The organism is Fictibacillus sp. EA-CB0309 (assembly GCF_055814265.1).
Window position 1 is genome coordinate 2,198,538 of sequence record NZ_CP169271.1, and the last position, 115,343, is coordinate 2,313,880.

Genomic DNA, 115,343 nt, shown 5'->3' on the forward strand with positions numbered 1-115,343 from the left:
ACATGTAGATGCTCCTCTTCACATGGTACCTGGCGGTGACACAATCGAAACACTGCCAATTGAAAAACTTGTTCGAAAAGCAAAGGTAATCGATCTTACAAGTTCACGCGAGTTCATTTCTGCGGAAGATCTTGCAGGAAAAGATATTCAAAAAGACGATTTTATTCTCTTTAAAACAAAAAATTCTTGGGACACAGAGTTTAACTTTGATTTTATCTACGTAAATAGTGATGCAGCTAAAGTTTTGGCTGAGATCGGTGTTGCTGGTGTCGGGATTGATGCTCTCGGTGTAGAGCGAGCACAAGAGAATCACCCAACACATAAGCAGCTCTTTCAAAACAACGTGATCATTATCGAAGGACTTCAATTAAAAGAAGTACCTGAAGGCGAATACTTAATGGTGGCTGCTCCTCTTAAAATTAGAGGATTGGATGCCTCACCTGCAAGAATCGTCTTAATAGAACAATAAACAACAAAAACAGCGGATTTTCCGCTGTTTTTTATTTAAGCTATTCTAACGCTGGTTTTAACTTTTTGCTCGTTTGAGGATCTTTCTTTTCCTCATCTCCCCCACCTTTTTCTTTTTCAGGTTTAATTGCAAAAAATGCCGCAATCGCACCAACTAAACTAACACCTGCTGAGGTGTAAAAAACGAGCTCATGAGAGGACTTCATTAAAATTGCATAAACAGGCGGACCTAATGCTACACCGACAAATCTCATCGAGCTGTAAATGGATGTAATCGTTCCTCTTGCTTCCTTATCAATTCCTTCTGTAATAAGCGCGTCCAAACTAGGAAGTGCGGCACCAAGACCGATTCCCGCAATAAATAATGCACCTAAAAGAAAATAGACGTTTTCTGTAAAAGTAATTAAAAAGACCGACCCTCCTAACAGAACCATCGATAAGAAAGTACACCACTTCATTATTACCTTATTTTGCTTAATCTTTTTGCCTGCAATATAAGAAGCAATTGACAAAGCGAGTAAAGGTAATGCGATGACTAAGCCTTTCATAACCCCTTTTACACCATATTTTTCTTCTAAGATCGTGGAAAGATAGAACAATATGCCAAACAATACAAACATAATGATGCCGCCGATTAAAAATATAGCGAAAAGCCATCTGCCTTCGTTGTGAAAAATTTTCTTTATGTTTTTGATGTATTCTTTAAATGGCTGCTGTTCTTGTTCTTTTTTAGGTACTTTAACTAAAAACAATACTAAAAGAATAGAAAGAATACAAAATACCGGTATGAGCCAAAAAGGTAAAAACCAGATGATCGTGGCTAAGAACGCACCTAATATCGGACTTAAAACTTTACCGATTGTGTTTGATGTCTCAATCAATCCTAAACCTGAACTTACTTCTTCTTCATCTTTAAACATGTCGCCTACTAGCGGTAAAACAACAGGAGCCGCGCCAGAAGACCCACACCTTGAAGAAAACGGCCAATAAGAATGAACGTAAACGCATGATCGGCTTGCCAGGCAGCCCAACCAGAGATTAATCCACCGATTCCAGCGATGAAAAGGCTAGGAATTATCACTTTCTTTCGACCAAAACGGTCGGATAGATATCCTGCAATCGGAATTAAAAGAATGGCAACGATCGAATAAACCGTAATAATCAACGAAACCTTGAAGGAACTAATATTAAGTTCTTTTCCGATTTCAGGCAATACGGGTATAAGCATAGAATTCCCCAGTGTCATAACAAGGGGAATGGATGCGAGTGCAAGTAAGTCCCACTTTTTCTTTGCTTCCATAATTTCCTCCACAACCGTACTATTACATCATTAGTATTGTAAAAAGTCATGAAACCATACAAGAAAATCCACCCATTGACTGAAGAAAGCAATTAAAGCTACACTTATGGGAACGTACTTTTCGCAATTTTTGCGGAAAATGAAAGGAAGATTTCTTGTGGAACATTTACTAAATGATCAAGCCAAATCAATTCAAATATCAGGAATCCGCAAATTTTTTAATGAAATTGCACAGTTTCCGAATGCCATCTCCCTAACATTAGGCCAGCCAGACTTTCCAACTCCATTGCACGTTAAAGAAGCCGCAATTGCTGCTATACATAACAATCAAACCGTTTATTCTCATAACGCTGGTTATCTTGAACTAAGAGAAGCCGCTTCTGAATTTGTAAAGGAAAAGTATGAACTTACTTATGATCCATTAAGTGAAGTTATTGTTACTGCAGGAGCTAGTGAGGCGATTGATATTACATTGCGCACTATATTAAGTAACAATGATGATGTTTTGCTTCCTGCTCCTGTTTATCCTGGATATGAACCCGTAATCACTTTATGTGGTGCGAACACTATATATATGGATACAACACAGACCGGTTTTAAAGTTACGCCTGAACTGATCGAGAAACATGTAACAGACAAAACAAAAGCCATCATCATACCTTCCCCATCTAATCCAACAGGGGTCGTACTTGAAGATCAAGAATTAATGGAGCTCGCTCAATATTTGAGTAAGAAAGATATCTTTGTACTATCAGATGAGATCTATAGTGAACTTAGGTACAACGGCAATCATCGTTCGATTGCTTCCTTTGAAGGAATGAGGGAAAAAACATTCGTCATAAATGGTCTGTCTAAATCTCATAGCATGACAGGCTGGCGTATCGGACTGTTGTTTGGTCCGCAAAACCTGATGCAGCATGTATTAAAAGTTCATCAATATAATGTCACTTGCGCGTCAACCATCTCTCAGGCAGCTGGTATAGAGGCGTTAACCAAAGGTAAAGATGATGCAGCAGAAATGCGAAAAGCTTATAAAGAACGTCTAGAATACTGCTACAGCCGACTTAATAAGATGGGGATCACTTTTGAAAAACCGAGTGGAGCATTTTATTTATTTGTATCCATAAAAAATACGGCTTAACTTCTTATGAATTTGCATTAAGACTATTACAAAAAGAAGAAGTTGCAGTTGTCCCTGGAGATGCTTTCACTACTCTTGGTGAAGGATATATTCGAATCTCTTACGCTGCCTCAATGGAACAGTTAAAAAAAGGTATGGATGGAATCGAAAACTTTATAAATTCTCTTACTTAAACTGCCCTCAAATTGGGCAGTTTTTTCGAATAAGTTAACATAAAGATATTACGGTTAATTCAAAGTTTCTGTATAAGAACTTGAATTAGAAAAAACTAAAATTAATTTATTCAAAGGATGCGTTTTTGTGAAGTTAAACGGTTTATTAAGCCACTTGCATATTACTGCTACAACTGAGGATGATCCTGTTATCACAGGAATTACTTCTCATTCAAAAAAGTAAAACCTGGTTACTTGTTTTTTGCTATTTCTGGCGTGCAAGCGGACGGCCATCAGTACATACAAGAAGCATTCGAAAATGGTGCAGCAGCCGTTATCGGTGAGTATGATGAGGATATAGGTCCAGGACTTTATTTTTATGCTGAAGATACGAAGCGATTATTGAGTTTGGCCGCTTCTTACTTTTATAATGAACCATATAAAAAACATAAAATGACAGGTATAACTGGTACGAACGGCAAAACCACTACCTCCTTTTTATTGCAGCATATACTTGTTTCCCATGGTATGTCTGCTGCTCTTTTCGGAACCGTATATCACTTTATTAATTCAAATAAAGTGAAGAGTTCACATACTACTCCTGATCCTGTAACGCTGCAGCAGATATTAAGTGAGAGCAATGATGAGGCGGTTGTCATGGAAGTTAGTTCACATGGTCTGGAACAAAAAAGAATTGAAGGTATTACTTATGACCAAGCTATCTTTTTGAACTTAACTCATGACCACCTGGACTATCACGGAACAATGGAATCGTACTATCTCTGTAAAGCTAAATTATTTACCTATTTAAAAAATAAAGGAACAGCTATTATTTGCAGTGAGGGTCATTATGGAAAACGTCTTACTGAAGAACTGAATTCAAAAGAAGATCTTCAAGTTTGGACATACGGGAAGCGGAAAACTGACCATTTCTATATTGAAGATGTAGGGAAAAATTCATTTAATTTGGTACATGAAACACTTCAGGTAACCGTACCTTTACCGTTGCCAGGAGAATATAATGCATTAAATACGACAGCTGCGATTGCCGCAGCATTAGATTATGGTATACCTGTTAAGAACTCTATTGAGTATCTAAAAAGTTTTGAAGGGATTCCTGGACGATTTGAAGAAATCACCCTTCACAATGGGACAGAAGTGATTGTTGATTATGCGCATACCCCTGATGGTGTATCTCAAGTGCTTGAAGCAGCAAGCAAAAAAGCGGGTAATAGACCACTCTTTCACGTTTTTGGATTCAGAGGTAACCGAGATCTGACAAAACGGAGTGAGATGATTAGCATATCATTAGAATATACTACGAAAACCATTTTAACTGTGGACGATTTAAACGGTGTGGATCGAGATCAGCTTGTTCAAGAAACCCAAGATGCTATTCCGAAAGCCTCCCAACTCCCTGACATCATTCCTGATCGAACAGAAGCGATATTCTTTGCTTTAAAAGAAGCTCCTGAGAACTCTGTAGTAATCATTACAGGTAAGGGACCAGAGAAATATAAAGAAACGTATACACATCCGTCTGATTCTGATCTTAAAACTGTGGAACTGTTTCAATCCATGAATAAACCAACATTGATCTAAATAAAAGGCTGTTTTCGTAAACTTTGTTGTTGTTGGAGGTGGTTGATTTCCGTTTCAGGTGCTCGCTTTCCGCGGGGCAGGCGGTGAGCCACATTTGTACGTTTCACTTTTAAGTGTCTCACCTGCCCGCCTGTCCCGCAGGAGTCTCGCACCTTGCACTCCAATCAACTGTCACAGAAGAAAATAAAAATTTTAGAAAAGAGCCAAATAAAAAACAACCAGCACCCTTGAACTGCACCCCAATTGTTAGACACCACTAACAATTGGAGGTGCAGTTTTTTTGACTAAATATTCTTTTGAGGTAAAATTACAGGCTGTCTTTGCTTATCTTGAGGGAAAGGCTTCGTTCCAAGAAATCGCAAATCAGTTCAATATTAATTCCACCCAGTTGAAAAACTGGGTAAACCATTATAAAGAAAGCGGAGAAAAAGGACTCCTATCCACCTATACAAAATATGATATTCAATTTAAAATGGACGTACTCAATTATATGAACGACACTGGAGCGTCCCTTATGCATACGGCAGCTATATTTAAGATTCCTTCTCACCAGACCATCATCTCATGGAAACGGAAGGTGGAGAAGGATGGGCCGGACGCTCTGAAACCAAAGGAAAAGGGGCGTCCGTCTATGAAAAGAAACCGCAGGAACCAAAGAAACCAGCATTACCTGAAGGATCTGAACAGCTATTACAGGCTGAGAATGAGCGTCTTCGTGCGGAGAATGCCTACTTAAAAAAGTTACATGCCTTAATTCAAGAAAGAGAAAAATCACCGAACTGGACAAAGCACAAATAATCCATCAGTTAAGGCATGAGTATAAGGTGAGAGATTTGATTAGAGCAGCTGGGATGCCTCGCAGCACGTATTACTACTGGGTCAAACAAATGGACCGTCCTGATAAATACAAGGAGATCAAAGAGGTCATCGGGGAAATCTACCATGAGCACAAAGGGCGGTACGGGTATCGCCGTATTACCTTAGAGCTTCGCAACAGGGGGATCGGCATTAATCACAAAACAGTCCGCCGTCTCATGGGACAGCTCGGGTTAAAAAGCCTTGTACGGATGAAGAAGTACAAGTCCTACCGCGGGCAGGAAGGTCGAATTACTTCTGATAAAATTAAGCGCGATTTCTTCGCATCCAAGCCCCTTGAGAAATTGGCAACGGATGTGACGGAAATCCACTTGCATGGTGAAAAAAGCTATACATTTCCCCGGTTATTGATTTATACAACGGTGAAATTATTGCCTACAATATGGAACAGCGTCCTGTTTATCATCTGGTTTCAAAAATGCTGGATCAAGTCTTTGAACGCTTGAAAGAAGGAGATTCCCCCATCCTTCATTCTGACCAGGGATGGCATTACCAGATGAAGCAATACCAGCACTCACTGAAAGAGCACGGAATCACCCAAAGCATGTCCCGCAAGGGGAATTGCCTCGATAACGCTGCCATGGAGAGTTTCTTTGCCGTATTGAAATCTGAATTGCTTTATCTATACGAGTTTGATAGCATGGAACATTTTAAGCGTGAACTGGAAGAATACATACAATACTATAACCACAAACGGATTAAGGCCAAATTAAAAGGCATGAGCCCGGTACAATACCGGACGCATGCCTCACAGGCCGCCTAAAATCCTAATGTCTAACTTTTTGGGTTCAGATCACCTCGTTTGAGAGTGCTGGTTGTTTTTTGGATTGATTGAAAGTAGTTGATCTCCGTTTCAGAATGCTCGCTTTCCACGGGATGTGCCTTGAGCCGCCTTAGCGCTTTACACCATTAGGAGTCTCGCCTGATCGCTTTAAAGTTCCTTGTTCCTGCGTCTCAATGTTTATGCTGAAGTAGTGAGCCTCGTCGGATACTTTTTTGACAATTTGATTGGCTTTTCCTTTTAGAAAAGATTATAATTGCTGCAATTGTTTTAAACTATGCTGCATCTGTTGCAATTTTTCTTCCAAATCTCCAGGTTTCTTTAATTCCTCAAAATAAGTAGACAATTGATTGATGATTTGTTGTCTCGCATTCCTTTCTGCGCTTGCCAGGATTGCATCATAGTGCTGAGATAGCTTCTTATTCGCTTCTATCAACCAGTTCTCCACTTCTTTGTCTACTTCAATCACAAGATCATTTTTCAAGTCCATTGAACCGTTCTGCTCAAAGAACTGTTTCGGATTTTTAAAATAAGATAACCATTTTTTTTGCTGTGTTTCATCGTTACTTTGTATGCCTAAAGAAAATGCAGGTGTGCTGTATAAGTTTGTATGATCTGTTTGCTGCAGACTTACTCCCTCGTTTTTAGCTTTTTCAATCATGTGTTCTACTTTCTCTATTAAACCTTTTTGTATCCAATTATCTAACCTTAATGAGCATGCTTTAAATTCTTGATTTAAATCATGAGAAAGCTTGCCGAAAAGCTCATTTATACAATCTAATAGAGCTGCTTTAGAGCTTTGCACAGCAGCAGGATGAATCGTCTCTTTATAAAAGTCATGATAACGAATCAATACTCTTTGTTTAATATAATAAAGAAGTTCCTTTTGCTCTTGGTCAAATTGTTTTCTCGATACAGTGACATGACTTTTTCCATAATCAATAAGCGTACGTTCTCTAATTTGCAACGTTTCTATATATTCGTCTTCTTTTTCCATGCGCAGCTTTGTTTCGTTAATAATATTTTGTATCGTATGGCTGGCATGCGTTATAGACGCCTTTGAACTCTTTATCATGCTGTTCTCGAGATCATTTTCAATATAAGAATATAAACTGGCTGTAAAAGGACCAAAACCACTGTTAGCGCGCTCAGACTGAATTAATTCATTTTTACTCGATACCGGGAACAATCTTGGGTTTCGAATCCCAAAAGTAAGCAGGTTACTTTTGACGTGATTCACTACATCCTTCTTATCACCTTCATTTTCAGCCAGGTCAGAAGCATTAATGGCAAAAAACATCTTATCTGACGTGAAGGTATCTTTGATTCTTCCTAACTGAATTAAGAATTCTCGATCAGCATATGAAAACGCGTGATTAAAGTACGTAAGGTAAATAATGATATCTGCATGCTTCATATACTCAAAAGCTACTTCTGTATGACGGGAATGTATAGAATTTGCTCCAGGTGTGTCGACCAATACTAATCCTTTTTCGGTTAATGGACAGCTATAGTAAACTGTAATTTTTTTAATAAAACAAGCTTTCGTCTCATCTGCTGCATACGTGCTTATGTCAGTAAGATCTGATTGAAGAGACTTCCCTAAATGCACATTCGCCCATCCAAAACCTTCTCTATATGATTGTATTTTTTTATCTCTTGATTCTGTTAAGAACGTTAGATCCTTATATGCTGTTTCTAAAAGAATATTGATTTCTTGAAGAACCTCTTCCTCCGTCTTCATTTTAATTACGATTGAACCATGCTGATTATCTTGATCTGGATATCTGATCTCATTAATTGCAGCAGTTGTCGGATTCGGTGAAGAAGGAAGAATGTTTTCACCAAACAAAGCATTCGCAAATGAAGATTTACCAGCTGAAAACGCGCCAAATAGAACCATCGTAAATGATCGTTTTTCAAATCGGTGTTTAAGTGCTTCCATCTCCTCCGCTAAATGTGAAAGTCCTGACAAAGGCTTTAAAAGCGCTGCTGTCTTTGAAAGCTTCTCTGTTTCCTTTTGAAGGGATACAGTGTGTGAATTTTTACTTGTTTCATTTACAGCGGAACTATGCTCAATTTCGTCATCAACATGTGTTTCTTTATCAAACTTAGTCTTAAACAACTCAATTGAGATAGGCTGATATTCTTGTAGAAACTTCTTTTCAAACTCACTTACAGAATGATGACCTGGCAATTCAGTATATAGTATTTTATTTAAATTCTGTATTCGAATATCCCATGTTTCTGCGGCCACTTTTTCATTCTGAAGATTAACTATTTCTTGCTTTTGTTGATTCAGTTCACTTTGAATGCTTTTTTGCTCTTCATTATTTGAATGCTTCATAGCATCGGAAGCAAATGTTAATAAACTGCTTATTTGCTGGCGTGCCATTTTTTTAATTTCACTTGAAATGCTGTTGCAATAGTTTAACAGCCCTTGTCCTTGCGATGACAACCCTGATTGTACAAATGAATACAACATCTCTTCTTTCAAATTTAACGGCTGCCAGTCTGGCAATTCGGCGCTTATCTCTTTTTGTATGGAGCTCACATAGTTTTGGGCGTGCCAGTTAATATGTGCATCAACCGATTCTTGAAGCTTTTCTTGGAAAGCTTTTACTCTCTCTTTTCGCTCTTGCTCAGTTTTTTGCTTAGAAAAGAATAATCCGACTTTAAAGTCTTTTTTCACTGATTCGATAAACAATCCCGCTTTTTCTCTCGTTTCAAAAGGCATGAGCTGAGCGGAATCTAAAATGTTAACCATATGATTACGGATGGCTTCTTCCTTCTCTTTCACAGACTCCGCTATCTTTAATAACTCTGACTCAAGCTCATCGCTGCTTTGAGTTAAAAAATCTAACTTTTCATTTACCACATCTAATGTAAGCTGATCTTCTTCTGTTCTCTCAATAAAGTCATGTACAAAGTGCTTCAGTTGACTATTAATTTGCTCTAATAGCAAAGCGTCCTTGTTCATCTCTACTTTTTGAATATACGCCATAAGAGCGGTAAGGTCATTGTGTGAAAAAGTTGGCTTCTTTACACTTGTAAAAAAGATGTGTTCTTTTGGAATATCATATGTTTGAAACGTTTTAAACACGTTTTCTTTAAAGTTATGAAAGCTAAGCTCATCTTCTCTATGTTTATCAATCTGATTAACAATAAGCCGAACAGCTTTTCCTCTATGAATCAATGATTGAATAAACTCAATATTCGTTTCAGAAAGGATATGATTATAATCCATTACATAAAAGATTAAATCCGCCAAGTACACCACATTTTCAGTAGCCTTTTTATGAAGAGGATCTGTAGAATCGATACCTGGTGTATCATAATAAGCGATATTTGTTTGATCTGTATGGGATTCATAATATATTTCAATCGCTTCTACAAGCTCTGCGTCTTTACAAAGAGCTTTAATCTCATTTACGTCATAAGGATCATTGAATGTAACTATTTCTTTATTCTTCAAATGAACAACAGCCTTTGGATCTCCCTTTACCATTTTCACGATGTTTGCACTCGTTGGAATCGGAGAGGATGGAAGAATACCTGTTTGAGAAAGGGCGTTAATCAAACTTGATTTTCCCGCAGAAAAATGGCCGCAAAAAGCTATAGCAAACTCTTCCTTTGCTACTTTTAGGAAAAGTTTGCTTAATTGTTCTTCTTCTTTTTGTTGATTCATTTCATGGAACTCTTCATATAAAGAGATCAAACGTTGTTTTTCTGTATATAGCAGTTCTTTTTCAGTTGACTTCATCGTATCCACCTGTCTTCAATACTGTATCACTATCCACTTTACCATATATATGATAGCGATTTCACCATTGTTTATCTTTTTAACACGGAATCCGATTGAGTTATTTTTTTACCTTATCAAAAAAGTAAGCCATAAAAATCTCATCTTCCAATTCTCCATTAATGATAGCTTGATCTTTTTGTCTTCCTTCTATAATAAAACCTGCTTTCTCGTAAACCATTACAGCCTTCTCGTTGCCTGAAAAAACGGTAAGCCAAATTTTATGTAAGTTGTTTTTCTGACCCCAACGGAGTGTGTAGTTTAACAGTTCTTTACCTATTCCAAGACCTTGTGAATCTGGATGTATCCATGTTCTGAATACACCGGTATGTTTTTTCATTTCTAGTTCACCTTTTAGGACTCTCGCAATTCCAACTACTTTTCCTTTGCGTTCAACAGCTGTATACATATTTTCTTTTTGTTTGACCTCGTTAATAAATTCAATTTCTTCAGAAACAGAACGAGGTTGTTCTTTTTGGAGGTATCTTCCAGCTTTAACGATTGCCTCAACATGTGCTGTAATGTCTTTAGCATCTTTTTCTTCAACGGGTCTAAGTATAATGTTTTCACCATTCTTTGCTTTGAACGTAAAGTTGTCCCCATTCTGCATTGTATTATTCCTCCAATATCATGATTTTCTTATTATGTCTTCTTTATGTGTTGTCATTCATTTAGAGAAATAATGGTGATTTAACGTAATGGAAGAATGATTAACCATACCAACACCAAAAGAAAACTGTTTTTGTCTTCGTTTATCTGTCGGTGAACCTGGATTAAAAAGTATCTTATTTTCCTTTACTTCGTGAAAAGGGATATGAGAGTGTCCGAAAATGATTACATCCACATCGTCTTCAACACACGCTCTAAATGCACGCTCAGGTGTGGATTTTCCTTTTCCAAGGTGACCATGGACCATAGCGATTTTTACTTCTTCTATCTTCAAAAGTACTTTTTCAGGAAGGGTGCTGCTCCATGTATCACTATCCACGTTACCCTTTACTCCATAAACAGGTGCAAACGTTTTTAATTCTTCATATACAGATTCTGTCGTCCAGTCTCCTGCATGAAAAATATAATCGACGCCGTTTCTTAGAACTTCTAGGATTGGTTCAGGGATCACTGTTCCCTTTTTCGGCATATGGGTATCAGAGATAATTAGAATCTTTTTCAATGAATTCTTCCTTTCTTAACATCTGTTTTCACAAACTTTGTCGCTCTGGAAGTGGTTGATTTCCGTTCCAGCTGCTCGCTTTCCGCGGGGCAGTAGTCTCCCACCTTCCACTCCATTCAACTGTTCAAAGAAACAATAAAATAGATATAAAAGTGACAATCTTATAGAAAACAGAAAAAAATAAAAAGCAAGGGTGGAATTCCCTTGCTTTTGGTTATACCTATCTGTTTTTAAAATCTTCACGAACACGTTTTTGTGAACGGTATGATTGATCACGGCTGCCGCTGCTGCTGCGGTTTCCGCCATCACGAGAACCACTTCTCTCGCCTTTAGAATATCCAGTACGGCGATTGTCTCTTCCGCCTCCACCCTCTCTTTTAGGGCCTCCAGAAGAGCGTCTGCGATCAGAGAAACGATTATTTGGACGTCTCTTTTTAACTGATAGTGGGGGCTCATCCGTAAGATTGATAGGAGTCGTATCAGGTTCTTTTGTAAGAAGCTTAAGCGCTGCAGCTAAAAGTGTTACTGAATCGTTCTCTTCCAATAACTCAACCGCTGTTTGCTTATAACCGTTAAAGTTATCTTCTTCAACAACTTCCATCAACTTTTCAAGTGTAATCTGCTGTTGTCCTTCCATTGCTTCTGATACAGAAGGAATCGCACGTTTTACCATTTTACGCTTTGTAATTTTCTCAATCGTGTATAAGTGATCGATTTCACGCGGCGTGATAAACGTTAATGCATAACCTGTTTTCCCTGCGCGTCCAGTACGTCCAATACGGTGAACATAGCTTTCTGGATCTTGAGGAATATCGAAGTTATAAACGTGAGATACACCAGAGATGTCAAGACCACGAGCAGCTACGTCTGTTGCAACAAGAACCTCAATCGTGTTGTTTTTAAACGCACGCAAAACCTTATCACGTTTAGCTTGTGGAAGGTCACCGTGGATCCCTTCAGCTGAATATCCACGTTTGCTTAATGCTTCAGATAATTCATCTACACGACGCTTCGTACGTCCGAAAACGATCGCAAGCTCTGGAGAGTGAATATCCATGAAGCGGCATAACGCATCAAACTTTTGACGTTCTTTTACTTCAACATATTCTTGCTCAATGTTCTTAACTGTCATTTCAGACGCTTTTACTTTAATAAGCAATACGTCCTTCATGAATTTTGCAGCCAAGTTTTGAATCTGCTTAGGCATTGTTGCAGAGAAAAGCATCGTGTGACGTTCTGTTGGAACGTTTTCTAAAATCTTTTCGATGTCTTCAACAAATCCCATGTTAAGCATTTCATCAGCTTCATCAAGAACAACGGTATGAACGCTATCCAGTTTTAATGTTTTTCTATTGATATGGTCTTGAACACGTCCAGGTGTACCAACGACGATGTGCGGACCATTTTTTAAGGCTTTAATTTGTCTAACAATTGATTGTCCACCATAAATCGGCAATGTTTTGATTCCTTTAAATTGACCGATTTTATTAAGTTCTTCTGCTACTTGAACAGCTAACTCACGAGTTGGAGCCAAAACGATTCCTTGAACGAATCGTGATCTTGTATCCATTTTTTCGATTAGCGGAATACCAAACGCAGCTGTCTTACCAGTACCCGTTTGCGCCTGACCAATTAAGTCAGTCCCTCCTAAAGCTGTAGGAATGGTATCACGTTGAATCGGTGTTGCTTCCTCAAATCCCATGTTGTTGATGGATTGAAGCAACTCAGGACTAAGTCCTAATTCTTGAAATGTTGTCAATGTTCTATCTCCTTTTCTGTGACGAAAAAGGTTTTACGATAACCTCGTGGACACGGCATTCGATGATTGTAAAAGCTGCCGGCCAATTTGTTTTTTCAAAATACATCATGATTTGCACATAAAATAGCATTTCCTTTTGTTCAATTGACTGGAAATGCTTAGCCATGTGAATATGCGTAAAAATTAAACGTTAAATAGTTACAAGGCTATCCGTAATTCAAACTTGTTCCGTCCATATATATTCCGTTGTTAAACTTATCACGTAACTATAATAAATGCAACTCTTTCCATTGCAAGTGGTATTGAATCTTTCTATAACACATCATTTAAACAAGTGTTATTTAAGCGGAACGGTATTATTTTAACCAATGGTGTTTTAGATGAAACATCTTTTCGAATAATAGGATAGAATAAATTTTCAAATCCATCACACGCTAATGGTATTATCTTTTGTATGAAAGAAGGACCATTATGGATCAAAATTGGGTTTCAGTTATACCGTTTTTAGTTGTAATCCCTATTGCTATCAAAACAAAACAAGTTTTGCCAGGTTTAATAGCGGGTTTATTAACTGGATCTTATCTTCTACATCCAACACTTGTTGGCGGCCTTGAAAAGATGGTTGGTTATTTGGTAAAAGGACTAATAGATCCTAAAAACATAAAAATTTTAGTGTTTTTATATGCGTTTTCAGGTCTTATCTCAATGATAAAACTTTCAGGAGGAATAAAAGGTTTTGTAGAAGAAGCATCCAACAGAATTCAAACAAAAAGAGGTGCATTGTTTTTAACTTATGTTTCAACGATAGGTACATTTGCAGCACCAAGTTTTCGTTTTGTTACGATTGCTCCTATCATGAGAGCGCTATTAAAAAAAGTAAAAATGTCAACGCAAGAGCTTGGTTTCGTTATTGAAACAACAGCCACCCCAATCATTGTTTTAATACCAATCGCCACCGCTTTTGTTGGTTACATGACGTCAATCGTGGACATCTCATTAAAAAATGAAAATATAAAAGCTGATCCCTATTCCCTATTTATACAGAGCATACCGTTTAACTTTTTCTCATTTGTCATGATTCTTGTAGGAATCTACTTAAGTTTTTTTCATCACTCGAAATCGACTGAAGAAAGTGATCCTAAAGATGTAGGTGAAAAAGAAGATGATGATTGGCATAGCTGTGATCCTGCGGTTAACCGTGAGCTCCCTAACAAGCCGTTTAATTTACTCATACCTCTCTTTTTAGTCGTTTCCCTTACTCTTTTTTAACATGGTGGGATGGATATAAGAAAACAAAAGGTGGTTTTTTTGAAGCCTTTATATCTGCTGATGTTATGGATGCGATGTTAATTGCCCTCTTATTTACGACGATCTTCACGTTTCTATTCCTGCGTTTTCAAAAAATGAAAATTGGAGACTTGTTGAACGGATTCATTTTTGGGGGAAATGAACTGATGAGCGTAATCGTGCTTCTTGCGGTTGTTTGGGGCTTATCTTCTGTGACCGAGGAGCTTGGTTTTTCTGCATTTGTTACACGATATGCCGGATGGATCCCAGCTTCAGTCATTGTTCCATTGTTGTTTATATTCGGATGTGCCGTTTCTTATTTTATAGGTTCTGCCTGGGGAACGTGGGGAATTTTAATGCCGCTCGGTGTTTCGATGGCAGGTGTTGCAGATGTATCACTGCCTCTTGTAATCGGTGCTGTTTTTGCTAGTGGTACATTTGGAGCCTTCGCATCACCATTAAGCGATGATACGAATACGATTGCCCGCATTCTAAATCTTTCAGTAATCACTTATGCCAGATATAAATTGAAACCTGCACTTATTGCAGCAGGAATAACCGCAGTGCTTTATGGAGCTACGGTATTCTTCTTTTGAACCTCCAATTTAGGAGGTTCGTTTTTTTCTTCTTCTCTTAGTTTATGTATCACATCTTTATAACGTGCTCTTGCCCATGAATTATAGGAAGGATGAGGAACTCCGTGAATAGTTGTTACATGATCTTTGATTGAGAGCTTGTTCACATATTTTTCAGCAAACCTTCCACACGGTACGATGAGGGTATTATCTTTTATAAGTGAGGAAAGCCTGTTCTCAAAATTTTCTACAAGCAATTTGTCAAAAGCAGCTTTGCTTTCATCTTTAAACAGCTTGGCTGAACTGATTCTAACTGCTTCTGCAATTTGAATTTCTTCCTTATACTTATCAACAAATACTGAATCAGGAAAAGCTGTTTGCTGAAGAGGAAACGGGCAAACATTCACAATACCATAGACAGTTTTCTTTTCATCTAAAATAAATTGTTTTAATAATTTTCCCATTGGAAGTATTTCTTCTTCTGCGAACAGTTCTTTAGCCATGGATCTTCCAGATAGACCTGCAAGGGGGACACCCGCTTTTATCTCTTCTTTATGTGGTGATTCTAATATAAATATCATTTCTGTTTCTTTTGTTGTAATGTCTTGAACACTATATAAGGATTTTGCTTCAGTAAAAAAAGAATGGATTTTCATAACAATGCTCCCCTATTTCATCCAACAGAATGGATTGAATCTTCATTATCTAGTCGATTCTTGCTTTTAGCTCACATTAAAGAGCTTTGACATATTCGTTTTGATTGTGTATTGAACTAGCATATGCCACAATAACATCATTAACTAAAACGCACCACGAGGAGTGAAATACTTTTGAAGATTAATATGAACGAAGATACTGCTACCCATGTAATAAATGACCTGCAAGCTTCTTCGAGTGATTCCATCCGCTTTTTGTGCGTCTTGGAGGCTGCAGTACCGTACAAGACGGCTTTTCATTAGGTATAACAAAAGATACACCTAAACATCCTGCGACGGAACTAACAATTAAGAAACAAATATTTTTTATTGAAGAAGAAGATGAATGGTTTTTTGACGGCAATGATTTAACCGTTTCTGTAAAGAACGGAGAAATTCAATATGACTTTACTAACAATAACAACGACAACTGACACTTATAAAAACTTCTGCAGTTCTTCACTGCGGCCTTCTACTTTCATGATCTCTTTCTGCTTATCCCCTAATAGATCGAAATGGGGGTAAGCATCTCTTTCATGAATCCACTCTTTCTTTAATCCATACTGCTTTCCCCAGCGTACTAATTTTTGAACATCTCTGCACCCTACTTTTGTAACACTTTTCTCATTTGGAAAACGCGGATCGTACCAAAAGTGTGTAAGAAAGGCGATATTCCCTGACTCCACTTCTGCTTTCCACTCTTTTAATTGTGAGCGATTTATCCCAAAAGCCATTAGTCGATCATACTCGCTTTCAAATATGCTTCATGCCATTCTGGAAAGTATTTTTTATTGAAATCGGTCTGAAGTTATCTTTCTTTACACAGACATGTGTTGATTCTCCAATCACACAAAGAACATTATCTTCATTATAAATTTCATAGAGATAGACAACTTTTATACCTGTATACTCTTTAATAGCCGTTTTAATAATAGCTTTTTGTCCATATGTTACCGGCCGTTTATAAGAAGCATGTATATCTGTTACCGGAGATAGAATTCCTTGTGCTTCCATATCCGCATATTTAAATCCCAAATGTTCAATGAGTTTCGTTCTGCCAATCTCAAACCAGACAAGATAGTTGGCATGATAAACAACTCCCATTTGATCGGTTTCGGCATATCTGACATCAACGCTTGTTTCAACAAAATTCATATGTATTCGGTACCCCTTTTTAATCTTTTTCTTACACTTTAGTTGAAAAAACAAAAAAAGACCAGCAAAATGCGAGGCAATGAAGAGTCCTAAATAAAAGGTTTGGTGCGGTGATCTCCGCTCCAGGGTACATGCTTTCCGCGGGGCGGGCGGTAAGCCCCCTGCCGCTACGCGCCTTTAGTGGTCTCACCTGTCCCACTCGTCCCGCAGGAGTCAGTACCCTTCCGCTCCAATCACTACATGTTTGCATTATAAACCCCAAAAAGGGGCCTCGCATGAAAATAACATGCCAAGCCCCTGTTTTTTATGGAATAAAGATAAACCGTTAAAAATTCAATCGGTTTTTCAGTGCACTCACAAAATGCCGGTATTTTTTACTATTGTAGATCATTGCCTTCTCTATAGGCTTTTTCTTCTTGAATTTCATTTTGGAACTGTTCGATGGATTCTTGGCGGTGCTGGTTCTTTTCTTTAATCTGCTCTTTTTGGCTAGCAGTAAGTTCTGTGTTATCCATCGTTTGGTTAGCTTCTGAAATGTTTTGTTCAGTGTTTTGAACCATTTGTTCTAAGCGTTCAACGTTGTTGCTGCGGTCGTCTTTGTTTGGTTTTTGCATGATGAATTCTCCTTTTTCATTGAAGTAATACCATCATAGTTTGTGCAAAAACCGAACATCTTATTCTTAATTTTTCTGAAGTAAGATCGGACTCATGTTCTGAATGCTGGTTTCGCAAAGTTCCGTTAGAAATTTCCAATATTCAACGACACTTTCGTCTTCTGAGTTTTTCATCGTAATCTCTAGCCATGCTAATTCCTCAGCAAGTCTGATCGATGAACCGATCCAATATCTTTTATTCTTAACCGTAATTTGAAAAGGTTCTTCAAATCGAAATGGCAAATAAAACCCTTCCGTATTTGGATGTAGGATAATATGCTGATAAACCGTACCTTTTGTAAGCTTCGCATAAAATAAAAATACACCATCATTTTTTGCCGCAGCTTTTTTTAACTTATCTAAGGTTTCAACATTTCCTAATTCCATGGTGGTAATTTCTTTTTCCCAATTCAACTCTTCACGAAACGGAACAAGGTGTCCTAATCGCTGCATTTCAATCTCTAATTGACGGTATAAATAATCCTGATCATCTTTATTATGTGATACAGGTAATGGTTTGACAGATGCCGTAATCAAACGTACCCTCCTAATTCTTTCACTACATACATTTTTTCGACAAAATTCTTCATATATGGGAGTCAAACGTGAAATTTTGGAGAGGTAATATTTACATACGTTTTTTTATTTTCCTTTTGGTGGAACGTAATCAGCATGATCATGCGACTTATTCGCCATTTTCTTTCCGTTATTCCTGTTGCTCTCACGCGGCTGAGTACCGATATGGTTCGGTACAAAATCTTCTGGAAAGCGTTTTGGATTACTCAAAGGTCTAACCCCTTTCGTCTTCTTTTACTTTTCCATTAATTAAAATCATCTATTCATTTTAGATATAGCAAATATTTTTATGAAATCTGATTATTTTGATTTTCGTTTGGCTATATTGATAATAGTTCAAATGAAGAGGTGTCATGATGAGGAAAAATAGAAAAATGAGCTTTAGAGAGCTCGTGAATGAAAACAAACGACAGCTGCTTAAAGATGAGACGTATATTGAACAGCTTGAAAAGAAGATTGATGAAAGACATACAAAAAACGCATAAAAAACCCTTTGCCGTGGATCTTGGCAAAGGGTTTTTTGTGTTAATTTTGAGTTTGAGAAGAATGAGCCAGTTTGTTGCGAAGTACCATCGGAAGGATACCACCATGTCTGTAGTATTCGATTTCAACTTCACTATCAAAACGAGCGATTACTTCAAATGTTTTCTCAGATCCATCTTCAAATACTGCTGTAACTTGAACAAGATCACGAGGTTTTACATTTTCATCTACTGAAACTGTAAATGATTCTTTACCAGTAAGTCCGAACGTTTCAGCATTCTCTCCTTCTTTGAACTGAAGAGGTAGAACACCCATCAACACAAGGTTGCTGCGGTGGATACGCTCAAAGCTTTCAGCAAGAACGGTTTGAATACCAAGTAGTGTAGTACCTTTTGCAGCCCAGTCACGGGATGATCCCATTCCGTAGTCTTTTCCTGCGATAACCATCAAGCCAGTACCATTCTCTTTGTATTTCATAGCAGCATCATAAATGCTCATTACTTGGTTAGTTGGCCAGTATGTTGTCCAGCCGCCTTCAGTACCAGGAGCAACAGCATTACGGATACGAATGTTTGCAAACGTTCCGCGCATCATTACTTCATGGTTACCACGTCGAGAACCGTAAGAGTTAAAGTCACGAGGCTCAACACCATTTTGAATGAGATATCTGCCAGCTGGTGTATCCTTACCAATTGCTCCTGCTGGAGAAATATGGTCAGTTGTTACAGAATCACCGAACTTAGCGATTAACTTCAGATCTCTAAGAGGTTGAATCTCTTTAAGTTCTGCAGAAAGTTCTTCAAAGAATGGCGGGTTTTGAATGTATGTTGAAGCTGCATCAAAACCATAAAGCTGATCAGCAGAAGTTTTCAGTTCATTCCAGCGTTCGTTCTCATCAAATACACGCTCGTATTCTTTTTTGAACAATTCTGGAGTAACTGCTTTGTTCATCGCTTCATTAATTTCTTCTGTAGTCGGCCAGATGTCTTTAAAGTAAACTTCATTGCCATCTTTATCTGTTCCAAAAGAATCAGATTGGAGGTTAAAGTTAACTGTTCCAGCTAGTGCATAAGCCACTACTAACGGCGGTGAAGCTAAATAGTTTGCTTTTACAAGCGGATGAATACGGCCTTCAAAGTTTCTGTTACCTGAAAGAACAGATGTTACTGTCAGGTCATTTTTAGAGATTGCATTTTCAACTTCAAGAGCGAGTGGCCCTGAGTTACCGATACATGTTGTGCAGCCATAACCTACAAGGTTAAAGCCAAGCTGATCCATGTAACTCATCAAACCTGCTTCTTCTAAATAACGAGTAACTACTTTAGATCCTGGTGCTAAAGATGTTTTCACATATCCAGGAACCTTCAATCCTTTTTCTACGGCTTTCTTAGCAACTAATCCAGCACCAAGCATTACGTAGGGATTGGATGTATTTGTACAACTTGTGATCGCAGCAATTGCTACAGCACCCGTTTTCATTGTAGACGTTTCGTTATTAGGATGCTTAACAACCACTTCCTTGTTGATCTCATCAGCAGTTAAACCAAAACCTGCATTTCCTTGAGGAGCAACAAGCGCTTTGTTAAAGCTGTCTTTCATTTGAGATAAAGGAATCAAATCTTGTGGACGTTTAGGCTCTGACAAGTTTGGCTCAATCTCTGAAAGATTGATCTCAACAACGTCTGTAAATTCTGGGTCTGCATCTCCTGCAGTATAGAACAATCCGTTTTCTTTGCAATATGCTTCTACAAGTTGAATCTGTTCTTCTGTTCTTCCAGTCAGTCTCATGTAATTTAGAGCTTCCTCATCTACTGGGAAGAATCCGCAAGTTGCACCATATTCAGGCGCCATGTTAGATACTGTTGCACGATCTGCAAGAGGCATCTCAGCAAGCCCTGGACCAAAGAATTCAACAAACTTTCCTACTACCTTCTTTTCACGCAATACTTGCGTTACTTTAAGGGCAAGGTCAGTTGCAGTCGTTCCGTTTGGAAGTGTACCTGTAAGCTTCACACCGATAACTTCTGGAACTGGGAAGTAAGAAGGCTGACCTAACATACCAGCTTCTGCTTCAATTCCACCAACACCCCATCCAAGAACACCAAGACCATTGATCATCGTTGTATGGGAATCTGTACCTACTAGTGAATCTGGGAAAGCAACTGTCTCCCCTTCGGATTCGCTTGTAAGAACAACTGGAGCTAAGTACTCCAAGTTAACTTGGTGAACGATACCAGTTGCAGGAGGTACTGCACGATAGTTATCAAACGCAGATTGAGCCCAGCTTAAAAGCTTGTAACGTTCTTCGTTGCGGGCAAATTCAAGATTCATGTTGAAAGCAAGAGAATCTTCTGTTCCTGCTTTATCAACTTGTACAGAGTGGTCAACTACAAGATCAACTGGAATTTCAGGGTTGATCTGAGAAGGGTCTCCACCCATGTCCTTCATCGCTTTACGTAGAGAAGCTAAGTCAACGACCGCTGGAACTCCAGTAAAGTCTTGAAGAATAACACGTGAAGGCTTGAAAGGAACATCGATATCTTTTAGTTCACTTGTTCCCCACTTTGCAAGGTTCTCAACGTGCTCTTTGTTAATCACTTTTCCATCATACTGTCTTAAAACCGATTCCAATAATACTTTTACAGAGTAAGGTAATTTTGATACGTTACCAATTCCCGCTTCTTCTAACGCTCCTAAACGGTAATAGCTATATTCCTTACCGTTAACATCAAAAGTAGAACGGGCATTAAATACATCATTTCTTTTCATGTTCCACTCTCTCCCTTCAGTAACAATCATACACGATTATGAGAAAAATTGTCGAAAAAATGTGTTCAATTTCAGAGTACCGGACACAAAATCTTTTTTCCCTCTATTATCATACGTAAAACCCTTTCATAAGTAAAATAGTTAATCGTTATCAATCGACATAAGTTTTTCTTATCACTTTAAAATCACCTTCCATTTCACATCTGCATATATTGAATTACGTTATATATCTTTTGTTTTCCACTTTAGTAACATGTCTATATAGATCGGAGGGAAACATAATGGATTGGTTAAAAAAATTAGCCGCATTACTCGTTTTAATCGGAGCGTTAAACTGGGGATTCATCGGTCTTTTTGATTTAAACCTTGTTACAGAAGTTTTTGGAAGCGCTACCACGATCACGAAGGTTATTTACAGCCTTGTCGGATTATCCGGTGTATGGTTATTACTTTCTAAATATAAATCATGAACGTAAAGAAGCACTCCTTTTTTGGAGTGCTTCTTCTTTTTAAATTGAGCAAACTAATACCACAACGGAGGTGAAACAATCATGGGAAGAAATAAAGCGAATCACACGCGCCCTGGTATGAATGCTGCTAAAGCACAAGGAAAAGGTGCAGGCTATAATACCGAATTTGGAAATGAAGCGCTAAGCTTACCTAACGAAAAGTTTAGTGAAGCAGAACGCCAAAACAATAAAAAGACGAAAAAGCGCCACTAAGGCTTGGGAAATTGACTTTGTAACTGCTGAAGTTCATTTAAGTAACTCTTTAATTGTGGCTGCTGATGTTCAGATGCCGTTTCAAGAGCATTTTCAATCTGTTGACAAGCCTTTTCGTTCTCAGTCATAAACTCTGAGTAGTATACACCATATTCGTTACTTGAGGAATCAAGTTTTTTTGAGACATCGATCGTATGGTGGTAACCTTGTTCTGCAGCTTGATATGCTTGTTGTTTATCTTTGTTATAGGGCATAATTACCTTCCTTTTTGGGTTGATATATTTAACCTTCCAATTTTAATCATAATTATTCAATAAGGGGGACTTTTTGTGGGCGAGCATAATACGTTTAAAGATATTCGAAAGAATGCTCCTAAAGGAGAAAATCCAGGACAGCCTGCTCCGATGAGCGGATCTAAAAAGGTGAAACAAAGAAATCACACCGGCCAAAACCATGGTGAAGGCCGTTAAAGTAAAAGCTAAGGCTGTTTTCGCAAACTTTGTAGCTGTTGGAAGTGGTTGATTTCCGTTCCAGGTGCTTCGCTTTCCGCGGGGCATTCGCTGAGCCACATTCGTTCGTTTCACTTTTAAGTGTCTCACCTGCCCACCTCAATGAAGTATCCTTGCTCCTGCGTCTAGATGTTAATGCTAACGAAATAATTTTCCTCGTCGCATGCATTGCAAGAAGCTTCTCATGTGGTAGCACGCACCTTCCACTACAACTAACTGTTCAAAGAAGACAAAAAAGCAACAATCCTATAAAAAAAACGAGCCTTTCTTAAAAAAGGGACTGCACAAAATGTGTCAGTCCCCTTTTAATTATTGAATAGATTGAATGGCATGCAGTATTGTTAACGTTTCTTCTTCAGTAACCGTCCTTAAATCAAGAAGCACTTCTTCCTCTTTGATTCGTACAATAATTGGTGTTTGAAAATCACGAAAAGTCTTTACCAAATATTCAGCGCCTTTTGCATGTGTCAGTCCAAGACAATAAGTAGGCAGCTTCACTTCAGGCATCGTACCCCCACCTACTTGAGAATACTCTTCTACCATGTTAACTGAGAGTGACGGATGATTTTCAATCTTGCCCATTAACTCCATCACCTTTTCTTTTATTTCTTCGGATGTTTTCAAAATATCCCTTACTGTGGGTATTGTCATGTGTTCACCGTTTAAGTAGGCATTTAAGGTTTCGTTTAATGCAGCAATCGTAAATTTATCAACTCGTAAAACCCTTGCAAGCTGATGTTTTTTGAGTATATCGATAATTTCTTTTTTACCAGCAATAATTCCGGCTTGCGGTCCGCCTAATAATTTATCCCCACTAAACGAAACCACATCGATGCCTGAACCAATAACAGAGGAAACTAAAGGTTCATCACCAATTCCGTGAGAATGGAATGGGAAAAGAGCACCGCTGCCTAAGTCCTCATAAATGATGAGTTCAGAATTTTTTTGTTTTAACTCCAATAGCTCAATAGAGTGAACTTCTTTTGTAAATCCTATTACTTTAAAATTACTCGTATGCACTTTCATGATCATACCCGTTTGCTCTGATAATGCTCTTTCGTAATCAAAATAATGGGTCTTGTTTGTTGTTCCAACTTCCCGTAAGATTGCACCACTTTCTTCCATTATAGAAGAAACCCGAAATGAGCCCCCAATTTCAACGAGTTCTCCTCTTGAAACGATCACTTCTTTGTTTTTTGCTAGTGCCTTAAGTATAAGATAAACAGCCGCTGCATTGTTATTAACGACCATAGCTGCTTCTGCTCCAGTTACTCGTTTAATTAGATTTTCAGTAAGGTCATGCCGTGATCCGCGTTTTCCTTTTTCAAGGTTGTATTCTAAGTTTGAATACATTTGAGCTGTCTCTGACATACGCTGTACACTTTTATCACTAAGTCTGGAACGCCCCAGATTTGTATGAATAACAATTCCGCTAGCATTAATAATGGATCGAATTTGGTCTGTGGGTTTACTTAAATTTTTCCTAGCCGAATTCTTTATAAGTTCTTGAATATCAGCTTTCAAGTCAATGTCATGTTGTTCAGAAAGAATACTTCTTCGCCATTGTTTGATGGCATCCTGAACAGCACGTGTTATTTCTTTTTCTGGTTTGTCACTCACTTCAAGACTGATATCTTTAACAACTTCATGAACAGCAGGCAGCTGTCTTAACAGATCTGTTTTTGACAAGGTGAAGCTCCTCCTTAAGGCTAAAAGACAATCCCATAAGGAGGATCACTTCGTTTAAGCCTTTAATTTCTCTAACTCTTCAATGATTAAATCATGGTCCGGAAATTCTCCGGTTTCTTTTTTCGAATAAATTTTATTCCCATTTACAGACACCTCAAAAACTCCGCCAGAACTTGGTATCAGTTCAAGAGAAGAGATACGAGTGCGAAAATGGTTAAAAGGTCTTCCGCGAGACTCGCGGCTTTTGGTGCAAAGTTTCACATCATGCAGAATTCAATACTTACCTTCATCATTCATCCTCCTTTTTTAAGACTATTTTAGTATATCCTTAGGCATTTAACAAAAAAATGTTTATACTTAATAATGGAGGTGTTTCGATCAATGACAAATCGAGATAAATTGCGTCTTACCCACCTTTCATCAAAAGGTGGTTGAGGCTGTAAAATCGGTCCAGAAGACCTGGCGCAAGTTTTGCGTCATTTACCAGAACGTGAATATGATCCAAACCTTTTAGTAGGACTAGATACCTCGGATGATGCAGGGGTTTACAAATTAACAGAGGATCTAGCCATGATCCAAACAGTCGATTTCTTCACACCTATCGTAGATGATCCATATATGTTTGGGCAGATTGCAGCTGCTAATTCACTAAGTGACGTATACGCGATGGGAGGAAGACCCACTACCGTTATGAACATTGTTGGTTTCCCGATTAAGACGCTTGGACACGATGTGCTCGCTGAGATTCTTAAAGGTGCGGCTGATAAAGTAAAAGAATCAGGTGCCGTACTTGTAGGCGGCCATTCAATCGATGATTCTGAGCCGAAGTTTGGATTATCGGTAACAGGGCTTGTACACCCATCAAAGGTGTTTAAGAATGTCGGTGCTAAACCGGGTGATGTCCTTGTGTTAACAAAACCAATCGGTGTCGGAATACAAACGACCGCCATTAAAAATGACAGACTTTCTGATGAGCAGGTTGAGCTTGTTAGCGAGACAATGGCTGCATTAAATAAAACAGCTGCAGAATGTTTAGAGGGACTCTCTCCAAATGCGGTTACAGATGTAACAGGATTTGGCCTCCTTGGCCACGCTGCTGAAATGGCTAAAGGAACTGGCGGTATTACCATTACAATTGATTTTGAATCCGTACCACTCCTTCTCGGAACGAATGAACTCGCACAAGCTGGAATTGTACCAGGCGGCTCAAAGGCGAATCATCGTTGGATTCAAGATGATGTAATTTATAGTGGAAATCTTGAAGAATGGCAGCAATTGATTTTGTGTGATGCTGTAACTTCCGGTGGTTTGTTAGTCAGCCTTTCTGAAGTTGAAGCGGCTGAATATGTAAATAGACTTCGGTCTAAAGGAAACAAAGATGCATGCATCGTTGGGCGTGTTTCCGTGTTAACTGAAAAACCAATCGTAGCTAAATAAAAAAACTCCGGAACTTGTCCGGAGTTTTTTATTAGACTATTTTTAAAAGACTTCCTTAATAATTATAAATTTCTGCATACATTTTATCATCGAACTTTTCAGGCATCCCGTCAAAAACAAGCTTTCCATTTTTAAGTGCAATAATTCTTGTTGCAAATTTTTTAGCGAGAATAACGTCATGAACATTAATAATCGAGACTAGGTTCCGCTTAACGTGCGTTTCCTTTAATAGATGAAAGATTCTCTCCGCAGTACCTGGGTCCAGGCTTGCTACAGGTTCATCTCCTAAGAAGACTTTTGGGTTTTGAACAAGTGCTCTGGCAATCGCAACTCTTTGCTTTTGGCCTCCGCTAAGTTTTTCTACCCTTCTTGTTGGTTCAACCGTAAGTTCAACTTGTTGAATTGCCTCCAAAGCATACTGTCTCTCAGTGGAGTTGAATAGACCAATCAGATTTTCGTAAGATTTTTATAACCGAACAAACCCGTTAAAATGTTTTGAACGACACTCATTCTAGGGATTAAGTTAAAATGCTGAAAGATCATTCCTGTTTTGCGGCGTACTTCTAAATTTTCTTTGTTTGTCATCTCTGCTAACGATTTATCTTCCCATTTTATGCTGCCTTTTGAAACCGGTTGAAGACCGTTAATACAGCGGATAAAGGTTGATTTTCCTGCACCGCTTTTTCCTAAAACACAAACGAATTCTCCTCTTTGAAAAGAAACATTCACATCTTGTAATGCAGGTTCAGTTGTACCAGGATATAACACAGTAACATTTTCAAATTCAATCATTATATCACCTAAATAACCTTTTCCCGTATTTTCCCGCCAATATAATCTACCAAGATAACCATAATCATAATAAGCAGAACGTCTACAGACACAAGCTGATACTGAAACGTTTTAAAATGGATAAACAACTGCTGTCCGATTCCGCCGCCACCGATCAGCCCTAAAATAAGCGAAGTTCGAATTGCTACTTCAAAACGATAAAAGAATTGAGAAAGGACATTCGGCCATATTTGAGGCAAAATAGCAAACAAGTTTCCGATCCACCTCTTTGCACCTACTGCTCGCATGGCTTCCATAGGGCCTTTATCAGCCGCTTCAATGAGTTCTGAAATGAGCTTTCCTAATACTCCAATATTATGAAGCACGATAGCGATTACCGCTGGAAAAGGACCAAGACCTAATGTCGTTAAAAGGATTAAACCAAAAACAAATTCCGGAACCGACCTCATAAAGCTCAGAAAAAACCGGGTAACGGCATAAACGATACGATTATTACTCGTATTTCGTGCTGCCAAAAAACTTAATGGAAGTCCAATGATTAAACCAAACAAGCTCCCCAAAAATGCGATTGCGATCGTTAATATACTCTCTTGAAACAAATACGGAAGACTTTCCGTGTTCATCGGAAACCATTTTGAAAGAAAGTCACTCATATTTTGAAAGTCTTTAAACTTTGATAGATCAAACTCTGTTATTCTCATGCTTAATCCAACAACCACAATCAAGCACAATAATACAAAAAATTGGCTCCTCTTAAACCAAACCATTATTCCCCTCTATTCTTTAATCGTACCTTCTTTAATAGCAGCGTTTCGGATACTCTCGTAATCTTTATTATCCGCTTTTGTAAATCCTGTTGCTCCAAACGCATCCAAAATTTCTTTATCTTTTATATCTAAAAAGATATCCTGTAGCTCTTTCATTGTTTCTGAATCTGTCTTTTTCGAAACTGCCCAGGGATACTGAAACAGCTTCTCAGACTTCCAGATTATTTTAAACTGATCACCGTCTATAGAACCTTCTTCAACCAGTTTGTCATAAATTGCGCTATCAATTGCTCCAACGTCTACTTGTTTATTCTGCACGGCAAGTGCAGTAGCATCATGTGAACCTGTAAATCTTACGTTATTAAAATCGTTTTCTGATTCACTCTTATAAACGCCTTCATCTTTTAATTTAATGCTTGGTATTAAAGAACCTGAAGTTGATGATGGATCACCAAAAGCAAACTTAACATTTTTTACATCAGAAATCATATCGTCAATACTTTCATATTTGCTGTCTTTATGTGTGATTAGATAAGAATAATAAAACGGTTCCCCTTTAATCAACTGAGTGACGATCGCTTTTGCACCGCTCTCCTCATGTGCCACAACATATGTAAGTGGACCAAAGTACGCCATATCGATCTTATCGTAGTTCATCGCCTCAACTACACCATTGTAATCTGGATACGATGTAATTTTAACTTCTCTGTCCATTTTTTTACTAAGTAAACTTTGAAGTTTATCAAGTGCACCTTTCATCTCACCTTCCGTTTGAGCCGGGATAACTCCAATCGTAAACACATCATTTTTATTTGCTTCATTATTTTTTGTATCCTCTTTCTTCGTTCCGCATGCTGAAAGGATCAAGATAAGTGCGATGAATAGTAAGCCTAACTTTTTCATTTTATTCTCTCCTTTATTTTTTGTACAAGTTCAAGTATGAAACTACTTCTGTTTCAATAGTGTGGTTCTCATTTATCGTTTGATACCCGTTATCACAAAGATATTCATAAAATTTTTCGTCGGATAACACTTTTTTCAAAGATTGATATAACTCGTCATGATCTTGAAAGAGCATTCCGTTTTCATTATGACGAATGATGCTGCAGTTTCCAGTGTTTATCCGGGCAATTACTGGTTTATGAAGACTCATCGCTTCTAGCAGCGAGGTAGACTGACCTTCCGAGATGGATGTGTTTAAAACAAGATCTGTCCATTCATAAAGTTCATTCATTCGAGATAACTCTATTTCAGGCATATAATGCAGCCACTCATACTTTTTTACAGCTTCTTGTACTTGGGTAAAAACATCATGATCTAAATTTGCCCCTGCAATTAGAAGTGTAATTTCCGGAAAATCTGTCTTTAACTTTAAAATGCTCTCGAGTGCGTATAATACATCTTTTACTGGCCTAAGCCCTGCAGGCAATAATAGTTTTGGTGTTCCGATTGGTAAAGGAAGCGGTTGGTTAATACTTTTATGAAATGGCAAGTAAACACTCTGTGGTATTACATAAACAACATCCTCATTTAAGCCATAGTTATTTACAAGCATCCATTTGGCATCTTGTGTGAAAACTGTAATTGCTTTTGCCTTCTTTAACAGTGGAAGATATCTTTGTTCATCTTCTATCAGAGAATGATTTAAATCGGTACCTCCTGACGTTACGATATAAGGCTTGTCCAATTTCACTTGATATTTCTCAGCCCACTGAACAAATCGAGCGAAATGAAGAATGTGGAAAACATCAGCATTCTCCATTCTCTCTTTTACAAGAGAATCAAAAGACATCTCTTCATATGCAAAAATATTCATCCCAACTTCTCGAGATAATCCATGTTCTATTCGTCTTGCGGTAGTGGCATTGCCTCGATTTTGGTAATAATACGGTGTGAAGAACAGTATGCGCATGACAGAATCTCTCAAGTGTTACACCCATTTCCTTACATTTGAATCTCTTATAGTATAACCATAAGCATCCATGCATTCCAAAATTGGAATTAGAAATTTCCTTGATGTATCAAGAACCGCTTTTGCTTCTTGAACAGTGAAACTCCTATTCGTGTTGCTTCGTAAATGTTCAACTGCTGAGTCAAAAGCATATTTACTCAGTAGTACCTCGTCAAAAATAATCACTGCTCGATTCGTTTTAATTAAATGGTATTTAAAATCGTTATACAGTTCTTCTGGTAGTTGTTGATTTTTGAATAACGATAGAAGATCATCAGGCTCAAGCTTCATTTCCTCTAAACGTTGGAGTACTTGTGCCATTCTCTTTGACCATTTTTGAGGGAAATTTGGCCTGAAATCTGACAAGTGAACAAACTGTTCGGTTAAAGAAATAATGGAACGCTCAATCCATTTCTCAACAAGGCCATTAACCACTTTTGAGTGGAGTTTTCCTTGTAAAAATTGAACAACCTCTGCCTTAGGAATTCCTTGGCGCAAAGGATTTTCTTGATGGAAGTCTTGAAGTCTATTGATTAAGTCAGACTGCATATTCTGAAGAGTGAAGGTCGTAACGTAAAGCCCTTGTATTTGACTTATAGAATTAAGGTCCAAAAGTTGATTTGTTGCTTCATTAAGACTTTGCTCTTCCATTCCTGTAAGTTTCTTTAAATCTATGTCCGTTAACGAGCCTTCTTTTTCCAGTATTTGAATAACTCTCTCTTGAGGAGTCCCTTCATATTTACTTTTTAAAAGTTCAATCGTCTTTGTACCAAATTTATAAACTGAACCGTTCGGGTCGATGACTTCTCCGCCTCCGATCGTTTCCTCTGGTGATGGACGCCTTATGATGTACCTGTCGCCACGTTTCGTTACAATTTCTTGTTCTAATCTAACTTGGCAAAAAATATGATCGGAGTTGTTTTCAAGTTCATTTCGATCAAAAAAGACGAGTTTACCCATAACTTCAGATGTTCCTGTGTAGAACTTAACAGGTGATCGCTGCTTTATTTTTCCGTCCCAGCTCTTACCCGTTGACAGCACAATATCTATCGTATCCGTTGTCGAAAATACATTAGGTGATAATAATACATGCCCTCTCTTCCAATCTGATCTGGATCCACCTGAGAGATTAAGAGCCGCTCGTTGTCCTGCTTTTGCAGATTTCACCTCTTCTTTATGCACTTGAAGTTTTCGTATTTTCACTTTATCATTTCCAGGTTCTATGACTAAATCATCACCCTCCTGTACTTCTCCTTCGTAAACCGTTCCACGGACTACGGTTCCCTGTCCTTTCACAGTAAAAATGTGATCGATAGGCATACGAAACGGTCCGTGTGAAGATTTCATTTGGGCATCTTGCAGAAGTTGCGCAATCTCTATTTTTAGCCCTTCCATTCCATTCAAAGAGATGCTATCTACAAAATGAACTGGAAACGCTTCAAATACAGATGATTTTGTAAGCTCTGCAACATCCTCTTCAACTAGCAGTCTCATCTCTTCGTCAATCAGATCTGACTTCGTTACAACAATAACACCTTTTTCAATACCTAAATAAGAAAGGATTTCAAAATGTTCACGTGTTTGCGGCATAACTCCTTCATCCGCAGCGATTACGAGAAGAACGAGATCGATTCCGGCGACCCCAGCAATCATTTGACGAATAAACTTTTCATGACCTGGGACATCAACGATGGAGGTATGTATTTCATCAGTTAATGGAAAAGGCGCAAAACCTGGCTCAATGGTAATTTTACGTTCTTTTTCTTCTTTGAGCGTATCTGTATCAACCCCACTCAAAGCTTTTGTAAGTGTTGTTTTTCCGTGATCGATATGACCTGCCATACCGATTGTATAATGCTTCACTGTCATAAATTTAACCACCTATATGTACATACTCTTTTACACTCTATGAAATGCACATGTAAAAAACAAGGATAATGCATTTTCACATGTGTTTGTATTGTTTATTAAAGACTTATTAAAATTATTTCCCAACCCCTCATACACGAATGCATATTTATTCACGCGTGTATACCCACAGGTTATCCACAGAACAAGTTATCCACACTTGTCCACAGGTGTAACTGTTATAGTCTTCAAAAACACCTGTTATAGTCGAGGGTCTGTTATAGCAGACAAAAGCGTCTGTATCAGTGTTCCGCCGCCACCGTTCGACAATAATCTCCTCCCCTATCGTATCACTTAAGTCTCAAGTCTTGTCCAATTAGGATGAAATCATGTATAATGCAAGAGCGAGCTAGAGATTTATTTGGGGCCAGATGTGTAGCTGGTGCTTGCCTAGGTCTTCAAAACCTTTTGGGAGGCGCGTGCCGTCTCCGGTGGGTTCGATTCCCACATGGTCCCGCCAAAAAATTTATACATACGAGGTGGACGCATTGTCTGGATGGTTCATCACTTTTATCGTGCTATGGTCCGTTTTCTTATTCACGATGTTTGCAATCGGTGGATATTTTATGTTTCGTAAATTTTTGAAACGTCTTCCGAAAGAAGATGGAAAATCGATCTTAGATTGGCAGGAACATTATATTAATCAAACCATTCATTTATGGAATGAAGATCAAAAGAAGCTATTAAATGAACTTGTTGCTCCGGTACCTGAACTTTTTCGCGATGTGGCAAAAGAAAAGATTGCTGGAAAGATTGGAGAATTAGCATTAAAAGAAAATGCAAGTTCAATGTCCCAGGACTTAATCATACGAGGTTATATTATCGCGACCCCAAAACGGGATCACAAGTGGCTGATTAAGACGTTAAAGAAGAAGAATATTGATATCGAGCCTTATCAATCATTGCTCGCATAAAGAACCCCTGAATCGATGGATTCAGGGGTTTCCTTTTAAAGAGAACTTATAATGCGATTTCGTTTTTCTTTTTCTTGAACAAAAACAGCATAGCTACCCTCCAAGGTAGTATCATACCAAAAGCAACGATAAAGAATAGCGAACTTGTTTCAAAGATGGATATCGTCGAGCCGATATACCACTTCAATGCTAAACGAATGGCAAACAATCCGATAATGATAAAAATAAAAGCTTTTGATCGTACCAAGTATACATGATCACCTTTTATTTCGAATTTGCTTGTCATGATGAGGAAGATTGAAAACATGAGACCGACTAGAAAGGCCTCCCCCGCTTCGACCCATGTGATGTGAAAAGCAGGTATTACGAACTGGAGGAATCCAGTACTCATAGCTAAAGGAGGTATAATGATCCTCTTTTCTGTTACAGGTTCTCTTGTTTCTCTCATACGAAAATTAAAAACAATTACAGCCATAATAATGGCAAAGCAAGTACTCGCAATAAAAAACACGATTAGTTCCCTTCCTCTACTTCTTTCTCAATCTTATCTTCTGCAATAGAGAGGATAATGGTCATCGTAACCCCGATTACTGTCAAATATACACCTAAGTCAAAAAGCATCGCTGTAGCAAGCTCGGTCTTCCCTAATAAAGGGAGTTGAAAATAGCCAAAACTGTGACTTAAAAACGGAACGCCTAAAACAAACGATCCAGCACCGGTGAGTATGGCGATCAATAAGCCGGCTGCTATCATGTACGTAAAATTTATTGGCAATATTCTATGTACAGGTTGTAATCCGTAGGAAACATATAGAAGAAGAAATGCTCCTGCTCCCATCAATCCTCCTATAAAACCTCCACCAGGTGCATTATGGCCTGAAAATAACATGTTTACCGAAAAAGCTAAAATAACAAAAACAATGATATTAGTAGTTGTTTTTAAGATAAGGTCGTTAGAACGTGAATGCATGATGTAAATCCCTTTCATAAGTAATCTTAAAAACCTTTAAATCCACCGAAAACTCGATTGGTTAAAAATGATGTTAGTTGAGTCATCCAGTCAAAGTAAAGTAAGATTCCCATAACTACCATTAGGTACCCCTACCACCATAAACTGACGATTAAATTTTTTGATTGACTTTAGTTTATCCAAAAAGAAGCTTAAAACAAAAAATGGAACAGCAAAGCCTAAAACATAAGCAACCATATAGGTTAATGAAGCTGCTGGATTTGATACTCCAAGTGCAATGACTCCAGCTAGAATCGGCCCCATACACGGTGTCCATCCTGCTGCAAACCCAATTCCAATTAATACAGAACCAGCATAACCTGCAGGTCGCGATTGAAATCTTACTTTTTTATCTTTCATCAAAAATGTTGGAGTTATGAATCCCATTACGACTAATCCAAAAAAGATAATAACAATCGCGCCGATTTGTCTTAACAACGTCTGATATTCTACAAAAAGATCTCCAATAATTGTAGTAGATAATCCAAGGAAAAGAAATATTATCGAAAAACCTATTAAAAAGAATGTCGTATGTAACAGCGCCCTTTTTCTAAGCATCGCGTTTTCTTCTTTTAGTTCCTGTACAGATATACCTGTTATGTAAGATAAAAAAGCAGGATATAACGGTAAGCAGCACGGGGATATAAAGGACAGCAGCCCAGCCCCAAACGCAAGCCAAATATTAAGATCGTTCATTTAGCAGAAGCTCCTTTTTTCAGTTCTCTCTCTATCTTAATGGGAATAGCCAAATTGTTCAAACATAAAGAAAGACAGCTTCATGAAAAGCTGCCTAAATTATCTTATGGTTTTTGTAAGTATTCTTCCAGTGTAATTCCTTGTGCATGAATTTTCTTTGCATGGTCTACACCTACATATCTTAAATGCCATGGTTCATACTGATACCCGGTAATATCTTCTTTTCCTTTTAAGTATCTAATGATAAATCCATATTTATGTGCGTTCTCAGCAAGCCATTTACCTTCTTTTGTAGCTCCGAATGCTTCTACTAGTTCATAGTTCACTTCTGGAGAAGTAACGTCCATGGATAATCCTGTTTGATGCTCGCTTTGTCCTGGCTTCGAGCTTGTTTTATTTGCTACTTCTTCTCCTTTTTGCTCAGCATTATAAGCAAAGATTGACACTTGAGTGTCATAAGAGCGGTAACCAGATTGTGCAAGAAGTTCTAAACCATTTTCTTCAGCTGCCTTAAACAAGACTTCCAGTGAAAGAGCTGCTTCTTTTCTTAATTTCTTTTTAGGAAGGTCTTCTTTAAAGGGGAACGGGACATTAGGTGTGACGAGATCTTTAGGCTCATAATCTTCAGGTAAATTTCTTTCTTTGTTAGCAACAATTAAAAGATCGTCTAGGTTCTGAACAACTGCTTGTCCGTCACCAGAAACTGTTACCGTTTCTTCTAGCCATGGTAGTTCAGCTTGAGGAGATGGTTGTTCTTCATTAGGTTCTGTTTCATTTTCATCCGTTTTTGGATTCGATTGTTCATTTGAAATCTTTTTTTCTTGTTTTTCAGAAGTTTCATCGTTAAATGCAGCATTCCATTGTTTTTCGGCCCAGTCAACGGGCTTACATGCCGATAGGAGTAACATGCTTCCAATTAGCATTGATGGTAATACATAGTTCTTCAAAGTACTCTCATCCTTTTTATTCAGTTTGTATGTGTGTATGCTATCTTATCATAGGATAATTTGCAAATAAGTCAATGACATATGTCATAAGTTCATATATTCGAAAAATTAAAGACAATAAATAGGAAACTTTCTTGCACTCCTACCAATATTTCGATTAAGGCAAAACAAAATCACTCAATAGCGACAATCTTTTAGAAAAGCTGTTTTCGCAAACTCTGTTGCTCTTGAAAGTAGTTGATTTCCGCTCCAGGTTGCTTCGCTTTCCGCGGGGCGTGCGGTGAGCCCCTTGCCGCTTTGCGCCTTTAAGGGTCTCACCTGACCGCTTCAAGTAAGTTCCCTTGCTCCTGCGTCTACAAGTTAATGCTACCGCAGTGATTTTCCTCGTCGCATGCCTTGCGAGGAAGCTTTTCAGGTGGTAGGCACGCACCTTACACTACAATCAACTTGTCAGTGAAGGAATAAACAAATTAATTAGTAGTAACAATCTTTTAGAAAAGAGCTTAGTAAATATACCACCATCACAAAACACAAAAAGGCAGCTCCCTCTAATTAGGAACTGCCTCCATTTTAGCCTACTTCATCCATTGAATCTTTGCCGTGCTGCAGTAAAAACATCTTGTGATACAGTCCACGCTGTCTTAGGAGTTCTTGATGTGTCCCCCGTTCTACGATTTCGCCTTTATGCAGGACTAAAATGAGCTCAGCATCTTGTATCGTAGAAAGTCTGTGAGCGATGGCGATCGTCGTTCTGCCACTTCTCATCTTATGAAGAGCTAACTGAATCTCTTCTTCTGTTTCTGTATCAATATTTGCTGTAGCTTCATCCAAAATTAAGATTTTTGGTGAAAAAGCCATTGTTCTCGCAAAAGAGATCAGCTGTCTTTGTCCGCTAGAGAATGTCGCTCCTCTCTCTCCTAGTTCTGTTTGATAGCCTTCAGGCAATTTTTCGATAAATGTTGATGCTTGAACAAATCGAGATGCAGCCATCACATCTTCATCTGAAATATTTTTATTGTACATTCTTATATTCTGCGTGATATCTCCTACAAACAAAAATGGATCTTGAAGAACGAGACCTACCTTTTCTCTTAATTCCGTATTCTCGTATTGCGCAAGGGTACGTCATCAATAAGAATTTGTCCCTTTTTTACATCATAAAAACGCATAAGCAAATTGATGATTGAACTTTTCCCGCTTCCGGTATGGCCGACTAAAGCGATTGTCTGCCCAGGCAGTGCTGTGAATGAAATATTCTTGAGCACTTCTTGTTCACCATCATAGGAAAAGGTAACATTTCTAAATTCTATTTTTCCGTGTTGTATAACAGGCTCTTGATTGCCTTCTTTAACAGGTGCAAACTCTTTTTCATCCATTATGGTAAATACACGGCCAGCTGATACAATGGCTTGCTGAAAAATTGAGAGACGCATCATCATCATGTTAACGGGTTCAAAAAATCGATCTAAATAATTAATGAAAGCATAGATTACACCAATCTCTACTGCCGAATTGAACGATTTAATACCAAAGAAAGATAAGATCATCAACAGCGCGAGCATATATACGAGATCGACTGCAGGCCGCAATAACAATCCGTTATATTTGATGTTTCGAATCTGGGCGTCATTGTGTTCATTATTAATGGCCGCAAATTCTTTTCTGAGACGTCTCTCTTGGTTAAATACTTGAACGATCGACATGCCCTGAAGCGATTCGTTCAGTTTTGCATTTAACTGACTGAGCTTTTCTCTCATCTCGTAAAACGATTTCGAACTATATTTCCGATACATCCACATAATCGCTACTATGAACGGCAGAATACCTAAGCAAAACAGTGCGAGTTTCACATTTAAGTAAAACATGAATCCGAAAATCCCGAATAAGAAAACGATATTCTGAACGAAAGTGGAAAGCACACTAACATACAAATCCTTAACAGCTTCTGTGTCGTTTGTAATTCTTGAAACCAAACTTCCAACTGGTGTGCGGTCAAAGAACTTTAATCCTAATGAGTGTACCTTTGAGAACACTTGGATCCGTAATGTTTGTATGATGTCTAGTGCTACAGATTGAAATAGGACAAATTGAATATAGTTAACAACCGCTGAGATCAAGATTAATCCGATATAACTCGATGCCAGTATTAGCAATGCTTTTTGTTCATAATTACGAGGCGTTACATAATCGTCGATGAATGTTTTAACTAAGATTGGTCCGGTTAGTTCAGCAGCTGTTGCAATCAATAATAAGAAGAAGGCTATTGCTAACCGCTTTTTATGCGGCCTTGTGTACGACATCAGTCTCTTGAACACCGTCCATTGTTTCATCTGCTGTAATTCATCTTGAGGGGGCTCTAATTCTGGTGCACTCATTTAATCACACCTCCTTCTGAAATCAACGTTTCTAAAGCTTGCCTTTCATAAGTTTCTTTGTACCATCCTTCTTCATTAACTAAGCTGTGATGAGTTCCTCTTTGGCTGATCGTGCCATTTTCCAAAACAATGATTAAATCACAATGAGCGATTGAAGAAAGGCGATGTGCCGTAATGATGGTAGTCTGATTTTGACGTTTCGCTTTTAAATGCTGAAGGATGGACTCTTCGGTTTTGGCATCAACCGCAGATAGTGAATCATCTAGAATTAATATTTCAGGATTTTTAATTAAAGCCCTCGCTATTGAAATCCTTTGTTTCTGGCCACCTGACAATGTCACTCCCCTCTCACCTACTAACGTTTCATAGCCATATTTAAATTGAGAGATATCTTTGTGGATAGAAGCGAGTTCTGCAGCTTCTTTAATTTCGGAAAAAGGTGAGTCAATTTTTGCAAATGCTATATTTTCAGCAATGGTAGCCGAAAATAAAAAGTGATCTTGAGGAACATAACCTATCGCTTCTCTTAATGCATGTAATTTGTAATCACTAATGTCATGGTCATCAATTAAAATATCACCTGGATTCAAGTTATATTCACGCAACAACAATTTACAAAGGCTAGTTTTTCCACTTCCTGTCTTTCCAACTATCCCAAGTGTTTGCCCTCGTTTCAACATGAAAGTGATATCCTTTAAAACAGGTGAACTTTCAACGTAAGAGAACTGTTTTAACTGATAAGAGATGTCACCATGCGGACTGGATTTTATTGATCCTGAGTCCTCGATCTCTTCTTTTACAGCAAGCAATGATTCAACTCGGTCATATGAAGCTCTTCCTCGTTCAACAATATTAAACAACCATCCAAACGCAAGCATCGGCCAAATTAATAACCCGAGATAACTCGTGAATGAAACGAGCTCTCCGATTGTTAGTTCATTTCGAGTGACAAGAATTGAGCCATAGCTTACAGCTAAGAAGAATGAGAAACCGATAATAAGTGATATCGTTGGATCAAATAACGAATCGATGCGTGCAACCGCCATATTTTTCTTAACTGCATCATTTGAAAGATCTTCAAAACTATTAATATCATCCTTTTCCTGGCCAAATGCTTTGATTACCCTTGTCCCTGAAATACTCTCTTGCACTTTATCATTTAAGGTAGAAAAAGCTTCTTGTGCACTATGGAACCTTTTATGAAGCATCGTTCCGTATTTGTTTGTTGCCCACGCCATAATCGGTAAAGGCAACAGACTTACAAGTGTAAGTTTCCAGCTGATTGTTGTAGCCATAGCAATTAACGTAAATCCACCCATCATAAGGAATCGACTAATGTTAATACACCATCCCCAGCTGTTTGCTGAATCGCTTGAAGGTCATTTGTAGAATGAGCCATTAAATCCCCCACACGCCGTTTATGATAAAAAGCTTGGGATTTCTTTGTAAAATGCTCATATAATCGATTTCTTAGAGCATCGCAAGTTTTACTGCTGCACCAAAGATTAATATTCTCCATATGTAGCGAAGGACATAGATTCCGATTGCGATACCAATGAGAAGAGCACCATATTTCCATAATAGCTCTTCCGTTATCGTCCCTCTCTCAATATGATCGACAATGAGTCCAACAACTTTCGGAGGTACTAGTAAACCTAATGAAACGAAGGCAAGCATAATGATACCGCCTAAATAACGCCACTTCTCCTGTTTGAAATACCACATTAACTGCAGAAAAACTTTCAACACCCGTTCCCCCTTGTACGCAAATCAAAAACAAGTATAGTTTACCAATATATGAAAATTCCGAAAAGGAAAAAGTTTTCACAAAAAAAGACCCTTTCAATGGGCCTTCTTTATACGATTAGCGGTTTTATTTGTTCTTTTACTTTTGTATAGATATCTTCAAACGAATCTCCATATATCTTTACACATTGACTCTCATACTTTTGTTCTGCGAATCCGTATTTAGGATCGTAGTAGTTTTCTAACAATAATGAAACCACTTTTTCATAATTTTGATTTTGAAGACTATGTTGTAAATCCTCCATAACAGGTAATGGTATTCTTTTGGATAGTTTATTTACTGCCTCAACAATCTCATCTTTATGCAGTAGGGGTTTGTACACATTACAAATATAATGAACTCTTAAGTGAAACGGAATCTCAACATGAATCCGTGTACCACTGTATTTTCCTTCTAGAAGAAAATCCGGAACAACCACTCTTCCTATTCTTTTACTTTCTGATTCGATGATAAGAGATCGTGATCTTTCTAGTTCTTTGAGGCGTTCAAAAAGACTTGATTCAAATTTTTTCTGTGAAGAAGGCTGTTCTCCGATTCTTCCAAAGATTGATCCTTTATGCCCCGCCATTTCTTCTAGGTTAATGACGGGGTATCCCTCACTTTGCAATCGTTCTAAAATTTTCGTTTTCATCGTGCCAGTAAAGCCTTCAATGACGATTATCTTTCTTTGAGTGCTTATAAACCTTTCAAAAAAGCTTCGATCTGCTTTCTATACGAACGAATTCCACCGTCAAGCTGCAAACATGGAAGTCCAATCATGTTCATCGTTTGAGCGATGCTTTTAGAGCGCAAACCTCCTCTTGCACAATAGATAACCACTTTTTTATCTGGATTTTTCTTCTTTTCTGTTTTTATCTTTTGAAAAAGAGCCGGCAGCTTAGGACCAACAACTTCAAGCCCCCGCTCTATCGCGTCCTCTTTACTCTCTTGCTTATATATCGTTCCGATTTCTGCTCTTTCTTCATTTGTGAATATACTAAGGTTCATTGCGCCCGGAAGATGATATTCTTCAAATTCTTTAGGTGACCTTACATCAAAAAGCAAAAATTTATTAAAATCTAATTCATCTATGGAAATCGTCTCTAACTTGTTCACGACCATCATCCTTTAGTTGATGCAATAACTAGCTATAGTAGAACGAAAACAAGCACCCGATTCTTTATCAGGGTGCTTGTACAACACTTACTTCATTTGCTTGTTCATAGCCTGCATCATTTGGTTAATTTTCTTTTGAGAAGGCTTTTGACCCATCTGCATCATCATCACACGCAACATATTTTCATTAATCGGTGGATTTTTTTGTAAATAACTCATCATATACTTGCGGGCAATAAAAAATCCGATCGCAACACCTGCAATCAGTGAAAGTGCACACACAAGGATTATCATACCAGTACCCATTGTTAAAACTTCCTCCTTCATGTTGTCTAGAACTAGTTTACTACAAGTTTACCATCACATACAAGATTTGAAAGTGATTTAAGTGGCATATACCATATTCAATTTAAACGGAGAGAGCCATCCGTATTTTCTTTCACCATAATCCATAGCTAAAAAATAGGATTCGTAATGACGCAAAGCTTCAAAAATAACGGTTTCCGCTTCAAAGTTGCCTATGCTGTATAGGTGTATGTATTGATCAGTCAGTTCCAGCCGTACAGTACTATCTTTGCATGACAAAGAGTAGGTTTCTCCTTCTAATCTCCAATCGTGCGTACCGCTTAAGGTTTTCCAAAAGTGTTCCTCTAATTGAGACACTGATAATAATGAAGTAATATAACTGATCTGTTTTTGTAAAATCGTTTTATAGATCCCTGTTGAACGCTGTTCTTCAAAGAATAATTGAAACATTTTATTTTCTTTACCATAGTAGGAATGAGCAACTTCTTTTGTTATTAAATAAATATAAAACTCCCTCATGAATAAGCTCCTTTCCGACTGCTTTCTAGAAAGTATATACAAAAGCTAAGAAAAAGCTTGTCTAAAAAGGAGAGTGAAAAGCAACTATTTTTGTCGAAACAGAAAGAAAAGAAGATTTTCATAATGAAAACCTCCTTTTCAGAACAAGTAATTATTGATTTAACATGTCTTTAACGCGTTTTACAACATTTTCAGGAGTAAAACCGAATTCTTTCTGAATCACTTCTCCAGGAGCAGATGCACCGAACGTGTCGATTGTTAATGTATCACCATCAAGACCAACATACTTGTGCCAGCCTAATGAAGCCCCCATTTCAATCGCTAATCGCTTCGTAACATGCTTTGGAAGAACAGATTCTTTATACTGACTATCCTGCTCGTCGAAACTTTCCCATGAAGGCATAGAAACGACAGAAGCTGAAATTCCTTCTTTTTTCAGAAGTTCTTGTGCTGCAACTGCAATGCTCACTTCTGATCCTGCAGAAAGTAAGAGTACATCAGCTTCTGTTTCTGCTGGTGAAACAACATATGCGCCTCGCCTAACTCCTTCATAAGCCTTTTCTTTCGTATTAGCTAAAATCGGAAGATCATGACGGCTAAGCACTAGAGCTGTAGGCTTGTCCTTGCTTTCTAATGCTACTTTCCAAGCTGCATTTGACTCATATCCATCGGCCGGACGGATTAAGTTAAGGTTAGGCATAGCTCTAAGTGATGCAAGCTGTTCAACTGGTTCATGTGTAGGACCATCCTCACCAACCATTACGCTGTCGTGTGTTAAAACGTAAGTAACCGGAAGTCCCATAAGCGCAGATAAACGAATAGCTGGTCTTACATAATCAGAGAACACGAAGAATGTGCCACCGAATACATTCAAACCACCATGAAGTGCCATACCGTTTAGTGCTGCTCCCATTGCAAATTCGCGAACACCGAACCAAATGTTACGTCCGCTATAGTCATTGCGGCTGAAATTCGCTTCTCCTTCAATTAACGTTTTATTGGAGCCAGCTAAGTCAGCAGATCCACCGAATAATGATGGCACGCTTTTAGCTAGAGCATTAATCGCTTTACCTGAAGATGAACGAGTTGCGATCGCTTTATCGAACTCAGGAAGATCTTTATCCCAGTTTTCCGGCAAGTTCCCTTTGATCGCCTCTTGAAGCTCTTGTGCTAATTCAGGATATGCTTCTGCATATGCTTTGAATTGCTTGTTCCATTCTTCTTCTTTTGTTTGTCCTTCACTTTTTAACTGCTCAAAGTGAGATTTAACTTCTTCAGGAACGTGGAAATCTTGTTCGAACGTCCACTTGTAAGCTTCTTTTGTTAATAAAATCTCGTCTTTGCCAAGTGGTGCACCGTGAGAAGCTGACTTACCTGACTTATTTGGTGAACCATGACCGATAATGGTTTTAACTTCAATCAATGTTGGTTTGTTTAATTCTTCACGAGCTTCTGCTAACGCTTTTTCAATCTCTTCTAAATTTGTTCCATCTTCCACATAAAGTACTTGCCATCCATATGCTTCAAATCTTTGTTTTACACTTTCAGAGAATGAATGATGAAGATCGCCATCTAACGAAATATCGTTTGAATCGTAAAGAACGATCATTCTACCTAATGCAAGATGACCCGCTAAAGAAGCAGCTTCAGCAGAAACACCTTCCATTAAATCTCCGTCACCACAAATTGAATACGTAAAGTGGTCGATTACTTCATGTCCATCACGGTTATATTTTGCAGCTAAGTGACGCTCAGCCATAGCCATACCAACAGCCATTGCAATCCCTTGACCAAGAGGTCCTGTAGTCGCTTCAACTCCAACAGTGTGGCCGAATTCCGGATGCCCTGGAGTCTTGCTTCCCCATTGTCTAAAATTCTTAAGGTCATCAATTGTTAAGCCATAACCACTTAAATGCAGAAGGCTGTACAAAAGCATAGACCCGTGTCCTGCAGATAAAACAAAACGGTCACGGTTGAACCATTCAGGATTTGCTGGATTGTGGTTCATGAACTTCGTCCAAAGGCTATATGCCATCGGAGCAGCACCCATAGGCATACCAGGATGGCCTGAATTCGCCTTTTCAATGCTATCAATAGAAAGCGTTCTTATCGTATTAATTGCTAATTCATCAAGATTACGTGACAAAAAAATCATCCCTTCATATGTACTAAACAGTTTTGACTTTCATAATAAACGTTCAAGTCCATTTAGACAAGATAAACACTTTATGAGCTATTGTTATTTTACCATTCCCTTGTGAAAACATACAAAAACCGCCTGATACTTTCCAACATTTTCGTTGTTGTAGTACAGACGGTTTTACGTTTATGCGATTCCTGGAATATGACAAGAAAAATAATCAGTTTGCTCATCATAATCAAGTTTCATATTTTCAACAAACCATTTTTCTTCAGATCGTACAAAAAAACGAAGACCATCAACTTCTTGGATGTAATCGTTTTCTTCAGGAACTGCAGGTGTCACACCAAGTGAAAAACCTCCTGAGTCTCCACTTCCTGCATATTTAACGAAGAGTCTTAAACCCTCCTTTGCCTCTAGTTGAATATCCTTATACAGATTAGCTGCTGCACTTGTAATTGAAAAAGTCAAAATATTCTCCCCTTTCAAAGTTGTTATATAACAGTATATACTAATATGTATAGATTGCAACAGAAAAAATGCCTATTTACAGTTATGTAAATAGGCATCCTATATTATTGTTTAAGGTTCTTTTTATTATCTTTACTTCTTTTTAATTTTTCTGGTGTTACATCATCACCGTTAGGATCTACAAATGTCATACCATGCAGATCTTGAACAAAAGACTTACGGAAGACTTGTAAATACTCTTCTCTTAGCTTTTTTGTTCTGCTTTTTCTGCTGATGTTAGTTCCGTTTGTTTTGACTTTCTAGACAAATCATTTATTCTTTGCATTTTATCTTTTGATAACATGATGAAAAACTCCTTTTACAACATTCTTCATTCTATCCTACAGTAGTATGAAAGGAATTTCTAGTTATCTGTATTTTCCATGTGCTCTTTGTATCTCCTATGTACAGTAGCTTTTGATACATTAAACCCTAATCCTTTAAGCGTTAAAGCTATGTCATGAAATGTCAGCTTCATGTTCTTTAAGCGAACAATTTCTGAAATTGGCACTTCTTTTTTGTCTCGTCCTCCATTTGTGTTATTACTTAAGTTTCTCTGCGGTTTATATCCGTCTTTAACCGCTTTTCTCATGCCCCGTTTTATTTTCATGTTGTGGAGCTTACGCTGGTATTCTTCGACAGTAGATACGATCTCCAAGACCATTTCATCTGCCTCAGTCAAATTGTATTCTCCGTTATTAGAGAGTGTATATACTTTTATGTTGTATTTCAATAATTGATGCAAAATAGCCATCTTTGCCTTTCCTCTCCCAAGACGAGTATCATCTTGAATGAGAAGATAGTTAAATTCACCGTCTCTTGCCAAATCAAGAACATTTAATAATTCTTCACGATCAAGTGAATATCCGCTTGCCTTTTCACTAAAACATTCTATTACATCAAAACCAAATTGTTTCGCTAACTTTTTCAATTCAGCTTCTTGTCTCTCAATTGATGTAACTTGTTCTTCTTTTTCAGTACTTACTCTGCAGTATATAATAGCTTTCATTTGTTCAAAACCCGCTTTGTTTATTTATTTACCGGTATGATTACTCTCTGCCCTGGAAAAACAGCTGACGCATTTACGCTGTTCTTCTTTTCAACCCATTTTATAAATTCCCAGTTGGAATAATGATGTTTTGCGTTATATTCTTCAGAAAGACTCCATAGTGAATCTCCTTCTTGTATGGTTACCTCTATATATTGCGCTTCTTGTGATGCAAGATTTGATAACGTAAAAAATATACCACCTAACAACCCTAAAAATACAATAACATGCATTGTCCCTTGTTTCATTGTGATATCCCCTTTCAACAAACGTTTGTTCGCATCTTATGTTATTATCATAACTGGAACGTTTGTTCGGTGTCAACTATTTTTTCGAACTTATGTTTGTATATGCGTTTTAGCCATGCTATACTTTTTATAGATAAAAAATTCGGTGAGGTGCTTAAAAATGACTAAGTTATCCAGACGACAATTGGATATCCTGGCTTTCATAAAAGAGGAAGTTTCACAAAAAGGATATCCCCTTCTGTTCGAGAAATTGGGGAAGCAGTAGGTCTTGCTTCAAGCTCTACAGTGCACGGACATTTAGCTAGACTTGAAAAAAAGGGCTCATTCGCAGAGACCCAACTAAGCCTAGAGCGATCGAAGTATTAGGATTAGAAGACAATATCCCATCCGTTCGTTCCGTCTCTATCCCTGTAATCGGTAAAGTAACAGCGGGGCTTCCAATAAGTGCGATTGAAAACGTAGAAGAATATTTCCCATTACCTGAACATGTTGTAGGTGATGAGAACGTATTTATGCTTTCTGTAGTCGGAGATAGTATGATTGAAGCAGGTATTTTCAATAAAGACTTAGTTGTTGTTAAACAACAGCCTACCGCTAACAATGGAGATATCATCGTAGCTATGACCGATGAAGATGAAGCGACGGTAAAACGTTTCTTTAAAGAAAAGAATCACATTCGCCTACAGCCTGAAAATTCATCGATGGAACCAATTATTCTACAAAGCTGTACGATACTTGGTAAAGTAATTGGAGTATATAGAAGTATTCACTAATTCAAAAAATACGTAAAAGAGAAGCAGCATGTTAAGCTGCTTCTCTTTTTCATGTTATTATAACCGTTAGGCGCTCTCACCCCTCGCCCTCTATATGCATAAGGTGTACGGATATCCATACAGGAGGAATGAATCATGTACTATAATCCTTATGAACAATCTAGAAACCAAAATGGTAACACTCAATATATGACGTTGGTAGATCCGTTCGTAGTGAATCGTCTGCGATCGGTAGTAGGTAAAGACCTAGTCGTAGAAACAACAAAAGATACGATTAGAGGTGTACTTGTCGAAGTACAACCCGATCACATTGCATTAAGTGCTGGTAACGACTCCACTTTTTTTGTTCGTATTCAACAAATCGTATCTATAATGCCTGTTTGATTGAATCTTTCATATTTATGTATAAACAATAAACCCCTGACAACAAATGTCAGGGGTTACTTCATTTTAATACATGCTCATATATTGTTCGCGTTCCCAAGGGTGAACTTGTGTACGGAACATATCCCACTCGATCTCTTTAGCTTCGATGAAGTGCTCGGTAGCATGCGCTCCAAGAGCTTTTGTAAGAACTTCATTTTTCGCGAATAGGGTTAGAGCTTCTTTAAGTGTTGCAGGAAGATCTTGGATGCCTTCTGCTTCACGCTCTTCTTTATCCATTACATAGATGTTTCTGTCGATCGGCTTTGGTGCATTCAGCTTGTTCTTGATTCCGTCAAGACCAGCTGCTAGAAGTACTGCCATAGCAAGGTACGGGTTAGCTGTTGGGTCAACACTTCTTACCTCGATACGTGTACTGATTCCGCGAGAAGCCGGGATACGAATAAGCGGGCTTCTGTTTTGCATGGACCAAGCAACATAACAAGGTGCTTCGTAACCTGGAACGAGACGCTTATAAGAGTTTACAGTCGGGTTTGTGATCGCTGTAAAGTCTTGAGCGTGCTTTAAAATACCTGCTAAGAAATGCATTGCTGTTTCACTTAAACCAGTTTCTGATTTCTCATCATAGAAAACGTTTTCTCCATCTTTGAATAGAGACATGTTCGCGTGCATTCCAGATCCATTCACACCAAACAGTGGTTTAGCCATGAATGTAGCGTGAAGGCCATGTTTGCGCGCAATTGTTTTTACTGCAAGCTTGAACGTTTGAATGTTATCACATGTGCTTACCGCATCAGCATATTTAAAGTCGATCTCGTGCTGACCAGGTGCTACCTCATGGTGAGAAGCTTCAATTTCAAAGCCCATGTCTTCTAGTTCTAATACGATATCTCTACGGCAGTTTTCACCAAGGTCTGTAGGAGCTAGGTCAAAGTATCCGCCTTTATCATTTAATTCAAGTGTAGGTTCACCTTTTTCATCATTTTTGAACAAGAAGAATTCTGGCTCAGGTCCAATGTTGAAGTCTGAGAACCCTAGATCTTCCATCTCTTTTAATACTCGCTTTAGAATACCACGCGGGTCACCATCGAATGGATTTCCATCGGGCATAAAGATATCACAGATTAAACGTGCAACTTTGCCTTTTTCAGAAGTCCAAGGGAAGATCATGAATGTATCTAAATCAGGGTATAAATTCATATCCGATTCTTCAATTCTTACGAAACCTTCAATAGAGGATCCGTCGAACATCATCTTATTATCTAAAGCTTTTTCAAGCTGACCAATTGGAATTTCAACATTCTTGATAACACCCAGTAAATCAGTAAACTGCAAACGGATAAATCTTACATTTTCTTCTTTTACCATTCTTAAAATATCTTCTTTAGTATACTTAGACAAATCTTTCTCCTCCTTTGAATATAAAACGCCTATTATGGCGATTGTTCAATCATTAAGTATTATTAGAACTTATCAATGAAAAAACCTGGAAAGTTCTCCTTGAATTAAAGATGTCTTTCCGTGCCGCCCAGCATGAATCAATTCCCTTTTAGCCTGCGATGAAGCGCAGATTCGGAAATTTGTTGAACACCTTGTACATTTGGCTGGTTTTTGATAAATTCTGCTGCCTGTTCATTGAGCTCAAACACCCTTTTGATTCCAGCTAAGTTAACACCTTGTTCAAGAAGTGCTTTGATCTCAAGAAGTTTATCAACATCGTTAAAAGAGAATAAACGACGGTTCCCTTCAGTTCGTGCAGGATGAATTAAATCATTTTCTTCATAATAACGAATTTGTCTTGCGGATAATTCAGTCAGCTGCATCACTATACTGATTGGGAACAAAGGTAAGTTCCGGCGATTCATATCGTTCATATTGCCTACCTCCTTTCAACTTCTTTTATATCTTATGTCACAAAAGCTCACATGTCAATCCTAATGTTAGAAAAAATGACATCAAACAAAAAAGGCTCTATGGCCTTTTTTAGAATGCTTATTTTTGAATTAAACCATGTGTTAATAATTCATCAATTGCACTTATTACTGCAATCTTTACATGTTCGTACGTTAATCCGCCTTGCACGAATGCAATATATGGCGGACGTATCGGACCATCGGCAGTCAATTCGATACTTGCTCCTTGAATAAATGTTCCTGCTGCCATAATTACGTCATCTTCATAGCCAGGCATATAATCCGGATATGGAACAGCATACGAATTGATTGGAGAAGCTTTTTGAATGACCTGACAAAATTTGATCATCCGCTCTTTGTCCTCGAAGATTACCGACTGTATGAGATCGGTTCTTTTTGCGTCCCATGAAGGGCGTGTTTTCATACCTAGTTCTTCTAAGAATGCTGCCGTAAATACAGCTCCTTTTAAGGCTTGAGCCGTAACGTGCGGAGCTAAAAAGAACCCTTGATACATCTCTTGAAGGCTGTAAAGAGACGCCCCTGCTTCTCTTCCTATTCCTGGGGAAGTTAAACGGTAAGAAATTTTATTGATCAGATTTTCTTTTCCAGCGATGTAGCCTCCAGTCTTTGCTAGACCACCTCCTGGATTCTTAATCAATGAACCTGCGATAATATCTGCTCCCGCTTCAATAGGCTCTCTTTGTTCAACAAATTCCCCATAACAATTGTCCACAAAAACAATTACATCTTTTTTGATTTCTTTTACGAAGGCTATCATCTCTTCGATTTCGTCAACGGTAAAAGAAGGACGATCAGCGTACCCTTTTGATCTTTGAATTCCGATCACTTTTGTTTTTTCAGAAATGGCTTTTTGTACATTATTAAAATCAATATTTCCCTCAGATGTTAAATCTACATGCTGATAAGAAATATCATAATCTTTTAAAGAACCTTCACCAGTACCTCTGATACCAACAATTTCTTCGAGGGTGTCATATGGTTTTCCAGTGATATATAGCAATTCATCACCAGGACGAAGCATACCAAACAAAGATAATGTGATAGCGTGAGTGCCTGAAATAATTTGAGGTCTTACGATGGCCGCTTCTGCTTTGAAAACATCTGCATAAACCTTTTCAAGCGTGTCACGCCCATTGTCATCATAACCATAGCCTGTAGAAGGATGAAAATGATGGTCGCCAACTTGATTGTTTTGAAACGCTTTTAAAACCTTAAGTTGATTAAACTCACTCATTTCATCAATTGAGGCATGTACGTTTTTAATTCGTTCCGTAACCTTGCGTGTTGTTTGTTCTAGAATCTTTTCATTTTGAAACTGCGAATACATGTTATTCTCCTTTGTTGCTGATGGATGGAATGGAAGAAGTGGATAACGCGTATCCCTTACATTCATAAACCAGTTCTTCCTTATTAAATTCTTGCTGCAAAAGAATCGTTTCTCCACGCAGTTGTGAAAGAAGCTTACCTTCATGTGCAGGTACTTTGATTTGATAAAAAGTCATCTGCTTTGTTACTTCTTTTTCAATGGTATCTTTTAATAACGAGATGTCTTCACCAGATAAAGCTGATATGGAGATCGAAGGATTTTCAGGTAAAAAGTCATCTGCAAACTGATCTTTCTTATTATAGACCGTTAACATGGGTATATGGCTTGCATTTAGGTCACTTAAAATTCGTTTAACCGTTTTCTCATGTTGTGCTCGATCCTCACTTGATCCATCAATCACATGAATGAGAAGATTAGCTTCAGCCGCCTCTTCAAGTGTTGATCTGAAAGCTGCAATTAGTGAAGTTGGCAAGTCTTGGATAAAACCTACTGTATCGGTAAGAAGCATCTGGAACCCACTTTTGAGTTTAACTTTTCTTGTTAAAGGATCCAGAGTGGCAAATAACTGATCTTCTTCATAACTATCTGCCTCCGTTAATTTATTGAATATCGTTGACTTCCCAGCATTTGTGTAGCCAACCAGAGCTGCTTGGAAAGCCCCTTGATGTTTGCGGCGCTCACGATACCTCTCTCTATGGCTTACGACTGAATTAATTTGCTGTTTAAGTTCATGAATACGAAAACGAATGTGTCTTCTGTCTTTTTCGAGTTTCGTCTCACCAGGACCTCTTGTTCCGATACCGCCCCCTAATCTAGAAAGGCTTGCCCCTATTCCTGAGAGTCTCGGCAGCAAATATTCGAGTTGTGCAAGTTCAACTTGAAGTTTACCTTCACGTGTTTTCGCACGCTGTGCAAAGATATCCAGAATCAGCTGTGTGCGATCAATTACTCTTGCGTTGAAATGCTGTGATAGATTTCGTACTTGTGAAGGTGATAGTTCACTGTTGAAAATGATGATGTCAGCTTCCAATTCTTCTTCAAGCGTGATGATTTCTTCTACTTTACCTTTACCAATAAAGGTGGCTGAGTCGTATCTATCTCTTTTTCTGCGTAATAACAGCACAGACTGTTCCTTGAGCTGTTTTTGTTAGTGATTTTAATTCTTCCATTGAATAAAAAAACGCTCGTCGTTCTGCCGTGGAAGCTGACAGCCGACGAGAATCGCTTTTTCCTGAACTGAATCTTTGTTTTTGTTCAAATTCGCGATCCCTGCTTTCCATAGTCTCCTATCATCATATCAAATCGAATCCCGTTCTTCTAGCACCAGGTCGTCACTTTGTATCGTCATCAATGTTTTTCTGTCTTGACTCGTTTCGTTTAGAAGACGTACCGATTGTCTTCTAACTGCTTTTTCAATCATGTTACGAATGTATCTTCCATTAGAGAAAGAACCAGGGTTCGAACTCTTTACTCTTTCAATATGAGCTTTTAATTTCCATTCACAATCTCTTGTTAGAACGTATTCTCTTTCGGTTATCATCCTTTTCGCAATCTCCATCAATTCTTCAACGGAATAATCAGGAAAAGAAATCATGATTGGGAATCTTGATGGCAACCCAGGATTAAGTTTTAAAAAACGTTCCATCTCTTTTGGATATCCTGCGAGGATAAGTATAAAATCATGCTGCTGATCTTCCATGGCTTTCACTAGTGTATCGATGGCTTCTTTTCCAAAATCTTTTTCCCCGCCCCGTCCTAAGGAATACGCTTCATCAATAAACAGAATTCCCCGCTTGCTTTTTTAACAACTCTCTTGTTTTTTGAGCAGTATGCCCAATATATTCACCTACAAGATCCGCTCTTTCCGCCTCGATCAGATGCCCTTTTGAGAGTACTTTCATCTCATGAAAAAGGGTACCCAGCTTTCTAGCTACGGTTGTCTTTCCTGTCCCAGGATTCCCTTTAAACAACATATGAAGAGCTTGCTTTTCAGCCTTCATTCCCAATTCTTGACGGCATTTATTAATATGAAGCCATGCATAGATTTCTTTTACGTGATATTTTAAGTCTTCCATTCCAACTAAACGATTTAAGTCTTTTTCCATTCGGAGTAGCGGATGATGCTGCTCCAATGCCTTTTCTTTTCCGGCTAGGGTTGCTCCATCGTCAATCTTAGTTTTATCGTTTCCTTGGTTTAAGACAATGTTAATCTGCCTTTGCTTTTTTATCGCAATAGGTTCATTCAAGCGGTACCACCTCACTTTGCCAGTCGAATCATTATACGCAGCAACATAATTTTCCGTGACAAATGCCTATACTCTTTCTTAATCCACTGTTATCAATTTATGTTGAACTCTTAAGATCTACTACAAAGACAAGCTTTGTTTTTCATATGAATAATTATTCGATAATTGAAAGCGTTTTCTATTTTCAGACGAATAAAAATACTCAAGTATGCAAGATTTCCGTGTTATGTTAAATAATGTGAAATAAGTTTACTTACGAATGGAAGAAAAATCATGCAAATTAAACTTCAAAAAATCATCTTGATCCTCATCGGATTATTTTTAACAGCTATCGGCATAAAACTTTTAACGCTTCACGCTTTAACGTTTGGCGGGACAGCTGGAATCGCAACTCTAGGCTCCTTTATGACGAGCTGGTCATGGGGCATCTTGTTCTTAATCGTAAATCTGCCCTTTTTTATCTTATCCATAAAAAAACTAGGATGGACTTTCTCTTTATCGACTTTTCTATGCATCTTATTGATCTCGGCGATTTCAGATATGATGGATTATTTAACTCTTCCTCTCATCTCTCCAATCGCTGCATCTGTCATTGCGGGTACGTTAATTGGTATAGGCGTAAGTTTCGTGTTGAATTCTGGGGCTTCCCTAGGCGGAATTCACATATTGGCTCTCTACTTGGAGCAAAAATCAGACATAAACCGCGGCGTTTCGTTATTTGTGACTGATTTTATAATTGTATCTTCTGCGGTTGTTATGTTTGGATTCAAAAACGCACTTATATCAATTATCGCAATTACCATTGCATCGTTTTTAACGGGGAAATTAAGAGTTGCAGCCAAACCTTCAGCTACGGTCTATCATACTACTGATACTGAGCCTGTTCAAAACAGCTAAAAGCATTTTCCATATAGGAAAATGCTTTTTATTTACATAAAATTTATTATGTTAACCTTATGTCTACCATTGTCACTTCCTGCGCTTCCTTAGGAAATAACCTCCCTACTACTCGTACAAATCATCACGATGTTGATTCATATCTTCATGCATATCTTGCCTTTGAGTTGATTGGGAATGCCCTTTCACCGGCTGAATTTTCCCGATTAAAATACCCATTTCGTTGTAAACACCGCTTTTTGAGTCATGTTTACTCTGAGATGCAATCTTCCCTATTCTTTTTATTTCTTCAATCTTTTCAGGATCAGTCGTGATTGCAGCATTTCTTCCATGTGCATTGCCTTTTAGTACTTTATAAACTTCTTTTCGCAAAGAATCGTTTTCTTCACCCGGCTGAACCGGTACTGATGGAACTATTCCCACTAAAGTGTAAATACCACTCACAATTACGTACGCTTTATCGACCCCATTTACTTTTTCGGCAAGTTGAACTAAATCTTTTGATTGATGAACTTCATCAGACTTTTCGACAACAAGCGGTGAATCAATCTGAGTATTCGGTCTGCGTTCTGAAGTATCATATTTAACCTGCTTCGTATCGAGTGTCTCATCACCCGAACCCGTTTTACCTGAACAAGCACTTAATGTGAAAATAGCACATATTAGCAGCGATCCTACTTTTCGCATATTCATCACCCTTTTTTTACATAGTTTTCATAGGACTTGTTTGAAATATGCAAAAAAATAAGCCTTTGCTATAATGGGAAAAAGAGGTTATAGGAGGCAATTATGGAAGAATATCCACACTTACCCGAATATGCCGATTCATTTATTGCCCATTTACAGCGTAAAGGGAGAAAAAATAGTACGATCAAACGTTATTATTATGATCTTCGTGATTTTTTTGCTTGGGTGCGCGTATTGAAAAAAGCAGATGACTTAAACGTAATCCAACAGTTAGATGCTTCCATTTTAGATGAGTATTTTTTATTTCTAACTGAACAAAGGGAGTATAGAACTGCTACAAGTAAAAGAGTGTTTACCGTAATAAAAAGTCTCTTTCACTTTCTGCATGGAAACAGTTTTATTACATACAACCCTTTTGTTGAACTCGAACAAAAACTTAAAGAAGATACTCATTTTACGGAAGAGGATTTTATTTCAGAGGAAGAATTTCAAGCCCTCTTTCATACGCTGTCATCGTATGAAGGGTTAACTGAAAACCAACAAAAATTTAGACACCTGCTGATTAAAAGGAATAAGGCAATTGTATCGCTTCTATATCATTACGGCTTAACATTGCAAGAAATAACGAACATTGAAATGAAACACTTACATTTTACGCAGCATGAATTAACTGTGGTAAATAAAAATGAAACACGTTTGATTCCTCTTGATGATGAGACACAACGATTAATTTACGATTACAAAGAAGATATTCCTGAAGCTATTAGACCGAGGAACTATTCTTCTGACCGATTCTTTATAGCATTTGATTATCAAAGAGGAACTTTCCGATTTGATTATGGAAATTATGAACCAAAACCGCTTACGGCTATTGCCATTCAAAAAATGCTAAGGCAAGAAATTCAGCGGTCGGGTTTAAGAAAAGGAATTAGTTCTCAGCATCTTAGGAGGACGTCTATTTTAAATCTTCTAAAGGAAGGAAAAACTGAGGAAGAAGTACAGTTGTGGTTTGGATTAAAATCGCATCTTACATTATATAGATATGAGGTATTCTTAGAACAGTCGTTAAAAGTTTGAGGAAAATAAAAACTCCCTAACAACCTTTAACCAAGGCAGGTAGGGAGTATTTTTTATTCATTCGTATTTGCAGAAGATAAATCGACATTTCGGTGTGGGGTGAACGTTGAAATGGCATGCTTGTAAATGAGGTGCTGCTTACCATCTGCCTCCAGTACAACCGTAAAGTTGTCAAACCCCTTCACTAAACCTTTAAGCTGAAAACCATTCAGCAAATATACGGTCACATAAATGTTTTCGCGACGTAACTGGTTTAAGTAATGATCCTGTAAATTGATTGATTGCTTCATGTGAACAGATCCTCCTCTTTGGGCATTACCCTTATACATTCTCGGAAATTTCTAATTTCCCTTCAACAAAGTGACGAATTTCTATAAATTTTTTATGAAAAGAAGCTTCATCCATTGAAAACCATTCTACATCCATCTGGTTACGGAACCATGTGAATTGTCTTTTAGCATATCGTCTTGAATCACGTTTTAATACTGTAATCGCTTCTTCTAACGTACTTTCGCCTAAAAGATAAGGAAAGAATTCTTTGTATCCTATCGCTTTTGCTGCAAGACTGTTAGTGATATCCTGTCTTAACAGCATTTTAGCTTCTTCGATCACACCTTGCTGGACCATTAGATCGACTCGTTCGTTTATCCGTTTATATAACCGTTCACGATCCATCGTTAAACCTACTAATGCCAATTGATAGAGAGATTCATCGTCTTGCTTTCTGTTTCCCTGTTGTAGCGAAGGCACATTTCCTGTTTCGTAGTAAATTTCAAGCGCTCTGATTACACGCTGTACATTATTTGGGTGAATTTCTTTTGCTCGCTCGGGATCAACTTTCATTAATTCAGCATGCAGCACATCTGCCCCTTCAACATCTGCTTTTTTTGAAGCTGATCTCTAACCTTACTATTTCAGGGTGCTTCAGAAAATTCATAATGATGAGTAATTGCACGCACATATAACCCTGTTCCACCTACGATGATCGGAATCTTACCCCTATTGTTAATTTCTGAGATTCGTTCCCTCGCTAACTGTTGAAACTCAGCTACTGAAAAGGGTTCTGAAGGATCTTTTATATCGATTAGATAATGAGGGATTCCCTCTTTTTCTTCCTCTGTTATCTTAGCAGTTCCAATATCGAGCCCTTTATAGATCTGCATGGAATCTCCGCTAATAATTTCACCGTTTATCGCTTTTGCCAGTTCAATACTTGTTTTCGTTTTTCCAACAGCGGTTGGCCCTACAATCACTACTAATTTTTCTTTCATGATAGACTCCTACATGACTCGCTTAAACATTTTTTCGAGTTCATACGTTGATAAGTGAATGGTAATCGGTCTTCCATGCGGACATGTAAATGGATCTTCTGATGCTCTTAGTGACTCTAATAATGCAAAGATTTCATCATTTCTTAAATGATGGTTAGCTTTGATCGATCCTTTACAAGACATCATGATAGCCGCTTCTTCTCTAAGTTTTTCAATGTCAATTTTTCTGTGATCGAGCACCTGTTGGATAATATCCATCATGATTTCCTTTTCATAACTCTTTGGAAACCATTGTGGATGCTCTCTAACGATAAATGTATTTTGGCCAAACGATTCTAGAAACAGACCCACTTCACTTAAGAGTTGGATGTGATTTTCTAGAAAGGCTGCCTCACTCGCTGTAAATTCAAAGGTATAAGGAACCGTTAAAAGCTGGACTTCTCGATCCACTTGTCCGACTTTTTTCTAAAATACTCGTACTTTATCCGTTCTTGTGCTGCATGCTGATCGATCATATAAAGCCCATTTTCATTTTGAGCTAGAATATATGTTCCATGCATCTGGCCGATCGGATACATGACCGGTATTTTTTCTTGCGTTTCCTCTAATTTCGAAAGATTTTGAACCTGATTCAAGTCTGGCTCATTAGCTGTGATTGGCCCTTCCTCATTTTCATCAAAAGGTTTCGCCACTTCTTTTATTTGAGTATTAACCGGATCTGGTTTACTCATAAGAGCAGTATTGGAGCTTCGCGAGGGTATTAAGTCAGGGAAAGGATCTGTTGTTATTTCTTCTTTTTTCGTTTGATAATCAAAGGAAAAAGAAGATTGCTCATCACTATCTTTTGACTTTTGTTCCTTCTTCTTATACTGAACATCTGGAATAAGCTGCTGATTTCTTATTACTTTTCTTAGCTCGTTTTCTACTAATTGAACGAGTTCTGTTTCCTTGCTTAATCTCGCTTCGTGTTTAGATGGATGTACGTTCACGTCTATGATGGTCGGATCCATTTTAACGGCCAGGATGCTTATTGGAAAACGTCCGATCGGCAAGAACGTGTGATAGGCGTTTTGTATAGCTTTAGAGATTGCATAATTTTTAATGTACCTTCCGTTCATAAAAGAGACATGTATTGCCGTGAAGCCCGGTTCATCTCCGGTTTCGCAATATATCCAGACACTTCATAATCCAGTGAAGAAAATGAAACAGGAATCATATTTTTTGCTGTTTGGATGCCATAAACAGAAGAAATGATCTGCAGAAGATTACCATTACCTGATGTATGCAGAAGCTCTTTTCCATTGTGCTTTAACCGAAAAGAAACGTTAGGATTTGCTAATGCAAGTCTGTTTACAAGATCACTGATCGTGCCCAATTCGGTCTGTATCGTTTTAACATGCTTTAAACGAGCTGGTGTGTTATAAAACAAATTTCGAACTGTGAGATCTGTGCCTTTTCTGCTATTTGTCTGCTGCTGATTCATAATCTTGCCGTTCTCAATGAACAGATAGGCACCAGGCCCATCCCCTGTAGAAGATTTAAGTTCCACTTGAGCGACTGACGAGATACTTGGCAATGCTTCTCCTCGAAAACCCATCGTCTTGATCTGAATTAAGTCTTGCTCACTTTTAATCTTGCTTGTTGCATGGCGATTAAAAGCAAGCACACAGTCATCCGGCTCGATACCGTCCCCGTTATCTAGAACACGGATCAGTGACAGACCGCCCTCTTCTACTTCGATCTCGATTCTTGTTGCATTCGCATCAATCGAATTTTCAACAAGTTCTTTTACAACTGAGGCAGGGCGTTCAACGACTTCACCAGCAGCGATTTTATTTGATAAATGTTCATCTAGCTGTACGATTTTGCCCATAATATAGCGCCTCCTTTTATTTCACTTTTTTCTGCAGTTTATATAAAGCATTCATCGCATCAAGCGGTGTCATCTCTAATACATTTAAACTCTTTATTTCTTTAATAATGTCGAGTTCTTTTGGATCTCTTTTTTAACATTCTCGCTTTTGTCTGTAAAAAGACTCAGCTGACTTTCTTCTATCTGTTCCTCTTTTGTAGCAGATACCTCTTGAATAGGCAGCGCTTCTCTTTTTCATGATTCTCATACGTTTGTAAAATGGTCTTTGCTCTTGAAATGACCTCTGTTGGAAGTTCAGCTAACTCTGCCACTTGAATACCAAAGCTTTTATCGGCTTGTCCATCGATTACTTTATGCAAAAATACAAGACTTCCATTTTCCTCTACTGCACTTACAAATACGTTCTTAAGAGTTGGTAATGATTGTTCTAATACAGTAAGCTCATGATAGTGAGTAGAAAACAGTGTCTTTGCTGATATCTTTTCGTGTATGAATTCAATAATAGATTGCGCTAAAGCCATACCATCATACGTAGATGTTCCACGCCCGATTTCATCTAAAAGAATTAAACTATTTTCCGTTGCACTCGTAAGAGCAAAGTTCGTTTCGAGCATCTCGACCATGAACGTACTTTGTCCACCTACTAAATCATCAGCAGCTCCGATTCGCGTAAAGATCTGATCGAACATAGGCAACTCTGCACTCTCAGCCGGAACAAAGCAGCCGATCTGCATCATAACAGACGTTAAGGCAAGCTGACGCATATACGTACTTTTACCAGCCATGTTTGGTCCAGTGATCAGGAGCATACTTCGTTCGTGATTTAAATAAATGTCATTCGGAACATACTCCTGGGCGTCCATGACTTTTTCAACAACAGGATGTCTTCCACCGATAATATTTACTTTTCCATCCTCAGAAACAGTTGGTCTTACGTATCGGTATTGTTCACTTATCGCTGCAAAAGACTGAATAACATCCAGTTCTGAAATGGCTGCAGCGAGTTCTTGAAGACCAGGAATATATTGTTTCACGTGATCTCTCACTTCTAAAAAGAGTGTATATTCAAGTCCTGAAATCTTCTCTTCGGCTTCTAAAATAATTCGCTCTTTCTCTTTAAGTTCCGGGTAACGTAGCGCTCAGCATTTGCTAGTGTTTGTTTTCGCTCATAGCGCTCTGGTACTTGCGATAAGTTAGATTTTGTTACCTCGATATAATAGCCGAAAATTTTATTGAAACCGATTTTTAACGACTTAATGCCAGAAGCTGCCTTCTCTTGCTGCTCAAGTGAAGCGATCCATGCTTTACCGTTGCTGCTCGCGTCTTTATATTCATCAAGCTTTTCATTATAACCTGACTTGATTAGACCGCCCTCTTTAATGTTAATAGGTGCTTCATCGTGAATGGCAGAGTCTAAAAAGTCCGCAAGTGTCTTATGATCATTCATCTTCGCATGCAGCTCAGCAGCATAAGCTCCTTGAATGCCGCTAATCTTTTCTTTTAAAACAGGGACACTTAAAAGTGAGCGTTTTAATTGAACTAAATCTCTTGGACTAGCGTTTCCGTACGAAATCTTTGCAGTCAGACGCTCCATATCATAAACAGACTTTAATTGCTCTTTTATATCTTCTCGCACAAAAAAATCACTGATTAAGTTCTCGACGAGTTGAAGACGTTTTTCAATCGTCTCTTTCACAAACAGTGGTTCTTCTACCCACTGTTTTAACTTCCTCGCACCCATCGCAGTCATCGTAGCATCTAAAAGCCAAAGCAATGACCCTTTTTTCCTTTAGCTCGGATTGATTCGGTTAGTTCTAAATTGCGTTTCGAGAACGCATCTAGCTTCATTCTTCTATCGTTCTGATGAAATTCAACCTGCTTAATATGCTGGAATGAACGTTTTTGTGTATGAGTTAGATAACAAAACAATCTGCCTGCAGCACGTATTAATGCTGGATGCGTAATGGTGTTGACAAGATGACTGAACTGATTTTCAAGTTTATTATCTTCTTGAATGGAAATCGATGCTTGTCCAGCTTGTGTTACGGTGCTCGTCCAAGCATCGGATAACTCTTTGTTTCCTACTATTTCTTTTACTCCATGACTTAACAGTAATTGAATAAAAGAAAGGTCATTTCCGGAATATGTATAGCCTTTCAACTCACCGGTAGACAAGTCACATAGGATATAAGCATAAGTTTCTTTCTCTTTTTCGATCGATACAAGATAGTTATTTTCTCTGTCTTGTAACAAATGATCATCAATAACTGTTCCTGGTGTAATGATCTGAATTACTTCACGCTTTACAACCCCGACGGACTGTTTCGGGTCTTCCACTTGTTCGCAGATTGCTACTTTGTGTCCGTTCTCAACGAGTGTTTTTATATAACCAGCAGAAGAATGATAAGGCACTCCACACATTGGAATTCGGTCCTTAGAACCCCCATCTCTGCTTGTGAGTGTAATTTCAAGTATCTGTGCCGCTTTAACTGCATCATCAAAAAACATTTCATAAAAATCGCCTAGACGAAAAAATAAAAAGGCATCCTGGTGAGCTGCCTTAATTGATAAATATTGTTGAATCATTGGAGTATGTTGTGCCATAATTTCACCTTTTTCATAACATTTCAATGTCGCTATTATATCATAATTTACACGTACTATCGTTTTCTCTGCATGAAAAAAACGGGAAGCTTTCTCCCCGCTCATTATTCTTCCAGGTCACCGATTAAGAAGTTAGGATCAAGATCTTCAAAATTTTCATCTTCTACATCATATTCCCAATCCCTCTTATGATCATCATCAAATCCATCTGGGTTCACATACACACATACTTTTGTTTCACCAATAACCTCACATACAAACTCTCTTTCTACTTGAACGATGACTTTATTGCCGTTAGGTGAAATCGTTGCTTCGAGTGTATTTGGTTCTTGAAGAGCACGGCAGGATACTTCATATTGATTCCCAAGTGCGTTTTTATCTCTCACACTAAGATCTACTTTGTCTACAAAGTGAATGGTTTCTGTTACAACTTCGGTACGAGTGTTATCGTTGTAAGAATACCAGACATTGATATCATAGCTTCCTTCTACGTCCACTGCTTCACCATTTCGCTTAGGTTTATAAGCATGATTAATAATCCAGCACCTAAAATGCTGCTCGGCCGATGGCTCGGTGCAATTGTATGTGTGGCCTGAGAAAATTTTCTGCCTTTCCCGCAAACCGCTTTCGTGATGATCTCTCTGTAAGTCAGCTCTTGTTCAACGCGTCTTGACATACATGAATCCCTCCTCTACCAATCTCCATACATTGTATGCTGGGCGAATGCCTATTGTGCTTGAATGATGTAAAATCACAATTACTGTAAGTATATGGGCGCTTGTTGTCCAATGTTCTAAAAATATTATTTATGTACGGTACGTGAAATTTTTTTGTGATCTTGGTTGCTTTTGTGTGTATTTGATCTCCGCTTCAGGATGCTGCCTTTTCGCGGGGCATCGATTTTCGACAGCGACAAAGGTATATAGATCGTGAAATTTGTCGAGGATTGCAGACTCGTGGATAAATTGCAAAAATTTTTGGATTGATAGCTAAATCTCGTGGATAAACAGTCAATATTTTTGGATTGCGTGCCTAAACTTCTGGATTGCCGGAGCTTAATACCACTACCGGTATATGTAAGACCAGTTTCGTTACCCAATACTGCATCTATTTTGACATTAAAAGACTTAAAAACACCTTCAACCAAAGATCAAGTTGCTTTTTGAACTAAATTTTCATCAAAAGCTGTATTCGAAAACTATGTTGCTCTTGAAAGTGGCTAATCCGCTCCAGGCTCGTTTTCCGCAGGGGTTATGCGTCTTATGTGTCTCACCTGACTACTCGTCACGCATCTTAAAACAACTGGCAATGAAAAAAATGGACAAGTGGGTTTTAGTTTTATTTACAAAGAAGTATATAAAAATAAGAAAACACGATGCCTAGGATAGACACCGTGTTTAAATAAGATCTAGAACTATTTAGTGACAGCCGCAGCCGCCAGGTGAACAGCCTTCTTGTGAACCAGTTGTACCTTTTAAAAGGTCGCCTCCAGTAGATTCAATGATTTCATCCGTCACTTTGTTAGAGATTGTATGAGATACCATCTGCAAAATGTCATTTACATCGCTTTGAGACTGTTTAAACTCTTGAACAACTGGGATACTGTCCAGTTCTGCCATGAGTGCATCGATCTTTTCCTCTACTTCTCTTGAAGCTTCATGCTTTTGATAATGTTGAAGATTTACAGCTTGTTTTTGAAGATTCTTGATTTGGCCCATCAGTCTTGCTACGTTTGCGTTCGTGTTAATCTGTGCTTCTGCTTTTTTGAAAAATTCTACTTCATCAGTAGTTGCGATCATTTTAGCTAGTTCTTTCGCTTTTCCTAAAATATCTTCCTTTGTATATGTGCTCATTAGCTTACCACCTCTGATTTTTCTTCTACCCATTCTCCGCCAAGGTTCCACGTTTTAGCATCGGTAATTCGAACTTTAACGATTTCACCAATCAAGTGCTTAGGAGCTTTAAAGTTTACTACTTTGTTGGAACCTGTGTGACCTGTGAGTACATCAGGATTTTTTTGCTTTCTCCCTCAACTAACACTTCAACCACTTTACCAACATAAGCTTTATTCTTTTCTAAAGAAATATCGTTTAGAATCGCGTTCAATCGCTGAAGGCGCTCTCGTTTAACTTCCATCGGTACATTGTCATGCATTTTTGCTGCTGGAGTACCTTCACGCGGTGAATAGATGAACGTATAAGCAGCATCATATTGTACCTCTTTTACAAGAGTTAAGGTCTCTTCAAATTGCTCATCTGTTTCATTCGGAAAACCAACGATAATATCGGTTGTTAGAGCAACATTCGGCATAGCAGCTTTAATCTTATTTACAAGCTCTAGGTAGTGTTCACGTGTGTATTTACGTGCCATTAATTTCAATACATCACTGTTTCCATGTTGTACAGGTAAATGAACATGGTCAACGATATTTCCGCCTTTAGCAAGAACTTCAATCAGTCTGTCATCAAAATCACGAGGATGACTTGTTGTAAAGCGAAGTCTTGGAATGTCGATCTTGCGGATTTCATCCATCAGGTCACCAAGTCCATAGTCAAGATCCTCAAAATCCTTACCGTATGCGTTAACATTTTGCCCTAACAGCGTTACTTCTTTATATCCTTCTCTAGCCAGCTGTCTTACTTCTTCAATGATATCTTGAGGATGGCGGCTTCGTTCTTTTCCTCTTGTATATGGAACAATACAATACGTACAGAACTTATCGCAGCCATACATGATATTTACCCAGCCCTTAACGTTACCCTTACGCTTTCTTGGAAGATTCTCAACGATATCCCCTTCTTTTGACCAAACCTCAACTACCATTTCTTTTGAGAATAATGCGTTCTCAATAATCTGAGGCAGACGATGAATGTTGTGCGTACCAAAGATCATATCTACTTGAGGATAAGTTGATAAAATTCGATTCACTACCGATTCTTCTTGCGACATACATCCGCATACACCTAAAAGAAGATTCGGGTTATTCGCTTTCGTATGTTTTAGATGTCCAAGTTCACCAAACACTTTATTTTCAGCATTTTCACGGATTGCACATGTGTTAAGAAGGATAATATCCGCTTCTTCTGTAGAATGTGTAGTCTCATATCCCATTTCATTTAAGATACCAGCCATAACTTCTGTATCATGTTCGTTCATCTGACATCCATACGTACGAATGTAAAACTTTTTTCCAACGCCAATATCTTTCAAGTTTTCCGGAATGGAAAAATCCTTTAGTATTTGAATCTGCTCTTTACCACGCTTTTTTGCGTCTTTTAAAGAAGGTGGAGCATAAGTGGTTTGAAAGTATTGTGAGTAGTCTCTTTTTTTATCATTCGTTGTTTCTTTAAGATTGTCTTTCGTAGTATCCAAGACACCTTCACTCCTTATTGCCTCTACTGCTTAATAATCCGTCCCATTATTTGAATCTAGTGAATCATCTAACTGTAACATTATATCAAATATTGGATTATAGTAAAACGCGAAATCTTATTAGTTTACATAATGTTATTACGGTAAAATTGATTAACTAGGGCTTCTTCGAGAATGGCAGGCACGAACTTTGCCTCCAATTAACTTATCATAGTAGTATATATTGCTCTTGAATGTGGTTGATTTCCGTTCCAGGCGCTCACTTTCAGCAGGGGCAGGCGGTGAGCCACATTTGTACGTTCCACTTTTAAGTGTCTCACCTGCCCGTTTCAAAGTTCCTTGCTCCTGCGTCTACATGTTCACGCTACCGTAGTAAGCTTCCTCGTCGCATGCCTTGCGAGAAGCTTTTCAAGTAGCAGGTGTGCTCCTGCGTCTACAGGTTAATGCTAACGCTGTTAGCTTCCTCGTCGCATGCCTTGCGAGAAGCTTTTCAAGTAGCAGGCGTGCTCCTGCGTCTACAGGTTAATGCTAACGCTGTTAGCTTCCTCGTCGCATGCCTTGCGAGAAGTTTTTCAAGTAGCAGGCGTGCTCCTGCGTCTACAGGTTAATGCTAACGCTGTTAGCTTCCTCGTCGCATGCCTTGCGAGAAGTTTCTCAGGTGGTAGGCACGCACCTTCCATTCAATCAACTTGTCACAGAAGAAAATGAAACAAAATCCTCAATAGCAGTAGTCTTTTTGATAAGAGTCTGTAGAAAAAAATTTAGTAATTTCCTCGTTCGCACATGTACTGTCTACTCATAAAAAAGTTGACTTAAAAGCATCTCAAGCTTTCAAGTCAACTTTTTTGTTATTTTTATATGATTCCCAGTTCTTTTCCTGCTTTTTCAAATGCATCTAGTGCTGTTTGAAGCTCTTCTTTCGTGTGCTGAGCCGTTACGATCGTACGGACACGTGCTTTTCCTTTTGCTACAGTTGGGAAAGCGATCCCTTGAGCGAAGACGCCGTATTTTAACAATGTATCTGAAAGTTTGTGAGCTAAAGCATCATCACCAACAAGGACTGGTGTAATTGGTGTTTCACTTACTCCTGTATTAAACCCTAGTTCTTTCAATCCAGCTTTAAAAAACTTTGTGTTCTCCCACAATCTTTCCATATGCTCCGGCTCTTCTTCTAATACATCGATTGCTGCTGAACTTGCCGCAATAACTGCAGGCGGATGTGATGTACTAAATAAGAACGGACGGCCTTTATGGATAAGATAGTCTCGTAAGGTTTGTGTACTCGCAATATAACCGCCAAGAACACCAATCGCCTTACTTAATGTTCCTACTTGGATGTGAACTCGACCGTTCAAGTTAAAATGGTCGATCGTACCGCGGCCGTTCGTACCTAAAACACCACTTGCATGCGCATCATCTACCATAACAAGGGCATCGTACTTTTCTGCAAGCTCCACGATACCTGGAAGCGGCGCAATATTGCCGTCCATTGAAAAAACACCATCTGTAACTACGATTCTTTTTCTATATTCTTGTGTTTCTTTTAAAGCTGCTTCTAGATCTTCAAGATCCACGTGCTTGTAAATTCTACGCTTTGCTTTTGTTAAACGAATACCATCAATAATAGAAGCATGGTTTAACTCATCAGAAATTACAACGTCTTGATCTGTTAGAATCGCAGAAAGAATTCCTTGATTCGTAGAAAAGCCTGATTGGAATACAAGACATGCTTCAGTGTGCTTAAATTCAGCAAGCTTTTTTCGAATTCTTCATGCATTGATAGCGTTCCAGCGATTGTACGAACGGAACCTGTTCCAACACCGAACTTCTCAACCGCTTCTAGAGCTGCTTCTTTCATTTTTGGATGACTCGTAAGTCCTAAGTAGTTGTTAGAAGAAAGCTGAATCACTTCTTTGCCGTTGATAACAACTTTTGATCCTTGCTCTGATTCTAGTGGTACAAGCTTTCTAAACGTACCTTCTTCTTTCATGTGGTCCAATTCTTCTTGTAAATATTCAAAACCTTTCATATCGTTTCAAGCTCCTTTCGATTTTAAGGAATAAGAACTACTTTTCCGCAATTCCCTTTTATCATTAAATCAAAGCCTTCTTCAAACTGTTCGAGTGGAAGAGTATGTGTAATAATCGTTTCAGGATGCATGCTGCCTGACTGTAAAAGTCCTGAAACTTGCTGCCATGTTTCATACATCTTTCTTCCTGTAATTCCTTGTACTGTAACTCCTTTAAAAACAACATCGTTTGTTAAATCGATCTCAACAGGTTTTACTGGCAGACTTAAAATAGAAACCCGGCCGCCGTTCGTGATCATTTTAAATCCTTGATCGATCGCTACAGGATGACCGCTCATCTCGCACACAACATCCACACCATTTCCATCTGTCAGGTCCATTACCTTTTCAACAGGGTCTTGGGTTTTAGGATTGATTACTTCTGTCGCTCCAACTTTTTTGCAAGATCTAAACGATATTCATTCAAATCAATCGCGACCACTTGGCTTGCTCCTGCAGCTTTGGCTACATTTACCGCCATTACACCAATCGGTCCGCAACCGATGACTGCAACTGTCTTACCAGCAACATCACCGGCTAATACAGTATGAACAGCATTTCCCATTGGCTCTTGTATCGAACCATGTTCGAAAGGCATCTTAGAATCATTTCTCCAGATGTTTTCTGCTGGCATCGCAACATACTCGGCAAAACAGCCATGAGTATCTACACCGATAATCTTGGTGTTTTTACAAATATGAAACTGCCCTTTTAAGCATTGTGGACAAGAATGACAAACAATATGTGTTTCAGCTGAAACATGATCTCCAACAGAAACATTTGTTACAGCATCCCCGATTTTCTCAACAACTCCTGAAAACTCATGACCAAATACATATGGAGGCTTAACACGGCTTTGTGACCACTCATCCCATGTATAAATATGGACATCAGTCCCGCAGATTGAAGTTGCTTTTACTTTGATTAAAACTTCATTCTCGTTAATCTCAGGAATATCTACTGTTTCCAATTTAGCTCCGTAACCCGCATGATGCTTAACAATTGCTTTCATTTTACCTTGCACAGAAAACACTCCTCACTAAACACTAAATATCATATCCACAATTATTGTACATGGATTAAATAGTGAGGTAAAGGGCACTGTCCGCATCACACGGACATTCGCAGATACGGAAAAAAATTGAGAGATTTTTTTAAAAAAAATAAAAACTCTTCTCCTAAAATCAGGAGAAGAGTTTCAAATTACATAAATTCTGCCATCAATTGATTGAACTTTTCTTCCGGCAGTTTTAAATCAGCTTTTGCTAGTGCATCCTTGCTGTATCCGTGAGCGAGATCTTGATAAGAAGGTTTCACCTTGTCTTGATAGATGATTCCTTTAACAAGACCTTTGTTCTCCATAAGTGTCTGCATCGCCATCATTCGGTTAGAAGAATCATAACCTTCAATGGTGCTTAAAGATACTAGATGCTCTTTAAACCAGTCGTATGTGTTCACTTTGTTGTATGTAACACATGGTGAGAATACGTTGATTAACGAGAAGCCTTTATGATTAATTCCAGCTTCAATAATTGATGTTAATTCTTTAAGGTCAGTTGAAAAACTTTGAGCCACAAAAGTAGCTCCGGCCGTTAACGCAAGTTCCATAACGCCGATTGCTGACTCAACTGAGCCTTCTGGTGTACTCTTCGTTTTGAAACCAACATCAGAACGAGGAGAGGTTTGTCCTTTTGTTAAACCATAAATCTGATTGTCCATAACGATGTACGTAATATCAATATTTCTTCTGATCGCATGCACGGTATGACCCATACCAATCGCAAAACCATCTCCGTCTCCACCTGAAGCAATAACAGTCAGGTCACGGTTAGCCATCTTAACACCTTGTGCAATTGGAAGTGAACGGCCATGAATGCCATGGAATCCGTAAGATTTAATATAACCGGAGATACGTCCCGAACACCCAATTCCTGACACTACAGCAAGATCATCTGGTTCTAAACCTACATTGGCAGCTGCTCTTTGAATGGCAGCTTGTACGGAAAAATCACCACAACCTGGGCACCAGTTCGGTTTGATGCTGTTACGAAAATCTTTAAATGTAGCCATATTAAACCAGCTCCTTGCATTTCATGACAACTTCTGATGGTAAGAAAGGATTCCCATCATATTTTAATAAATTTTTAATCTTTTCATGCTGCCCAACATTCATTTTAAGAATATTTGCAAGCTGACCTGTTGCGTTATTCTCAACTACGATCACGTTCTTTACACGATCGATCATTGATTTCATTTCATCAGCAGGGAACGGATGGATCAACCGAATATGTGCATGATTGACTTTTAGTCCTTCTGCCTCTAAACGTGGAATCGCTTCTTCAATAACCCCTCTTGTTGAGTTGAATCCGACTAATAGAATGTCAGCTTCTTCATGTGGAGCTTGTTTAACAACAGGAACGTTGAAGCGCAAACTTTGAAGCTTGCGAAGACGTTTATCCATCTGTTTTTGACGGTTTGCTGCTACTTCAGAAGGCTTACCAGTCTCATCATGCTCAACACCCGTTACATGGTGGATACCATTTTTCATACCTGGGATGACACGCGGAGAAATTCCGTCTTCTGTCACTTCATAGCGCTTGAAATAGCCATCTTTATCTTCTGAATCAGGAATTTCTTGATTAAGATCTAGCTTTCCGCGACGAATTTCCACACGGCTGTAGTCAAGGGGTTCTACCGATTGTTTACCAAGTGAAAGTTGAAGATCTGTAAGTAAAATAACAGGAATCTGGTATTCTTCCGCAATATTTAATGCTTCAACAGCATCGTAGAATGCTTCTTCAACCGTACTTGGAGCCATAACCACTTTTGGAATCTCACCATGAGTACCATAGATCATCGCCATCAAGTCAGATTGCTCTTGTTTAGTAGGAAGGCCGGTTGACGGTCCGCCACGCTGTGTGTCTACGACAACTAAAGGAACTTCTGTCATTCCAGAGAGTCCTAATGCTTCCATCATTAATGATAGACCAGGACCTGCTGATGATGTAATCGTACGAACACCTGCATAGTTTGCTCCGATCGCCATCGTACAAGCAGCAATCTCATCTTCTGTTTGAATAACCGTTCCACCAAATTCAGGCAGTTTTTTAATCAAATATTCCATGATCTCAGACGCTGGCGTTATCGGGTACGCTGACATAAAGCGCACACCGCCTGCAACGAAACCTAGAGCGATCGCATCGTTGCCGATCATGAACATTCTCTTTTTGCCATCTGCTTTATTTAATTGGAAACCATCAATCTGGCCGCCAGATAATTCGTTAAAATGATCCGCGCCTTTTTGAATAGCTTCCATATTCTTTTCTACTACCTTTGCACCTTTTCGTGAGAAGATCTCTTCTACTACTTCAAGGTAGCTTTCAACAGGCAACCCTAATACAGCACTTGTTGCGCCAATTGCCACCATGTTTTTCATAAGAGATGTTCCAAGTTCACTCGCGATTTCTGTAAATGGAACCGCATACAATCTTACATTAAGGTCCTCTGGCACAGTAGGATTAAATTTAGAATCTCCAATCACTACTCCTCCGTCACGAAGTTCATGAACATTCACATCAATTGTCTCTTGATCGAATGCTATTAAAATATCAAGATCATCAGAAATCGAACGGGTTTCACTCGTGCTTACACGAATTTTATTGTTGGTGTGACCGCCTTTAATTCTGGAAGAAAAGTGTCGATAGCTATACAGGTAATAGCCTAGGCGGTTAAGTGCCATCGCGAAAATTTCACCTGTACTATCAATTCCTTCACCTTGCTGTCCGCCAACTTTCCAAGAAAGTTGATCAATCATGTACTCCACCCTTTCAGTAACCCAAACGTTAAATTTTTAAATCAATAACTTGATTTAGTATGGTTTCATGCTGTTGTTTTTACGTGTTTACACGTTTAAATTAATTATGTACTAAACGTCTACAATTCTAGACTTAACTTCATAAAAATGCAAGTATTCGACTAGTATAATTCAAACTATTGAAAAAGAAGGTAAAAATTGAAAACACGCTTAAACAACATGAAACTACCTTATAAATTCGAGTAAAGTTGTCAGATTTCCTTCTATTATCTCACCTTGTATATTGAATTCTCATATAAACTAAAAACCTGTTTACTTATCTAGATAAGTAAACAGGTTTCATCTTGTTATCGCGGTTCAACTATCAATTTAATGGCCGTTCTTTCTTCCCCATCAATTAAGATATCTGTAAATGCTGGTATACAAATGAGGTCGACTCCGCTCGGTGCTACAAAACCTCGTGCGATAGCTACTGCTTTAACAGCTTGATTTAATGCACCTGCTCCGATTGCTTGATTTCAGCGCCTCCACGTTCCCGGAGAACACCAGCGAGTGCACCAGCTACAGAGTTGGGGTTGGATTTTGCTGAAACTTTTAATATTTCCATTGTTTTGAACCTCCTTCAGGATAGATACCTGTTCTACTATATTCATTGATTAAGGCTTGTATTCCTGCCGAAACAAATTTCCGTGCGGACTCTCTATCTCTCTATTTGTTTAAAGCAGCGCCCTATGAATAAACCCCGGTATACTTGTACCCTTAACAAACGACATTCAAACCATATTGTGGTTATTTCGGCAAAAAACAGTGACTTATCAGAGACTATCAAAATTTATCGGTAAAAATACGTTTTACCGGCATTTGGCTAAAATCTTATAATCGTTAAAAACTTCTTCGCTTATAAGCGACCATAATAAAAAGCGGTGGGAGACCCCACCGCTTTATCTGTTTATTTCGCGTATTCAACTGCTCTCGTTTCACGAATAACCGTAACTTTGATGTGTCCTGGATAATCCAATTCACTTTCAATCTTTTTCGTGATATCACGAGCAAGTCTGTATGATGCTACATCGTCAATCATGTCGGGTTTAACCATGATACGAATTTCGCGTCCTGCTTGAATGGCAAATGATTTTTCAACACCATCAAATGATTCTGAAATCTCTTCTAACTTTTCAAGTCTGCGAATATACGTTTCTAAAGTTTCTCGACGTGCTCCTGGTCTAGCGGCAGATAAAGCATCTGCTGCTGCAACAAGGGTTGCAATGATTGAAGTTGCTTCAGTGTCCCCGTGATGAGACGCTATACTGTTGATGACTACTGGATGTTCCTTGTACTTTGTAGCAAGTTCAACACCAATGTCAACGTGACTGCCTTCTACTTCATGGTCAATCGCTTTACCGATATCATGAAGCAAACCAGCTCGTCTTGCAAGATGAACGTCTTCTCCTACTTCTGCTGCCATTAATCCAGCTAAGTAGGCTACCTCTGTTGAGTGTTTCAATACGTTTTGACCGTAGCTTGTACGATACTTTAGACGTCCAAGAATCTTAATTAAATCTGGGTGAAGTCCGTGAACACCTACTTCAAAAGTAGTTTGTTCTCCAACTTCGCGGATGTACTCATCCACTTCTCTGCGTGATTTTTCAACCATCTCTTCAATTCGTGCAGGGTGAATTCTTCCATCCTGTACAAGCTTGTCCAATGCCATTCGCGCAATTTCACGGCGGATTGGATCGAAACCGGACAGAATTACGGCTTCCGGAGTATCATCAATAATCAAATCGATTCCAGTTAACGTTTCTAACGTCCTAATGTTTCGTCCTTCACGTCCAATAATTCTTCCCTTCATTTCATCGTTAGGAAGGTTTACTACAGAAACTGTAGTTTCTGCTACGTGATCGGCTGCGCAGCGTTGGATAGCTAGTGAAAGAATTTCTTTTGCTTTCTTGTCCGCTTCTTCTTTAGCGCGGTTCTCCATTTCTTTTACCATCATCGCCAACTCATGTGTCATCTCGTTCTCAGTTTCAGTCATGATAATTTGGCGGGCTTCATCCCTGGTAATACTGGAAATGCGCTCAAGCTCTCGCTGTTGTTCCTTCAGCAATTCCTCCACTTTGCTTTCAATCTCTTCAATTTGTCGCTGTTTTTTGGTGAGAGACTCCTCACGTCGTTCTAAAGATTCCTCTTTTTTGTCAAGAGTTTCACTTTTTCTGTCTAGGATCTCTTCTTTTTGAACCAATCGATGTTCTTGTTTTTGAAGCTCGTTTCGACGTTCGCGAATTTCGCGTTCAGCTTCGGTACGTAGCTTATGGATTTCATCTTTTGCTTCTAACAGCGCTTCTTTCTTGCTAGCGTCAGCATCGCGCTTTGCATCTTCAACAATTTGCGCAGCTGCTCGCTCTGCGCTTGAAATCTTCGCTTCAGCAATTGATTTCCTAACAAGATATCCGACAATAGCACCGACACCTAGTGAGACAAGCAAACTGGAGATGAATACTGCTAAACTTGGCATATTCCCACCTCCTCTTGCTTTCTGCTTTTCATACTGCATTTCTTGGCGTCAATCGTCTTACATGTGCTGTGCACCATTCATGTCGTACAAATTCTATACATATCTTTTAATTTCATAAGAAATCAAAATATATCTCCATTTTATAGGTGTGCCCAATGCTTGTCAAGAGAGTCAATCTTCTATAATAATAGGTTGACTTAAAAATAGCAAGGAGCATATTTTGCCTGTCATATTCGCTATTTTGGGAAGCTGTTTTCTTATTACTTGCTGCTTTTGAAAGTAGTTGATTACCGTTCCAGGTGCTTCGCTTTCCCACCTTCCACTCCATTCAACTGTCACATAAGAAAATATAAAGAGCTTAAAAAGAAACAAGAAAAGACTCATTAGAATAGAAAAAGACCGGTCGCATTTGACCAGTCTTCACTATTACTATTCTGATAGCTCAAACTCTTCTTCTAATGAAGGAGCTTCTGCTTCAACCGTCGCTTTACCTTCTAACTGATAATAGTTTCGAATCTCAGCAACAATCGCGGATGCAATCTCAGGGTTTTCTTTTAAGAATTGCTTAGAGTTCTCACGTCCTTGACCTAGACGTTCGCCTTCATAAGAATACCAAGCGCCGCTCTTTTGAACGATGTCGATATCTGAACCGATATCAAGAATCTCACCTTGGTACGAGATTCCTTCTCCATACATAATATCAACCTCAGCCGTTCTAAACGGAGGAGCAACTTTGTTTTTTACAACTTTAATCTTTGTTTTATTACCCACAACATCTTGACCTTGTTTCAGCTGTTCAGCACGGCGCACTTCTAAACGTACTGAGGAGTAGAATTTAAGTGCTCTTCCCCAGGAGTTGTTTCAGGGTTCCCGAACATTACGCCAACTTTTTCACGAATTTGGTTGATAAATACCGCGATCGTTTTGGACTTATTAATTGCACCAGAAAGTTTACGCAATGCTTGAGACATCAATCGAGCTTGAAGACCAACGTGAGAGTCTCCCATTTCTCCTTCGATCTCCGCTTTAGGAACAAGTGCTGCAACTGAGTCGATGATTAAAATGTCTACTGCGCCACTTCTTACAAGAGCTTCGGCAATTTCTAATGCTTGTTCTCCTGTATCAGGCTGAGACAATAATAGCTCATCAATATTTACACCTAGCTTTTGTGCATATTCAGGATCAAGCGCATGCTCAGCATCAATAAACGCAGCTTGTCCGCCGTTTCTCTGTACTTCTGCAATCGCATGAAGTGCTACTGTTGTTTTACCTGAAGATTCAGGTCCGTATACTTCGATAATTCTTCCGCGCGGATATCCGCCAATACCAAGTGCGATATCTAAGGCAATGGAGCCGCTGGAAACCGTTGAGATTCGCTGTTCAGTCTGTTCACCCAACTTCATAATGGAACCTTTACCGAACTGCTTTTCAATTTGGCGTAAAGCCATATCTAGAGCTGCTTTTCTATCGCTCATTCAATTCACTCCTCTAATTCATTTTACATGTATTTTTATTTCATTAATTCTGTTCTTTGCTACTTCTCTATCATATCTCTTTTTATTCAATTTGCCAATCATTTTACGAACATTTATTCGATTTTTTTATTGACCTTCTTTGATCAATCGATTTAAATAGCGGAATCCATGCTTAACCGCTCTTTCTCGGATTCCTTTTCTGGATCCTGCAAGCTTTAATGAATACGAATGCGTTTGATCTTTATGCGATATCGCGACAAACACTGTACCCGCCGGCTTATCTTCTTGCGCTTCTGGACCAGCGACACCAGTAAAACTGATACCAAAATCAGCACTTGTTTGTTTTCTGATTTCATCTGCCATCCATTCTGCACATTCTTTGCTAACAACACCATGATTTTCGATTAGTGCGTCTGGTACTTTAAGTATCGATTGCTTTAATGCTGTTGCATAAACAACGACTCCTCCGCGATAGACGGAAGACGCACCAGGAAAATCGGTGATGATCTTACTGAAGATTCCACCTGTCAAACTTTCTGCAGAAGCGACCGTTAAATGATGACTTTGAAGGAGGTTGAACGTTTGATTCTCTAAAGTTTCTTCATCATAGCCATAAAAATACAAACCTGTACGTGTTAGAATTTCTTGTTCTTTTAGATCTAGAAGTTTTTTTGCTTCAGATTCATCAGAATGCGAAGCCGTTAGACGAATAGTCACTTCATGCTCAGATGCTAAAGGCGCGATCGTCGGATTACTCTGTTTCTCAATCAAGTCTTGCAGCTTTGTTTCTAAAACAGATTCACCAATCCCGAAAAACCTTAAGACACGAGAATGTAATTTAGTCTTAACATCCATCTTAGAATGAAGATAAGGTATAACATAGTTGGTAAACATCGGTTTCATTTCACTCGGCGGACCAGGCAAAAGAATACACGTAACGTCTTCGTGTGTAAATGCCATACCTGGTGCCATCCCGTTGTCATTTGGAAGGACAGTAGCATCTTTAATGATTAACGCTTGCTTTTTATTGTTCGGCGTCATCTCCCTGTTGGTTTGCACAAAATAGTTGGTTATGTAAGTTAATGAGACCTCATCATGAACCAATTCTTTTGAAAAACATTCGCAATCGTTTCTTTTGTTAGATCATCTTTCGTAGGGCCGAGTCCACCGGTAAATATGAGCAGATTAGAACGGGATTTTGCTGTTTGAGTTACGGAAGTGAGGCGTTTCTGATTGTCCCCCGCCACCGTATGGTAAAAAACGTTCACACCAATATCAGCAAGTCCTTTGGAAATAAATTGAGCATTCGTATTTACGATCTGTCCTAATAAAAGTTCACTTCCAACTGCAATAATTTCTGCGTTCATCTCATACACTCTCCCTGATTGTAATCTGTAATTTCATGTGTTCCAAACAACAATATCTTTAAAAAAGCAGTATTTTGTTCAACTTATTAAACTTTTCATCAATACCGAATAAAAAAACAGGAGTATTTTGACTCCTGTTTTTTGTCATTACTTAGATTTTAATAAAATATGTTTGCTGTTCACGAAATACTCCCAGCCAGAGTAGAGAGTAATCAAAGTTGCTGCCCATAAGCTGATTGTTGCAAACGGCAATCCGATCCATGCAAACGGTAAATTATGAAGCAACAGAGCGGATATCGCAATAATTTGTATCCACATCTTCAATTTACCCATCTGACCTGCTGCAATTACCTCGCCCTCTGCAGAGGCGACAGCACGTATTCCTGTTACGGCGAATTCACGGCTGAGGATTACGATAACCATCCATGCAGGAGCAAACCCTAGTTCAACTAAACCAATTAGAGCAGCAGACACAAGAAGTTTATCTGCAAGAGGATCTAAAAATTTCCCTAAATTCGTTACTAAGTTGTATTTACGTGCATAGTAACCATCAACCCAGTCTGTACTAGATGCAAATATAAAGATCAGAGCAGCTACAAAATGAGTGACAGGCATTTTTTCTCCTGCTAACTCCCATGTACCCCAATCAAATCCGCCTAAAAGCACGATCATAAAAAGCGGGATTAAAAAAATTCTAGAAATAGTAATCTTATTTGGTAAATTCACTGCAATTCCTCCAAAATACGGTCAAAATCAATATGTGCAAGCTTACTGAACCTTTTTAATCACAATCTTTTGATGTACAAGGTCAGAAGGCGGTACAGGATAAGTGAAAGCTTCTCCATTTATCTTAATCGATGTGACATGAGATGCGCCAATATTTAGTGTTGCCTCATTAGCTGCCGATAGATCAAATGTTTCAGTCTGGCCTTTTTTCAGCTGATTATTGAAGTAGCTTTTTTCGTTTCATCTTGTATACCAACATAACTTGGACCTGTTGCAGCTAATTCAACGACTAATTGATCAGTACCACTTAATTCATAAGTTGTTACTTTACCGCTAGTTTCTAGTTTCGTTAACGTTTGTTTTTTAGGTTCTTCTTTTGGAGCAGGTTCTTCTTTTTCTTCATTTTTGATATCTTCTTTTTTCGGTTCTTCTTTTTTCTTAGGTTTGTCATCATCTTCATCTACTAAAACACCTGGAGCTTCATTACCGCTCTTAGCCTGATCATTCCCATCAGGGAGAAGAAACTTCCATACAATAAATAAGACAAACACGATTAATACACCTGCGAGAAGAATCGGGATAAGCCTCTTCAATAAAGAATGATCCTCTGCGATTCCCCCTCCAGCTCGATCTCTTTTTGAACGTGGTTCAAATTCCGTCGCTGGCTCTTTTGCGGATTTTGGTATCTCATGAGAGTATTCATCAAAAATCGTCTCGTAATGCAGTCCTACAGCTTCACAATAGTTTTTGATAAAGGCTCTTGCATAAAATGCCCCTGGAAGCACCTCATATTTCCCTTCTTCAATCGCTACTAAATATCGTTTTTGTATTTTAGTCGCTGTTTGAAGTTCTTCAAGGGACATTCCTTTTTCTTCACGTTTTTCTTTTAATAACTTACCGAGTTCTGTCAACCTTCCCACCCACTTACGTCATTCTAAATTTCCAAATCCTGTTTGATCTTGTTTCAGAGCTTCATATGTAATTTCTTCATCACGATGACTTTTCAGCTCGATGATATAGTCAAAATCATCAAGTGTATATTCCGTTTGCTGAACAAAAAGATCAGGATGCTCCACAACTTTCGCTGCAGGAAGTCTCATGATCTCTCGTATGAGCTGCCAATGCTTATCGTTCATGTTACGTGCTGAAACTGCACCATCAATAATAAAAACATGATCAGAGTCGTATTCGTCGTCTGCGAGCATACTTCTAACGGTTTGGCGCAATAAAGTTGACGAAATAAAGACCCATCTTTTATTGGCACATACACTCGATGCAACGATACTTTCTGTCTTTCCTACACGAGGCATGCCTCTTACGCCGATTAATTTATGTCCTTCAACTTTATATAATTCAGCTAAAAAGTCAACCAATATACCAAGCTCATCTCGAATAAAGCGAAACGTTTTTTGTCATCTGCATCGCGTTCGATATACCTGCCATGTCTAACTGCAAGCCTGTCACGAAGCTTCGGTTTGCGGAACTTGGTTACCGTAATGTTATCCATTGAATCTAATATCGATTTCAGTCGGTTAATCTTTTCTTCGTTATCGATGATCAGAAGCATTCCACGGCGCTCGTTATCCACACCATTAATCGTGATGATGTTTATTCCAAGCATACCCAATAAGGATGATATATCCCCAAGGAGACCCGGCCGGTTTTTATGTATCTCATACTCTAAATACCATTCTTGCTCTCCCATAATTCATCTCCTTATTCCTTCAAAATGAAACAAAATTCTACATTTATTCTTGTAACTAATAATAAATGATTTCAATTTATTATGAAAGCAAAATAAAAGGATGTTAAGAAAAATCTTAACATCCTTCACCATTAGCGGCTTCCGTCGTTTTGAACTAACTTAACCATCATGTTAGCAATGGCGTGTCTTTCGTTTTCATCGGCCACTTTCCAAAGATCGGCAAGAACTTTTTCTTCTTCATTTTTTGGTTCAACGTGGTTCGCTAAGTATCCACCGATTTCAGTTGCTAAGTTTGAGATCGTATCGTGGTTCATACCTTCGTGTTCCGCGTGGTTTAAACGTTCTGCCAAGAAATCTTTCCATTGACCAAAGTTGTCTAATACAGACATGTTGTCTCCTCCTTCAAGGTTGATACAGCATTAATATCTCTTAGTTTTAACCTTTTTATACATGCTTTTTTACGTATACCATGATCCATTTATCGATAGGATGTGACCAGATATGTAATCAGCTTTTTTGCTTACTAAAAACTCAACCGCGTGTGCAACTTCATCAGGCTCACCAAAGCGTCCTGCAGGTATATCTTCTGCAAGTTCACGTTTTTCTTCTTCTGAAAATTGATTCAGCATCGGAGTTGAAATGACTCCAGGTGAAACGCAATTCACTTGAATCTGACTAGGTGCTACTTCTTTAGAAAGTGCTTTTACAAACGCGTTTAGTCCACCCTTAGCAGCAGAATAGACTGTCTCACAACTAGCACCCACTTCACCCCAAACTGATGAGATCATGATGATCTTACCTGCTTTTTTTGGATCATTGAAGGAATTAGCGCTTTAGATAGTGATATCGCACTTAACAGATGGAGCTGCATCGTTTCAGCAATGGACCGTTCGGTAAAGTCAGTAAGCAGTCCATAATGTGAAGCACCACAGTTATAGACGAATACATCAATAGGGTCTTGAATTTGATTCAATAAGAATTGTGCGCCTTCTGGCTGTGACAAATCCGCAGAGACAATAGAAGCATGAATATTGTATTCGTTCATTAACTCATTCTTCAATTTTATGGCAGCTGGTTCATTTGAATGATAGTGTAAAAATAAATGATATCCTTGAGAGGCTAGCATTTGGCTGATTTTATTTCCAATAGCCCCAGTAGCTCCTGTAACAAGTGCATTTTTCAACGAAGATCCCTCATTGCTCTAAAAAACATCCTAAACAGCAGGATGTTTTTTAAAATTATTATGACTTCTTTTTTTGTACTTGGCAAACCGTTAACGCTTCTTTTTTAAAATGATTCTGAAGGACTTCTTCTACATCACTTACTTTTAACGATTCAAATACAGGTATCACATCAAATAAATCCATTTCATTAAAAGCGTAGCGAGTGAATTGATTTGCAATAAATTCAGGAGAGTTTAACGACCTTAAAAAGGCATCGATCTTCTTTTACGCGCACGCTCAAAAGAATCTTCTGCTACTGGCTGTTGCTTAAATGACTCTACCATGCCAGAAATCCTTTGAACGAATTCATCTGGAGACTGTGTATCTCCACCAAGCATACTGAAACCAAATCCGTTTTCTTCTGTGTAATCAAAAGAGAAAGTCTGATCGATCAACCCTTCCTCATACAAGGTTTCATAATTTGGTGAACTTTTTCCAAACATCATCTCTAGAAGAAGGTTTACACAGAGTTCATGACGCATGAGTTCTTTGCCTTTTCTGTTCGGTGATGCTTCCTTATAACCCATATAGCACTTTGGTGTTTGCACAGTCATCTCGATTACTTTTTCTCTTTGGCAACCGTTGCAGGTTCTTCGTCAAAGAATCTCTCAATAGGGGCTTTTTCTTTAAACGTTTTTTGTGATTGGTTGTTCTTTACAAAGTTTAGAATTTCTTCAGCGTTAACAGGTCCTACAATAAATAAAATCATGTTGCTTGGATGATAGAAAGTCTCATAGCATTCATAAAGATCATCCTTCGTAATCTTAGCGATTGATTTTTCAGTGCCTGCAATATCAATCTTAACAGGATGATGATGATACATGTTTTCGATCAGACCAAAATAAACACGCCAGTCAGGATTATCGTCATACATTCTGATTTCTTGACCGATGATCCCCTTTTCTTTCAACGGTTTTCTCTGTAAAATAAGGTTCTTGAACAAAATCGATCAACGTTGTTAAGTTCTTCTTTACGTCACCTGTAGTTGAAAAGAGGTAAGCTGTTCTGTTAAAGGTCGTAAAAGCATTTGCAGATGCGCCTTGCTTACTGAAGTCTTGAAATACATCTCCATGTTCTTTTCAAAAAGCTTGTGCTCAAGAAAATGGGCAATGCCATCTGGTACTTTTACGTCTTCATTCTTACCAAGCGGCTTAAAGTGATTATCTACCGATCCATAATGTGTAGTAAAGGTAGCATACGTTTTATTGAACCCTTTCTTTTCTAAAACATATACCTTTAATCCATTCTGAAGTTCTTCAAAATGAAGGGTTTCGTCTAACTGATCAAACGTTTTCATTCCCATTTGTGCTTGCTCCTTTCAAAAGAAAATGGTATCAAGTTTCACTTTTTCGGCTACTTTCACAACATCCTCTTTTGTTACACCTTTAATTCCTTCCATCCAATCTTCAATTGATCGATTCGTCCCTGCTACAACATTGTGGTACAGTACTTCAGACAAACCAATCGGGTGATCGATGGTTTCTAATACCTGATTGTTGATCATTGCTTTCGTTTGATCGAATTCAGCATCAGTTATGTTACCGTTCTTAATCTCTTCATGCTGTTCTTTAATGATCTTAACAGCCTTCTCATAGTTACCCGTTTCAATTCCGCTCATAACGAATACAGCCCCTTTATGGCTTTCAAACCGGGAAGCTGCATAGTACGCTTGAGACTTTCTTTTTCACGTACGTTCATAAATAGCTTGGAGTGTGAAAATCCTCCGAAAATCCCGTTAAACACTTGAAGAGCAAAATAGTCCGGATCACCATAAGTGGTATACGTACGGTAACCCATATGAAGTTTGCCTTGCTGCACATCTTGTTCTTCAAAGATTTCCTTTATATCAGAAATTCTTTTTTCGTCTTTTGATGCAGAAGTTTGCTCTCCTTTTTCATTCCGGTCTTTAGAAAAGCGGAAGTGCTTTTTCACTTTTTCCAGCATTTCATCTGTTGAAATGTCGCCTATAACATAAAGATCTACTTTATCGTTTTGTACAACTTCTGATAATAATCAAACAAATCTTTTGGTGTAATATCATCTACTTCATTCTCATTACCGTAAACATTTAAACGATAAGGTTCAGATTCATACATCTCTTCTAAAAAGACGTTTATTGGCATATCGCATCTTGTCATCATAGATCGATTCGATTTGCTGTTTAAGGCTTCGTTTTTCTTTCTTTACAATACCTTCTTTAAAAACCCCATTCTCTACTGCCGGAGCTAATAATACTTGTGACAATAAATGAAAAGCTTTATCTAAAACGGGTTCAGAATTAGATAAAAATTTCTCGTTGGCAACTTCCATTCGAATGCTGATTACTTGATTTTCACCTTTTTTCGACAGATCCGCATTAAGGGTAGCTCCATAAAGGTCGTCGAGAGCACTCCTAAGCTCTTTTGAAGATGGAAAATCTTTCGTACCGCTCTGCAATACATAAGCCAACAATGCCCTCTTTGTTACGTTCTTCTCATTGATGGCTTCTTTAATTTGAAGAATAAACGAAGTCGTCTTATACTTTTTTGTTTCAATCGTATGTACAGTCATACCATGAAGGTCTGTTTTTTTATGGTTAACTATTCCCATTGAATAAGTACCCCTTTCATTATAGCCTATATCCTAGTTTACCCATTTTCGATACGTGGCATGACATTCCTTCTTGTAAAAGAAAAAAAGTCCGCCTATCGGCGAACTTTTTTATTTATCTTTTCCTTTTTCGTAAGGAGTTCCAAGTGCTTTCGGAGCGTCAGCACGTCCAACAAGTCCAGCCAAAGCTAATATCGTAAGAACGTATGGCGCGATAAGCAAGAATACTTTCGGAATGTCTTGCAGACCTGGAATCTGTGCTCTAGAGATACTGATCGCTTGAGCGAGTCCGAAAAATAAAGCAGCGCCTAAAGCACCAAGCGGATGCCATTTACCAAAGATCATTGCTGCAAGAGCCATAAAACCTTGACCAGTGATCGTAGAGTGCGTGAAGTTACCTGAAATAGAAGCCACATAAACCGCTCCACCGAGTCCAGCAAGAGCTCCACTTAATAAAACCCCAACATAACGCATCTTTTTAACGTTGATTCCCATCGTATCTGCAGCCATCAGGTGTTCTCCTACAGAACGAAGACGAAGACCAAATGGTGTTTTGTAAAGAACATACCAAACGATTAAGGCTACAAATACTGCTAGATAAGAAGTCAGATAAGCATTTGAGAAGAACAGTTTTCCGATTACCGGAATATCCGACAAAAATGGAATATCACTTTTTGAGATACGTTCTGAAATAACAGGTGTTTGTCCTGCATTGAAGATCTTTTTCGTTAAAAAGATCGCTAGACCTGCAGCCAAAAAGTTAATCGCTACACCACTAACAACTTGGTCTGCTTTTAACGAGATACTTGCAACGGCGTGAATAGATGCAAATAATGCTCCCACAATCATAGCAACAACGAAACTAACCCATGGTGCTGCACCATTTAATCCAAACTGTTCTCCGTAATAGATCGTTACGGCTCCCGTAAAAGCACCAAAAAGCATAAGACCTTCTAGTCCGATATTTACAACTCCTGAACGTTCACTAAAAACGCCACCTAGAGCTGTAAAGATTAAAGGAGCAGCTGACACGATAGCAGCAGGTATGATTAGTGCTAGAATATCCATAAAACTCATCAGATCTTACCTCCTTTGTTCACACGGTTCATCAACCAATGAACAAGATAGCTGCACGCAACAAAGAAGATGATTAAAGCGATAACAATTCCCACAAGTTCAGTAGGAACCCCTGCCATAGCTTGCATATTCAGTGCACCAATCTTTAATCCGCCGAACAGTGCAGCACCTAAAATAACACCGATCGCACTGTTAGCACCAAGTAGAGCTACGGCAATCCCATCAAATCCTACTCCAGTAAATCCAGCATTGATCGTCATATATTGGTACGTACCGAGGCCTTCCATACTTCCTGCAATCCCTGCAAATGCTCCTGAGATCGCCATGGAAAGGACGATATTTTTTGAAACATTGATTCCAGCGTACTTTGATGCATGCTGGTTGAACCCTACAGCACGAAGCTCATAACCTAATGTTGTTCTCCATAATAAGAACCACATGATAACTGCTGCAACGATTGCTACGATAATTCCAAAGTGAAGTGTAGAATTATCAGTTAGCTCCTGCAAAAACGGTGACGCTAAAGAAGCAGATTCTTTTACATTCTCCGTACGCTCACCTGGAGCAAGCATAAAATTACGAATAATTTCATTCGTGCTATAAAGTGCGATATAGTTCATCATAATTGTTGTAATAACTTCATGAACTTTAAAACGTGCTTTTAAGATACCAGGAACAGATCCCCATAATGCACCAGCTACACCTGCTGCTAAAACAGCTAGTGGGATGTGAATGATTGCAGGTGCATCAACAAATACCCCTACATATACTGCTGCCAGCCAACCAACTAAAAGCTGACCTTCAACACCAATATTGAACAATCCTGTACGAAAGGCAAACGCTACAGCTAATCCAGATAGAATCAGAGGTGACATCTGTCTGATCGTTTCACCCATATAGTAGGAACCGCCAAAAATTCCTTCAAATAGAGCCGCATATGCTTCAATCGGTGGATATCCGCTGATCAGCATGATGATGCCACCGATAAGAAGTCCTAAAAATACAGAGATAAGAGGCACAAGAAACTTCATTTTGTTTGTATTATTCTGCATGAACGGCACCTCTCTTTCCTCCAGCCATCAATAGACCCAGTTCTTGTTCTGTTGTTTCTTTCGGGTTTACAATCGCAACGATCTTTCCTTCATACATAACAGCGATTCGGTCACTCACGTTGATAATTTCATCCAACTCGAATGAAACGAGGAGTACTGCTTTCCCATTATCTCTTTGTTCAATCAGTTTTGAATGGATAAACTCAATCGCTCCAACATCAAGACCACGTGTCGGCTGTGCTGCGATCAAAAAGTCCGATCCCGATCGACTTCTCTAGCGATGATCGCTTTTTGCTGATTACCACCAGATAGTGCACGTGCTGGCGTATATGCATCAGGTGTACGAACATCGTATTCTTCGATCAACTTTTTAGCTTTATCAAAGATCGGCTTAAAGTTCAATATGCCAGATTTAGAATATGGCTTTTGATAATAGGTTTGAAGAACCATGTTCTCTCCTACTGAAAAGTCCAATACAAGTCCATGTTTGTGTCTATCTTGCGGTATATGACTCAAACCGTTCTCTGTTACACTTCTAGGAGACTTATTCGTAATCTCTTTATCACGCAGATGTATCGATCCTTCGTGTACTTTATGAAGACCCGTTATCGCCTCTAATAGTTCAGATTGACCGTTTCCGTCAACTCCTGCGATTCCAACGATCTCACCTGCATGTACAGTCAGGTTTAATCCGTTTACAGCTGGTACTTTTCTGCTGTCATGAACCACAAGATCTTTGATCGTCAGTACTGCTTCTTTTGGTACGGCATCTATTTTCTCAACTTTAAAGTTTACCTCTCGACCAACCATCATCGCTGCCAAAGAATCCGGGTTAGAGTCGCTAACGTTTACCGTCCCTATGCCTCTTCCTCGTCTGATAACCGTACAGCGGTCACAAACTTCCATAATTTCTTTCAATTTATGGGTGATAAGAATTATAGATTTACCTTCGCTAACCAGCTTTTTCATAATTTGAATGAGCTCTACAATCTCTTGAGGCGTCAACACGGCTGTTGGCTCATCAAAAATAAGAATGTCCGCACCTCTATAAAGCGTTTTCAAAATTTCAACACGCTGCTGCATACCAACCGAGATATCTTCAATCTTCGCAAAAGGATCTACACGGAGTCCGTATTGATCAGAAAGTGCCTTCACTTCTTTAGCAGCAGTCTGTAGATCAACTTTTCCACCTTTTGTAGGTTCTTTTCCGAGAATGATATTTTCAGTAACAGTAAATTTATCAACGAGCATAAAGTGCTGATGAACCATCCCAATACCAAGCGAGTTGGCAATATTCGGATCATTGTTCACCACTTTATTTCCTTTTACATAGATCTCGCCTTGTTCTGGCTCGTATAGACCGAACAAAACGTTCATCAACGTTGACTTTCCTGCACCGTTCTCCCTAGAAGGGCATGAATTTCACCCTTTTTTACTTGAAGGGTAATGTCATCGTTCGCTACGATTCCGGGAAATTCTTTACGAATATTACGCATATCAATTACATATTCCATTCTTTACTCTCCCCTTATGTACATAAGGAAGGACTTGGCTTCTGCCAAGTCCTGGCCTAATATTAAGCTAGCTTCATAGAATTACTTTAAGTTCTTTTTGAACTCTTCGAACTCAGCGTCTGTTTTAGGAACTTTTACTTCTCCATCGATGATTTTCTTTTTGAAATCTTCTACTGATTTAAGAGCATCTTCCTCAACGTTATCTTGAGTTGGAGCGATACCTACTCCGTCTTCTTTAAGACCGAATTCTACGATCTTTCCGCCTGGGAACTTCCCATTCATCGCTTGCTCAGAAACTTCATAAACAGCTTGGTCAACACGTTTAACCATTGAAGTCAGTGTTACATCCTCAGGCATACCTTCTTCATGCTGATCACGGTCAACACCGATTACCCAAACATCTTCACCGTTTTTCTTACGGTTTTTCGCTTCAGTGAACACACCCATACCTGTTCCGCCTGCTGCGTGATAGATGATGTCAGCGCCTTGCTGATAGAACGTGTTAGCAATTTGCTGACCTTTTTCAGCTTTGTTGAAGTCTTCTGCATATTGAACAAGTACTTCAGCATCAGGGTTAGCTGTTAACACCCCTGCTTTAAATCCGTTTTCGAACTTCTTGATCAGTTCACTGTTAACACCGCCAACGAAACCTACTTTGTTCGTTTTTGATTGCATACCAGCTACTAGACCTACTAAGAATGAACCTTCATGCTCAGAGAACGTAATGTTTGCTACGTTGTCACCTTTTACAACCATATCAACGATTGCAAGTTTTGCATCAGGCTGTTGTTTTGCTACAGTTTCAACATCAGTTCCATCAAGAAACCGATTCCAAATACTACATCGTATTTTTGACGAATCAGTGAGTTAAGGTTGGGCTTGTAATCACTTTGAGCAGTTGATTGCAAGTATTTGAAACCTTTGTTCTCTTCTAAACTATTATCTTTACCAAACTTCGTTAAACCTTCCCAAGCTGACTGGTTGAAAGACTTATCGTCTACACCGCCAGTATCTGTTACCATCGCTACTTTAAAGTCTTTTTTGTCTCCTCCGCCAGAAGATTTCCCTTCATCAGAAGATCCGCATCCGGCAAGAATCGTACCGGCAGTTAACATTGCAGTTACCATCAATCCTAATTTCTTTTTCAAGTCATTTTCCCCCTGTAAATGTTTTCATTTTAATGACTAAAACCAATGCTGCAAAAAGTACCGATCACCCCCTAAAAAAGACTTTAATTATAAGCGCTTTCTTAAAACAGAGAATAAAAACTTATCAGATCTAAAGTAGTTGCAAGAATAGAGAACTGGTTCATCAAACTGATCATAGTGCATTTGTCTTAAGATTAATAATGGGACTTGTGCATCACTTTCGAGAATTTCTGAGATGCGGTCATGATAACCAATTGGTTCTATGTTTGTTACCGCATACATAACGCGTCTGCCCGTTTCCTTTTCTAACATTTCTAAAAAGGATTCATAATCATGCAAACCTTTTGCGGGAAACAGATGTGCTGGCATATGATCTTTACAGAATACAACAGGTTCTCCATCAGCTGTACGAACACGTTCCATCATCATCAGACCATCTGGCAAAGAATCATTAAACTTACTTAGTAGTTCATCTGTTACATCCGTCATTTGTGAGGATAGGAAAATTGTACCTGCTTTCTTTCCGCCTCTTTCTATCATATCGGTAACGCTGTATAATTCTTCAATCCCAGATGAGAACAAAGCACGCGTTCTGACGAATGTACCGACTCCGTGTTTTCGAATGAGTACGTTTTCATCTTCCAAAATACGAAGCGCCTCACGCAATGTAGCCCTTGAGATACCAAGCTGTTTGGATAGTTCAAACTCGGAAGGAGTTTTCTCCTTCTTTATAAATACCTTCTTCAATATCTTTTTTTAACTTTTCAATCACTTTTATATATAACAAGCGATGGTCAGCTTTTATGGACATTACATAAACCACCTTAACTAGTTGTTCGACGTATGACAAATTATTAGTAGAATCGACATTACTATACCATTTTTAGTTCTATAAATAAATACTAATTTTACAAATTTTTAATAGGTATTCTTTGGATTTAACATTATTAGAAAAATATGACATAAACATAGGAAAACGAGCCCCGTAGAGCCCGTTTTCCTATGAACTGGATGCTTCTTTTTCGTCCGGCATCGCTGATATCAACACTTCTCGAGGTTTCGATCCTTCATATGGACCGACGATTCCTTTTGATTCCATCGTATCGATCAGCCTTGCTGCCCTTGAATATCCGATTCGGAATCTTCTTTGCAGCATAGAGACCGAAGCAGTTTGCATATCAACGACGAGTCGAACCGCATCTCCAAATAAATCATCTTCTGATTCCATTACAGCCGGTTCAGCTTCCTCAGTTGGAATCATCTCCGTCTGATATTGAGCTCTTTTGCTGAGTAACACAATGTTCAACAATTGCTTCTACTTCCTCATCTGAGAGGAAAGCCCCTGTACACGAACGGGTTTTGAAGCTCCTGATGGGAAGAACAGCATATCCCCTCTGCCTAAGAGCTTCTCTGCACCACCCATATCGAGGATTGTCCTAGAATCTGTTTGTGAAGAAACACTAAACGCGATTCTTGATGGGATGTTTGCTTTAATGACACCTGTAATAACATCTACAGATGGCCGCTGAGTGGCTATAATCAAATGAATACCTGCTGCACGGGCCATCTGGGCTAAGCGCGTAATCGCATCTTCAACATCCCCTGAAGCAACCATCATAAGATCAGCAAGCTCATCAACGATTACAACAATATAAGGTAAAAATGGCTGTTTGGCATCACCTTTAGCGTTTTGCTTACGAATGGATTCATTATACCCTTCTATGTTTCGCGTTCCACTATGTGAAAACAGTTCATATCTGCGTTCCATTTCTGATACCACTCTTTTTAATGCTTGAGCTGCCTTTTTCGGCTCTGTTACAACTGGTGCTAAAAGATGTGGTATACCGTTATACATATTTAACTCTACCATCTTAGGATCAATCATCATCATTTTTACTTCATGCGGTTTTGCTCTCATCAGAATACTTGTGATGATTCCGTTAACACACACACTCTTCCCGCTACCGGTAGCTCCAGCTACAAGCAGATGGGGCATTCTGGACAAATCTGCAATAATCGGTTCACCCGAAATATCTCTTCCAAGGCCGATAGCAAGCGGTGACTGCTGACCTGTAAATTGAGGAGCTTCCAGTACTTCTCTAAGGGTTACCATAGATATTTCCTGATTTGGAACCTCTATACCTACCGCTGATTTTCCTGGGATCGGCGCTTCGATTCGAATATCCTTTGCTGCTAACGCTAATGCAAGATCATCTGATAAATTCACAATCTTACTTACTTTTACACCAACATCCGGATACACTTCGTACTTTGTAACAGCAGGTCCTAAGTGTACTTTAAGAACCTTTGCTTTTACACCGAAGCTCTCAAACGTTTTTTCGAGCTTCTTCGCGTTGCTCTTGCTCGCAGCATATTGCTTGTCTTTATGCTGGCCGCTGTTTTGAGGAGTTCTTAAATGTTTCATCGTAGGAAGCTGGTAGTGTTCGTTCTGAATGACTTCATCTCCAAAATTAGCAGGTAGTGGTGATGGAACTGGTTCATCATGCGTTTGATTCTTGTTTTCCGTACTTTTCGTTTCTTCTGAATCACCGTACACTTGAGGAGCAAATTTTAACTGAACACCGCTTTCTGTCTGATGAACTCTTTTTGTAAAGTCTTCGATGACAGGATCTTCTGAGATAATGATCTCTTCTGTTTCATCTTCATCGTCTAGAGTAGGTGGTTTGAGTGTTTTCTTTTCTTTTGCTTTTTTCGTACGTTCTTCAGCCAAAGATTGTTTCTTTTCTTGGACGAATTCTTTTAATTTTGCAGATGATGAACTTGTGAAATCTACAAGTTTCTGCAGCAAAACAGAAAGAGATTTTCCTGAGATTAGTAAAAGACTGCCGATAATCAGAAAAAGATAACGAGCTTTGTTCCTCCCGCTCCAAATAAAAAGTAAAAAAGAGCAAATCCTATAGCTCCAGCTAAACCACCACCAAGATCATTCGTAGACGTTTCACCTTGAAGCTGCAGCCAATACAAATCCCACGTGTTGCGAATAACGGATGCATCTTTCCAATCTCCGCCGTTAGTCAAATGTTCAAATAAAGTCAGATGGCTGAGCACTAAGAATGAAAAAACAAGATGTAAGCACCTGCTAGTTTTTTTGAGACCAATACCGGCCAGCTTCTTTTCCAAATTAAATAAAAGGATAATAAAATACAGGCTAACAATAAAATACCATACCATTCTCCACTAAAAAACGCAGTAAATGGACGAATGCCATTCCGACATTGCCCATTTTAGCTAGTCCGAGCGAAGCGAGTGCTAATATAGTAAGACCTGCAATTTCAAATGTCAGCTGCTCTTTCCATCTGCCCTTATTCTTTGCTTTCTTTTTTGTTTTTTGCCATGTAATCACCTCACAAGCATGCAATATTCTGTCTGTATGTATGTAGAAAATGGAAAGAAAAGCAGCCCTGCAAAAAGAAGGCTGCTTTAAAATAGTATAGCATATTTCTAAGGTGACTTTTAAAAGTTTCGCAGCACCATTCCAGGTTGACATTCTTCTAATAAAAAATGAGAAGGATCTGTGCTCATGATTTGAACGATCTTTGTTTCATCCCCATTGCGTTCTACAAGTACAGGTACATTATTATAAAGTATAACATTCTGCGCGGTTTGTTCGTTTCCTTCTTCCGGAAACATCAATTCATAAGGCTGCATCGTATACCAGATCATTGTTTTAACCCATTGTTCTCATTATTATCTTGTTTATGCTGATCAATCAGTTCGTTAAGCTTCTTTAACGCTTGCCCTACTCCGCCCACCTCATTGATGAGTCCATCGTTAACCGCATCTGTCCCTATAACATTCGTACCAATATCTCTTGTCAGATTACCTTTAGAAAACATCAGTTCTTTGAAACGCTCTTCTGTGATCTTTGAATGACTTGTAACAAATGAAATAACACGATCTTGCATCTTGTCTAAGTATTCAAATGTTTGCGGGACTCCGATTACAAGACCGGTTAAACGCACTGGATGAATCGTCATCGTTGCAGTTGGAGCTATAAATGAATAATCTGCGCTAACAGCAATTGGAACTCCAATTGAATGCCCACCGCCAAGTACTAGCGATACACTTGGTTTTGATAACGATGCAATCATTTCTGAAATTGCGAGCCCTGCTTCTACATCCCCTCCGACTGTATTCAATATCACAAGAAGTCCTTCGATCTTATGATTCTGTTCAATCGCTACTAATTGTGGAATTAAATGTTCATACTTAGTCGCTTTGTTGTTAGGCGGCAGCTGCATATGCCCTTCTATTTGACCTACAATTGTTAAACAATGAATGCTGGACCCTTCCATCGTTGGTACATTCGTTTGCCCTAACGATTGTATTTTCTGTAAAAGTCCTGAGCTATTCTCATCTTTCTTAGGCGGTACATCTGTTTGCGGTGTTTCTGTTTCTGGTGTCTGATCCATAAAATTCATACCCCTTCTAAGTTAGGTTCTTCTTAGTATGGGCGTTATTTCCATTCATATGAGAAGAAAATAAAAAAACCCGCTGAATCAGCGGGTTAAATTTCCATTATGATCGGCATGATCATCGGTCTTCTTTTCGTTTTTTCAAACAAGTACTGACTTAGCGTATCTCTAACGTTTGATTTTAAACTAGACCATTCTTTCATGTTTTCGTTCATGCATTTCTCAAGAACATCTCGAACTTTTGTATTCGCTTCTTGCAGAAGTGCTTCACTTTCCCTGACATAGACGAAACCTCTTGAGATAATTTCTGGTCCAGATATCAGCTGGTGCGAATCTTTGCTGATCGTTACAACGACTACTAAAATTCCATCTTGTGATAACAGCTTTCTATCACGAAGAACGATGTTGCCGATGTCGCTTACACCAAGTCCGTCTACTAACACATTACCGGACGGAACTTTCCCAGTTTTTTGAGCTTGTCCGTTCGCAAATTCAACAACTTCACCTTTATCAACAATAAAAATGTTGTCTTTTTCAACCCCAACTTCAATCGCTAATTTTTGATGAGCTTTTTGCATTTTATATTCACCATGAACTGGCATAAAATATTTAGGTCTCATCATGCTAAGCATAAACTTAAGCTCTTCGGCACTACCGTGACCTGAAACGTGTACTTTTTTCTGTCCAAAGATAACATCTGCACCTGTTCTCATCAGCTTGTCTACCATTTTAGCTACTGAAGTCTCATTGCCAGGTATCGGGGTAGCGGCAATAACGACAGTATCAGAAGGTCGAAGTGCGATCTGTTTATGTGATTTTTGTGCCATTCTAGATAACGCAGCCATCGATTCACCTTGACTGCCAGTTGTAAGAATGACAACTTTTTCATCGCTGTAATCGTTTGCTTGGTCGATCGTAACAAGCAGATCTTTTCAAACGTCAGGTATCCTAGTTGTGAAGCAATGTCAACAACCTTTACCATACTTCTTCCGTTTACAGCTACTTTTCTGTTTGTCTTTGCAGCAGCGTTCATGACTTGCTGTACACGATGTACGTTGGAAGCGAACGAAGCGATAATGATACGGCCTTTAGCGGCTTGAAAAACATCTAAAATCTCTTGTCCTACTTGCGCCTCTGGTCCTGTAGAACCTGGACGCTCAGCATTCGTGCTGTCTGAAAGCAAGCAGAGTACACCTTCTTCTGCCAGCGCTGAAATTTTTCCGAATTCTGTATGCTGTCCATCAATTGGCGTATGGTCAATCTTGAAATCGCCAGTATTTGCAATTATTCCCTGTGACGTGTGAATTGCAATACCTACTGCATCTGGAATACTATGATTTACGTGGAAGAAACTCACCTTCGCACTATTGAATGAAAGCTTCTGGTTTGTTTCAATCATATTTAATTCTGTTGAACGTAATAGTCCTGCTTCTTTTAATTTTGCTTCAACTAACCCTAATGTTAAACGCGTTCCATAAACAGGTACCGGAACTTGTCTCAATACGTAAGGAAGTCCTCCAATATGGTCTTCATGGGCATGAGTTAAAAGATTCCTGTTACGCGCTCCAGGTTTTCCTTCAGGTAGGTCACATCTGGTATGACGATATCAATTCCCAGCATTTCCTCCTGTGGAAACATTAGACCTGAGTCCATAACAAAAATTTCCTCACCCGTGTCCACTACATACATGTTTTTGCCGATCTCACCTACTCCGCCCAGGGCAAAAACTTTAATTTTATCTCTATTTTGTTTTGACAATGTGTATATTCCTCCTATGTTGTATGTAAAAAATATTAACCCGATCACGTCACTTAAAATCATTATACCGTATCAGAGGAATACAAAACAAGACTGAGGAAAGGACAAATAAAAATAAAGGGTTTATTACCAATCTTTGCTGCTCTTGTAAGTGGTTGATTTCTGCTTTATGTAGTTCGAATTACACAAGATGAGCGGTGAGGGTATAGGACCCGTCGATAATTGTCGAGTTTTAGCAACTCACCGATATATTGGCAAAACTCGCCGGATTATACCCAAAACTCGCGGGAATAAGTTTGAAATTTCTAGTATTATACCAAAACTTTCAGGAATTATCGGTAGTGATACCCCACCTAGTATAGAATAAGATCGTTTTGAGAACCTAATTTGCAGCTATTTTTGTTCTGTTTAATCAAAATTAAACAGAATTTATTAAGAAATAGTGTAGCAAATTGTGTTTTTTTAGTTTTGGGAGCGAAACAACAGCTTCATGCACGAAATGAAATGCTTTTGGAGGGTAAACCACCGTATTAAAAAATAGGCAATATAAAAAAAGCAAACCGGAACACCGGTCTGCTCGTTCATAGGCTGTTTAATCGTAAGGAAAGTGCTTCTCTTTCAGATTGATTTAAAGGAAGTAACGGAAGTCTTACCCCGCCAACATCAAGACCTTTTAATTGTAATGCAGTCTTTACTGGCGCAGGACTTGGCGCTTTAAACAGCTCGTGCATAACAGGTAGAAGTTTTCTGTGAAGTCTTGCAGCTTCTTTGTTTTCGCCGTTCTGAAATGCTTGAATCATCGCTTGCATCTCATTGCCGATCACATGTGAAGCCACAGATACAATCCCTGCACTTCCTATTGATAGCGATGGAAGGGTTAATCCATCATCACCGCTGTATAACAAAAAGTCATCAGAAGTTCTTTCAATAATCTCACTCATCGTATCTAGGTTACCGCCTGCATCTTTTAAAGCAACAATGTTCGGTACTTCAGCTAAACGAAGTACTGTGTCTACAGAAAAAGATACAACAGATCTTCCTGGAATGTTATATGCCATGATCGGAAGGCTAACCGCATCTGCAATTGCTTTATAATGCGCAACGATTCCTTCCTGACTTGGTTTATTGTAATACGGTGCAACGATCATGATTGCATCTACACCAATTTCTTCAGCTTTCTTTGAAAGATCGATTGATGCTCTCGTATTGTTGCTTCCTGTTCCTGCAATAACTGGAACTCTGCCATCTACTACTTTTACAACGTGCTTAAAAAGTGCAATCTTTTCTTCTGTTGTTAAAGTAGGTGACTCACCAGTGGTTCCAGCAACTACTAAGCTGTCAGTTCCATTGTTAAGCAGATGGTTAACAAGCTTTGTCGTCCGTCCAAAATCGATGTTGCCTTTGCTGTCAAAAGGCGTAACCATCGCAGTACTAATACTTCCAAAATTCATTTCGTTCACTCCTCAATACTCATTAAACTGCTGCTGAACAATTTCTTGTAAATTTGCTGATATTCCTTCTTCATTTAATCGGAATGTAGAATGAAGGGCATTTACCGATTCAATTAGATCTTCTTTTTTAACCAGTACCCAAATCGTTGTATGAGAGTCGGCCGATTGTAAGATCTGAATGTTTCTGCTTGATAGAGATTCTACGATCGCAGCTGTTACACCTGGCGTTCCTGCTATTCCTGCCCCTACAGCAGATACTTTGGCACAATCTCGATTTACTTCTGGTTCATAACCCAGCTCTTTTAATTTCGCAAGAGCACTATTCGTTTTATCTTCCATGATTGTGTATACGACACCTTTTGGACTGATGTTGATAAAATCGACAGAAATCTGTTCTTGGGCCATTGCTTTAAATACTTTCGTATGCAGATCATATTGTCCATCGTTGGCATATACTTTAATTTGAGTAATATTGGACACATGTGCGATACCCGTGATGATAGATTCCTGCACGTCTTTTCCAGCAGGTCCTTTCATTGCTGAGGTAACGAGCGTTCCTGGAAGATCTGAGTAAGTAGAACGAATTCTTAACGGGATTTTCGCCTGCATCGCGATCTCTACCGCACGCGGATGGATCACTTTAGCGCCTTGATAAGCCATGTTGCATATTTCAGCATATGTTACGACCGAAAGCGGCCTTGCATCTTTAACAAGCCTAGGGTCAGCTGTCATTACACCCTCTACATCGGTAAAAATATCGATAAACTCTGCTTCTAATGCAGCACCTAATGCTGAGGCACTTGTGTCGCTTCCGCCTCTTCCAAGTGTTGCGATGTCTCCTGACTTAGACTGTCCTTGAAATCCTGCAACAACCACAACTTGATTGTTTTGGAGTTCAGACTTAATCCGGTCCACTTTCATATCTATAATTCTAGCGTTAGAAAAGTCATCATTTGTTCTGAATCCGGCTTGAGGACCCGTCAAGGCAGCAGCAGATAATCCTGAAGCATTTAACAGTCCTGAAAAGACAACAGAAGAGATAATTTCTCCACAAGATAAAAGAAGATCTTGTTCCCGATTTGATATTTTGTTTTTATCACCTATTAGGCTTAATAAAGTGTCTGTCGCATACGGATCGCCAAAGCGCCCCATCGCTGAAACAACACAAACTACTTTATATCCTTCATCAACGGCTTTTCTTATATGACGAACTGCTTCAATCCGGCCAGTATCATCTTTTAAAGAAGTTCCCCCAAATTTTTGAACGATAATCTTCATGAATGCACCTTCTTTATAAAATTAGAGCAGATTTAATTTGATCAAGCTTTCAGCAATTTGTACTGAGTTATAAGCAGCGCCTTTTAATAAGTTATCTGACACAACCCACATGTGATAGGCGTTGTCACGGTCTAAATCTTTGCGGATTCTTCCTACGAATACATCGGGCAGTCCAGCTGCTAAAGCAGGCATTGGGTAAATCTGCTCTTCAGGTTGATCTTGCAGTGTAACACCCGGTGCTGTTTGTAGTAAATCTCTAATCTCTTGTACAGAAGGATTGCCACTCTCAAACTCTGCATATAAAGATTCAGAGTGTCCTGTTTCTACTGGCAATCTTACGCAAGTTGCAGCAATCTCGAGATTTTCTAAGTGCATGATTTTCTTTGTTTCATTCATCATCTTTAATTCTTCAAATGTATAGCCGTTATCTTCAAACTTATCAATTTGAGGTACTAGCGTTAAACGCGATCTGATAATGTTTTTTATCAGATGCACAAGGCATAATTGATGCTTCAAACGGCTCATCGTTCAGAATCGCTCTGGATTGTTCTTTTAATTCTTCAACCGCTTTTGCACCAGCTCCTGAAACAGCTTGATACGTAGAAACGATAACCTTTTTAAGTCCATACTTTTCGTGAAGAGGCTGCAGAGCTACAACCATCTGAATTGTCGAACAGTTAGGGTTTGCAATGATACCGTTATGTTTTAATAAATCTTGCTCGTTTACTTCTGGGACAACTAGGGGTACATTCGGATCCATTCTGAATGCACTCGTGTTATCTACAACGATTGCACCTCTTTTGACTGCTTCATGTGCAAGGGCTTTTGAAACAGAACCGCCTGCAGAAAATAAAGCAAGGTCTACACCTTCAAATGCTTCTGGTGTTGCTTCTTGAATGGTATGAGACTCTCCATTAAATGTGATGACCTGTCCTGCTGATCTTTTACTAGCAAGAAGAGATAGCTTCTTGATCGGAAAATTCTTTTCACTTAACGTACTTAACATTTGCTGGCCTACTGCACCAGTCGCTCCTACTACAGCTACATGAAATGATTTTTGGCTCATACTTTATTAACTCCTTTATTGTTTAAGGTAAGCAAGTTACAACAGAAGGAGAAACTCAAGAATCGGTTTCTCCTAGTTAATCCATATAATTTATCATATTTTATCATAAACTTTGGGGTTATGAACGGATTTTCTTCTGTTGTTTCAATCTGCCACCCTAAGTACCGGCTGGAGCTGCTTACCTTGGAGCGCATATTCGATCGTTTCAATCAGCGTATCCATATGAGCCACTAAGGAGTTTTGTTTTTTTACTGGATCATCTTGACTGAATGGAATAAAGTAAATATTTTTTGTCGCCATCAAACGCATAATATTCACACCGTTCAATCCTAAACCGTCATTCGTGGATATACCAAGCACCACTGGTTTTTGATTTCGCAATGTTGCTTTTGCACCCATCAATACGGGGGAATCAGTCATTGCATTTGCAAACTTGCTTATAGAATTACCTGTAAGTGGCGCAATCACCATACAATCAAGAGGTGTTTTCGGTCCGAATGGTTCTGCTTTTACAATCGAATCAACAGGTTCGTTGCCTGTGATCTGTTTTATTTTTTCCACCCATTCTCCTTCTGTTCCAAAACGTGTAGTCGTATGCTGAACCGTATGGGTGAAGAACGGAGAAACGTTAGCACCTAGATCTACTAATTTTTGTATCTGTGGAAAAACAGCATCATACGTACAATGGGAGCCTGTTAGACCAAAACCGATATGCTTCCCTTTAAAATCCATGATAACTACCCCTTCCGCTTATAAAATTCATTGATTAACAGCTGCGAAAGTACATTGGCAACGATTTTCCCCGCTGTTTTAGGAGCAACAATTCCTGGCAACCCTGGGGCAAGCAAAGCTTTGATCCCGCGTTTTTCTGCATACCTGAAATCGGTTCCCCCAGGTTTAGATGCTAAATCAACAATCAGTGTATGTGATGGAAGCTTCGAAATCACATCCGCATTGACGATTTGTGTTGGTATGGTATTAATGCAAACGTCCGTCTCATAAACTTCATTCTTCAAGTTATCTAGATGAAACGGAATCATTCCCATTTCTGAAATTCTAGCCATATGTTCTGACTTTCTAGCTCCTACTTTTACCCGTGCTCCTAACGCTTGGAAGGTGCGTGCCACACTCATTCCTACACGTCCGAAACCTAAAACAACTGTATTGGATTGATGAATGGTAATATCGGTGTGCTGGATAACCATCATGATCGTTCCTTCAACTGTAGGAATACTGTTATAGATCGCAACATCATCTCTCTCAAATAACTTTGTGAGCTTTCTATTGCTATTTTTCGTAATGCCGTCCAAATACGGGTTGCTGATTCCAGAAAACACGTGGCAATGACTTTTTGTCTTTTTCAAATGATTCTCCGTTAAGACCATTTTACGATTAGAGAATATGGTATCAATCTCCCCTTGCAACCCGGTTCCACTTACAGGCAAAATGATGCTATCTAACTTTGAAAAATCAACTTCGTCTATATCCATTTTTGATGCTCCGGTAAATCCATGATCGAGTTGATCATAGCCAATAAGTGTAAGTATTGCATCTAGCTCTGTTAATTTACGAATAACTTCTAGCTGTCTCGCATCGCCACCAAAAACAGCGATATGCAAATCCGTTAACATTCTGTCTCCCCTTTCTCCGTTGTTCCTATATTGCAGGGATTGCTATCCACGTTCATCATAATATGAATACCCCGCCTATCTGGTTACACAAGATACGCTTTTCACAACGGTAAAACTTATATTCAAGTAGAAATAAAATGCTATTTACACGAACAATAGGTTTCAATCAACACCATTATATTCATGAGCATCTCCTATGTTTGGGGCAATGAGAAAACATTGAGCCCATTTTTTAAAAGGCTGTCTTTCTTATCATTGTTGTTTTTAAAATCTATCCTGGAGAGCAATAAAATTCATTTTACAATGTTTTAAAAGGGCTATTTTCTAAAAGATTGTTGCTTTCAAACCTCATTTCTTTATGACAGTTGATTGGAGTGGAAGGTGGGAGACTCTCGTCTAGAACAGGCGGGCAGTTCGAAAAGTGGAAGTGGCTCGTTCAGCCCCGACAAGCAAAAGGTGAATGGGCTAGAAAGGCGTACTTTGCCTTTTGGACCATTTAGCTTTTGACCTCGAGGGGCTAGCCACTGCTACTAGACAGGTGAGACACTTAAAAGTGAAACGCTACAAATGTGGCTCCCGCCTGCCCCGCGGAAAGCGAGCACCTGGTACGGAAATCAACGACTTACAAAAAGAAAACAAAAAAACCCGGCAATATCCCGGGTTTTCACATTTATCGTTATTTTATTGAAGTCCTTTTGGGAGTTCTCCTTGAGGACTTACTAATGAAGCAGAACATCCTTCACTGAAAATGGATTCAACTAAAGAGTTTACGTCTTCTTTTGAAACATTATCAATCGATTCCACCATATCATCTAACGTACGGTGGTAACCTAAAATCAGCTCATGTTTTCCATTTCGGCTCATTCTGCTGTTCGTGCTCTCCAGACTCAGCATTAAGTTTCCTTTAATCTGCTCTTTAGAGTTTTTCAATTCTTTATCGGTGATGCCATTCTCTTTTAAGTCCTCTACAATATTTAAGACCGTATTATATAATTCATCTAATTGATGTGGTGCTGTTCCACCATAGATAGTGAAGATCCCATTATCCTGAAACGCTGAATGATAAGAGAATACAGAATAAGCTAAGCCTCTTTGCTCCCTTACTTCTTGAAAAAGTCGGCTAGACATACTGGAACCAAATACGTTATTGAGAATTATCAAACTGTAGTTGCGTTTGTCTTTAAGTGAAAGTCCAGGAAATCCGAGACATAAGTGAGCTTGTTCGGTTTCTTTTTTACGTGCAAGCTTCTCTGGATGAAATACAGGAGCATGTATTTCAGGCTTTACGATGTTACTTGTTTTATAATTTCCGAACCATTTTTCAGCTTGTTGTATGAATGATTCGTCAATATTTCCAGCTACTGAAATGACTACTTCTTCTGGAACGTAATGACTATCCATATAATCACGTAAAGTGTTACCCGTAAACGTGTTCAGCGTCTCTTCTGTTCCTAAGATCGGATATCCAAGTTCATGGTTTTGAAAACTCGCTCGACTAAGCATGTCATGAACAATATCATCTGGAGTATCTTCATACATCTTGATTTCTTCTAATACGACATTCTTTTCCTTTAAAAGCTCGCCTTCGTCAAAGGTAGAGTTAAAAAACATATCTGCTAATACTTCCAGTGCGTATGGAGCATGTGTATCTAAAACTTTTGCGTAATAACACGTATATTCTTTCGAAGTAAAAGCATTTACTTGGCCGCCGATGCTATCAAATGATTCGGCGATCTCTCTAGCCGTTCTCGTTTTTGTCCCTTTAAAGAACATATGCTCCAGAAAGTGAGAGATTCCGTTGTTTTTTGTATTCTCAAACCTAGAGCCCGTACCGATCCATACTCCGATCGCTACAGATCTAACAGTTGGAATATTCTCCAAAACGACACGAACGCCGTTTGAACACGTATGTCTTTTAATCAAACTTGTTTCCCCTAGCTGTCAGTTGTTCCACAATAATCATAGGAACAATATACCATTATCACAACTCCTGCACAACTTTACTTGATGGTTTTTGGCAGCAGCCTTTTTTCATCCATCAAATCAGAAACTGTTCCGATGCTATATCCTTTTTCTTTTATTCCTTTGATTAGTTTCTCTAACCCAGTTGAGGATGATTCAGTTGGATGCATAAGAATCATTGCACCAGGGTGTACTTTGCCGAGTACTCGTTTAACCATTTCATCAGGGTCCGGATTGCGCCAATCGACAGTATCAACCGACCATAGTATTGTCTTCATTTCAAGGTCTGATGCAATCTGAACGACATCGTTTCGATAGCTTCCACTTGGAGGTGCAAACCATTTAGGAGACTGATCCAATGTTGCGTGTATTACTTCATTCGTTTGTTTTAATTCTTCTGTAATGCGTGAATTTGTCATCTTTTTTAAATCAGGATGAGAATATGCATGATTGCCGATTTCATGCTTTTCTTCCGCTATCATTTTTGCGAGTGATGGATTTTTCTTCACCCAAGATCCATCGAGAAAAAACGTTGATTTAATATTATTCTTCTTCATCGTTTGCAGCATACCAGGAAGATATTCATTTCCCCATGCTACATTTACTAAAAGCGTGACCATTGGTTTTTCCGGATTGCCCCTATAAATCGGAGATGCGGGCAGATTATCCAGGTGAATGGTCGGCTCTATCTGTTTTACAACTAGCTTACTACCATCAAATTTATTTTCTTTCTTCATCGCTTTAAACGATGCTTCCATGTCAACAACAAGTCCATTATAACCGGGAGTGGCTTTCCAGACAGGATCGATCTCAGCATTTTTTGGAGGACTGTTTAATTCTTTCGCTTTATCTTTGATCTGTTGATAGATTGAATTAGATTCCATTTGAGACACAGCTGTACTTTGGGCTTTAATACTTTCAATATAGGTGCTCGTAAACGGATTATGCACCGAAAATGCAGTGGCAGTAAGGATTAAAACAACAATGGACCAGTGAAGAATAGTATTTTTCACATAACTCCCTCCCTGTATCAAGGTATGTCCCTTTTGGACAGGTTAGAACGATTTAAACAAACGAATGAAATGATATAAAACACACTGAAGTCCGAGCTACAGGTTGAGGTTGTTCGAGTAAGCGGTTGGTTTCACGGTACTTATTCTTACACTTTTGCATAGAAGTAGCTTTTTCACCGAAAGCTACCTATTTTCACCGATGGATGTAACATTTCCGCCCATAGACTGCATATTTACATCGATCTGATGAATTTTTACAGATAGAGATAATCTGGAGAATACAAGGCTTTTATCTTAAAGTTTGTTGCTTTAAGTTTTTTTCTTTCTCTTCATTGACAAGTTGATTGAAGTGTAAGGTGCGAGACTCCTGCGGGACAGGCGGGCAGGTGAGACACTTAAGAGTGAAACGTACGAATGTGGCTCACCGCCTGCCCCGCGGAAAGGAGCACCTGGAACGGAAATCAACCACTTCCAAGAGCAACAAAGCTTGCCAAAAACAAAAAAGACTGACCCAAAGTGTCACGTGTAGTGTGCGCTTTGGGTCAGTCTCTATATCTTACATAAATTAAACGTTCTGCTGCTGCTCGTTTTTCGCTTTTTCTTCTTTTAGTACAACTTTGCGGGATAAGTTAACACGGCCTTGATTATCGATCTCCATAACTTTGACAAGAATTTCGTCACCAAGCTTTAGGATATCTTCAACTTTACCTACACGTTCTTCAGCAAGTTCAGAAATATGAACTAATCCGTCTTTTCCGCTAAAGAGTTCTACGAAAGCACCGAACTTTTCAATTCGTTTAACTTTACCCATGTAGTACTCTCCAACTTGAACTTCACGAACAATATCTTCAATGATTTTCTTCGCTTTTTTGTTCATAGACTCGTCAGTTGAAGCGATGAAGACTGTACCATCTTGCTCGATATCAATCTTAACGCCAGTTTCCTCAATGATCTTATTAATGATTTTCCCGCTTGGCCCGATCACATCACGGATCTTGTCAGGGTTGATCTTCATTGTTAAGATCTTAGGTGCATATTGAGAAAGTTGTGTACGAGATTCTGAAAGTGTTGCAAGCATAGACTTCAGGATGATCATACGCCCTTCTTTTGCTTGTGTTAAAGCTTCTTGAAGGATTTCACGGTTAATACCTGAAATTTTAATGTCCATTTGAAGAGCAGTGATACCGTTCGGTGTACCTGCAACTTTAAAGTCCATATCTCCAAGATGATCTTCCATACCTTGAATATCAGTTAACACGGTTACGTCTTCACCGTCAGAGATCAGACCCATAGCGATACCAGCAACTGGTGCTTTAATCGGTACACCAGCATCCATCAATGCAAGGGTACTTGCACAAATACTTGCTTGTGAAGTAGAACCGTTGGATTCAAGAACTTCAGAAACTAGACGAATTGTGTATGGGAACTCTTCTTCATTTGGAATCACTTGTTCTAACGCACGTTCACCTAAAGCACCATGACCGATTTCACGTCTTCCTGGTCCGCGCATAAATCCTGTTTCACCTACGCTGAATGGTGGGAAGTTGTATTGGTGCATAAAGCGTTTAGACTCTTCTACACCAAGACCATCAAGAACTTGAACATCACCAAGTGCTCCCAATGTACAAATGCTTAGCGCTTGAGTTTGTCCACGAGTAAATAGACCAGAACCATGTGTTCTTGCTAAAATGCCTACTTTTGAAGAAAGTTTACGAATTTCATCTGTTTTTCTTCCGTCAGGACGCACTTTTTCTTTTAAAATTAAGCGTCTAACTTCTTCCTTGATGAGTTTATGTAAAACTTCTTTCGCTTCGTTTGCTTTTTCTTCATCTTCTTCGTATCGAGTTGCTACGTTTGCACTTACCGCATCAAGAGCTTCTTGACGTGCGTGCTTTTCAACGACTTTAACTGCTTCTTTTACATCGTTACCGACAAATTCACGAACTTCTTGTTCAACATCTTTATCAAGTTCATGAAGAACAACTTCCATCTTTTCTTTGCCGATTTCAGCAACGATCTCTTCTTGGAATGCGATTAATTTCTTAATCTCTTCATGTCCAAACATGATCGCTTCAAGCATCACTTCTTCAGAAACTTCTTCAGCGCCTGCTTCAACCATGTTGATCGCGTGCTTTGTTCCTGCTACTACTAATTGAATATCACTTTTTTCATTTTGTTCAACGGTTGGATTGATTACAAATTCGCCTTCAATTCGGCCAACTGTAACTCCGGCGATCGGGCCTTCAAATGGAATATCCGAAATAGATAAAGAAAGAGAAGATCCAATCATTGCAGCCATTTCAGAAGAACAGTTTTGATCAACGCTCATTACAGTGCTGACAACTTGTACTTCGTTTCGGAAACCATCAGCAAATAAAGGACGAATCGGACGGTCGATCAAACGGCTTGCTAAGACCGCTTTTTCACTTGGACGTCCTTCACGTTTAATAAATCCGCCGGGGATTTTACCTACTGCATATAAACGTTCTTCGTAGTTTACAGTCAGTGGAAAGAAACTTAAATTTTTTGGTTGCTTTGAAGCAACAGCTGTAGAAAGCACTGCTGTATCACCATATCTGACCATTACAGCACCATTTGCTTGTTTTGCTAATTCTCCAATTTCGAACGTAAGCGTTCTTCCCGCCCAGTCCATGGTAAAAGTTCGTTTTTGTTGATCCATTTTACTTGGTACTCCTCTCAACACTTAGAAAAATCCTATCATATTATGGTTCTATTATATCCTAACGTAGTCCTTCCTAAAAAGAAAAACTCGAAAGAATTTACTCATACATACCAAGAATAACACGTTTACTGCTTTTAATGGATGAATGCTTGCAATAAAAAAGCGGGAATATATCCCGCTTTGCTGGATTAGCGACGTAATCCAAGTCTTCCGATCAATTCGCGGTAACGCGTGATGTCCTTGTTACGTAGGTACGTTAACAAGTTACGACGCTTACCAACCATTTTCAATAGACCACGACGTGAGTGGTGATCTTTCTTGTGTGTACGCAAGTGATCATTCAACTCATTGATTTGTTCAGTAAGGATAGCGATTTGAACCTCTGGAGATCCAGTGTCCGTATCATGTACCTTATACTCGCTGATTAGTTCGTTTTTACGCTCTTGAGTAATAGCCATCCTTTTCACCTCCTTAATATTAGAAACACCAATTACCGAGCAAACGTCGGTGACTCGATTTGCCAAGCAACGGTTATGTGTACACTAAAATGTACAAGTATTATCATAGACTTTTTACGAAACAAATGCAAGTTTTTTAATGCAGAGATTGTATGATTTCGTATGTTCTGTTTTTATCTGCATGTAACTGAGCAATCAGTTCGTCGATCCCATTAAATTTCTTCTCGTCTCGAATTCTCTTCAACCAAGTTACACTGATGCTTTTACCGTAGATTTCTTTGTTAAAGTCAAAAACATGTACTTCAAGAGACGGCTTTTTTGATCATCTTTAAAGGTTGGTTTATACCCTACGTTCGCCATCGCAAAATATTTCTCATCATCGATGGAAACTTCTACAGCATACACACCTACTTTTGGCAGTGAGTATTCTTCTGTATCCAGATTGGCTGTAGGAAATCCAATCGTACGACCCCGTTTATCACCGTGAATAACAGTTCCGTTGAGCTTATATCTGCGTCCGAGGTAAGGGATGAGTTCCTCAACTAGTCCTTCTTTTAAAAAGTGGCGAATCAGTGTAGAACTGATTTTTTGACCATCTTTTTCTATCTTTTCAATAACAGTTTGACCAAACTGGCCGTTTGATTCTTTCACTAACGTTTCTACGTTGCCTTTTCCATACTTTCCATATGAAAAATCAAAACCAGTTACAACATGCTGAACATTTAAACCAACAATATATTGTTCTACAAAGTCCTTTGTATCAAGAGCGGCAAAAACGTGATCGAATTTCACAAGATAAAAACGTTCAACTCCCATATTTTCTAATACTTTTTCTTTTCTTCTAAAGGAGTAATATACGTCCAATTAAGACCCGCTTTGCCTAAGACTACTGAAGGATGCGGATGGAAGCTCATGACGGCTGGAACAGCTCCGTTTTTGTGTGCCAGTTCCACAGCAGTGCGGATAACACGCTGATGTCCAACATGTATTCCGTCAAAATAACCTAAGGCTAGAATGGTTGGGGGCAGGTTATCTTGTTGAAAATGATGCGGATGACTTATAACAATCGTTTCCAAAAACTCACCTACTAACTTCTTTCGTTAATCAATGGCTAACACTTTAACCGGTTTAATTAAACCTGGTTTTGAAGGATGAAATTCATAAATGGCTAGACATTTTCCTTCTTCATTATAAACACCAAACGGACTTTGTTCCAACTCTTTTGGTGCTTCGAGTACAGAACCATTTTTAATTTTTAAAAATAGTTCGTCTCCTACAGTCCATTTTGGAAAATGAGAGATCCCTTTTTCTAATGGGAACAAATAGTCTTCTAAAGGTTTTTCTCCGCTTTCAAGCTGTTCAAACGTTACACAATCATCCATTGAAAAAGGTCCTGAAGCTGTTCTTACGAGAGATGACATATGTGCTGGATATCCTAGCCTCTCACCAATCTCTACAGAAAGGGTTCTGACATAAGTACCTTTAGAACATCTAACTCGGAAAGAAAATACAGGATTCTCTTTACTTATCGTTTCGTCTTCGTTTAAAAGTTCCAGTTCATATATGGTCACATTACGCTTTGGTCGTTCAACGGTAATCCCTTGTCTTGCGTATTCGTATAGTTTTTTGCCATTTACTTTTACAGCTGAATACATCGGTGGCGTTTGCTCTATTTCTCCTGTCAGTGACTTTAAAATGTCTTTAACCGCAGCAACTGAAATGTCTGCCTCCACTGGCTTTTCTGCCACTTTTTCACCGTGAGCATCTTCTGTTTCAGTAGAAAAGCCTAAGCTGACTTCACCGATATATTCCTTGCCATAGTCAGACATGTACTCAGCGATCTTTGTTGCTCTTCCGATACAAATAGGCAAAACACCTGTAACTTCAGGATCTAACGTACCTGTGTGACCTACTTTTTTAGTTGAAAATATTCTACGGATCTTAGCCACACAATCATGAGAAGTCATTCCGGCAGGTTTTTTTAATGCTAATATTCCTTGTCTTGCAGTCATATACAGCTTCTCCTTCAATCACTTTATCTCGTTTCAAGAAAAAATGGATAGACAATTATGTTAATTGCCTATCCATTTACTATTATGGTTTCGGATAATCTTCATTCTCTTCGCTGTCTTCGTCTTCTCGTTTAATATCAGACAAAAGACTTTCGATCTTGCTTCCATAATTTAAGGATTCATCAAATTTAAAAAAGATGTCCGGTGTTTTTCGCATGCGAATACGTTTTCCGATTTCAGTACGAATAAAACCTGTTGCTTTCGCAAGGCTTCTTAGTGTTTGTTCCTTTTGGTCGGAATCACCAAACACAGAGACATATACTGTAGCCTGCTGTAAATCACCTGTTACATCAACCGCCGTAACGGTCACAAAACCTACGCGGGGGTCTTTGATTTTTCGGCCTATAATGTCACTAAGCTCTTTTTTCATCTGTTCCCCAATACGATTGGAACGGATTGTGCCCATTTTTACTACACCCCGTTTCTTGCCACTTGCCTTATAGCCACTCAATGTTAGAATCAGTAACTTCCAATTCAGCAATAGATGTAATAATCGCAAGTGCTCTTTGCAATTCTTTTTCTGCTATTATTTTGTCCGAAGAAACGGTAACCATACTTATCTCTGCGCGCTGCCACAAATCTTGAAAATCCGTTTCAGAAACAGCTACATTTAAGCGTTGACGAACCCTGTTTACCGCTTTTTGGACAACTGAACGCTTATCTTTTAACGACTGTGCTTCATATATGAAAAACTCAACCGTTAATAAGCCGATCATTTTACTTTTATTTCTTCCATAATATAAGCCTCAATAATATCGCCTTCTTTAATATCATTGAACTTTTCTAACGTAATACCACATTCATATCCAGCTGAAACTTCTTTAGCATCATCTTTAAAACGTTTAAGCGCGTCGATCTTACCTTCGTAAGATACCACTCCATCACGAATCAAGCGAACTGTTGAGTCTCTTGTAATCTTACCTTCAGTAACATAACATCCAGCGATCGTACCCACTTTAGATACTTTAAATGTTGTACGAACTTCTACCTGACCGATTACTTTCTCTTCGAATTCAGGATCAAGCATTCCTTTCATCGCTGACTCGATTTCTTCGATCACGTTATAGATAATACGGTGCAGACGAACATCAACTTTTTCAGCATCCGCAGTGCGCTTCGCACCAGTATCAGGACGAACGTTAAAACCAATTACGATAGCATTTGAAGCGGATGCAAGCATGATGTCATACTCATTGATCGCCCCAACACCAGAGTGGATAATCTTAACTTTTACGCCTTCAACATCAATCTTTTGAAGAGATCCTGCAAGTGCCTCAACAGAACCTTGTACGTCACCTTTGATGATCACATTGATTTCTTTAATGTCGCCTTCTTTAATTTGGTTAAAGAGGTCATCAAGATTCAGTTTCGAAGATTCTTTACGTTGAGCATCTTGTTGCTTTTTAAAGCGTGATTCACCAACTTGACGAGCTTTTTCTCATCAGCAAATACCATGAACTGGTCTCCAGCTTGTGGAACATCGTTTAATCCTGTAATTTCAACAGGGGTAGATGGTCCTACAGTCTTAACACGGCGTCCAAGATCGTTCACCATCGCACGTACACGTCCATAAGTGTGTCCGACTACGATTGGGTCACCTACGTTTAATGTACCAGACTGAACAAGAAGTGTTGCTACAGATCCACGGCCTTTATCTAGCTGTGCTTCGATAACAGTTCCTGCTGCAGTACGGTTAGGATTTGCTTTTAATTCTTCAACTTCTGAAACAAGGTTGATCATCTCAAGCAAATCATCGATTCCGTCACCTTTAATCGCAGAAACGTTTACAAAAATTGTATCTCCGCCCCAAGCTTCAGAAACAAGTCCGTGTTCAGTAAGCTCCTGCATTACACGATCAGGGTTAGCTGCTTCTTTATCCATTTTGTTAACAGCTACAATGATTGGAACTTCAGCAGCTTTAGCATGGTTGATCGCTTCGACTGTCTGTGGCATTACACCATCATCTGCAGCTACAACAAGGATCGTAATATCCGTAACTTGAGCACCACGTGCACGCATTGTTGTAAACGCAGCATGTCCAGGAGTATCTAGGAACGTAATTTGTTTTCCGTTATTTGTAATTTGATAAGCACCGATATGCTGAGTGATTCCACCTGCTTCACCAGCCGTTACCTTCGTGTTGCGGATCGCATCAAGAAGTGTTGTTTTACCATGGTCAACGTGTCCCATGATCGTTACAACTGGAGGACGAACTTGAAGATCTTTTTCATCATCAACTACTTCATAGTTCTCAAATTCTGTTTCATCAACGATGATTTCTTCTTCTACCTCAACATCATAATCTGCGGCAATCAGTTCAATCGCTTCTTTATCAAGCTCTTGGTTGATTGTCGCCATGATGCCAAAACCCATTAATTTCTTAATGATCTCAGAAGTATCTTTGTTTAATTTTTTTGCAAGCTCACCTACTTGAAGTGAATCTGTAAAAGTAATCTTGCTTGGCGTTTCAAGAACCTTTTTCTGTGGAGCTTGTTGCTGGTGGTTCCCTCCGCCTCTATTTTGTTTGTTTCTGTTGTTGTTATTTTTGTTGTTGTTTCTGTTGTTGTTATTTTGATTTCTGTTGTTATTGTTGTTGTTATTTCTGTTTTGATTGTTATTGCTCTTGTTTTGGCCGTTTTGGCCGCCTTGGCCTTGATTGTTTGTATTAGTGGACTTTGGTCCTTTAGATTGTGATGAGTTATTGTTCTCTTTTTTTATTTTCATATTACTCTCTTTTTGAACTTCCTTTTTATTAGATTTGGTGTCATTACCAGAGTTGCTATTTTTCATATCTGTTTTAGGGAGTTGATTTTGATTTGTTGATTTTGTTTGATCTTTGTTTGCTTTAGGACGATATGCTTCGTCCAGTTTCTTAAGAGCTGCTTGATCAATCATTGACATATGATTTGCTACGTGGACATCCATCGTTTTCAGCTTTTCAATAATGTCTTTACTTTGAACATTTTTCTGTTTCGCATATTCGTATACGCGGATTTTACTCATATGTTCACCCCCGAGTTAGTGATCAAGAAGTTCCTTTAAACGCTTAGAAAATCCTTGATCATTTACAGCAACTACAACTCGTTGCTCTTTACCAATGGCCTTGCCCAAAATATTGCGATCTTCAATCCATACAAGATCAACTTTATAGAAGAGGCACTTATCAGTAACTTTTTTCTTTGTATTTTCAGAAGCATCTTTAGACAGCAAAACAATTTTAGCGTTTTGCTTTTGTATGCTTTTAACAACTAGTTCTTCACCGGATATGACTTTACCGGCTCGAACTGCTATTCCAAGAAAGTTTTCCCAAGGAGTTGGTTTCAAGATGTATGACTTCCTTTTTCAAGCTGTTCATATAAGTCAGCTGGTATCTTCGTTTTCAAATGCGACTCAAGAACCTTTTTCTTTTTTGCTTGTTCGATGCAAGCGGGTTCATGACAAAGGTAGGCTCCTCTTCCGGATTTTTCCCTGTCGTATCAACAGAGACTTCACCTTCAGGCGAGCGGACAATACGTGTTAATTCTTTTTAGCCTTCATTTCTTGACAGGCTACGCATTTTCTCATAGGAATCTTGCGTGTTTTCATTGTCTCCACCTCGTCTTCTCTTACTCTTCATCCTCATCAGTATCGTCGAAGAAATCATTTCGAGCGTTTGCAGGATCATAAACACCTGATTCTACTGCTTCTGTCTCGCTTTTAATATCAATCTTCCAACCTGTTAACTTGGCAGCGAGTCGAGCATTCTGGCCTCTTTTACCAATCGCTAGTGAAAGTTGATAATCTGGCACGATTACAGTTGTCATTTTTTCTTCTTCATTCACTTGAACTTCAAGTACTTTTGCAGGACTTAGTGAATTAGCCACATATACGACAGGATCTTCACTCCAGCGAACGATATCGATCTTTTCGCCGTTCAATTCATTTACGATCGTTTGGACACGTGCACCTTTTTGCCCTACACAAGAACCTACTGGATCCACTTCAGGATCAGCAGCATGTACAGCAATCTTGGAACGGTCTCCCGCTTCACGTGCAATCGATTTAATTTCAACAGTACCATCATAAATTTCAGGTACTTCAAGTTCGAACAAACGTTTTAATAAACCAGGGTGAGTTCTTGAAACCAAAATTTGAGGACCTTTAGTAGTCTTTTCAACTTTTGTAATATACACCTTGATGCGGTCATTCGTAGTATGTGATTCACCAGGCATCTGTTCTGCAGCTGGCAATAATGCTTCTACTCTGCCTAGGCTTACATACATATAGCGGTGGTCTTGTCTTTGAACGATTCCTGTAATAATGTCTTCTTCGCGGTCAATAAATTCTGAGAAGATAATTCCGCGTTCTGCTTCACGCACACGCTGTGTAACAACTTGTTTAGCTGTTTGCGCTGCGATACGGCCGAAGTCTTTTGGTGTAACTTCTTCTTCTACTATATCGTCAAGTTCATACCCAGGGTTAATTGCTTGTGCTTCAGCGACTGAGATTTCTTGACGATCGTCCTCAACCTCTTCAACCACATTTTTTCTAGAAAATACACGGATACTTCCTGTGTCTCTGTTAAAATCAACACGAACATTTTGCGCTTGATGAAAATTACGCTTATAAGCAGAAATAAGGGCTGCTTCAATCGCTTCAATAATAACTTCTTTACTTATCCCTTTTTCTTTTTCTAACAATGTAAGTGCATCCAAAAGCTCGGTACTCATTTTTCTTCTCCCTCTTCATTAAAAAACAACCGCAAGACGGGCGTTTGCCACTTTTGTATACGGCAACTCTACCTTTTTCACTTGCGTTTTTACTCTGATCTCCATGAACAGCGTTTCACCGTCAAAGTCTTTTAAAAGTCCTTCATATACTTTTTCACCATTAATAGGCTCATAAAGTTTAATGTTTACATTTTTGCCGATAGCATTTTTAACATCTTCAGGTTTCTTTAACGGTCTCTCAACACCTGGAGAAGATACTTCTAAAAAGTAGGGCTGTTCGATCGGATCAAGTTCATCTAATTTTTCACTCAACTGTTCACTGACAGTTCCGCATTCTTCAATATCAACTCCACTCGTGGAATCAATATAAACACGGAGAAACCAGTTTTTACCCTCTTTAACAAATTCAACGTCAACAAGTTCAAGTCCTAGTTTTTCAACGATTGGGGTTACAAGCTCTGATGTGAGCTCTGTAATCTTCTGACTCATTGCTGCCCTCCTTCTAACTGAATGACCTTAAAACGTAACGAAAGAGTGGGGAGCCCCACTCTTTCGCCGACAGTTATTCATTCAACAGTATTTCCAAAAATACTATACCATAACCAGTAAAATACTGCAACTTTCTGAAGGCTCTAAAAGCCCGTGTTAGAACAGTGAAAGCTGGTTTGCATCAGGCATTCCTTCTAGACAACCTTGGTCATCTAAATACTCAATAATGGTCTTGGATAGTTTAGCACGCTGCTGAAGATCTTCTTTTGAAAGAAATTCTCCTTGCTCTCTTGCTTTCACAATGTTAAGAGCTGCATTCGTCCCAAGACCCGCTATCGAATTAAAAGGCGGGATGAGCGTATCGCCCTCAACTAAAAAGTCTGTGGCGCTTGAACGGTACAAGTCAATCTTTTGGAACGAAAGTCCTCTTTCACACATTTCTAACGCAAGCTCAAGCACCGTTTGAAGATTCTTCTCTTTAGTAGAAGCATCAAGGCCTTTAGCCGAGATCTCCTCAATCTTCGTACGCAGTGCCTTTGATCCTCGAATCATGGATTCCACATCAAAATCATCAGCTCTTACCGTAAAGTAAGCTGCATAGAACCAGATTGGATAATGAACTTTAAAATAGGCAATACGTACGGCCATTAAAACGTAAGCTGCCGCATGGGCTTTAGGGAACATGTATTTAATCTTCAAACATGATCCAATATACCAGTCAGGCACATCATTTTGCTTCATCTCATCGATCCACTCATCAGGAAGACCTTTACCTTTACGTACACTTTCCATGATTTTAAAAGCAAGTGAAGGATCAAGACCTTTATAGATGAGATAGACCATAATATCGTCACGGCACCCGATAACATCTTTTAGTACACACGTTCCGTTTGCGATCAGTTCGTTTGCGTTGTTCAGCCAAACGTCTGTACCGTGTGATAATCCTGAAATCTGAACAAGTTCAGAAAATGTGCTTGGCTTCGTTTCTTCTAGCATCTGTCTTACAAACTTTGTTCCAAACTCTGGTATACCAAGCGTACCTGTCTTACACATGATCTGTTCATCAGTAACACCTAACACTTCTGGTCCCGAAAAGATTTTCATAACTTCAGGGTCAGAAGCAGGAATCGTCTTTGGATCGATTCCGCTTAAATCTTGGAGCATACGGATAACTGTAGGATCATCGTGACCTAATATATCAAGTTTTAACAGGTTATCGTGAATAGAGTGGAAATCAAAGTGAGTCGTTTTCCACTCTGATGAACTATCATCAGCTGGGAACTGAACAGGACAAAAATCATAGATATCCATATAATCAGGAACTACAATAATTCCACCTGGATGCTGTCCTGTGGTTCTTTTCACCCCTGTACAACCTGAAACGAGACGGTCTACTTCTGCAGATCGAATCGTTAAATTATGGTCACCCGCGTATCCTTTTACATAACCATAAGCGGTTTTTTCAGCTACGGTACCGATCGTACCCGCACGATACACATACTCTTCACCAAACAGTTCTTTCGTGTAGTTATGTGCTCTTGGCTGATATTCTCCAGAGAAGTTCAAGTCAATATCAGGAACTTTGTCTCCTTTAAATCCTAAGAACGTTTCAAACGGAATATCCTGTCCATCTTTTATATATAAGACATTACATTCAGGACACTCTTTATCAGGTAGATCATAGCCAGATCCAACGGAACCATCGTTAAAGAAATGTGATTCTTTACAGTTCGGGCAAACATAATGCGGAGGCAGCGGATTTACTTCTGTAATCTCAGTCATAGTCGCAACAAATGACGAACCTACTGATCCACGTGACCCTACTAAATATCCATCGATCAACGATTTCTTAACGAGTTTATGTGAAATCAAATATATAACTGCAAACCCGTGTCCAATAATACTCTTTAATTCTTTTTCCAGTCTCTTCTCAACAAGTTCAGGAAGATTTTCACCATAGATGCTTCTTGCCCTGTTGTAACTCATTGATCGAACTTCATCATCCGCACCTTCGATCTTCGGTGTATAAAGGTCGTCAGGTATCGGCTTAATCTCTTCAATACTATCCGCAATATGTCTTGTGTTTTCACAAACTACTTTTTCAGCTGTTTCTTCACCTAAGAACGAGAACAAATCTAACATCTCATCCGTTGTTCGAAAATGAACTTCAGGGAGCGTTTGTCTGTTCAGCGGATTTGCACCGCCTTGTGAAGAAATTAAAATCTTTCTGTAGATCGCATCTTCAGGATTTAAATAATGTACGTTTCCTGTTGCTACAACTGGTTTGTTTAATTTCTCGCCTAACTGAACGATGTTTGAAAGAATCTCTCTTAAATTCATCTCATCAGCAACAAGTTCTCTTTCAATTAGGTGATAATAGTTGCTTGGCGGCTGAATCTCTAGATAATCATAAAACTCCGCAATCTTTTCTACTTCTTCAATGGGCTTTTGCATCATGCCTTCAAATACTTCACCTTTGTCACATGCAGATCCTACTAAAATTCCGTCACGCAATTTACTGAGTCGTGAACGTGGAATACGCGGTGTTCTATAAAAATAAGAAAGATGTGATTCAGAAACGAGTTTGTATAGATTCTTCAATCCTTCTTGGGTTGCAGCCAGCAACGTACAGTGAAACGGTCTTGAACGCTGGAATCCCCCTTGACCCATGTTATCGTTCAGACGATCATGATAGAAAATTTCTTTTTCAAACGTCTCTTTTAACAGCTTCCATAAAAGGTACCCTGTTGCTTCTGCATCATAGATTGCACGGTGATGCTGTGTAAGTTCAATGTCAAACCTTTTACAAAGTGTATTCAGTCTATGATTCTTTAACTGTGGAAGCAAAAATCTCGCAAGTTCCAGTGTATCGATAACGGGATTCTTCGCTTCACCTAAGCCTATCTTTCGTAAGCCCTCGTTTAAGAATCCCATGTCAAAGCTTGCGTTATGCGCAACCAAAATATCATCGCCCATAAATTCATGGAAATCTCGAAGGACTTCTTCAATTTCAGGCGCATTCTCAACCATATCATCTGTTATGCCTGTTAAATTTATCGTCGTATCTGATAAAGATTCATGCGGATTAGCAAACCTCTCGAAACGGTCAATGATTTCTCCGCCTCTAATCTTTACCGCAGCTAGTTCAATAATTTTATTATAAACCGCTGATAATCCGGTCGTTTCAACGTCAAATACAATGTACGTTTCTTCTGATAGTTTTCTAGGTGCTTCATTGTACGCGATCGGAACACCATCGTCTACCAGGTTTGCTTCAAGTCCATAAAGAATCTTAATACCGTTTTTCTTGCCTGCACTATATGCTTCAGGAAAAGATTGCACACCAGCATGATCAGTAATCGCAACAGCTGGGTGCCCCCACTTTTTAGCTTGTCCCACAAGTGAAGAAACGGAAGATACTGCGTCCATCTGACTCATCGGTGTATGAAGATGAAGTTCAACACGCTTATTATCATCATCAGCTAAATCTTTTCTGAACTCAGGCTTGATTTCATTTATATCGTTTGCAATCATAACAAGGTCTCTGACAAAGGTATCGTTTTGAATACCGCCGCGGACCTTTAGCCACATGCCTTTTTGAATACCTTGCAAAATAGGGATATCTTCTTTATCCCGTGAAAATATCTTAACTAAAAGAGAATCCGTATAATCCGTAACCTTAAATGTTAGCAATGTACGACCGCTTCTAAGCTCTCTTGTCTCAGCATGAAAAACGTAACCTTGTATCGTAATACGTCTTTCTTCATCTTGAATGGTTTGGATCGGCACTGGTTCGTCCTTGATCGAGTAACCAATCATAATATCTGTTCTTGCAGCAGGGCCGTCCGCTTTATTCGCTGACTTTTCTTTTTCAATGAGAGCTTCCATCACTTTATTCTGATCTTCTTGCTTTCGCTGTTCTAAAAACTTCTGAAAATCTTCCTCAGAATGTTTAATTTCTGTTTTTACCATTACTGAATGAAAACCAAACTGGCTGTACATCTCTTTAATAACTGGAGAAAGTTTTCTCTGCACTAAAGCTTCTTCCGCATCGTTTCGGACCGTTAGACATAAAAAGTTTCCGTCTGCTACCGGATCTTGAGTTGAGAGCATACTGGATAGACTTGGTCCTGTAGTCTCCACGAGCTTATCTTTACATAAAGGCCAATAGCCAAGAAGCTCTTCTGACTGAAAACTCTCCTTCGTTTGGAGTGAAAAAGTCACTTTTGCAATATGTTGAAATGTTTGATGAAGACTAGAACTAAACCACGCATAACCTTCTGCTGTAAGCGGACGATTGATCCCGATGGAAAAATGCCAGCTTCGATTCGTTTTATCTATTGTAAGTTTTTCGATTGTCCCTTCCGAAAAACCGGTTTTCATCTCTTCAGGAATTCCTAGTTGTTCTAAAAGAAGCGACAGCCTTTCTTGTCTGATCTGCTGATCATTTCCGCTCATAAGAACCTCCTTTTAAAGGGGTTTTTAAAATTTACCGAACGTACAATTTCATACGTTTACACCTTTTTATTATACTATACGAAATATTTATATGGACGCGCTTTTGATTATATTAACTTAAAGTGCAAAGGGAAAGGTACCTCTTATACGAGAGGTACCTCCTCTTTAATTATTTTCATTTTTTGGTGGTAACTTCAAAAAGTTTTACTTTAACTGCTTCATTGCAAGTTGATTGGAGTGTAAGGATCGAGACTCCTGGGGGATTAGTGTGACAGTCCGAAATGCGGTATCGGCTCCATCACAGACCATTTAACATTTGACCTCGAGGGGCTAGCCGTTGCAGCTAGACCGGTGAGACACCAACGTGCAAGGCACGAGGTCGCTCACCGCACCCCCCCGGAAAGCGAGTATCCTGAAACGGAAATCAACCACTCACAAGAACTACAAAGATTTACAAAAGCAGCCTTTAATTTTTAAGTTTATCCCACTCTTGTTTAATAAAACTGCTAAGTTCTGAAACAGGTACTT

Annotated in this window: 79 protein-coding genes, 1 tRNA gene and 36 pseudogenes (2 of these 116 cut by a window edge); 19 read left to right on the forward strand and 97 right to left on the reverse strand. The window is 38.8% G+C overall.

Translation table 11 applies throughout. The features are described from left to right. Positions 1-469: the 3' portion of a cyclase family protein gene (locus ACEWFH_RS12230; protein WP_473724268.1), read on the forward strand. Its footprint begins 143 nt before the window's first position; only the last 469 of its 612 coding nucleotides appear in the window; the start codon falls outside the window, past its left edge; the stop codon is at positions 467-469. A 40-nt stretch (positions 470-509) separates the two neighbouring features. Here ACEWFH_RS12230 and ACEWFH_RS12235 read toward each other — a convergent pair. Further along, a pseudogene (locus tag ACEWFH_RS12235) lies at positions 510-1,768 on the reverse strand (MFS transporter). Positions 1,769-1,925: 157 nt separating this feature from the next. Between ACEWFH_RS12235 and ACEWFH_RS12240 the strand changes: the two are divergent. After that, a pseudogene (locus tag ACEWFH_RS12240) lies at positions 1,926-3,082 on the forward strand (aminotransferase A). Positions 3,083-3,316: 234 nt separating this feature from the next. Beyond that, positions 3,317-4,663 carry a UDP-N-acetylmuramoyl-L-alanyl-D-glutamate--2,6-diaminopimelate ligase gene (locus ACEWFH_RS12245; RefSeq protein WP_473724269.1) on the forward strand — a complete coding sequence of 449 codons (1,347 nt, stop codon included), beginning with the start codon at positions 3,317-3,319 and terminating at the stop codon, positions 4,661-4,663. On the opposite strand, the gene ACEWFH_RS12250 is transcribed toward ACEWFH_RS12245, so the two are convergent. After that, positions 4,660-4,815: a hypothetical protein gene (locus tag ACEWFH_RS12250; RefSeq protein ID WP_473724270.1), complete on the reverse strand. Its 156-nt coding sequence runs from the start codon at positions 4,813-4,815 to the stop codon at positions 4,660-4,662. The genes ACEWFH_RS12245 and ACEWFH_RS12250 overlap by 4 nt on opposite strands. 128 nt (positions 4,816-4,943) lie before the next feature. Here ACEWFH_RS12250 and ACEWFH_RS12255 point away from each other — a divergent pair. Then, positions 4,944-6,302 (forward strand): annotated as a pseudogene (locus ACEWFH_RS12255) (IS3 family transposase). Positions 6,303-6,570: 268 nt separating this feature from the next. Here the strand turns inward: ACEWFH_RS12255 and ACEWFH_RS12260 are convergent. From ACEWFH_RS12260 to cshA, 4 genes are all read right to left on the reverse strand, one after another. Further along, on the reverse strand, positions 6,571-10,083 hold the full coding sequence (locus ACEWFH_RS12260; RefSeq protein WP_473724271.1) for a dynamin family protein: 3,513 nt from the start codon (positions 10,081-10,083) through the stop codon (positions 6,571-6,573). Between the two features lie 100 nt (positions 10,084-10,183). Further along, complete coding sequence (locus ACEWFH_RS12265; RefSeq protein WP_473724272.1) at positions 10,184-10,732, reverse strand: GNAT family N-acetyltransferase; 549 nt, start codon at positions 10,730-10,732, stop codon at positions 10,184-10,186. 57 nt (positions 10,733-10,789) lie between these two features. Further along, complete coding sequence (locus ACEWFH_RS12270) at positions 10,790-11,293, reverse strand: metallophosphoesterase family protein (RefSeq protein WP_473724273.1); 504 nt, start codon at positions 11,291-11,293, stop codon at positions 10,790-10,792. A 220-nt stretch (positions 11,294-11,513) separates the two neighbouring features. Then, the gene (cshA, locus tag ACEWFH_RS12275) at positions 11,514-13,052 is read right to left on the reverse strand and encodes a degradosome RNA helicase CshA (protein ID WP_473724274.1); all 1,539 of its coding nucleotides are present in this window, start codon (positions 13,050-13,052) and stop codon (positions 11,514-11,516) included. A gap of 471 nt (positions 13,053-13,523) precedes the next feature. Here cshA and ACEWFH_RS12280 point away from each other — a divergent pair. After that, a pseudogene (locus ACEWFH_RS12280) lies at positions 13,524-14,935 on the forward strand (Na+/H+ antiporter NhaC family protein). Here the strand turns inward: ACEWFH_RS12280 and ACEWFH_RS12285 are convergent. Further along, positions 14,908-15,570: a hypothetical protein gene (locus tag ACEWFH_RS12285; RefSeq protein ID WP_473724275.1), complete on the reverse strand. Its 663-nt coding sequence runs from the start codon at positions 15,568-15,570 to the stop codon at positions 14,908-14,910. The pseudogene ACEWFH_RS12280 and the gene ACEWFH_RS12285 overlap by 28 nt on opposite strands. A gap of 257 nt (positions 15,571-15,827) precedes the next feature. Here ACEWFH_RS12285 and ACEWFH_RS12290 point away from each other — a divergent pair, with 257 nt between their 5' ends. After that, positions 15,828-16,043, forward strand: a complete 216-nt coding sequence (locus ACEWFH_RS12290; RefSeq protein ID WP_473724276.1) for a HesB/YadR/YfhF family protein — start codon at positions 15,828-15,830, stop codon at positions 16,041-16,043. A gap of 3 nt (positions 16,044-16,046) precedes the next feature. On the opposite strand, the gene ACEWFH_RS12295 is transcribed toward ACEWFH_RS12290, so the two are convergent. The 5 genes and pseudogenes from ACEWFH_RS12295 to ACEWFH_RS12315 all read right to left on the reverse strand — a co-directional run bounded on the left by ACEWFH_RS12295 (position 16,047) and on the right by ACEWFH_RS12315 (position 18,203). Then, the gene (locus ACEWFH_RS12295) at positions 16,047-16,343 is read right to left on the reverse strand and encodes a hypothetical protein (RefSeq protein WP_473724277.1); all 297 of its coding nucleotides are present in this window, start codon (positions 16,341-16,343) and stop codon (positions 16,047-16,049) included. Then, positions 16,343-16,764 (reverse strand): annotated as a pseudogene (locus ACEWFH_RS12300) (acyl-CoA thioesterase). The gene ACEWFH_RS12295 and the pseudogene ACEWFH_RS12300 overlap by 1 nt, the downstream one beginning before the upstream one ends. A gap of 377 nt (positions 16,765-17,141) precedes the next feature. Beyond that, on the reverse strand, positions 17,142-17,378 hold the full coding sequence (tlp, locus tag ACEWFH_RS12305; RefSeq protein ID WP_289495570.1) for a small acid-soluble spore protein Tlp: 237 nt from the start codon (positions 17,376-17,378) through the stop codon (positions 17,142-17,144). A gap of 66 nt (positions 17,379-17,444) precedes the next feature. Next, complete coding sequence (locus ACEWFH_RS12310) at positions 17,445-17,954, reverse strand: hypothetical protein (RefSeq protein WP_473724278.1); 510 nt, start codon at positions 17,952-17,954, stop codon at positions 17,445-17,447. A 105-nt stretch (positions 17,955-18,059) separates the two neighbouring features. Then, positions 18,060-18,203, reverse strand: coding sequence for an acid-soluble spore protein N (locus ACEWFH_RS12315; RefSeq protein ID WP_473724279.1), 144 nt, complete (start codon positions 18,201-18,203; stop codon positions 18,060-18,062). 143 nt (positions 18,204-18,346) lie between these two features. Between ACEWFH_RS12315 and ACEWFH_RS12320 the strand changes: the two genes are divergently transcribed. Then, positions 18,347-18,478 carry an FbpB family small basic protein gene (locus ACEWFH_RS12320; RefSeq protein WP_473724280.1) on the forward strand — a complete coding sequence of 44 codons (132 nt, stop codon included), beginning with the start codon at positions 18,347-18,349 and terminating at the stop codon, positions 18,476-18,478. Between the two features lie 40 nt (positions 18,479-18,518). On the opposite strand, the gene acnA is transcribed toward ACEWFH_RS12320, so the two are convergent. Next, a complete protein-coding gene (gene acnA, locus ACEWFH_RS12325) occupies positions 18,519-21,245 on the reverse strand; it encodes an aconitate hydratase AcnA (protein WP_473724281.1) in 2,727 nt (908 codons plus the stop codon). A gap of 281 nt (positions 21,246-21,526) precedes the next feature. On the opposite strand from acnA, the gene ACEWFH_RS12330 reads away from it, so the two are divergent. Both ACEWFH_RS12330 and sspO read left to right on the forward strand, forming a co-directional pair. After that, entirely contained in the window at positions 21,527-21,715 is a 189-nt protein-coding gene (locus ACEWFH_RS12330; RefSeq protein WP_473724282.1) for a DUF378 domain-containing protein, read from the forward strand. Between the two features lie 81 nt (positions 21,716-21,796). Continuing rightward, entirely contained in the window at positions 21,797-21,967 is a 171-nt protein-coding gene (sspO, locus tag ACEWFH_RS12335) for a small acid-soluble spore protein O (RefSeq protein WP_473724283.1), read from the forward strand. On the opposite strand, the gene ACEWFH_RS12340 is transcribed toward sspO, so the two are convergent. Further along, positions 21,964-22,221, reverse strand: a complete 258-nt coding sequence (locus ACEWFH_RS12340) for a hypothetical protein (protein ID WP_473724284.1) — start codon at positions 22,219-22,221, stop codon at positions 21,964-21,966. The genes sspO and ACEWFH_RS12340 overlap by 4 nt on opposite strands. 75 nt (positions 22,222-22,296) lie before the next feature. Here ACEWFH_RS12340 and ACEWFH_RS12345 point away from each other — a divergent pair, with 75 nt between their 5' ends. Next, entirely contained in the window at positions 22,297-22,437 is a 141-nt protein-coding gene (locus tag ACEWFH_RS12345; protein WP_289495575.1) for a small acid-soluble spore protein P, read from the forward strand. Positions 22,438-22,785: 348 nt separating this feature from the next. On the opposite strand, the gene selA is transcribed toward ACEWFH_RS12345, so the two are convergent. Both selA and ACEWFH_RS12355 read right to left on the reverse strand, forming a co-directional pair. Beyond that, positions 22,786-24,165, reverse strand: a complete 1,380-nt coding sequence (selA, locus tag ACEWFH_RS12350; RefSeq protein WP_473724285.1) for an L-seryl-tRNA(Sec) selenium transferase — start codon at positions 24,163-24,165, stop codon at positions 22,786-22,788. A 54-nt stretch (positions 24,166-24,219) separates the two neighbouring features. After that, on the reverse strand, positions 24,220-24,426 hold the full coding sequence (locus ACEWFH_RS12355; protein WP_473724286.1) for an Rdx family protein: 207 nt from the start codon (positions 24,424-24,426) through the stop codon (positions 24,220-24,222). A 120-nt stretch (positions 24,427-24,546) separates the two neighbouring features. Between ACEWFH_RS12355 and selD the strand changes: the two genes are divergently transcribed. Then, positions 24,547-25,602 (forward strand): selenide, water dikinase SelD, encoded by a 1,056-nt coding sequence (selD, locus tag ACEWFH_RS12360; RefSeq protein WP_473724287.1) that lies wholly within the window; start codon positions 24,547-24,549, stop codon positions 25,600-25,602. Between the two features lie 55 nt (positions 25,603-25,657). On the opposite strand, the gene ACEWFH_RS12365 is transcribed toward selD, so the two are convergent. Genes ACEWFH_RS12365 through selB form a run of 6 tightly spaced genes read right to left on the reverse strand, consistent with a single transcriptional unit; the run spans position 25,658 to position 30,981 of the window. Beyond that, a complete protein-coding gene (locus ACEWFH_RS12365; RefSeq protein ID WP_473724288.1) occupies positions 25,658-26,014 on the reverse strand; it encodes an ATP-binding cassette domain-containing protein in 357 nt (118 codons plus the stop codon). Between the two features lie 35 nt (positions 26,015-26,049). Further along, complete coding sequence (locus ACEWFH_RS12370) at positions 26,050-26,394, reverse strand: ATP-binding cassette domain-containing protein (protein ID WP_473724289.1); 345 nt, start codon at positions 26,392-26,394, stop codon at positions 26,050-26,052. 8 nt (positions 26,395-26,402) lie between these two features. Then, a complete protein-coding gene (gene phnE, locus ACEWFH_RS12375) occupies positions 26,403-27,161 on the reverse strand; it encodes a phosphonate ABC transporter, permease protein PhnE (protein WP_473724290.1) in 759 nt (252 codons plus the stop codon). A gap of 9 nt (positions 27,162-27,170) precedes the next feature. Further along, positions 27,171-28,064 carry a phosphate/phosphite/phosphonate ABC transporter substrate-binding protein gene (gene phnD, locus ACEWFH_RS12380; protein ID WP_473724291.1) on the reverse strand — a complete coding sequence of 298 codons (894 nt, stop codon included), beginning with the start codon at positions 28,062-28,064 and terminating at the stop codon, positions 27,171-27,173. Positions 28,065-28,077: 13 nt separating this feature from the next. Beyond that, positions 28,078-29,073 carry a glycosyltransferase gene (locus ACEWFH_RS12385; RefSeq protein ID WP_473724292.1) on the reverse strand — a complete coding sequence of 332 codons (996 nt, stop codon included), beginning with the start codon at positions 29,071-29,073 and terminating at the stop codon, positions 28,078-28,080. An 18-nt stretch (positions 29,074-29,091) separates the two neighbouring features. Continuing rightward, positions 29,092-30,981 (reverse strand): selenocysteine-specific translation elongation factor, encoded by a 1,890-nt coding sequence (gene selB / locus ACEWFH_RS12390; RefSeq protein ID WP_473724293.1) that lies wholly within the window; start codon positions 30,979-30,981, stop codon positions 29,092-29,094. Positions 30,982-31,383: 402 nt separating this feature from the next. Here selB and ACEWFH_RS12395 point away from each other — a divergent pair. Together ACEWFH_RS12395 and ACEWFH_RS12400 are read left to right on the forward strand one after the other, a co-directional pair. Next, positions 31,384-31,480, forward strand: a tRNA-Sec gene (locus ACEWFH_RS12395). 28 nt (positions 31,481-31,508) lie between these two features. Next, positions 31,509-31,934, forward strand: coding sequence for a DUF2621 domain-containing protein (locus tag ACEWFH_RS12400; RefSeq protein WP_473724294.1), 426 nt, complete (start codon positions 31,509-31,511; stop codon positions 31,932-31,934). Between the two features lie 46 nt (positions 31,935-31,980). Here ACEWFH_RS12400 and ACEWFH_RS12405 read toward each other — a convergent pair whose 3' ends face one another. The 15 genes and pseudogenes from ACEWFH_RS12405 to yneA all read right to left on the reverse strand — a co-directional run bounded on the left by ACEWFH_RS12405 (position 31,981) and on the right by yneA (position 44,633). Further along, positions 31,981-32,445, reverse strand: a complete 465-nt coding sequence (locus tag ACEWFH_RS12405; RefSeq protein WP_473724295.1) for a CcdC family protein — start codon at positions 32,443-32,445, stop codon at positions 31,981-31,983. 2 nt (positions 32,446-32,447) lie between these two features. Continuing rightward, positions 32,448-32,906: a Na(+)/H(+) antiporter subunit B gene (locus ACEWFH_RS12410; RefSeq protein WP_473727293.1), complete on the reverse strand. Its 459-nt coding sequence runs from the start codon at positions 32,904-32,906 to the stop codon at positions 32,448-32,450. 23 nt (positions 32,907-32,929) lie between these two features. Then, positions 32,930-33,638, reverse strand: a pseudogene (locus ACEWFH_RS12415) (cytochrome c biogenesis CcdA family protein). A gap of 104 nt (positions 33,639-33,742) precedes the next feature. After that, the gene (locus ACEWFH_RS12420; protein WP_473724296.1) at positions 33,743-34,585 is read right to left on the reverse strand and encodes a M15 family metallopeptidase; all 843 of its coding nucleotides are present in this window, start codon (positions 34,583-34,585) and stop codon (positions 33,743-33,745) included. Between the two features lie 570 nt (positions 34,586-35,155). Next, positions 35,156-36,960: pseudogene (locus ACEWFH_RS12425) on the reverse strand (ABC transporter ATP-binding protein). Next, a pseudogene (locus ACEWFH_RS12430) lies at positions 36,957-38,706 on the reverse strand (ABC transporter transmembrane domain-containing protein). The pseudogenes ACEWFH_RS12425 and ACEWFH_RS12430 overlap by 4 nt, the downstream one beginning before the upstream one ends. A 110-nt stretch (positions 38,707-38,816) precedes the next feature. Then, entirely contained in the window at positions 38,817-39,446 is a 630-nt protein-coding gene (locus ACEWFH_RS12435; RefSeq protein WP_473727294.1) for a tRNA 2-selenouridine(34) synthase MnmH, read from the reverse strand. Beyond that, positions 39,443-39,862 (reverse strand): rhodanese-like domain-containing protein, encoded by a 420-nt coding sequence (locus tag ACEWFH_RS12440; RefSeq protein ID WP_473724297.1) that lies wholly within the window; start codon positions 39,860-39,862, stop codon positions 39,443-39,445. The genes ACEWFH_RS12435 and ACEWFH_RS12440 overlap by 4 nt, the downstream gene beginning before the upstream one ends. A gap of 87 nt (positions 39,863-39,949) precedes the next feature. Beyond that, positions 39,950-40,168: a YneF family protein gene (locus tag ACEWFH_RS12445; protein ID WP_066241071.1), complete on the reverse strand. Its 219-nt coding sequence runs from the start codon at positions 40,166-40,168 to the stop codon at positions 39,950-39,952. Between the two features lie 78 nt (positions 40,169-40,246). After that, positions 40,247-40,687, reverse strand: coding sequence for a sporulation inhibitor of replication protein SirA (gene sirA / locus ACEWFH_RS12450; protein ID WP_473724298.1), 441 nt, complete (start codon positions 40,685-40,687; stop codon positions 40,247-40,249). A 151-nt stretch (positions 40,688-40,838) separates the two neighbouring features. Then, complete coding sequence (gene tkt / locus ACEWFH_RS12455; protein WP_473724299.1) at positions 40,839-42,842, reverse strand: transketolase; 2,004 nt, start codon at positions 42,840-42,842, stop codon at positions 40,839-40,841. A 171-nt stretch (positions 42,843-43,013) separates the two neighbouring features. Continuing rightward, a complete protein-coding gene (locus tag ACEWFH_RS12460; RefSeq protein ID WP_473724300.1) occupies positions 43,014-43,298 on the reverse strand; it encodes a HesB/YadR/YfhF family protein in 285 nt (94 codons plus the stop codon). A gap of 104 nt (positions 43,299-43,402) precedes the next feature. After that, positions 43,403-43,641, reverse strand: a pseudogene (locus ACEWFH_RS12465) (DUF896 domain-containing protein). A 60-nt stretch (positions 43,642-43,701) separates the two neighbouring features. Beyond that, complete coding sequence (locus ACEWFH_RS12470; RefSeq protein WP_473724301.1) at positions 43,702-44,346, reverse strand: YneB family resolvase-like protein; 645 nt, start codon at positions 44,344-44,346, stop codon at positions 43,702-43,704. A 20-nt stretch (positions 44,347-44,366) separates the two neighbouring features. After that, complete coding sequence (yneA, locus tag ACEWFH_RS12475; RefSeq protein WP_473724302.1) at positions 44,367-44,633, reverse strand: cell division suppressor protein YneA; 267 nt, start codon at positions 44,631-44,633, stop codon at positions 44,367-44,369. Positions 44,634-44,793: 160 nt separating this feature from the next. On the opposite strand from yneA, the pseudogene lexA reads away from it, so the two are divergent. Both lexA and ACEWFH_RS12485 read left to right on the forward strand, forming a co-directional pair. Continuing rightward, positions 44,794-45,406: pseudogene (gene lexA, locus ACEWFH_RS12480) on the forward strand (transcriptional repressor LexA). A 135-nt stretch (positions 45,407-45,541) separates the two neighbouring features. Next, positions 45,542-45,790, forward strand: coding sequence for a DUF2642 domain-containing protein (locus ACEWFH_RS12485; protein ID WP_473724303.1), 249 nt, complete (start codon positions 45,542-45,544; stop codon positions 45,788-45,790). A 66-nt stretch (positions 45,791-45,856) separates the two neighbouring features. Here ACEWFH_RS12485 and glnA read toward each other — a convergent pair whose 3' ends face one another. The 5 genes and pseudogenes from glnA to spoVK form a co-directional block, all read right to left on the reverse strand. Beyond that, positions 45,857-47,191, reverse strand: a complete 1,335-nt coding sequence (glnA, locus tag ACEWFH_RS12490; protein ID WP_473724304.1) for a type I glutamate--ammonia ligase — start codon at positions 47,189-47,191, stop codon at positions 45,857-45,859. 247 nt (positions 47,192-47,438) lie between these two features. Further along, positions 47,439-47,664: pseudogene (locus ACEWFH_RS12495) on the reverse strand (MerR family transcriptional regulator); the annotation flags it as partial. A 118-nt stretch (positions 47,665-47,782) separates the two neighbouring features. Next, positions 47,783-49,051 carry a methionine gamma-lyase family protein gene (locus tag ACEWFH_RS12500; RefSeq protein WP_473727295.1) on the reverse strand — a complete coding sequence of 423 codons (1,269 nt, stop codon included), beginning with the start codon at positions 49,049-49,051 and terminating at the stop codon, positions 47,783-47,785. Between the two features lies 1 nt (position 49,052). Beyond that, positions 49,053-50,174, reverse strand: coding sequence for a GTPase HflX (gene hflX, locus ACEWFH_RS12505; protein ID WP_473724305.1), 1,122 nt, complete (start codon positions 50,172-50,174; stop codon positions 49,053-49,055). 174 nt (positions 50,175-50,348) lie between these two features. After that, positions 50,349-51,297 (reverse strand): annotated as a pseudogene (spoVK, locus tag ACEWFH_RS12510) (stage V sporulation protein K). Positions 51,298-51,570: 273 nt separating this feature from the next. On the opposite strand from spoVK, the gene ACEWFH_RS12515 reads away from it, so the two are divergent. Further along, the gene (locus ACEWFH_RS12515) at positions 51,571-52,194 is read left to right on the forward strand and encodes a YitT family protein (protein ID WP_473724306.1); all 624 of its coding nucleotides are present in this window, start codon (positions 51,571-51,573) and stop codon (positions 52,192-52,194) included. Between the two features lie 108 nt (positions 52,195-52,302). Here the strand turns inward: ACEWFH_RS12515 and ACEWFH_RS12520 are convergent, their stop codons facing one another. Further along, positions 52,303-52,881, reverse strand: coding sequence for a YhcN/YlaJ family sporulation lipoprotein (locus tag ACEWFH_RS12520; RefSeq protein ID WP_473724307.1), 579 nt, complete (start codon positions 52,879-52,881; stop codon positions 52,303-52,305). A 102-nt stretch (positions 52,882-52,983) separates the two neighbouring features. Here ACEWFH_RS12520 and ACEWFH_RS12525 point away from each other — a divergent pair, with 102 nt between their 5' ends. Beyond that, the gene (locus tag ACEWFH_RS12525; RefSeq protein WP_473724308.1) at positions 52,984-53,958 is read left to right on the forward strand and encodes a tyrosine-type recombinase/integrase; all 975 of its coding nucleotides are present in this window, start codon (positions 52,984-52,986) and stop codon (positions 53,956-53,958) included. A 53-nt stretch (positions 53,959-54,011) separates the two neighbouring features. Here the strand turns inward: ACEWFH_RS12525 and hfq are convergent, their stop codons facing one another. The 39 genes and pseudogenes from hfq to dpaA all read right to left on the reverse strand — a co-directional run bounded on the left by hfq (position 54,012) and on the right by dpaA (position 96,971). Further along, a complete protein-coding gene (hfq, locus tag ACEWFH_RS12530; RefSeq protein ID WP_066241024.1) occupies positions 54,012-54,248 on the reverse strand; it encodes an RNA chaperone Hfq in 237 nt (78 codons plus the stop codon). Positions 54,249-54,279: 31 nt separating this feature from the next. Next, positions 54,280-55,229: pseudogene (gene miaA, locus ACEWFH_RS12535) on the reverse strand (tRNA (adenosine(37)-N6)-dimethylallyltransferase MiaA). Positions 55,230-55,238: 9 nt separating this feature from the next. Then, a pseudogene (gene mutL / locus ACEWFH_RS12540) lies at positions 55,239-57,102 on the reverse strand (DNA mismatch repair endonuclease MutL). A 16-nt stretch (positions 57,103-57,118) separates the two neighbouring features. After that, positions 57,119-58,852, reverse strand: a pseudogene (mutS, locus tag ACEWFH_RS12545) (DNA mismatch repair protein MutS). Positions 58,853-58,860: 8 nt separating this feature from the next. After that, on the reverse strand, positions 58,861-59,706 hold the full coding sequence (locus ACEWFH_RS12550) for a MutS N-terminal domain-containing protein (protein WP_473724309.1): 846 nt from the start codon (positions 59,704-59,706) through the stop codon (positions 58,861-58,863). A 104-nt stretch (positions 59,707-59,810) separates the two neighbouring features. After that, positions 59,811-60,382: pseudogene (gene cotE, locus ACEWFH_RS12555) on the reverse strand (outer spore coat protein CotE). Between the two features lie 742 nt (positions 60,383-61,124). Continuing rightward, positions 61,125-61,559 carry a YlbF/YmcA family competence regulator gene (locus ACEWFH_RS12560; protein ID WP_473724310.1) on the reverse strand — a complete coding sequence of 145 codons (435 nt, stop codon included), beginning with the start codon at positions 61,557-61,559 and terminating at the stop codon, positions 61,125-61,127. After that, positions 61,559-63,078 (reverse strand): annotated as a pseudogene (gene miaB / locus ACEWFH_RS12565) (tRNA (N6-isopentenyl adenosine(37)-C2)-methylthiotransferase MiaB). Before miaB ends, ACEWFH_RS12560 begins: the two are co-directional and overlap by 1 nt. 854 nt (positions 63,079-63,932) lie before the next feature. Continuing rightward, a pseudogene (locus ACEWFH_RS12570) lies at positions 63,933-65,107 on the reverse strand (glycine C-acetyltransferase). A 23-nt stretch (positions 65,108-65,130) separates the two neighbouring features. Further along, positions 65,131-66,170, reverse strand: a pseudogene (gene tdh / locus ACEWFH_RS12575) (L-threonine 3-dehydrogenase). Between the two features lie 179 nt (positions 66,171-66,349). Next, positions 66,350-67,216, reverse strand: coding sequence for a 2-oxoacid:ferredoxin oxidoreductase subunit beta (locus tag ACEWFH_RS12580; RefSeq protein WP_473724311.1), 867 nt, complete (start codon positions 67,214-67,216; stop codon positions 66,350-66,352). A 1-nt stretch (position 67,217) separates the two neighbouring features. After that, positions 67,218-68,960, reverse strand: coding sequence for a 2-oxoacid:acceptor oxidoreductase subunit alpha (locus ACEWFH_RS12585; protein WP_473724312.1), 1,743 nt, complete (start codon positions 68,958-68,960; stop codon positions 67,218-67,220). A 347-nt stretch (positions 68,961-69,307) separates the two neighbouring features. Beyond that, positions 69,308-69,567, reverse strand: a pseudogene (gene spoVS / locus ACEWFH_RS12590) (stage V sporulation protein SpoVS). Positions 69,568-69,909: 342 nt separating this feature from the next. Next, positions 69,910-71,475 (reverse strand): ribonuclease Y, encoded by a 1,566-nt coding sequence (gene rny, locus ACEWFH_RS12595; protein ID WP_328086778.1) that lies wholly within the window; start codon positions 71,473-71,475, stop codon positions 69,910-69,912. A gap of 429 nt (positions 71,476-71,904) precedes the next feature. Then, positions 71,905-72,950 (reverse strand): annotated as a pseudogene (gene recA / locus ACEWFH_RS12600) (recombinase RecA). A gap of 126 nt (positions 72,951-73,076) precedes the next feature. Further along, positions 73,077-74,317 (reverse strand): annotated as a pseudogene (locus tag ACEWFH_RS12605) (competence/damage-inducible protein A). A 147-nt stretch (positions 74,318-74,464) separates the two neighbouring features. Continuing rightward, entirely contained in the window at positions 74,465-75,043 is a 579-nt protein-coding gene (gene pgsA, locus ACEWFH_RS12610) for a CDP-diacylglycerol--glycerol-3-phosphate 3-phosphatidyltransferase (RefSeq protein ID WP_473724313.1), read from the reverse strand. A 209-nt stretch (positions 75,044-75,252) separates the two neighbouring features. Further along, complete coding sequence (locus tag ACEWFH_RS12615; RefSeq protein WP_473724314.1) at positions 75,253-75,954, reverse strand: helix-turn-helix domain-containing protein; 702 nt, start codon at positions 75,952-75,954, stop codon at positions 75,253-75,255. Positions 75,955-75,972: 18 nt separating this feature from the next. Continuing rightward, positions 75,973-76,748: pseudogene (locus ACEWFH_RS12620) on the reverse strand (DUF3388 domain-containing protein). 131 nt (positions 76,749-76,879) lie between these two features. Then, on the reverse strand, positions 76,880-77,137 hold the full coding sequence (locus ACEWFH_RS12625; RefSeq protein ID WP_066393818.1) for a DUF3243 domain-containing protein: 258 nt from the start codon (positions 77,135-77,137) through the stop codon (positions 76,880-76,882). Positions 77,138-77,206: 69 nt separating this feature from the next. Continuing rightward, positions 77,207-77,874, reverse strand: a pseudogene (gene ymfI, locus ACEWFH_RS12630) (elongation factor P 5-aminopentanone reductase). 115 nt (positions 77,875-77,989) lie between these two features. Beyond that, positions 77,990-79,274: pseudogene (gene yfmH / locus ACEWFH_RS12635) on the reverse strand (EF-P 5-aminopentanol modification-associated protein YfmH). Between the two features lie 15 nt (positions 79,275-79,289). Continuing rightward, a pseudogene (gene yfmF, locus ACEWFH_RS12640) lies at positions 79,290-80,560 on the reverse strand (EF-P 5-aminopentanol modification-associated protein YfmF). Positions 80,561-80,671: 111 nt separating this feature from the next. Beyond that, positions 80,672-81,637 carry an ABC transporter permease gene (locus tag ACEWFH_RS12645; RefSeq protein ID WP_473724315.1) on the reverse strand — a complete coding sequence of 322 codons (966 nt, stop codon included), beginning with the start codon at positions 81,635-81,637 and terminating at the stop codon, positions 80,672-80,674. After that, a complete protein-coding gene (locus ACEWFH_RS12650; RefSeq protein WP_473724316.1) occupies positions 81,637-82,689 on the reverse strand; it encodes an ABC transporter permease in 1,053 nt (350 codons plus the stop codon). The genes ACEWFH_RS12645 and ACEWFH_RS12650 overlap by 1 nt, the downstream gene beginning before the upstream one ends. Beyond that, a pseudogene (locus tag ACEWFH_RS12655) lies at positions 82,679-84,203 on the reverse strand (ABC transporter ATP-binding protein). The gene ACEWFH_RS12650 and the pseudogene ACEWFH_RS12655 overlap by 11 nt, the downstream one beginning before the upstream one ends. A gap of 81 nt (positions 84,204-84,284) precedes the next feature. Next, positions 84,285-85,351 (reverse strand): annotated as a pseudogene (locus tag ACEWFH_RS12660) (BMP family lipoprotein). 87 nt (positions 85,352-85,438) lie between these two features. Then, positions 85,439-86,162 (reverse strand): annotated as a pseudogene (locus ACEWFH_RS12665) (GntR family transcriptional regulator). Between the two features lie 189 nt (positions 86,163-86,351). Further along, positions 86,352-88,712, reverse strand: a pseudogene (locus tag ACEWFH_RS12670) (DNA translocase FtsK). Between the two features lie 113 nt (positions 88,713-88,825). Beyond that, positions 88,826-89,035: a YlzJ-like family protein gene (locus ACEWFH_RS12675; protein WP_473724317.1), complete on the reverse strand. Its 210-nt coding sequence runs from the start codon at positions 89,033-89,035 to the stop codon at positions 88,826-88,828. Further along, entirely contained in the window at positions 89,032-89,784 is a 753-nt protein-coding gene (locus tag ACEWFH_RS12680) for a ClpP family protease (RefSeq protein ID WP_473724318.1), read from the reverse strand. Before ACEWFH_RS12680 ends, ACEWFH_RS12675 begins: the two co-directional genes overlap by 4 nt. Positions 89,785-89,879: 95 nt before the next feature. Further along, positions 89,880-90,230, reverse strand: coding sequence for a hypothetical protein (locus tag ACEWFH_RS12685; protein WP_473727296.1), 351 nt, complete (start codon positions 90,228-90,230; stop codon positions 89,880-89,882). A 113-nt stretch (positions 90,231-90,343) separates the two neighbouring features. Next, positions 90,344-91,309, reverse strand: a pseudogene (locus ACEWFH_RS12690) (MBL fold metallo-hydrolase RNA specificity domain-containing protein); the annotation flags it as partial. Between the two features lie 20 nt (positions 91,310-91,329). Further along, entirely contained in the window at positions 91,330-91,545 is a 216-nt protein-coding gene (locus ACEWFH_RS12695; protein WP_473724319.1) for a hypothetical protein, read from the reverse strand. 581 nt (positions 91,546-92,126) lie between these two features. Further along, complete coding sequence (gene dapA / locus ACEWFH_RS12700; protein WP_473724320.1) at positions 92,127-92,996, reverse strand: 4-hydroxy-tetrahydrodipicolinate synthase; 870 nt, start codon at positions 92,994-92,996, stop codon at positions 92,127-92,129. A 12-nt stretch (positions 92,997-93,008) separates the two neighbouring features. Next, complete coding sequence (gene dapG, locus ACEWFH_RS12705) at positions 93,009-94,274, reverse strand: aspartate kinase (RefSeq protein ID WP_473724321.1); 1,266 nt, start codon at positions 94,272-94,274, stop codon at positions 93,009-93,011. Positions 94,275-94,295: 21 nt separating this feature from the next. After that, positions 94,296-95,340: pseudogene (gene asd / locus ACEWFH_RS12710) on the reverse strand (aspartate-semialdehyde dehydrogenase). A gap of 144 nt (positions 95,341-95,484) precedes the next feature. Next, entirely contained in the window at positions 95,485-96,072 is a 588-nt protein-coding gene (dpaB, locus tag ACEWFH_RS12715) for a dipicolinate synthase subunit B (protein WP_473724322.1), read from the reverse strand. Positions 96,073-96,077: 5 nt separating this feature from the next. After that, positions 96,078-96,971: a dipicolinic acid synthetase subunit A gene (gene dpaA / locus ACEWFH_RS12720; protein WP_473724323.1), complete on the reverse strand. Its 894-nt coding sequence runs from the start codon at positions 96,969-96,971 to the stop codon at positions 96,078-96,080. A 487-nt stretch (positions 96,972-97,458) separates the two neighbouring features. Between dpaA and ACEWFH_RS12725 the strand changes: the two genes are divergently transcribed. Next, positions 97,459-97,659 (forward strand): hypothetical protein, encoded by a 201-nt coding sequence (locus tag ACEWFH_RS12725; RefSeq protein ID WP_473724324.1) that lies wholly within the window; start codon positions 97,459-97,461, stop codon positions 97,657-97,659. Here ACEWFH_RS12725 and ACEWFH_RS12730 read toward each other — a convergent pair. Together ACEWFH_RS12730 and ACEWFH_RS12735 are read right to left on the reverse strand one after the other, a co-directional pair. Next, entirely contained in the window at positions 97,653-98,894 is a 1,242-nt protein-coding gene (locus ACEWFH_RS12730) for a M16 family metallopeptidase (protein ID WP_473724325.1), read from the reverse strand. The genes ACEWFH_RS12725 and ACEWFH_RS12730 overlap by 7 nt on opposite strands. Positions 98,895-98,971: 77 nt before the next feature. Then, positions 98,972-99,946 (reverse strand): polysaccharide deacetylase family protein, encoded by a 975-nt coding sequence (locus ACEWFH_RS12735; protein ID WP_473724326.1) that lies wholly within the window; start codon positions 99,944-99,946, stop codon positions 98,972-98,974. Positions 99,947-100,302: 356 nt separating this feature from the next. Here ACEWFH_RS12735 and ACEWFH_RS12740 point away from each other — a divergent pair, with 356 nt between their 5' ends. Beyond that, positions 100,303-100,515: a hypothetical protein gene (locus ACEWFH_RS12740; protein WP_473724327.1), complete on the forward strand. Its 213-nt coding sequence runs from the start codon at positions 100,303-100,305 to the stop codon at positions 100,513-100,515. Here ACEWFH_RS12740 and pnp read toward each other — a convergent pair. From pnp to ACEWFH_RS12805, 13 genes and pseudogenes are all read right to left on the reverse strand, one after another. Then, positions 100,512-102,626 (reverse strand): polyribonucleotide nucleotidyltransferase, encoded by a 2,115-nt coding sequence (pnp, locus tag ACEWFH_RS12745; protein WP_473724328.1) that lies wholly within the window; start codon positions 102,624-102,626, stop codon positions 100,512-100,514. The two genes, ACEWFH_RS12740 and pnp, sit on opposite strands and share 4 nt — an antisense overlap. A gap of 191 nt (positions 102,627-102,817) precedes the next feature. After that, positions 102,818-103,087: a 30S ribosomal protein S15 gene (gene rpsO / locus ACEWFH_RS12750; protein ID WP_066240919.1), complete on the reverse strand. Its 270-nt coding sequence runs from the start codon at positions 103,085-103,087 to the stop codon at positions 102,818-102,820. 136 nt (positions 103,088-103,223) lie between these two features. After that, positions 103,224-104,163 (reverse strand): annotated as a pseudogene (ribF, locus tag ACEWFH_RS12755) (riboflavin biosynthesis protein RibF). A 24-nt stretch (positions 104,164-104,187) separates the two neighbouring features. Continuing rightward, the gene (gene truB / locus ACEWFH_RS12760) at positions 104,188-105,099 is read right to left on the reverse strand and encodes a tRNA pseudouridine(55) synthase TruB (protein WP_473724329.1); all 912 of its coding nucleotides are present in this window, start codon (positions 105,097-105,099) and stop codon (positions 104,188-104,190) included. A gap of 82 nt (positions 105,100-105,181) precedes the next feature. After that, a complete protein-coding gene (gene rbfA, locus ACEWFH_RS12765) occupies positions 105,182-105,565 on the reverse strand; it encodes a 30S ribosome-binding factor RbfA (RefSeq protein WP_473724330.1) in 384 nt (127 codons plus the stop codon). A 31-nt stretch (positions 105,566-105,596) separates the two neighbouring features. After that, complete coding sequence (locus tag ACEWFH_RS12770) at positions 105,597-105,875, reverse strand: DUF503 domain-containing protein (RefSeq protein ID WP_473724331.1); 279 nt, start codon at positions 105,873-105,875, stop codon at positions 105,597-105,599. Continuing rightward, positions 105,872-108,162, reverse strand: a pseudogene (gene infB / locus ACEWFH_RS12775) (translation initiation factor IF-2). Before infB ends, ACEWFH_RS12770 begins: the two are co-directional and overlap by 4 nt. 15 nt (positions 108,163-108,177) lie before the next feature. After that, positions 108,178-108,483: a YlxQ family RNA-binding protein gene (locus ACEWFH_RS12780; protein ID WP_473724332.1), complete on the reverse strand. Its 306-nt coding sequence runs from the start codon at positions 108,481-108,483 to the stop codon at positions 108,178-108,180. Then, positions 108,480-108,744 (reverse strand): annotated as a pseudogene (gene rnpM / locus ACEWFH_RS12785) (RNase P modulator RnpM). The gene ACEWFH_RS12780 and the pseudogene rnpM overlap by 4 nt, the downstream one beginning before the upstream one ends. A gap of 20 nt (positions 108,745-108,764) precedes the next feature. Further along, positions 108,765-109,868, reverse strand: coding sequence for a transcription termination factor NusA (gene nusA / locus ACEWFH_RS12790; protein ID WP_473724333.1), 1,104 nt, complete (start codon positions 109,866-109,868; stop codon positions 108,765-108,767). An 18-nt stretch (positions 109,869-109,886) separates the two neighbouring features. Further along, complete coding sequence (gene rimP / locus ACEWFH_RS12795; RefSeq protein WP_289495660.1) at positions 109,887-110,357, reverse strand: ribosome maturation factor RimP; 471 nt, start codon at positions 110,355-110,357, stop codon at positions 109,887-109,889. Between the two features lie 156 nt (positions 110,358-110,513). Continuing rightward, complete coding sequence (locus tag ACEWFH_RS12800; protein ID WP_473724334.1) at positions 110,514-114,815, reverse strand: PolC-type DNA polymerase III; 4,302 nt, start codon at positions 114,813-114,815, stop codon at positions 110,514-110,516. A gap of 466 nt (positions 114,816-115,281) precedes the next feature. After that, positions 115,282-115,343: pseudogene (locus ACEWFH_RS12805) on the reverse strand (proline--tRNA ligase) (it continues 1,650 nt past the right edge of the window).

Excerpts from the sequence above, each read along its gene's own strand:
- ACEWFH_RS12770 (WP_473724331.1), bottom strand. The coding sequence starts at position 105,875 with ATGATCGGCTTATTAACGGTTGAGTTTTTCATATATGAAGCACAGTCG.
- ACEWFH_RS12520 (WP_473724307.1), bottom strand. The coding sequence starts at position 52,881 with ATGCGAAAAGTAGGATCGCTGCTAATATGTGCTATTTTCACATTAAGT.
- ACEWFH_RS12515 (WP_473724306.1), top strand. The coding sequence starts at position 51,571 with ATGCAAATTAAACTTCAAAAAATCATCTTGATCCTCATCGGATTATTT.
- ACEWFH_RS12550 (WP_473724309.1), bottom strand. The coding sequence starts at position 59,706 with ATGGCACAACATACTCCAATGATTCAACAATATTTATCAATTAAGGCA.
- pnp (WP_473724328.1), bottom strand. The coding sequence starts at position 102,626 with ATGGATCAACAAAAACGAACTTTTACCATGGACTGGGCGGGAAGAACG.
- sspO (WP_473724283.1), top strand. The coding sequence starts at position 21,797 with ATGGGAAGAAATAAAGCGAATCACACGCGCCCTGGTATGAATGCTGCT.
- ACEWFH_RS12265 (WP_473724272.1), bottom strand. The coding sequence starts at position 10,732 with ATGCAGAATGGGGACAACTTTACGTTCAAAGCAAAGAATGGTGAAAAC.
- rbfA (WP_473724330.1), bottom strand. The coding sequence starts at position 105,565 with ATGGGCACAATCCGTTCCAATCGTATTGGGGAACAGATGAAAAAAGAG.
- ACEWFH_RS12470 (WP_473724301.1), bottom strand. The coding sequence starts at position 44,346 with ATGAAAGCTATTATATACTGCAGAGTAAGTACTGAAAAAGAAGAACAA.
- ACEWFH_RS12385 (WP_473724292.1), bottom strand. The coding sequence starts at position 29,073 with ATGCGCATACTGTTCTTCACACCGTATTATTACCAAAATCGAGGCAAT.
- ACEWFH_RS12680 (WP_473724318.1), bottom strand. The coding sequence starts at position 89,784 with ATGGATCAGACACCAGAAACAGAAACACCGCAAACAGATGTACCGCCT.
- rny (WP_328086778.1), bottom strand. The coding sequence starts at position 71,475 with ATGCCAAGTTTAGCAGTATTCATCTCCAGTTTGCTTGTCTCACTAGGT.
- ACEWFH_RS12330 (WP_473724282.1), top strand. The coding sequence starts at position 21,527 with ATGGATTGGTTAAAAAAATTAGCCGCATTACTCGTTTTAATCGGAGCG.
- ACEWFH_RS12260 (WP_473724271.1), bottom strand. The coding sequence starts at position 10,083 with ATGAAGTCAACTGAAAAAGAACTGCTATATACAGAAAAACAACGTTTG.
- ACEWFH_RS12500 (WP_473727295.1), bottom strand. The coding sequence starts at position 49,051 with ATGTATTCGCAGTTTCAAAATGAAAAGATTCTAGAACAAACAACACGC.
- ACEWFH_RS12650 (WP_473724316.1), bottom strand. The coding sequence starts at position 82,689 with ATGCAGAATAATACAAACAAAATGAAGTTTCTTGTGCCTCTTATCTCT.
- selB (WP_473724293.1), bottom strand. The coding sequence starts at position 30,981 with ATGACAGTGAAGCATTATACAATCGGTATGGCAGGTCATATCGATCAC.
- ACEWFH_RS12485 (WP_473724303.1), top strand. The coding sequence starts at position 45,542 with ATGTACTATAATCCTTATGAACAATCTAGAAACCAAAATGGTAACACT.
- ACEWFH_RS12625 (WP_066393818.1), bottom strand. The coding sequence starts at position 77,137 with ATGTCTGTATTAGACAACTTTGGTCAATGGAAAGATTTCTTGGCAGAA.
- ACEWFH_RS12320 (WP_473724280.1), top strand. The coding sequence starts at position 18,347 with ATGATGAGGAAAAATAGAAAAATGAGCTTTAGAGAGCTCGTGAATGAA.
- ACEWFH_RS12800 (WP_473724334.1), bottom strand. The coding sequence starts at position 114,815 with ATGAGCGGAAATGATCAGCAGATCAGACAAGAAAGGCTGTCGCTTCTT.
- ACEWFH_RS12285 (WP_473724275.1), bottom strand. The coding sequence starts at position 15,570 with ATGAAAATCCATTCTTTTTTTACTGAAGCAAAATCCTTATATAGTGTT.
- yneA (WP_473724302.1), bottom strand. The coding sequence starts at position 44,633 with ATGAAACAAGGGACAATGCATGTTATTGTATTTTTAGGGTTGTTAGGT.
- rpsO (WP_066240919.1), bottom strand. The coding sequence starts at position 103,087 with ATGGCTATTACTCAAGAGCGTAAAAACGAACTAATCAGCGAGTATAAG.
- dapA (WP_473724320.1), bottom strand. The coding sequence starts at position 92,996 with ATGAATTTTGGAAGTATTAGTACTGCGATGGTTACGCCTTTTGACAGC.
- ACEWFH_RS12580 (WP_473724311.1), bottom strand. The coding sequence starts at position 67,216 with ATGGCTACATTTAAAGATTTTCGTAACAGCATCAAACCGAACTGGTGC.
- ACEWFH_RS12340 (WP_473724284.1), bottom strand. The coding sequence starts at position 22,221 with ATGCCCTATAACAAAGATAAACAACAAGCATATCAAGCTGCAGAACAA.
- hfq (WP_066241024.1), bottom strand. The coding sequence starts at position 54,248 with ATGAAGCAATCAATCAATTTACAGGATCATTACTTAAACCAGTTACGT.
- ACEWFH_RS12525 (WP_473724308.1), top strand. The coding sequence starts at position 52,984 with ATGGAAGAATATCCACACTTACCCGAATATGCCGATTCATTTATTGCC.
- sirA (WP_473724298.1), bottom strand. The coding sequence starts at position 40,687 with ATGAGGGAGTTTTATATTTATTTAATAACAAAAGAAGTTGCTCATTCC.
- ACEWFH_RS12675 (WP_473724317.1), bottom strand. The coding sequence starts at position 89,035 with ATGATCTGGTATACGATGCAGCCTTATGAATTGATGTTTCCGGAAGAA.
- nusA (WP_473724333.1), bottom strand. The coding sequence starts at position 109,868 with ATGAGTACCGAGCTTTTGGATGCACTTACATTGTTAGAAAAAGAAAAA.
- dapG (WP_473724321.1), bottom strand. The coding sequence starts at position 94,274 with ATGAAGATTATCGTTCAAAAATTTGGGGGAACTTCTTTAAAAGATGAT.
- ACEWFH_RS12585 (WP_473724312.1), bottom strand. The coding sequence starts at position 68,960 with ATGATTGATCAACTTTCTTGGAAAGTTGGCGGACAGCAAGGTGAAGGA.
- dpaB (WP_473724322.1), bottom strand. The coding sequence starts at position 96,072 with ATGGATTTTAAAGGGAAGCATATCGGTTTTGGTCTAACAGGCTCCCAT.
- ACEWFH_RS12645 (WP_473724315.1), bottom strand. The coding sequence starts at position 81,637 with ATGAGTTTTATGGATATTCTAGCACTAATCATACCTGCTGCTATCGTG.
- ACEWFH_RS12295 (WP_473724277.1), bottom strand. The coding sequence starts at position 16,343 with ATGGCTTTTGGGATAAATCGCTCACAATTAAAAGAGTGGAAAGCAGAA.
- acnA (WP_473724281.1), bottom strand. The coding sequence starts at position 21,245 with ATGAAAAGAAATGATGTATTTAATGCCCGTTCTACTTTTGATGTTAAC.
- dpaA (WP_473724323.1), bottom strand. The coding sequence starts at position 96,971 with ATGTTAACGGATTTGCATATCGCTGTTTTTGGTGGCGATGCGAGACAG.
- tlp (WP_289495570.1), bottom strand. The coding sequence starts at position 17,378 with ATGCAAAAACCAAACAAAGACGACCGCAGCAACAACGTTGAACGCTTA.
- rimP (WP_289495660.1), bottom strand. The coding sequence starts at position 110,357 with ATGAGTCAGAAGATTACAGAGCTCACATCAGAGCTTGTAACCCCAATC.
- phnE (WP_473724290.1), bottom strand. The coding sequence starts at position 27,161 with ATGGTTTGGTTTAAGAGGAGCCAATTTTTTGTATTATTGTGCTTGATT.
- ACEWFH_RS12445 (WP_066241071.1), bottom strand. The coding sequence starts at position 40,168 with ATGGGTACTGGTATGATAATCCTTGTGTGTGCACTTTCACTGATTGCA.
- truB (WP_473724329.1), bottom strand. The coding sequence starts at position 105,099 with ATGACTGCAAGACAAGGAATATTAGCATTAAAAAAACCTGCCGGAATG.
- ACEWFH_RS12370 (WP_473724289.1), bottom strand. The coding sequence starts at position 26,394 with ATGATTGAATTTGAAAATGTTACTGTGTTATATCCTGGTACAACTGAA.
- phnD (WP_473724291.1), bottom strand. The coding sequence starts at position 28,064 with ATGAAAAAGTTAGGCTTACTATTCATCGCACTTATCTTGATCCTTTCA.
- tkt (WP_473724299.1), bottom strand. The coding sequence starts at position 42,842 with ATGATTTTTTTGTCACGTAATCTTGATGAATTAGCAATTAATACGATA.
- ACEWFH_RS12560 (WP_473724310.1), bottom strand. The coding sequence starts at position 61,559 with ATGAGCACATATACAAAGGAAGATATTTTAGGAAAAGCGAAAGAACTA.